The organism is Chryseobacterium luquanense, assembly GCF_026460945.1.
Lineage (GTDB): Bacteria > Bacteroidota > Bacteroidia > Flavobacteriales > Weeksellaceae > Chryseobacterium > Chryseobacterium luquanense.
In genome coordinates, this window is sequence record NZ_JAOVZV010000016.1 from 57,672 (window position 1) to 147,719 (window position 90,048).

The window sequence follows — 90,048 nt, forward strand, 5'->3', positions numbered from 1 at the left end:
GTTCAATTGTGTAAAGAGTAAGCTCTTCAATTTTTTGCAAAAGCTTAATTTGAAATTCTCCAACATTTACTCCTTCTTTTTCCATTTGTTTGGCGGATGCGATTTCAGGTAGATGTTTTTTATCTTTAATATGTTTTTCCACATCTTCAAGTTTTGGAAGATTATAGTTTTCAGCAAAAACAAAATCAGCAGTTGGAGTAAGGGTTACTTTTATTTCTTTAGCTTCGAATTTCCCTTGTAAAGATGCGTTACCATTTGTGGCAAGATAAAATTTAGGTATTGCCTCTCCGTTCGTAAACATTCTTATACCTTTGAATCCTGCCATCCAAAGTTCTCCACCTCCTGAAACAGAAGGAGACATCATTCCATAATGAGGCATTATTACTGAAGAACTGATTGTTGATACATCTGATGATGTGACGGTAAATCTTGTGTCGTCTTGAAAACTCAGCGCAGCAGGTCCTACAGCATAAATGTCACCTTGTAAAGAAAGTTTTCTTGTTGGATTGTCAATTCCAATCCCCAAATTACCATTAGGTGCTAATCTCATTGCTCCGCCCGCCGACGCAAATGAAATGTCTCCTCCAGTACCGGTTAAATTTATTCCACCATACCATTTTATATCTAATCCTCGAAACCCGTTACTGAATGTTTTACTTGAGATATGATAATGCTCCTGTTCTGATGGTAAATTGTCTACCTCTATATCATAAAGGTTTTTAAAGAAAAAATTGTTAGTTGGACTGTATTGGGCACTTAGAGAAATTGCTGAAAGTGTAAAAAATGATGCTAAGAAAAGTTTTTTCATAAGTTTTGAAGGTTTAATTTTTGTTTTATAGTTTCTCGATTTTATATATGATTTTAATTAATATAAATTTTTATTGAATATTTTATGCTGTTCTTATAGTTAAGCTTTAGACATGATTTATTACGTGAAATATTATAATTTTTGTAACAAAAATCAGATTTTGAAAGATTCGGAGATATGCCTTCATTTAAATATGAAGGTTTTATAAAATAAGATTGTATAATTTCTAATTAATAAAAATTACATTTGATCTTTTTGTGCGTACTTAGTTCTCAGATAATTGAACTATTTTGAAGTTGTATAGAAATAGGTATTAGCAGAATTGCTAAAAAAAGTAATTGGTTTTTCATGGTGTATTTTGTTATTAGTTTTATTGAATCTGATTCAATGCTTGGTGAATAACAAAACTAATCAAAATTTTGATAGAAATAAATAAATATTTGTGAATTTTATCTTACGGAATCAGCACCACCCAATCCATTCATTTTTAATTTATATTGCCAGTTTACATAGACGAAAACTTGATACAATTTATACTCAAATTTAATTCCGTAATTTTCTCTTGGATCATAATCGATGGATGATTCTACAATGTTACGGTATCTTCCTGATGTAAAATAAGAATTCCATTCTGTAACTAACATTGTATTTCTACTTTTTAAATAAGATTCAGAATATTGACTGATTGGTCTTGCAACTGCATTCATAAAATAATCAAACTGTGTATCGATTACTGTTAATTCCCATTCGCCGTCATCATTTTTCTCGGGCTTCATCACAGAATCTTCTTTCTCTTTTTTAGGATTGTTCTGTGCAAATGAATTTGATGGAATAATGATTAGAAATATTATGATAATTAAATTTTTCATAACGAATGATTTATACAAAAAAAGCACTCCAAATAGAGTGCCTTTATTTTATTTTTTGATGTATTCTTTCTGAACAACCGAAACAGCTGGGAAGTGATCGCTGTAACCTCCTGTAAACCTGTCTCCATCCCAAGAACGAAGCGGGTAACCTTTCCATTGTCCTTCTTTATTGACTAAATAAGATGGAGCGTAAATTTCTGCCTTAAAAATAGTATAAGTAGGCGTAATTTTTTCCGGTGAATAAAAATTCTTAGAAACAATAATCTGATCAAATAAATTCGGAGCATCTCTATATGCTAAAGAAGCAACTCCAGACTTATATAATTTGTACATTAAATTATAGTAAGGAGTTTTATCAGATAAGCTTTCAGGGTTTTCTACTGCCCCTAAATGTTTTTTCAAACTCGGGCTTACCGGATCGTCATTGTAATCTCCCATTGAGATTAATTTAATTCCAGGATAATCAACGGATAATTTATCCATTTCTGCTTTCAAAACAGCTGCAGCAGCATTTCTTCTTGGTTGAGAAGCTGCTTCGCCACCACTTCTTGAGGGCCAGTGATTCATGAATACCGCAATCTTTTCACCATCCAAAAGACCGATTGCGACCAAAACATCTCTCGTATATTGTCTTTTCCCGTCTTCGTTGTACACTTTAATTTCTTTTGTATAAGAATTCTGTAAAAGGAATCTGTTTTTCTGATAAATAATTGCAATGTCAATTCCTCTTGCATCATAAGAGTTGTAGTGTACAATTCCGTAATTGCTTTTTGCTAAAGCTGGTTGTTTAATCAAATCTTCAATTACCTGTCTGTTTTCTACCTCGATAAGTCCACAGATTGTAGGATTGTCATTGGTGTATTGTCTTCCCAATTCAGAAATTACTTTTGCTTCGTTTGCTAATTTCTGGTTATAATATTTTGTTCCCCATCTTTTAGGACTGTTTACAGTAAAGTCAGTCGCTAAAATCTGGTGACGGATTACTTTTTTTCCCACTAAAAGTTCGTTTACCCATTCTCCTTTATAATCTTCTGTAGTTTCTAGAAACTTTATAGAATCAATAGGTACACTTCTGTGGAATTTAGGATTGGAAAAAGGTAAAGTTCCATCAATATAATCTGCAGAAGCAATGGTATCCCAAAGGTTTTCTACATTCAGAAAAGCTATTGTTGCTCTTTTAACTTGTTTTTGCTGAGAAAAGCTAAAAGTAAAGCATAAAACTGCAAAAATGAATACGAATTTTTTCATGTTATTATATAATTCAAAATTTTGAGGGGGTAAAATTACAAATTTTAAAATCAATTAAAGATTAAATTAATCTTAAGAAATACATTTTGATTTCAATCATAAATGAGTCATTTTATTGAGAGAATTAATGATTGTTAAGAATAATTAATAGAATAAAATGCTAAAAATGTTTTAGTTAATGAAAATAATCCTAAATTTGTTGCCCCTTAAATAAAGAAGGTGTTTTAAAATAAGTTTATTATGATTAAAAAACTATCCCTAATCTCTTTGTTTACCTTATTACCTGCATCTTACTACTTTGCACAAACTACTGTTTTTGCATACGTTAAAGGTCAGGATGGTAAGCCTGTAGAGAGAGCAGAGGTTGATCTTGAACAATCTGTTGATGATGTAACTGCTGACAAAATCGGTTACTTCCAGTTTGTAGATTTAAAGCCAGGACATTATCTTATTACTGTTACAAAACCAAATTTCGAATCTAAGATTGTAGAGTTTGATGTAACTGCTGATGAGAAGAGAAAAGACTTAGGTGTAATTATGCTAAACAACAGTTTGGCATCAGATGCCGGAGTAGTTGTGATTGATGATTCTGCAAACGATACAGAAGACGGAGGTTCTGCAATGCAGCCTACAGTAGGACTTTTGAGTTCTGGTAGAGATGCATTTCAAAATGTTTCTGCTTTTGAATTAGGAGCTTATTGGTTTAGACCAAGAGGGGTAGATAACCGTTTTGAAGATGTATTATTCAATGGAGTTTCTATGTCTAAAAATGATGACGGAAGAATCGACTTCAGCAACTGGGGAGGTTTAAATGATGTAACTAGATATCCTTTCGAAAATGTAGATAACATTACGCCATCAGAATATACTTTTGGTAATTTGGGAGGTGTGGCTTATTATAATACAAGAGCTTCTTCTTATAGAAAACAAACATCTTTAGCTTACTCATTTACAAACAGAAGCTATTTGCACAGAGCAATGGCAACTTATTCTTCAGGAATGAGCAAAAGTGGTTGGGCATTTACATTCTCTGGAAGTAGAAGATGGGGAGATCAGGCAATCATCGATGGAGTTTACCAAGATGCTTATGCATATTTTGCATCAGTTGAGAAAAAATTCAGTGAAAGACACTCAATTAACTTCACAGGTTTCGGTTCTCCTACCTACAGAGCTTCAAACTCACCAAATACTCAGGAAGTTTATGACATCATGGGAAAAGATTACAACTCTTATTGGGGATGGCAAGACGGTGAAAAAAGAAACTCAAGAATCAGAAAAGTGTTCGAACCAATGTTCATGCTTACTGATTATTTAAAAATCGGAAAAAATTCTAACTGGACAAATACTGTTTCTTACCAAATCGGAAGCGATGCAAGAAGTAGACTAGATTGGTTCCACGCAGCTGATCCGAATCCTACTTATTACAGAAAATTACCAAGCTACGGACTTTTAACTGCAGATGAATTCAGATCACAATCTCAAATCGATTGGAACAGTCTTTATCAGGCAAACTACCTTAACAACCAAAATATGGATGGTACTAAGAGAGGTGCAGTTTACAGTATTGTAGAAGATGTAAATAAAGATAAAACTTTCAATTTTGCATCTCACTTTGATACAAGATTAAAGGAAAACTGGAAATTGAATGTTAACTTTAATTATCAGAATTTAAAATCAGATAATTTTAGAAGAGTTAAAGATTTATTGGGTGCGGAATATGCTTATAATTTAAATGCATTCAACAATGATGTACAGTACAATACGGATGATGCAAATACACAAGTAAGAGTAGGAGACAGAACTCAGTATTCTTATGAGTTATCTAAAAATCATTACTCTTTAAATGTATCATCTGAGGTAGACTTCAATAAATTTAACGTTGTAGCATCTATTTTCAGTTCTTATTCTGAATCTCAAAGAGATGGTCACTTCAGAAGCGGTTTGGCAAGTTTCCAAAACAATTCTAAAGGTAAGAGTTCTATCTATGATGCTTTAGATGCAGGTTTGAAAGGTAAAGTTACTTACAAAATCAATGGTAAAAACTTTATTGTATATAATGGTGCGTTCTTTAGCTTAGCTCCTACATTGAATGAATTGTATATCAACCCAAGAGCTGTAGATTATTTGACTCCGGGAGTTAAAAACCAAATCATTAACTCTAATGATCTGAGCTATATCTTAAGAAGCCAGGTTTTAAAATTGAGAATTTCAGGTTACTATACTACAATTAGCAATTCTACAGAAATTTCAAGATATTATGCAGCAGTAAGTAATGAAACAGGATCTGTGAATACTTTAATTAATGAAGCAATGACAGGTGTTGATAAAAAATATATCGGTGCAGAACTTGGTTTTGACGTAAAAATTACACCTACATTAAATGCGACCGGGGTTGCAAGTATTGGTGAATACAAATACACAAACCGTCCTGATGTATATTCTTTTGATGACTTAAATGACTTTAGAAGTTATGGAAAAGCAAATATTAAAGATTATAAAGTAGCTGGAACACCTCAAAAAGCATTTTCTTTTGGTTTGAAATACAATTCACCTAAATATTGGTGGGTTGGTGCATCTGCAAATTATTTGATGAATCAATATCTTGATTTCTCAGCATTAAATAAGACGGCTGCTATGTACACAAATTCTGCGACGAATGATCCTTATGAAGGCGTTACTCCTGAGCTTATTCAACAGTTGACGGCACAAAAGAAATTTGATGATCAATTTATGCTGAATGCTAATGCAGGAAAATCTTTCAAATTTGGTAACTACAGATTGGGGATTAGTGTATCAGTAAATAATATTCTGAATAACAGAAATTATGTAACAGGAGGTTTCGAGCAAGGTAGAGCAGCGAATTTTCCTGATGTTCTTGAAGAGTCTCAGAGACAAACTCCATATTTTGGACCAAAACTTTGGTATGACAGAGGAACTACTTTTTTTACAAATGTTTATTTAAGATTCTAAAACAAAGTAATAATGAAAAAATATAATTCAATTTTAAAATATATTTTCGTAATCTTTGCTGCGCTTGTTATTACGGGTTGTGTGCATGATGATAAATATGATGAGCCTAATCTTGATGATTATCAATGTAGAACAGCGAGTTATTATACCGATTCGCAGAATGGTTATGAAAAGTGGACATTGTCGCAACTAAAACTACAAACACAAAGTGTTGCTATTACAAAAAAAGCTTATGTTGAAGCATATGTATCTTCTTCTGATGAAACAGGGAATATTTATAAAACGCTTTATGTTCAAGACAACCCTGAAAATCCCACTGAAGGACTAACAATAAGTTTAGATGCAGTTAGTTTATATACAAAGTTTCCACAAGGTTCTAAAGTATATCTTGATGTACAGGGGCTTGCAATTACTACGTATGGTGGGGTAAAACAATTAGGTAAAATAACTCCTGCAGGAACTAGAGTGCCTGAAAAAGAAGTTAATATGCACATCTTCAGAGACTGTAATGTTAGAGCTAAAATTATACCTAAAGTAATGACATTAACTCAGATGGTATCAGCAAATGATAATCTTATCGGATGTTTAATTCAAATCAACAATGTAGAGTTTGATGGAAGAGCATTATGTACCCCTTATGCACCAAATTCTGTAACGGTAGATAAAACAATTGGTGAAGGTTGGGATAGCTCGGCTAATAAATATTTGAAAACGGCTGTTGTTAGAAACAGTGGTTATGCATCTTTTGCAAATCAAATAATTCCTGGTGGTAAAGGTTCTATGGTTGCTATCTTCAGTAAGTATAATTCTACTTACCAAATGTATATTAATAGAGTTACTGATGTTGACATGGAAACTCATAAAAATACTAGTGGAGTAATTGATTCTTATCCTCGATTAGATGGAGTTACTTCTAATCCGTGTCAATTTAATGCAAGTGGATTAACAGTAAAAACTATTGCAGACGTTAAACAATTAAACACTACTGCAAACTGGACTCAAATTACGGGAGACTTCTACGTAAAAGCTCAGGTTGTTGCTAATGATGCTACAAGTAATTTATATAAATACGTTTATGTAGAAGATGCTACTGGAGGATTAAGGGTAAATATGAATAAGCTAGATTTGTTTGTAGATAATCGCTTTAGACTTGGTAAAGATGTTTATATTAAATTAAAAGGTTTATATTTAAGAAGTGTAAATGGTGAAATTCAATTAGGTGGATTGTTTATAAGCGGAGGAGTTCAACAATTTGGACAGATTGAAGAAACTGAAATTTATAAGCACTTCTTTGATACTAATACTGTAGCTCGTCCTGTTGTTCCCACAGAAAGAACAATCTCTTCACTTACAACAGCTGATGTTGGAAGATGGGTAAAATTCAAAGATTTGCAATTTATTGATTCTGATTTAGGAAAAACATATGCAGTAGGTACAGCAGCTACTAATAGAACATTGCAAGACTGTTCAGGTAAAACTATTCTTTTAAGAACAAACGGACTTGCTGATTTTGGAAGTTCAGATACTCCTAAAAAAGCAAGTGCTACAGAAATTGAAGGAGGAAAAGGTGATGTTTATGCTATTGTAAGTATTTTCAATGGAACTTACCAACTTTGGATTACAAAATTGAGCGATGTTGATCTCGATGATCCAAGATGTGATGGTTCTGTTTATACACCACTTCCTGTATTATATAAAGATGATTTTGCAGCAGGAGGTTTCGGATCAGACTGGACGACTGTAAACGTTGCAGGTGCTCAGGTTTGGAATACCTCTAACCAAGGTAACGGAACTAATTACTATGCAGTAATGAGTGCTCCATTAGGAAGTCTTGCAAACGAAGACTGGTTAATTTCTAAAACAGTAAGCTTAGTAGGTAAAACTAAGGCAGCCGTAAGTTTTACAACTGATGTTCGTTATTCAGGACCTGCTCTTCAGGTTTATGCTACAGAAAATTATACTGGAAATCCTGCAACTACGACTTGGGTAGCTTTACCTGCAACATTGGATACCAATACAGCAGCATTCGGAGACTGGGTAAGCTCAGGAAACGTAGATTTAGCTGCTTTCTTAGGGAAAAACGTAAGAATTGCATTCAAATATACTTCTACAAGTGCTGCTGCAGCAACTTGGGAAATTGATGACTTCAAAATCAAAGGTCAATAATTAATTGATTCTTTAATAAATAAAAAAGACGAACAATAATGTTCGTCTTTTTTATTTTTAATATAAATTTCCTGTGACTCGATACACTTGTAAAACAACTCCGCCATCAATTAAATAAGCTAAAATATCTTGCTCAATTAATCTGTATAGCTCTCTTTCTAAAAGTTTGTCTGGCCAATCTTCTATATCGTACTGTGGATGTGTTTCAATGAATGTTTTAATAGGCCAAAACGAAAAAGTAATTTCATGAATATGATAATTATAATGGTATTCTATGTTGCCATTTTTCAAAGTACATCCGTTACCATGAAACCAATAAGTATAGTTTTCAACTTGCCCCTTTTTATTATAAGGATGATCTATTGAAGGCATAATTCTTTGATCGTATGTAAGATTGTATTCCTTACGTAAAAGAAATTCAAAATTTTTAATATCACTAATGAAATCAGATACAATTTGTTTTATCATTGTATAAAAATAAAAAAACCACTGCAACTGCAATGGTTATATAATTTTAAATCTAATACTTTCTAAAAATCCACTTCATTTACCTCTTTTCCTCGCTGAAAATTCATTGTTTTTTGATTTCCCTTATAAGCAATGTTCACTAGGTTGATTTGCTTTGGAAATGCGCTTAAAAGTATCGTATTTTTTATCTTTAGACTGTTAATGTCAGAAACGCCTCCAGTTTCAAAATATACCCAAACCGTTTCTCCACTTACCTGACTTCCTGTAAAGGTTAAAGTTTTCGGAGAACCATCTACAAATACATCAAAATTATTGTTTACATATTTTTTTACTTCCGCTTCGAAGCCGGCAGTATTTCTGTTGATTTTAATGGCATCAGAAATATGACTTGTATTCATTTTAGTGGTGAACTTTAAAGTTTTGCTTCCGTCGATGTAATCAACCTTCGTCATCGAAGAATAGAAATCAAAAACTGTGAAACTCATCAATATTAAAAATGTAAAAATACTCGATATATATATAATTTTTTTCATCTCAGTTTATAAATTTACAGCATATTGCTAAATAAAATTGGTCAAATTTAGTGCCAATTAAAAATTAACGTTAACAGAATATTTATCGTAAAAAGCTTTGATGTGTGCAACCGCTTCATCTGCGGTATCTACCACACGGTAAAGATCAAGATCACCTTCAGAAATCATCCCTTCTGTGAGTAAAGTTTCTTTAAACCAGTCTAATAAACCACTCCAAAATTCACTTCCAACTAAAACAATAGGGAATTTTCCAATTTTATTTGTTTGAATTAAAGTCATTGCTTCTGTCAATTCATCTAAAGTCCCAAATCCGCCCGGCATTACGATAAAACCTTGCGAATATTTTACAAACATCACCTTTCTTACAAAGAAATAATCAAAGTTTAATGAATATAATTTGTTGATATAAGGATTAAAATGCTGTTCAAAAGGTAAATCGATATTTAAACCAATCGATTTTCCTTTAGCATTGAATGCACCTTTATTTCCTGCTTCCATGATTCCAGGACCACCTCCTGTAATGACTCCAAAACCAATTTTTGTAATTTTTTCGGCAATTTCAACTGCCATATTATAATATTTAGTTTCAGGTTTCAATCTTGCAGATCCGAAAATAGAAACACAAGGTCCTATTCTCGCCATTTTTTCATAACCATCAACAAACTCAGCCATCACTTTAAAAACCATCCAGCTGTCTTTGGTAATGGTTTCATCCCAATTTTTTTCTCTCAGACTGTTTTGAAGTTTTGTTTCGTTAATATCTAATTCTGTATTTTCTATACTTTCGTCTCTTGTTTCGTCAGTTTTCATTCAAATTATTTAAAATATTTCTCTGCTTCGATGACAGATTCGGGTCTTCCTACATCCACTAAAATGCTGTCGTGTACAAAACCATGAATCTTTTCGGTCTGCATTAAATCCAGATATTCTTCCATCACAGAAAATTTCCCCGTTCTCTTAATTTTATCAAAAATTACAGGATTTATGCAGTGAACTCCGCTAAACGCCAAAGGTCTGAATCCCTTGTTGAATTCTGCAAGACGCTGTTCTCCGCTTTGTATATTAAGCCAACCTCTCAAAACCAAATCGTCATTAAATAGCAATTTTCTAGAACTTTCTCTGTCTGAAACCGCTAAGGTAACAAAATCTTTAATTTCTTTATGGTATTTTACAAAATCATCGATGTTTATATTAGTGAGAATATCCGCGTTCATAATCAGAAAATCTTCTCCGTGATTGAGGAATTCTTTAGCAAAAATCAAGCCGCCTCCGGTTTCCAATAATTCATTTGACTCATCTGAAATTTCAATCTTACAGCCGAAATTATCGTTTTCTTTTAAAAAGGTAACAATCTGATCACCAAAATGATGAATGTTAATGACAAAATCTGTAATTCCGAAACCTTTGAGATATTTGATGTTTCTTTCCAAAAGCGGAACTCCGTTTACTTTAGCTAAAGCTTTCGGATGATGATCTGTAAATGGTTTCAGGCGGGTTCCTTTTCCTGCAGCAAAAATTAATGCCTTCATAATATAGGTAATGAATAATTGGTAATGAGTAATTTTTAAAATATAAATAAATTATAGCGAAGCTAAAGATATTACTTATTGCACATTACCCATTACTTATGATTAAGTTGGTGCTGTTCATCATGATGAAGGCTGATTTCTACCTTTTCAGCATATTTTTCTTCGATAAAATGAGCGATTTTTATAGCCGAATAAACCGATCTGTGTTGCCCTCCTGTACAACCGAAATTAATCTGAAGGTTTTCAAAACCTCTGCCCAAATAATTATCAATGTTAATGGATACCAAGTTTTTAATTAACTCTAAAAATTGAGGCATATCAGTTTTTGTTTCTAAATATTCCTGAACACCAATGTCGTTTCCGGTCTGGATTTTATATTCTTCGACTCTTCCAGGGTTTAAAATCCCACGGCAATCGAATGTAAATCCGCCTCCGTTTCCGGAATCATCTTTCGGTATTCCTCCTTTTTTATATGAAAAACTGTGGATGTCTATGTGTAGCATATTTTTGGTTTTAATTAATTATTTTTGAACCATTAAGGTGTATTTAATTAAGCAGTTATGTTTAATTAAGAGTTTTGATAAATCAAAATATTAGTCGGGAATTTCTTTAAAATATTCATTGAGAAAGGTTTTTAATGATTTCGTGATGTTAAATGTAAAATTTATTGGTTCAAAATCTCTTCAATTTTCAACTTCGTCTTCTTCAAACTCAATTGGTCAATCACTTTTTTGAGCTCTGGGAAATCATTCGTCTGTTCCCAGTTTTGAGAAAATTCTGTAATATTTTCAATTCCTTTTTCAATGCTTGAAATGAAATGTTGTTTCCTTTGAATCAATCCACGGAAACCATAAGCTCCCAAAACCTGTAAGAACCTCATCATCTGAATTGGTTTCACCGAATTTTCTAGTTGAGTTTGGGTTTCATTATTTTCAAACTGTTGAATGTAGAATTCAAGCATTTTATTTTTGAAATCTTCAGGAAAATTAGCTTTAGCCTGAAACAGAAATGAAATGACATCATACATCAACGGACCCTTCATTGCAGATTGATAATCGATAAACGAAACTTCATTTTTTTCATTCACCATAATATTTCTTGCCTGAAAATCACGGATCATTAAACCTTTTGGTTCAAGGTTTTCGATGAGGTAAATGATTTTTTTGAATTCTTTCAATAGAGTAGACTTATGGTATTCCAGTTCCAAAACATCAGCGACGAAGTTTTTGAAATAATATAAATCGTGCATGATTGGAAGTTCATCATAAGATTCGTATTCAAAAGTCTTCTGAAAATCTATTTTTCCTTCTGTTTTTGTTTGAAGTTCGAAAAGCTTTGTGAGCGTTTGTTTTACCAAAGATTTCACTTTTTCAGATAACCCTTCTTCGGTAATAATCTCTGAAAAAGTTTTTCTACCCAAAAACTTCTGAATGTACATTTTTCTATCTTCTGAAACAGAATATATCTTTGGTGTATTCAGATTTAATTCAGAAAAAATTTGTGAATAATAAAGAAAACTTTCGTTTTCAGCAATATTCTCGTTGTAGGTAATGATGTATTTTCCATTTTGATTTTTAGCCCGAAAGTTTACTCTTGCAGAACCGCTTTGAGCAAAAGTGATAAATTCAGTAGATTTTTCACCAAAATGGTTTTCAAAAAATATTTTTGCGTTTTCCGAAGTCATAATATTGTAACAAATATACTAATTTACGTGCTAATTGCTATCTTTGCAGCATGTTAAAAGACTTTAAACCAGTTTTGGGGATTTTGTTGCGTTTTATCATCATTTATTTGGTGTTACTTTTTGCGTATCAGTTTTATCTCAACAGTTTTAAAGAATTTGGTCTTGATCCGTATTCCCGACTGATTGCAAGACAGGTGATGTTTGTGCAAAATGCATTAGGGTTTCCTTCTGCACTTTACGATGATGTTCCAAAGCAACAGATTTGGTTTCATGTAAGAACAGGTTTTGTTACCAGAATGGTGGAAGGTTGTAATGCAATCTCAGTAATTATTCTGTTTGTAGCTTTTATTTTTGCATTTTATAAAGGAACTAAAACTTTCGTTTTTGTAGCAGTAAGTTTTTTGATACTTTACATTATGAATGTTTTAAGAATTGCTGGACTTAATATCGTCTATAGTGATTACACTAAATATGGAAAGATGGCACATGATTATGCATTTCCTGCGATAATCTATGGAAGTGTAGTGATTCTTTGGCTGGTCTGGATTAAATTTTTTGCTTTAAAAAATGAAAATTCTTAGTTGGTTTTTAGTATTCCTTGGGATTTGTGGACTTGTGGGTGTAAGAATGCTCGAAGACCAGATTTTTTACGATCCTTTTCTGAATTATTTTCATGAAGGTGTTCAAAATATCACTTTTCCGAATTTTGAATGGGGAATGCTGATTGTAAGTCATGTTTTCAGATTTGTTTTGAATCTTATTTTCTCTTGCATCATCATTCATTTTATGTTTAAAAATAAAGAGTGGACGATCCAGGGAGCGGTTTTGATTACGATAATTTTTGCTATTACCTTTCCGATTTATCTCTTCTGTATCTACAATAAATTTGATATTGGATATCTTTTTTCTTTTTATATGAGAAGATTTGTAATACAGCCTATGATTTTACTTTTGATTATTCCTTTATTTTATTATCGAAGGCAAATTTTACTGAGAAATGTAAATCTGAAGTGAAAAAACTTTTCACTTCTCGTTTTAATAGCCCAGATCGCAGCGGTTACCCCACAGCACGCGTTGAAAAGTTAAGGGCTTTGATGTTGGAAAGCGCTGGAGCGAGGAGTATAAGCGTAGAGCTGGAAATAGCTCCTAAAAAAAACTATTAAACGGTGTGTTTCTCCACACTTGTTACATTTTCGGGAGTCCATTTTATACGTTTTACAAATGGTAATTCTCGCACAGGACAATCAAAAATCTGACAAACCGGACAGGAAATCGTCTTGCAATCATCCATATGGAAATTAAATTCGACTGTTCTTTTGGTATTTTTGGCCAATAACAGAATCACGTTTTCCATTTCCTGATGAGCTTCCCGCAGGCTGTAATAATAGGGTAGTGTGATATGCGCATCGATGTGAAGTGAGGAGCCGAATTGCTGGATTTTCATGTTGTGAATGTCAATCCATTCCGTGTGTCTGTTTTTTTCTAAAAGATCAATAATATTGTTTAAAAGTTCGGGATCCTGTTCATCCATAATTCCTCGCAGTGACTTTCTGACGATTTTGTAACCGACGAAAATGATGTAGAAACCAAAGATTAGGGCAACCACAGAGTCAATCCAGAAAATCTGGGTGAAGTAGACAATAATTAAACTGATTACAACTCCCAATGTCGTAATCGTATCTGACTGTAAATGTTTTCCGGAGGAAATCAGAACTAAAGAATTCTCTTTTTCACCTTTTCTAATAGAGATATAGCCTAAAATATAATTGATAATCGCAGTTGCTGCAATAATAGCAATTCCCCAATCCAGACCTTTCAGAACTCTTCCGGTCACCAAACTGTTGATGCCTTCGTAAATAATCATAATTCCGGCAATTGCGATGAGGGCGCCTTCTATTCCTGCGGTTACAAATTCTACTTTTCCGTGCCCGTAAGGATGATCTTCATCTTTTGGTTTTGAAGCTAAATGTAAAGAATACAATCCCATGAAAGCACTAATGACATTGACAATACTTTCCATAGCATCAGAAAATACGGCATCGGAATCTGTAAGTTTCCAAGCGATGATTTTTCCTACAAAGAGAATGATTCCGAAAACCGCAATGAGTTTTTGAAAACCGATTTTGTCTTTATTGATATTCTTTGTTATCATTTCTACATATTCATTTTTTTGATAGGATTTTATCCTATCCTTTAGAATGTCATTAAGTTTTTATCATCAACTAACAACTAAATACCGTCAACCAAAACGATTATTCGATAAAAAAAAGAATCTCTTTTGGAGACTCTTTTCTTTTTTGTTAGTTTATACTAAGTTGTTTGCTACCAAGTATTCTGCAATCTGTACTGCGTTGGTTGCAGCGCCTTTTCGCAGATTGTCTGCCACAATCCAGAGATTGAGTGTTTTCGGTTGTGAGAGATCTCTTCGGATTCTTCCCACGAAAACTTCGTCTTTTCCTTCTGAATATAAAGGCATTGGATATTCGTTGTTTTTAACGTTATCCATTACAATGACTCCGGGAGTTTCAGATAGAATTTTTCTTACTTCATCTAATTCAAATTCGTTTTCAAATTCGATATTTACGCTTTCAGAATGACCTCCCTGTACTGGAACTCTTACTGCAGTTGCTGTTAAATTAAATGTATCATCACCTAAAATCTTTTTAGGCTCTTTCATTAATTTAATTTCTTCTTTTGTATAATCATCATCAGAAAATACATCACAGTGTGGTAAGGCATTTTTGAAAATTTGATAAGGATAAACTTTAGCAACAGAATCGTCACCAGAAATTTCTCCGTTCAATTGATCTACAGCAGCTTTACCAGTTCCTGTTACAGACTGATAAGTAGAAACAATGACTCTTTTTAAATCATATTTTTTATTCAATGGACCTAAAACCATCACCAACTGAATGGTAGAGCAGTTAGGGTTTGCAATAATCTTGTCTTCTTTTGTTAAAACATCTGCATTGATTTCGGGAACGACTAATTTTTTAGTAGGATCCATTCTCCATGCTGAAGAATTATCAATTACGGTAATTCCAGCTTCAGCAAATTTTGGAGCGTATTCTAAAGATGTGGAACCTCCTGCAGAGAAAATTGCGATATCAGGTTTGGCAGCTATAGCGTCGTCGATGCTTACGATAGTATAATCTACCTGTTTATACTTCACCTGTTTACCAATAGATTTTTCCGAAGCTACCGGAATTAATTCTGTTACAGGGAAGTTTCTCTCTTCGAGAACTTTAAGCATCACTTGTCCAACCATTCCTGTTGAACCTACTACAGCTACTTTCATTGTTGTTTAAATAAAATTTAAGTTAATATAAATTAAGCTCCGAAGACTCTTGTCCACGGAAACGCAAATGCGAATAAACCTACTGCGATTAATCCCATGATTACAATTCCTAAAGAAATGGTATCATTAGATTTTACTTTTTTGTTAATGATTGTCATCAAAACCGCTGCAATAAGCATAGAAAATGGGTGTTCTACATACTGAAATCTCAAATCAGCGTTTTTCATTACTGATCCTATATCCAATCCTTTAGTAAAGTTCATAATCAGCATAATAATTCCGATTGTAAACTGAACGTGGAAAAAGATCATTGTAAATAAAGTAACTTTCTTGAGTAATTTATTTACTTTCCCGCTATATCCGAACATTACGGTTAACAAAGCGATGATGAATAGGGCGGTTAATCCAAGTTCCAAATAGGCAAAACCTTTATGGGCACTCAGTAAAATTTTGTAAAAATCCATACTTCTATTTTTTCTGTTTTAAAGTGTACAAATATAAAAAAATCCCAGCGATAAAGCTGGGATCTGGTAATATTAATAAGTTCTAAATTATTAGAATTTAAATGCAATTGAAGCTGCCCAAGTTCTACCGAAACCGAAGTAAACAGTATTGCTTGTATCTAAACCTTTGTAGAAGTTTAGTGGGTTATTGATGTAAGTATTATATGCAGCTTGAGCTTGTGCGTCTGTATTAGAAGACGTTTTGAAGTCTGCAACATCTTTAACGTGTGTAGAAGATTTACCATCAGAAATATAAGTAGTATCAAGTAAATTGTAAATATTTCCTGTTAATACTATTCTTTGCCCATTTCCTACTTTGAAAGAATATGACATACCTAAATCAAATAGATTATAGCTAGGATATTCTAAAGCTCCTTTTTTACCATTATTACTAATGGTTCCATTAGGTTGTACGTAGATATCGCTGAAATTGATTAATCCATAATAGTTGTCATAATAATTCCAGTTAGCAAAAACGCTTAGATCTTTAATAGGTTTTAGGGTAAATCCTAAAGCAGCAGTGGTTTGTGCAGCATCTGAAACTTTTACTTTATCTAATGCAAATTCTACATCAGTTCTACCGTTTAAGGCGATAGGAGTTCCGTTTTCGTCATAAAGATTTCCATTTGCATTCCCTTTGTATTTCCAATCTCCGATAGAGAACATTGCATTGAAAGATAAATAATCAGTAGCTTTTATTGTTCCTTCAAATTCAATTCCCATGTGAATTTCGTGAATACCTGTAAGGTTTGCATAAGGTCTGTTATAGTTTCCTCCTGCAGGATTTGGTACAGTAAGTCCCGTAAATCTATTATATCTGTCTTTCCAAGAAGTATAATAAGCATTCACGTTAGCATTGAAGATTCCACTTCTGAAACCATAACCTAGTTCTGCTGAAGCAATTTTCTCATTGGTTAATAGTGGATTTACAATCTGCTGATTTCCAGTAGCTCTTCCGTCATTTGTATTAATTAATGGGTTGTTTCCTGAAGCGGGAGCAAGTGGAGAGTTGTAAACAGAATTAAATAAAGGTTGCTTTTCATAATATCCAACATTAGCAAATACATTGTGCTGCTCGTTAATATTATAGTTAATACCAGCTTTAGCATTAAATCCTAAAAGAAATTTAGTGTCTGTTTTTTGTGTAACAGCTTGACCTTGTTGGATTACTCCGTCTTTTAACCAGTTATCAATTCTTTTATAACCCTGTTCTGAAACTGAACCTTGAACAAACGCTGAAATTTTATCATTTGAATATTCTAGTTGTCCGAAAAGTCCACCCCATAGTACTTCGCCATCATAGTTTCTGTAAACAATTTGATTTTTATCTTTTACAGATTTTACAAAAGGATTTGCTGATGGAGCTGCATTTTGAACTAAAGTTACTTCATAACCTCCAGGGTTATTCATATCATCTTTCTCAATATACTTATTATTTCCCCATAGACTAGTCAGTACACCTGGGTGATAACCATAATAATATCTTAAATCGATACCTCCTGAGAAGTTCCAATTTTGGTTAATTTTATGTTGGAAATTAGAAAGTAATCCATACCAGTCATGAGAGTTTACACTTGCTCTTCTTACGAGACCATTAGTTCTTGTAGCAACGCCAGGTGTTTTGTTTATCGCATTGATTCCTGTGTTATTAGCTACAGTAGGATTCCAAGTTACATTTTGTCCTTGGTTCCAAGCCTGAATATCATCGAATCTAATTAAACCATCAGCAGTTTTCGGAAGGTTATTGATGCTTGTACCGTTAATGCTTCCGATAACTCCGGTACCACCCCCTCTACCCCAAGATCCGTAAAGAACTGAAGATAATTTTGATCTTTCAGAGATTTTCCAATCCCAGTTAACTGATGCTACCGGTTTGCTGTAGAAGTTTACAGTTTGAGACATTACTTCGTCATTCAAATAACCCCAGTTAGAATTGTATCTTCTGTTTGGCTCATCTACACCATTTCCATATTTAATAAAGTTTGCAATTGAACTTTGGAAGTTCTGCATATGTTTTTGAGGTGCTCCAGTAAAAGTAAATTGGAAATCATGCTTTTCATTAGGCTGATAACCTAAAGCAAAATAATAGTTGTAAGCTTCGAATTCTGAACCATCAATATATGTTGATCCTGCAGTTCTAGCCATTAAGAATGAAGTAGACCAACCTTTAGCTGATTTACCTGTGTTGTATGAGAATAAAGTTTTTAAGTAACCGTCATTACCAACTCCTAGTAAGACATTACCTTCTCTTTTCTTATCAGCAGCTCTTGTTACAATGTTCACTGTTCCTCCAACAGAAGCAATAGCTAATTTTGAAGAACCTAAACCTCTCTGAATCTGCATTGCTGAAGTTACATCTGATAATCCTAACCAGTTACTCCAATATACAGCACCATCTTCCATACCATTAACGGGAACCCCGTTAATCATTACAGCAGTATTGTTTGTATCGAAACCACGGATATTCATACGGCCATCACCAAAACCTCCTCCGCCTTTTGCTGCGTAGATTGATGGTGTGGATTTTAAAATTTCAGGAAATTCTTGGTTTCCTAATCTTTCAACAATTTGTGCTTCTTTAATTGTAGAAACTGCAACTGGAGTCTTTCTGTCTTTAGCAAGATCGGCAACTCCTGTTAGCACAACCTGTTCAATATCTTTAGACCTTGTGTTAACAGTGTCTTGAACCTGCTGTGCATAATAAACGCTAGCTGTAGAAAGTGAAATCATCACAGTTAGCATCGATTTGTTGATTAATTTCATAATCGTAAGTAATAGTTAGAATTAAATTTTCAGCAAAATTCGACAAATAAAATTTAACTATTATTAACTGAATGTTAATTTTTAACGATTCTTAACAAAGCTTAATGTGTTGATTTTCAGTAAAAAATACAAAATGTGGATTTTCATGTGAAAAAAATCATATTATTTAATTTTTAACAAACAACCCTGGTTTTTATTAAAAATGTAATGATTTATTGATGCGCTTTTAGGCTTAAATCTATATTGTTGGCCGAGTGTGTAAGGGCTCCTACAGAGATATAAGTAACTCCTGTGGCGGCAATATCTTTCAATTGATTTCTTGTAATTCCGCCTGAAGCTTCACTTTCGCAAGAACCGTTGATCAATTTTACTGCTTTGGTCATTGTGGCAACATCCATATTGTCAAGCATGATTCTGTCAACTTTTGCATCAATAGCTTCTTGTACTTCTTCAAGATTACGGGTTTCAACTTCTATTTTAAGTTTTTTCTTAGATTTTTTAACATAGTCTTTTGCCATTTTCACGGCATTGGTAATACTTCCGTTGTAGTCGATATGATTGTCTTTTAGCATAATCATATCATAAAGACCGTATCTGTGATTGGTTCCCCCGCCAATAGCAACTGCCCACTTTTCGCAAACTCTGAAGTTAGGAGTAGTTTTTCTCGTATCTAAAAGTTTTGTTTTTGAGCCAATCAATCGTGAATCCCAATCATGGGTTAAAGTTGCGATACCGCTCATTCTCTGCATACAATTCAGAACTAATCTTTCGGTTGAAAGAATTGATCTTGCACTTCCTGTTACAATAAATGCAATGTCACCCACTTTTGCTACTTCACCATCTTTGATATAGTTTTCAACTTTTAAATTCTTGTCGAAAGTTTTAAAAATAATTTCAGCTAATTCCACACCAGCCAAAATGCAGTTTTCTTTAACTAAAAGTTTAGCACTTTGCTGAAGATCTTTAGGGATTGTAGACAATGTAGAATGATCACCATCTTGGATGTCTTCCTCCAAAGCATTTTTAATGAATTGTTTTAAAACTTTATCGGTAGCGTAGTTGGGTCTTTTCATGATTTTTATTAATAATCAATTATGCTTGAACTAAATCTTTATTGTAAAATGCACCTTTATTTTGAGTCATTTCCATAGATTGGGTAATGATTAGGTGAGCAACAGTTGTTAAATTTCGTAATTCTGAAAGTTGAGGTGAAAGAATAGAGTAGTGGTAAATCTCATCAACTGCAGCGGCGATTTCAGAATGCTTTCTTAAAGCCATTTTGAGTCTGCTGTTACTTCTTACAATACCCACTAGGTCGCTCATCATTTCCTGAAGTTGTTTTCTGAGGTAAGAAACAATCACCATTTCGTCAATAATTTTCATTCCTTCTTCATTCCATTCGGGAACGGCTTTTAAATCGTCGAAATTGAAATTGTTTTCTTTTAATAATTCTACAGTTTTCATGGCTGCATTGTGACCGAAAACCAAACCTTCCAATAATGAGTTTGATGCCAATCTATTCGCACCGTGAAGCCCGGAATTTGTGCATTCACCCACAGCAAAAAGATTATTTAATGAAGATTGTCCATCTTTATCAACTTCAATTCCACCCATCAAATAATGGCAAGCCGGAACTACAGGAATCAATTGAGTAAAGGGATCAACTCCTTCGTCTTTGCATTTTTTATAAATATTCGGGAAATGTTCTAAAAATTTCTCGTGATTCATTTCACGGCAGTCTAGACCAACAAATTCGTCTCCCGTAATTTTCATTTCAGCGTCTATGGCTCTTGCAACGATATCTCTTGAAGCCAATTCTTCTCTTTCATCATATTTATGCATGAATTTTTCGCCTCTCTTGGTTCTTAATTTAGCTCCGTCACCACGAACTGCCTCAGAAATTAAGAACAACATTCCATCAAGCTTGCTGTACAAAGCAGTCGGATGGAATTGATAATATTGCATATTGGTCACTTTTCCTTTTGCACGGGCAACGAAAGCGATTCCGTCTCCTGTTGCAATGGTAGGATTTGTAGTGTTTTTATAAACATGCCCGGCTCCTCCTGTTGCTGCTAGAGTGATTTTTGAAGTGATTTTTTTAATAGATTTAGATTTTTCATCTAAAATATAGGCTCCGTAACAATTAATTTCACCTTCATTTAATTCTTTTCCTGGAACGTGATGCTGAGTGATGATATCGATAACGTAGTGATGATCAAGAATTTCAATATTTGGGCTGTTTTTTACCGTTTGAAGTAAGGCTCTTTCTATTTCAAAACCAGTGATGTCTTTGTGATGTACAATTCTGTTTTCTGTGTGACCACCTTCTCTACCTAAAGCAAATTCTCCGTTTTTCTTGTCAAAATTTGCGCCCCATTCGACGATTTCGTTAAATCTTGCAGGGGCTTCTTTTACAACCATTTCTACAACATCATGTTTATTTTCGCCATCTCCGGCTCTCATCGTGTCTTCGATATGTTTGTTGAAATTATCGTTTTTAGAGTCGGTAACTACCGCCAAACCGCCTTGAGCGTATTTTGTATTACTTTCGTCTTCATCAGACTTTGTTACGATGATTATTTTGGCATCGGGAAATTGTTCGGAAACTTTTATGGCATAAGATAATCCGGAAATCCCGGAACCAATCACTAATACATCCGCTTTTATCATATTCTTGCTTTAAGACAATTGTCTAAATAATTAAATAAATTTAAACAATTTTTCGTTTGGTTTTCTTACTTTTTTCATGTGTTGGAATTGATCTTCTTCAGAACGGTAACCTAGAGCCAATGTAACAGTTACTTTTTCTTTTTCTGAATCTATATCTAAGATTTCTTCTATTAAATCTTGTCTGAAACCTTCCATTGGGCATGTGTCTATATTTTCTATTGCTGCAGCGTACATTAAGTTTGCCAAGACAATGTACGACTGTTTTTCTGCCCAGTTTAGTATATCATCATGTTCTTGTCTGCTGAAATGACTGGTAATACTTTTTTTAAAAGGGTTTAAATTTTCTACAGGATGTTCACGTACTTCTGAGATGTGATTAAAATATCCATCAAGATAAGTTGCTTCCATATCCTTTTTAGATACGAGAACAATGAGATGAGAGCATGTGGAAATTTGGGAAGGGTTATAGAAAGCCGGGATCAGTTTATCTTTCATTTCTTTGCTTTCCACTACAAATATCTTATATGGCTGAAGCCCTTGAGAACTTGCAGCTAGTTTTCCAGACTCTAAAATACTGAGAAGTGTTTCCTGAGGAATCGTCAAATCAGGATTAAATTTTTTTACAGAATATCTTCTGCTTAAAGCTTCCAAATAATTCATAAGACAAATTTAAGAATTGAAGCGGAATAAAGCTTGTTTTAAACAAAATCTATTTGGAAATTTTCTAAATAAAAAAATCACTTCCCGAAAGAAGTGATTTCAAATTAAGTATAGTATGAAAAAAAATTATTCTCTGTTTTTAACCATAATCCAGCCAGCTAATTTTACAGGAGTTTTGGTTTTGTTGTTTTCATTCCATGTTACAGAATACCAGTAGCTTCCTGTAGGAACTTTTCTGCCGTTTGCAGTTCCGTCCCATCTGTAATTATTGGTTTTGTCACCTTGGTGAAGTTTTGTTCCGTAACGATCGTAAACATTAAATGTTAAATCAATTTTGCTTCCTAAAGCTGAATAATCTATAAAATCGTTAAGACCATCGCCATTCGGAGTAATTACATTGATGATATTTGGTACGGTAACCTCAACTTCCATTGGCTCACAATCGTAAGAATCTTTCACATAAATTTTGTGAATTCCTCTTGATAATTGTTTGAAAATATTAGATTCCTGCCAATTTACATTATCTAATGAATATTGGTAAGCTGGTGTTCCTCCGTTTGCATACACTGTAATTGTTGTAGCGTTTACATCAATCGAAGTAACGACAGGCTGTTCTGAAGCGAAAACTTTTACGGTTTGCGTTGAGGTACAATCTCCTGTTTTAAGTTTTACCCAATAGGTTCCAACTCCAACATTTGAAATGGTTTGTGTGGTTGCTCCGGTGCTCCATAAATAACTGCTGAATCCTGTTCCTGCATCTAAAGTTGTCTTATCTTCTACGCAAATGATTTTGTCTTTTAAAACAGTTGAATAAACCGGAGGAATAACTACCAAAGTAACTTGTGCAATAGCATAACATCCGTTTCCATCAATTACTTTTATATAAACAACTCCGTTTGGAGCAATGTGATTTTGAGGATCCGGAATGTTATTCGTTCCGTTGACAGCGTCTGTTAAAGAAGGATAGTATTGTTTTGTTCCTGCTTGAGTAGTAACATTGGCTGTTGTAAGATTAAATAAACCTGTAGAAGGATTAGTTTCAATAAAACAAGATCTTAAAGTAGTATTGGTTACAGTAACTGTAGGATAATGATTAAGTGTTATGATAGCATTGTCAACACAACCTTGAGCTGTTGTTACCTGGACGTGAATTGTTGTTCCATGTGCTGCTGGAAAGTTTGCCCAGTTTAAAATTTCACTAATTCCGGCATTTAAATCAGATAAAGTATGATAGTAGTGTTTCGTTACTCCCGGAAGAGTCGTTAATGCGGCATTATTTAAATTATAATAGGCTATTCCTGCATTATTGTTATTACAAGCGGTCATTGTAACGTCTGCTGCGGCAAATGGAGTTGGGTTTAAAATAATTTTACCGTCTCCGTTATCACACAAAGTAGATGAAGGATCTTTTACAACAACCTGAATAGTTGTAGTACCCGCTGAATATTGAAAGTTTGTAGGATTTGCAATAGGAACAGGATTACCTAAAACATAATAAGTAATAATGTAATTGGCAGGGTTATTTACAAATTGATTGGCATACGAAGTTAAATTTACGAAACCATTTCCTGTTGTAGGATTTGTACAAACAAAAGGAGTAATTGTAGATTGAAGAATAGGCACTTTATCAATAAATATTTTTGCATTTTTGATTGAGTGTCTTGCACTTGCAGCTCCCGTTCCTGCTGAAAACCCGAAATAACCTTGAGTCATACCAATTGCTCCACCAGTTGCAGTGAAAGATTGGTTGGTAATCATAACACCGTCAATTTTGATTTGAATTAACCAAATGTTAGGATTATTTGGGTCGATCTCCCCATTTACTTCTACGTGTTTGTAGTTTGCGCCTACGAAAGGTTGTGTAGGATTAAGATCTGCAGAATGGAAAGTACTGTTTGCAGTCATATTATATTCAATATTAGGATTTCCTGCAGGTACATTGTTGGTTCCGTAAAGAACGTGTACTTTGCTCATTTGCCCTTCTGTAGAATTATTGAATATGTCAAAGGCAACCATTAATCCGTTAGCATTGGCTGGAATTCCCAATCCGCCTCCAGTAGTAAATGCAGTTGGAGGGTTTGAAAGATACCAGAATGTAAGACCGTCACCTCTTCCATATGCTGTGGTTCCGTTTCCATCGATTCTGAAATCAAATTCGACTTTCCATTTATCGCAATATTTAAGATTGATGGCATTTGATAGCTTAATGGCTCCAAATTGGCTGGTTTGATCTGCTGTAAGTTGTACAAAATCACCAGTAGCGGATGCTGAAGGAACGATGTCCCATCCTGTTGTGTTGATTACAGGGCTACCTGTAAGTTGATAGGTTTGAGCTTTTAAATCTTGGTTAATGATTGATAAAACGAACAAAAAACTGAGGAGTAAAACTTTTTTCATTTTTAACTTAATAGATTTATTGTTTGGTAAAATTATCTGTTTTTTTGCTTTAAATAGATGTGCTTTAGATCATAAAGTATCAATAGAGTATCTTAAAATATATCATTGCAAAGCTTGAATCTTAGCTTTCTATTATAGATTTTGTGAATATGAAAATAAAAAGGCACCACTTTTTATTTGAGCGGTGCCGATATTTTTATTCTCTATTTTTAACCAATACCCATCCGTTGTAATTCGTATTTGTATTGTTTGCGTCATTTTCTGTCCATGTGATGGTGTACCAGTAAGTTCCTGTAGATAATTTCTTACCTCCGGAAGTTCCATCCCAAGTGTAATTTCTTATTTTATCTGCTTGATACTTCATGTTTCCATATCTGTCATAAACAGTGAATACAAGATTCTTCTTATAAGCTAGTGCAGTGTAGTCAATGAAATCATTTACGTTGTCACCATTTGGAGTAATTGCATTGATGATATTCGGAACTGTAATTTGTACATGTACAGGTTCACAATTATAAAAATCTTTTACAAAAACTTTGTTTTCGCCGCGCGGTACTCCATTAAATATATTAGAATCTTGCCAATTAGTTCCGTTTAAAGAATATTTATAAGGAGCAGTTCCTCCTGAAACATTTACAGTAAGCGTATTGTTGCTGATGTCAATAGTGGAAATGACAGGATTTGTAGCCATTTTTACATTTACAGTTTGAATGGTAAAACAATTTCCTGTTTTTAATACTACAGAATAATTTCCAACAGGTACTCCTGAAATAGATTGAGTAGTTGCTCCGGTGCTCCATAAGTAACCCGCAAAACCAGGTCCTGCATCAAGTGTTGTTCTTTCATCAATACAGATTGTTTTGTCTTTCAACAGAGATGATTTAACGGGAGTAACTACTTTAAGCGAGATTTTCTTAATGACAAAACAGCCGTTTGTGTTAGTTACTTTTACATATACATCAGTACTTGGGCTTATATATGCAATAGAAGGAATGATTTCATTCGTACCACTTAATGCATTAGCCAAAGAATTATAAAATTGTTTTGTAATCCCTGTTTCTGTGGTAACATTAGCTGTTGTTAGGTTGAAAGTTGCTGTTGTAGGGTTAATTTCATTAAAACAAGCTTCTAAAATTGCGTCTTTTACTACAGGAAGTGGGTGGAAAGCTAATGTAATTTCTGCATTTCCTGTACATCCTTGTGGAGTGGTAACTTTCACATACACTTTTCCTGGTGCAGAAACATGTGCTGTAAAGTTTGTAATTTCATTTATTCCTGCATTCAGCTCTGCTAAAGTTCTATAGTATTTTTTAGTGGCTCCAGGAACTCCTGTTACATTCGCTGAACTTAGGTTATAGGTTGCAGTTAAAGCTCCATTATTATTACACTCTGAAAGTGTAACGTTTGTGGCTGTAAATGGTGCGAGATTAAGTTGTATCGTTCCATCTGGATTATCACAAAGTAAGGCTGAATTGTCTTTAATAATAACATTCACCGTTGTATTTGCAGTAAACTGAAAAGTAGTGGGGCTTGCTACCGGAGTACCTCCAACTAAATAAGTGAAAGTATAATTTGCCGGGTTTGCAACAAACTGAGAATTAAAAGAAGTTAAATTCACAATTCCGGAACCTGTTGTCGGGTTAGGACAGAAAGACTGTGTAACCGATGGTGTCAATAAACTTACTTTATCGGTATAGATCTTCACATTTTTAATCGAATGTCTGGATCTGTTTCCTCCTGTAGAAGCCGAAAACCCAAAGTATCCTTGTGTCATTGTAGCAGCAGCTCCAGACGCTGTAAATGGTTGATTGCAAATCGTGTTTCCATCAATCTTGATTATGATGTTCCATGTATTGGGAGTCGATGTATTTACAGTTGCGTTTACTTCAACATGTTTGTAAGTGGTTCCCTGAAAGGGAAGTGTAGTGTTCATATCCGCTGAGTGGAAAGAACTTCCTGCAGTATTGAAAAATTCTACATTGTTATTGTCGGTGGTATTTGCAACTTGCCCATAAGCAACATGCACTTTACTCATTACTGCCGTTGTAGTGTTATTGTAGGTGTCAAAACCTACAATGAGACCGATTGCATTTTGTGAAACGCCCAGACCTGAACCCAATACACTCGCCACAGGAGGGTTGGCTAAATACCAAAAGGCAAGACCATCTCCGTTAGCGGTTTGGTTCGAATCCATTCTGAAATCAAATTCAACACGCCATTTATCACAGAATTTTAGATTAATGGGGTTGTTTAGCCTTATAGAACCTGACTGGTTGTTGGTATCCGGAGTTAACTGAATAAAATCTCCACCAGCTCCTAAAACGGTAGGAGCTACCATAGTCCAACCTGTTGTGGAAATAGGTGATCCTGTAAGCTGATAAGTTTGAGAAGAAAGTTTTCCGGAAATACAAAGTACAAAAAGGCTAAAATAAAACAGTAGTTTTTTATTCATTTATTAGGATACTTAAATTAGACGTGTAAAGATATTAAATCTTAACTAATAAATGTATACAACCTGTTAATTTTGTAAAAAAGTTTGATTATTTTGTAATAAAAAATATTAATGATAACGAAAAGTTGAATATGATATGCCTTATCTTATTTTTATTCAAAATAGAGAATTGTTTTCCAAGCTTTCAAAATACGTATCTACTTCAAGATTTGGTGAATTTGCAGCTGCAACAGCGAGTTTATCGCAGAGTTCATTTTCAAAATGTCCTGCATGGCCTTTTACCCAATGCATTTTTGGGCTGTGTTGATTAAAAAGTATGATGAATCTCTTCCAAAGATCTGGGTTTTTTACATTTTTCCAGCCTCTTTTAATCCAACCAGAAATCCAATTTTGGTTAATAGCATCAGAAACATACTTACTATCCGTAAAAACATGAATGTCATTTTCAGTAGATTTTAGCTTTTCCAATGCAGTTATTACAGCCAAAAGTTCCATTCGGTTGTTGGTTGTTTTTCTAAAACCTTTAGAGAATGTTTTCTGATAATTTTTTTCAGGAACTCGCATGAGAATTCCATAACCGCCTTTTCCGGGGTTTCCGCTACAGGCTCCGTCTGTGTATATTTCGATTCTCATTTGAGGTAGAGATTTAGGTTAATAATTAAAAAAGTTTAATTGATATAAGCCTTAAACTAATTTTTAACCTTAAAAAGGGAAATCTTCTTCATCATCAAGATCATTCATAGAAGAACCTGAAAGTTTTGAAGTGTCTGGTAAATCAAAAGCTGCTCCCGGTTGAATGGTTGTTTTAATTTTTTCAAAACCACTTGGTTCGCCCATTGGATTAGAATAACCCATTCCATTGGTTGCATCTTCAATATTTCCAAATTTCGCAAAATGTTTCAGAAAAGACAATCTTACATCTGCAGTAGCACCGTTTCTGTGTTTTGCAATAATCAATTCTGCTTGATTTTCGGTAGACGTTTCTGCTCCTTCTTCGTCATTATCCCAAACTGTAATCTTATAATATTCGGGTCTGAAAATAAATGAAACGATATCAGCATCCTGCTCAATTGCTCCAGATTCCCTCAAATCCGAAAGTTGAGGTCGTTTTCCGGGACGGGTTTCCACACTTCTTGAAAGCTGAGAAAGTGCAATTACAGGTACATTTAATTCTTTTGCAATTGCTTTTAATGAACGGGAGATCATTGAAATTTCCTGTTCACGGTTTCCGCTTCCTTTTCCGCCACCTCCTGCGGTCATCAGCTGCAGATAATCGACCATGATTAGTCTTACGCCGTGTTGCATTACCAGTCTTCGGCATTTTGCTCTAAAGTCAAATATGGAAAGGGAAGGAGTTTCATCAATATATAAAGGTGCATTTTCTAATTCAGAGACATTCGAGAATAATCTTTGCCATTCTTCATCGTCTAATGTTCCTTTTCTTAGTTTTTCTGATGAAATTTTTGTTTCGGAAGCAATCATTCTGGTGATTAACTGTACCGATGCCATCTCTAATGAAAATAACGCCATTGGAATTTTATACTCAACAGCAATATTTCTCGCCATTGAAAGAATAAAGGCAGTTTTTCCCATTGCAGGACGTGCCGCAACAATAATAAGGTCGGAATTTTGCCAACCTCCCGTTTCTTTATCAACATCTCTGAATCCCGATGGTACACCCGAGATTCCTTCTTTATCTTTTAATGATTTAATGATGTCAATAGCTTCTTTTACTAAAGTATTGGCGGTGTCGAAACCTTTTTTGATGGTTCCGTTGGTGATTTCAAAAAAAGACTGTTCGGCCTTATCTAAAAGTTCAAAAACATCAGTTGATTCTTTGTAAGAAGTATCAATTACGTTTGCTGAGACATTAATCAAACTTCTTAAAATATATTTTTCAAGAATTACACGTACATGATATTCGATGTGTGCAGATGAACTTACTCCCATCGTAAGCTCGATAATGTAATGATCGCCTCCTGCAGAACTTAGTTTGTCTGTCTTTTTCATTTCCTGAATAACGGTCATGATGTCGACAGGTTGGTTTCCTTCGTATAGTTTTAAAATTGTAGAAAATATAACCTGATGTCTGGGATCATAGAAAACTTCTGGCGTAAGTAAGTCAATAGAATAGTCTAGTCCTTTTTTATCAATTAAAAAAGTACCAATTACCAATCTTTCAAAATCTACAGCATTAGGAGGCATTTTTCCATCTGCAATCGACAATTCTCTAGCAAAGTTTCCTTGTGTAAGAGAGGAGAGTGTTTCTTTCTGCGCCATTATGCAAAGATAGTTTTTTTAGAAAATAATTTTAAAATAGTAACTAACAATTCTGTGGAAAACATAATGCAACTGCGGTAAACAGATGAGGTTCAGTGTTAATAAAAAAATCACCCCATTGCTGAGGTGATTTTTATTGATTTTGAAAATATTATTATTCTCTATTTTTTACCAATACCCATCCGTCGTATTTTGTTGGAGTACTGTTTGCGTCGTCTTCATTCCAAGTGATGGTATACCAGTAAGTTCCTGTTTGGATTTTTTTACCTCCTGAAGTTCCATTCCATTTGAAGTTTCTTATTTTATCAGCTTCATAGATTTTATTACCATATCTGTTGTAAACTGTGAATACAAGATTCTTTTTGTAAGCTAAAGCAGTATAATCTATTTCATCATTCATGTTATCTCCGTTTGGAGTAATAGCGTTGATTAGATTAGGTACCGTAACTTGAATCTGAATAGGGTTACAATCGTAAGAATCTTTCACGAAAATCTTATTTTCTCCTCTAGGTAATCCTGTAAACAGATTAGAATCTTGCCAGTTTGTTCCGTCTAAAGAGTATTGATATGGTGCAGATCCACCAGTAACATTGACCGTAATTGTATTGTTTTTAATATCTAAACTAGCAATAACTGGTTGATGTGTTGGGTGAACAGTTACGTTTTGTAAAGTATAGCATTTTCCTGTTTTTAATTTAACCCAATAAGCTCCTACTGCAACATTTGAAATAGTCTGTGTAGTTGCACCTGTGCTCCATTCGTATCCGTCAAAACCAGCTCCTGCATCTAAAGTTGTTCTGTCTTCTAAACAAATGGTTTTGTCTTTAAGAACAGTAGAGTTTACAGGAGTTAAAACTTTTAAGTTAATTTTTGTGATTGCATAACATCCATTTTGTGAAAACACTCTTACATATACAGAAGAATTTGATGATATGTAAGTACTGCTTATCTCATTTGTTCCGTTAATCGCATTATCTAATGTAAGATAGAATTTTTTTGTTGTATTAGGTTGTGAAGTTACGTTGGCTAAATTTAAGTTGAATGATGCTGTATTTGTATTAACAGGTAAAAAACATTCTTCAATGGTAGCTTCGTTTACAATTACTTTCGGGTGGAATTTCAAATCAACCGTTACGTTTCCTGTACATCCTGCGCTGGTTGTTACTTTTGCATAGACAGTTTTCTCAACAGAATTATAGTTATTTGGATTTTGAATTTCATTAATTCCAGCATTAAGATCTGCCATCGTTAGGTAGAATTTCTTAATTGCCGTAGTGTCAAAATATACGTCTGCTGTAGTGAGATCAAATGTCGCTGTAGTAGCACCGTTGTTAGCACAAGCAAAAACTGTTGCATTTTTAACAGGAATTACTCCCAAAATAAATTTAAAAGACCCACTTTGTCGGCAATTATTCAATGGGTTTGCTGGATTTGCCGGATCTTGATAACGAATACTATAATAATAAGTATCTGTTCCATTGACCATAATTGGAGTTGTAATAGGAGCTGTGCCGGATAATGCATCGTTAGCTGTTGTATGGTAGCTGACAATAAAGTTAGGATTTCCGTTTATAATCCCCGGAGACAATGTCGAGAAATCAAATAGACCAGGTAGTGGACATGTCGGAACCAGGTTTGGTCCTCCAGCTGGGTTTGGTGTTCCAGGAGCAATAAATGGATTTGGTGCTAAGTTAGGATCGGAAAATGCTGATGAAAGGGTAGCGGTTCCGCCCCAGTTCATAGAGAAACCATTTAAGGTCCAAGTATGATTAGTAATAATCAAATAATAGGTTTCTCCTGCAGTTACTTGCATGTAAGGGCTCCATTTACCATCATTTCCATAATCTGTCAATGGGTTGGCAGGAGGTGCTAAAGTAAGATCTAATCCGGTATCACCAGGGGTTCCGGAATAATTACATCTTAATGGTCTTACAAATACATTGTTTGTGTGTAATGGCGTACAACCATTGGATGTTGGACCATATACTGCAAAGTCATAATCGTTACTTGCAAGATTGGGAATAATCGTGAATGCAAGTGTTCCCGAAGTAGCAATTGTAAAGGTGTACCAAACTGAAAAACGCTCGTTAGATGCCAAACATCCGTTAGTACTCAGCCCTTCTGCAACATTTCCAGGTCCTGAAGGAGTATAGAAAATGTCTGAATTTCCACAAATAGGCATTGCAGAAACACAATCAGATTGTGAATAGAATAATTGCGATGTTATTAATATAAAAAAGAGTAGTAATTTTCTCATTTCTAAATGATTTTAAATACAAATTTAAATAAAATTTAATTAAATATAAAGATTATCATTCAATTACAAAAAAAAGTCGCTAAATAAGCGACTTTTTTATAATTGATGAAAATGTTATTCTCTGTTTTTTACCAATACCCATCCTGAGAACTTGATTGGAGTGTTATTTTTATTATTTTCATTCCAAGTAACAGAATACCAGTAATTTCCTGTCGGAACTTTTCTGGTACCGCTAGCAGAACCATCCCATTTGTAACCGTTGGTTTTATCTGCCTGATAGATTTTAGCTCCGTATCTGTCGAAAATACTAAGAATTAAATTCTGTTTTCCTGCCAATGCAGAATAATCAATAACGTCATTTACTCCGTCTCCGTTTGGAGTGATTACATTGACTAAGTTTGGTACAACAATACCTACTTGTATTGGTTCACAATCATATGAATCTCTTACATAGATTGTATGATCTCCTCTGGTTATATTATTGAAAATATTAGAGTCTTGCCAATTTACGTTATCAAGTGAATATTGATATGCAGGAGCTCCTCCTGTAACATAAGCAGTTACTGTATTGTTTGAAATTTCAATATTGCTCACTACTGGTTGTTCCGAAGCATATACTTTTACTTTTTGTGTTGCTGTACAATCACCGGTTTTAAGTTTTACCCAATAAGTTCCTACCCCCACATTCGAAATCGTTTGTGTAGTAGCTCCGGTGCTCCATAAATAGCTGCTGAAACCAGTTCCTGCATCTAAAGTAGTTCTGTCTTCTATGCATATAATTTTATCTACTAATACTGTAGAATAAACAGGCGGAATCACAACTAAATTAACTTTTACAACTGTATAACAATTATTCGCTGTTATTACTCTGATGTAAATCACTCCGTTTGGTGCAACGTGGTGAAGAGGATCTATAATTGCATTGGTTTGATTAATCGCATCAGTCATTGACGGATAATACTGTTTCGTAGTTCCTGTAGGATTGTTTATTGTAGCAACCGTAAGGTTAAATTCTGCTGTTGAAGGATTTGTTTCTATAAAACAAGATCTTAGCGTAGCTTCAGTTCCTGTTGCAACTGGGTAGAAATTTAATTTCACCTCTGCAACATCAGTACATCCGTACTGAGTGGTTACCAATACAAAAATAGATCCTCCAGCAGAAGTATATTGGTATGGGTTAGTAATTTCATTTAAATTGTTATTAAGATCATACATAGATTCATAATACTTTTTTACGTATGTAGGATCGGCTATAACATTGGCTGTTGTAAGATTAAAAACAGCGGTTCCTATATTATTGTTATTACATTCAGTCAGGGTTGCGTCGGTTGCTGTTATGGCACCATTCTTAAATTTAAACCTTCCCGTTTGTTTACATTTATTAATAGGATTGGCTGGGTTGGTAGGATCTGTATACCCAATACTGTAGTAATATGTACTTGTCGTGTTTACAATAATTGGCGCAGTAATAGCGTTGATTCCTGCTAACATATCATTCGTATTGTAATAATATGATACCGTAAAGTTGGTATTACCATTAATGATACCACTTGATAATGTGCTGAAATTGAAAGTTGCAGGATTTGAACAAACTACCACTTCATTTGGTAATAATGGATCAGCATTTGGAAGCCCAGGTGTAATAAATGGGTTGGTAATTAATGCGGGATCATTAAAAGGTGAAGCAAGAGTTGCTGTACCACTCCAGCTAAGTGAGAAACCATTGGCTGTACTTTGGAAGTTATCAACGATAAGATAATACGTTTCACCAGCGATTACATCCAGATGAGGATTGAAATAAGCTGAAGGAGGTGGACCTAAGGTAAGTCCCGTGTTTCCTGTAGGTGAAGATCCTGCATAGTTGCATCTTATCGGCGCACCTAAATTACCACATGTTTTATTAGGGCCATACACCGCAAAATCGTAGTCGTCAGGATTATTATTGGCATCAATAACGAATGCTAAGGTTCCCGAAGTAGCAATCGTAAAAGTGTACCAAACCGAAAAGTGTTCGTTTTGATTTAAACAACCAGGATTATTTAAAATTTCGATAATACTTCCCGGTCCGGAAGGGGTGTACGAAATATCAGAATTTCCACATACAGAAATTGCTGTAGGGCAATCTGACTGTGCAAAAATCATTTGAGAAATGATTGTTAAAAAAATGAGTAGAGTTTTTTTCATTTTTGAAAAATTATTTAATACAAATATAAAAAAATTATTAATCTTATATTAAAGTTTTTATTGTATATCATAGCATAACGGTATAATGTGTTTAATATTGCATTTTTCTCAATTTAGGATTTGTACTTCCCACAATTAATGCAATTAAAATCGTCATGCTTCCGCCGAAAACTACTGATCTTACAACTCCTAAAAGTTTAGCAGCCAATCCGCTTTCAAATTGTCCCATTTCGTTGCTCGACATAATAAAAATTGAATTTACGCTCAAAACTCTTCCCCGAATATGATCCGGAGTTTTCAACTGAACAATCGTTCCTCGAATAACTACAGAGATTCCATCCAACATTCCGCTTAAAACCAAAAACATAAAAGAAAGCCAGTAATAATGCGATAATCCGAAACCGATAATACACAATCCAAATCCTGCAACGACAGCCAACAAAATTTTACCCTGATTTTTTCTTAAAGGAATCAACGATAGTGTCGTAATAATAATCATCGAACCAATATCCGAAGCGGCATTTAATAATCCAAAACCTTCTGCTCCCGATTTTAAAATATCTGTCGCAAAAACAGGAATCAATGCAACGGCGCCTCCAAAAAGGACTGCAAACATATCTAAACAAAGCGCCCCTAAAATTTCTTTAGTCTTAAAAATATAAGCAATTCCTTCACGCATACTTTCCATCACTTTGATTTCATCTTTTTTATGCTCTGAAAACTGTTGTTTCAACTGCCAAAAAAATAAAGAAGCAACCAATAAAAGTGAAATTATCACTAATAAAGTCCATTTAACGCCGAAAAATCCGATCAGAAATCCACCTACAGCATGACCGCAAACTGAAGAAACCAAGAAAGTTGCCTGATTTAAAGTAATTGCACTAGGAAGATTTACTTTCTCCACTATTTTAGGGATCATTGACGGAACAATTGGACCTATAAAAGCTCTTGCAATTCCCGTAAAGAAAATAACAGCGTAGATAAAATAAGTGATTTCGTGCCCTGTAAAATGAAGTTCAACATCAAAAAACGCAGGAATCATTAGTAAACTGATGAGAAAAACATAGACATAATTACAAATCAGCAGAAGTCTTTTCTTTTCGTTCATGTCAATTACGTGACCTGCATACAAAGCACAACTTACCGCCGGAATTACTTCAGAAAGTCCGATAAGTCCGATGGAAAAAGGATCTTTCGTTAATTGATAAACCCACCACCCCAATAAAGTAGCGAGCATTCTGAATGCTAAAACAATAAAAAATCTTCCGGTAAGAAGATTTCGAAATTCAACATTTTGTAATGTTTTGAGCGGCAATAAAGAAATCATGCACAAAAATAGCCTTAAATATTCATTTAAGGCTATCAGTATTTTCAGTTTTCAAATGATAAATAAAATATCTTTTGAAAGATGTTGTCTATTTTAGTCGGCTCTCAAAGAACTGATGACAATTGCAGCAGCACCTGCAGCACCGATTACAACAGCACCGCCTACAACTCTCGCTTGTGATCTGTCTTTTACAGAAGCAATGTTAGACTTAGGAATAATAACCTCTGTACTGTCTTTTTTTCCTTTTGTACCAATGATGTTGTCACCATCAATGTTACGGAACAAAATAGTTTGTTTTTTAGAACCGTCTCTTGGCGTTACAACGTAGATTTTTCCGGCGTCAAGGTTTGAATAGTTATTTTGCGCAATATCTTCGCTGTACTTTGTTGTTGCACAAGATGAAATTACAAATAAAGACGTAAATAATGATGATTTTAAAAGTACAGATGCTTTCATTACAATTTTTTAGTTTTCCAAATTTATAATTTTTTTTGAATATACGTTTTCATTAAAAAAGAAAATCTCACATTTTTTATAATATTAGGTTGAAAAATGGAGAAAATTTATATTTAAAAGATTATTTTATCTGAATTAATTTAAACCGCTTCCGAAAGCCGCCGCAGTGTCAGCTAAATCTTTTGTAGCCTTTGTCATCCCAACAACTAATACTGTAACAGCGGCGATTCCTCCGGCTGTTGCAACGGCAGCAACAGCAGTTCTGTCTTTTCTTATCTCGGTAATATTGTTTTTTGCAATAGCAATTCTTTCATTTTTTTTGGTTCCGATTATACTGTCTTTAGAAATCGAACTTATCGTCATCGGGCTTTTGCTTCCGTCGGTCTGATGAAAGGTGTATTTGTTTCCTGCTTTTATATTTTTATAATTATCAAGATTTTTTGCGGCACTGTATTTTACCGAACTGCAAGATGTAATTGAAATGATTACTAAAATGGACAAAATTCTTTTCATAATTAGTGATTTCTTTGGTGTATTATTTTTTATAAATTTTCAGTAAATCTGCAATTTTTCTGTCGTTTGCCAGTCTCGGAATTTTATTTTGACCACCCAGTTTACCCTGAGATTTTGCATATTCCTGAAAAGCATTTTTCTGAAGCTTAGAAATATGAAGTTTTTGCAAGATGTTTCCTGAAATCAAGTCATCATAATACGTGTTGCGTTTTCTTAGCTGATCGTCTAGTTCATTTTTAAATAAGTCTAAATTTTCAGGCTCTTTTTCAAACTCAATAAACCATTCGTGATAAGGCAAACCTTCTTCCGGATTAACTTCCGGAGCCAAATGAAACTCCGTGATCTGAGCCGGAAATTTTTCTACGGTAGCTTTTACCGCTTCTTCCACTTCAAAAGCAATCACATGTTCACCAAAAGCTGAAGTAAAATGTTTGGTTCTTCCACTCACCAAAATTCTGTGCGGATTTTTATCAATAAACCTTACAACATCACCAATCGAATATGCCCACAAACCGGAATTGGTTGTTAAAATTAAAGCATAATCTTTATTAAGTTCAATATCTTTTAAAGTTAATCTTTGCGCATCAGGTTTTCCGAATTTTTCTAAAGGAATAAATTCATAAAAAATACCGTGATTGGTTAAAAGTAATAATCCTTCTTTTGTATAATCATCCTGAAATGCAAAAAAACCTTCCGAAGCGGGAAACGTCTGTACAATATCTACTTTTCCGCCCAAAAGTTCTTCCATTTTATCACGGTAAGGTTCGTAATTTACACCACCTGTAACAATCAGCTGAAGATTTGGAAAAATTTGTTTAATTTTTTTACCGTTTTTTTCGATTAGCTTTTCAAAGTACATAATCAACCAAGGCGGAATTCCTGAAATCAATGTCATATTTTCTTTCTCGGTTTCCTCAACGATTTTGTCGACTTTAGCTTCCCAGTCTTCCATCATATTGGTTTCCCAGCTTGGTAATCTGTTTTTCTGAAGATAATTTGGGATGTGATGCGCTACAATTCCAGAAAGTCTGCCGGTTTGAATCCCAAAAACTTCCTCAAGTTCGGGGCTTCCCTGCAAGAAAATCATTTTTCCGCCAACAAAATCAGCGTTGTTTTTCTTGGCAATGTAATGGAAAAGTGCACTTTGAGCTCCTTTTACCTGAAAAGGCATTCCCTCTTTAGAAATCGGGATGTATTTTGAACCTGAAGTCGTTCCTGAAGTTTTAGCAAAATATTCAGGAGTTTCAATCCATAAAATATCTCGTTGTCCTCGTTTTACTTTTTCGATATATGGTTTTAAATCTTCATAATCGGCAACCGGAACTTTTTCTTGAAAATCTTTTACAGATTTAATGGTTTCAAAAGTATGTGTTCTTCCAAAAAGAGTTTTTTGGGCGGTTTCGACAAGAGATAATAATAGTTTCTCCTGATTTTTTTCTGCGTTTTTCTTGAATTCTTCTGCTTTTTGAACATGTTTTTTTGCCCAAACCAACGCCGCATTTTTCTTTAGAAAGTTTAACATGGTTCAAATTTATAAATAAGTAGAGAATCCACAGAAATAATTTAATATTTAAACTAAAAAAAACCGATGTTCTAGGCATCGGTTTATTGAAAATTTGATTATGAATGACAGCTATCTGCCTTTTTTATTTGTTGACTTTGTATCTTTTATCAGGAGTTCCGTCTTTCTTCAGCTTTTGATTTTCTTTATATCTTTTGTCTGGAGTTCCATCTTTTTTAAGTTTTTGTGCAGGTTTCCCAGCAGTTGGTTCTGCAGCTTTTACTGGTTTTACAGTTTTAGTGGTTGTAGTTTTTGTTGCCGGAGCAACTTGTTGAGCAGTTGCAAATCCTAATCCTAAAACGATTGACATTGCAGTGAGAAATTTTTTCATTTGTTTAATTTTTTTACTAAAGTAAATTTAGGAAAAAACTGATTGTAAATTTATTTTTGTCAAATCTTAACTAAATTTTATCACTTATTAAATTGAAATTAATTCTTCAAACCAATAAAAAAGCCCGCCTCCAAAATTTGGAAACGGACAAACATATGAACGAATAGTCGTTAAATTATCTTGTACAGTTGGCTCTCCATGTTTTGCCATCCACAGTATAAATCATTTTTAATTCGTTATTGTCGATTCTTACATAGACTAATGCATTAGAATTTACCATAACTAAAGTATTGTCGCCTTGTTTTTGAAATTCAAGACCGTTTAATTCAGGAATTCCGTTTGAAAACCTGAAATTGTATTTGGTTCCGCTTGCGATTTTAGTTACAAATACTTCACCGTTGTCTGTAGAAATGTTGTTGTCACTATCTGTGTAAGAAACACTTCCTTTATAAGTTCCTGCGAAGAAATCATTATCTGCAGGATCGTCATCATCTCTACACGACGAAAGTGAAAAGGCGGTAAATAGAAATACAAAAACTCCTAAAATTTTGAATACATTTTTCATAATATTTTATTTTTTGGTTTATTTAGAATTGAATTTCCAAAGATTGTGCCCAAGTTGAAATTGCGAATTATTTTAACTTTTTTTAAGCTTTTTTGTTTAAAAATTAAGAAAAAGTAATTTTTGGGTTAATATTTGAATTGTTTGGCTGAAAGAATTTAAAATAAAAAATAACGTATCTTTGACCTAATCAAACGGTTTCGGGTAACTCTCGAAATCGCTTTTGTCGTTTTATACCTACATTATTTATGCAGTTAAAAAATATCAATGAAAAGTTTCTTCCGGATTTGCTGAAAAAAGAATTTGGAAAAGAAATTTTTGCACAAATAGATAGTCAATCGCATCTTTCGGTAAGAGGAAGTGCAGGTTCTTCGGCTTCGGTTTTCGCTGCCGAACTTTTTCTTACGCACAAAAAAACTTTGCTTTTTCTTGTTGATGATAAAGAAGAAGCGTTGTACGTAAACAGTGAAATGGAAGATTTGTTGGGGAAAGAAAATATACTTTATTTTCCTGCAACACATCTGGAGCCTTATCAGGTTGAAAAAACTCAGAATGCCAATTTGGTTTTGCGAACTGAAGTTTTAAATAAGATAAATTCAGAAAAATCTCCGAAAGTTATTGTTGCTTACATTGGTGCTTTGTCTGAAAAAGTTCTGAAGAAAGAAGATTTTAAAGCAATTTCGCATCATATAAAAACCGGTGATCAGCTTGATTTTGATTTTGTAGACGAATTGCTGAATCATTACCAGTTTAATCAAACTGATTTTGTTTCTGAGCCGGGCGAATTTTCCGTTCGTGGGGGAATTGTCGACGTTTTTTCTTATTCCAACGAAAAACCCTATCGTCTCACTTTCTTTGGAAATGAAGTTGAAAATATCAAAACTTTTGACATAGAAACTCAGCTTTCTGTTGATAAAGTTGATGGATTTCAGTTAGTTTCCAATATGAATTTTTCGGTTTTGGGGACAAGAGTTTCTTTCCTTGAAATTTTGCCTAAAGAAAGTTTTGTTATTTCTAAAAACGGAATTGTCGGTTTGCAGAAACTGAGGAGTTTTTACGAAAAATCTTTAGAAAAATATGATGATTTAAATAAAGATATTGCGCACAGAAGACCGCAGGAATTATTTATTTCGGATGAGGAATTTCTATTTGATTATAAAAAATTTAAAACAATAGATTTCAGCAGCGTGGGAATTGAACAGATTAAGTCTCACGAAATTAAGCTCAATCAGAATATTCAGCCTTCATTTCACAAAAATTTCCAATTGCTGATTGAAGATTTGCAGGAAAAAAAAGAAGAGGGTTTTGAAATTTGGATCTCTTTCTCTACTGACAAACAAAAAGACAGACTCGAATCTATTTTTGAAGAACTGGGACATCAGATTGCTTTTAAAAGTTTTAAATCTGAATTACACGAAGGCTTTGTAGATCCTGATCATAAAATTCTGGTGTATACAGATCACCAGATTTTTGACCGTTATCAAAGATATAAAGCCAAAAATGCTTTTGCAAAATCTGAACAGTTAACGCTGAAAGATTTAATGTCTTTAAAAGTAGGAGATTTTATCGCTCATATCGATCACGGAATCGGGAAATTTATGGGATTGGTAAAAGTTAATAACGACGGTAAAATTCAGGAATGTTTTAAGTTGACGTATAAAAACGGTGATTTATTGTATGTAAGCATTCATTCACTTCATAAAATTTCAAAATATAACGGTCCCGACGGAAAAGAAATCGTTTTAAGTAAACTTGGCTCTCCAGCTTGGAAATCTTTAAAGCAAAAAACCAAAGCGAGAGTAAAACAGATTGCTTTTGATCTGATTAAATTATATGCGGAAAGAAAAACGGCAAAAGGATTTCAATATTCGCCAGATTCTTATCTCCAAAATGAATTGGAAGCAAGTTTTACTTATGAAGATACACCAGATCAGGAAAAAGCTACTCTTGATGTGAAAAAAGACATGGAAGATGAAGGGGTGATGGACCGTTTGATTTGCGGTGACGTAGGTTTTGGGAAAACGGAAGTTGCTATTCGTGCTGCTTTTAAAGCGGCTACAGATGGTAAACAAGTTGCGATTTTAGTTCCGACTACAATTTTGGCTTTCCAACATTATAGAAGTTTCAAAGAAAGATTGAAAGATTTTCCGGTAAATATTTCTTACTTAAACCGTTTCAGAACTGCAAAACAAAAGTCTGAAACTTTAAAAGGATTGGAAGATGGAAAAATGGATATCGTTATTGGGACGCATCAGTTGGCTTCAGATAAAGTGAAATTTAAAAATTTAGGGTTATTAATTATCGATGAAGAGCATAAATTTGGAGTTTCTGTAAAAGATAAACTCAAAACGATGAAAACCAATGTGGATACATTAACATTGACTGCAACTCCGATTCCGAGAACATTACAGTTTTCTTTAATGGCTGCAAGGGATCTTTCGGTCATCAAAACGCCACCGCCAAACAGACAACCGGTTGATACAAGTATTATTGGATTTAGCGAAGAAATTATTCGTGATGCAGTTTCTTATGAATTGCAACGTGACGGACAGGTTTATTTCATCAATAACAGAATTGAAAATCTAAAAGATATTGCAGGGCTGATTCAAAGATTAGTTCCTGATGCAAGAGTCATTACCGCACACGGACAAATGGAAGGAAAGCAAATGGAGCAAAATGTTCTGGATTTTATGGATGGAAAATACGATGTTTTGGTTGCAACCACGATTATAGAAAGTGGAGTGGATGTTCCGAATGCGAATACGATTTTCATTAATGATGCACAACGTTTCGGAATGGCAGATCTTCACCAAATGAGAGGTAGAGTTGGGAGAAGCAACAGAAAAGCATTTTGTTACTTGATTACGCCACCATTTGACATGATGACTTCCGATGCGAGAAAAAGATTAGAAGCAATTGAGCAGTTTTCTGATCTTGGAAGTGGTTTTCAGATTGCAATGAAGGATTTGGAAATTCGTGGAGCGGGAGATTTGCTCGGAGCAGAACAAAGTGGATTTATCAACGAAATGGGCTTTGAAACTTATCAGAAAATGATGCAGGAAGCTCTGGAAGAATTGAAAGATGATGAGAATTTTGAAAATCTTTTTGAAAATGAAGAAGACCGAAACAAGCTTTTCAAATCGGTAAAAGAAGTGAATATTGATACTGATCTGGAATTAATGCTTCCCGACTCTTATGTTTCGAGTACCGAAGAAAGACTGTTGCTTTACCAAAAATTAGCTGAAATTGATAACGAGAAAGATTTAACAAAATTTGAAGCTGAGCTAAAAGACCGTTTCGGAACGTTACCCAATGAAGTTATCAATTTATTGAAAAGTGTTGCTTTAAAATGGCTTGCTGCAGATATCGGTTTTGAAAAAATCGTGATGAAAAACGGAATTTTCTTAGGATATTTTCCGGGTAATCCGCAAGATAAATTTTATCAGACCGATAAATTCAGACATATTATATCTTATTTAACTCAAAATCCTGCACAGGCTCAATTGAAAGAAAAAGTAGGAAAAGACGGAAATAATTTAATGATGCGAAAAGATAAAGTGAAAAATGTGGATGAGGTAAATGTTTTGCTGAAATCTATTTTGGGGATTTAATTAATCAAAAATAAATTGTAAAATATCTGAAACTATAAGTTTTGGATATTTTTTTTGTTAAAATTTTAAAATAAATCTAACAATATTGAAAATAAATTATATTTGTGTCATTAAAAAAACTGAAACTTTATGAACAGAAACAAATTTATTACCGGAGTAGCAACTTTACTTCTTGGTTTTATGTTCTCTTGCGATAATACTACCGCAGATCCTATTAATAATACTGTAAACAATAATGGTAATCCCGGAAGTGGAGGTGGAAGTGCACCTTCAATTACAGGGCCACGAATTTTACATAAAATAAATGTTAATAATGTTACAAATCAAGAATTTGTAACCACTGGAACTACTCTTGAAAAAGCAATTTTCAAAGAAGCAAGCGGCCCTAATTCGTTTCTGATCGGAAATGTTACTTATACTTTAGGAAAAGTTACAAAAGTGAAATTTGCTCAGGAAGTCAATGGAGTTCCTGCAAATAGTTTGGCATATGATTTCAATGTAACATATGACTCGAGCGGAAAAATCAATGGTACCACTTGTAGTACAACATTAGGAAGTACACCTAGTTTCAACAGCGAGTACACCTACACTTATGATGGTTCAGGAAAAATGACGAAAATTGTTGAAAAGAAAAAAATGGGAAGTACTTACACTCATTTTTCCAATTATAATTTTACAAATACAGGTGATAATATTTCGAAAGTTGTTGTAGAAAGCGGAGTTACAAGTTCAACGGGGGTTCCTGATATGTCTACGGTAATGGCTTCTACATATAATTTTTCTGGTTATGACAGTAAGATAAATCCTTATACTACTTTGCCGAAAACATTTTTTGTGATGTGGAGTTTGATGCATCCTCTTAATTTTTCGTCACTTTCTGCTAACAATATTACAAATTTCAGTGTTGTTTACCCGGCTCCGGCTCCGGCAATTCCGGGAGCTTATACATATCTGTATGATACTCAAAATTATCCGGTTTCAGATCAGACGCAAAGTCAAAAGTATATTTATAAGGCATTATAAAGATATTTTTGTTACTAGTTTTGCTAGAATATCAATAATTATATGATTTTTATACAAAAAAAAATTATATTTGTGGAAAATTAAATAATCCCATTAGATTATGAAAAGACTTTTCTATTTTGTTGTGCTAATTGCAGGTCTATCTTCTATACACTCTTGTAAAGATTTGACTGATGAAGAAGGAAATCCGCTTTTGGATTTGAACCAGAATACTGGTTTGATTGGTCCTAGAGCTTTATCAAGAGAAATAACAGATGTAGGAGTTATTGCAGAATATGAATACAACGGTTTGCTTCTTTCTAGAGTTAAAACACCTAAAAATACAGTAACAAACGTAGAATGGAGTGGAGATAAAATCAGTAAAATTACATTTAATGGATTTTTAGATTCTGATGGTGACGGTGTTTTAGATACCGACAGTACTTCTTATACTCAACAATACACTTACGGAAATTTAAGCAGACTTACTTTGATTTCTGAAAACAGAACAGTCTACAGAAGAGCTGCACCAGTTCCTCCGGCTACTGTTGGGGTATACGCAGTTTTTGCAAAAACAAAAGCGCTTCACAATCTTACATACAGTGCTACTACAGGTAAAATGGTAACGATTGATTCAAAATGGGGTGCAGATATTCCTAGTTTTGTTTACACAGATTATTCTAAAGCTTCTTATAGCTATTCAGGTGATAATGTTTCGGAAGTTTTGAAAAATGTAGGAACTTTTACAGGAGGTGTGGCTAATGCTCCAACTGAAAAGTACAGTTTCGCATTTACAAATTATGATTCTCAGATAAATGGTTATACATTATTGCCATTTGCATACAAAGTTTCATTACTTATCTCTACGAAAGTAAATGACGACAGAGCTTTGATTATGTCTCCAAATAATCCTAAAAGAATGGCTATAACAGATTTGGTTCCATCAATTCCGGTTACAGTTCCTTTCACTACTGATTATAGATATGATCCTCAAACTTATGTTACTCAAGGTTTTAAAGTTAATTACTTTTATAAACCTTTGTAAATAATAAAATTCTTTAAGAATATTTAAAACTCAATCCTTTTCGGGTTGAGTTTTTTATTTCAGAACTCTTAATTTTGCAAAAAATTTCTCATGAAATATTTAATTGTAGGTCTTGGTAACAAAGGCGCAGAATACGAAAATACACGTCACAATATAGGTTTTAAAGTTGCTGAAAAAATTGCAGAAACTTTAGAGTCATCATTTCACACAACAAACTTCGGCTGGATGGCAGAAGGAAAATATAAAGGAAGAAAAGTATTGGTTTTAAAACCTGATACATATATGAACCTCTCAGGAAATGCCGTAAAATATTGGATGCAGAAAGAAAATATTCCTTTGGAAAATGTAATGATTGTTACAGATGATCTTGCTTTGCCTTTCGGAACTTTAAGAATGAAAATGAAAGGTTCTGATGCAGGTCATAATGGGTTGAAAAACATTCAGGAAGTCTTACAGACTCAAAATTATGCAAGACTCCGTTTTGGGATTTCGGCTGAATTTTCAGAAGGAAGACAGGTTGATTATGTTTTAGGAGCTTGGAATGCAGAAGAAAATGAAAAACTTCCCGAAAGAATAGAAAAATTCACAAAAGCTTGTCTGTCTTTTGTTTTTGCAGGAATTGGTAATACAATGTCTGCTTTTAATGGTAAATAAAAATTGGGCGGAAAACACATTCCGCCCGATTTATTTATTAAAATAAATTGATTATAACCAAGTTACAACGCCTGTTTCAACGTCATAATTCGCTCCTACAATTTTAATTTTACCTTCTTCTTCAAGTCTTTTTAAAGTGGAACTTTGCTTACGGATATCATCAATTGCATTTTTTACATTGTGCTGATTTAATCTTTCTAAAAGATCTGCATTCGCTGAAGAACGCTCTTCACCATCTTCAATGATTGTTTTAATAATTGGGTCGAAATGATCAATTAAATGGTTTAAATTATCCATTCCCATCCCTTCGATTTTAGCAGAATCTAGTCCGCCTTTCAAAGCTCCGCATTTTGTGTGACCTAAAACGACAACCAATTTAGAACCTGCTACATTACAGCCAAATTCCATTGAACCTAAAATGTCCTGATTTACAAAATTTCCTGCAATTCTGATACTGAAAACATCTCCCAATCCTTGGTCAAAGATTAATTCTGCAGAAGTACGGCTGTCGATACAGCTCAAAACAACTGCAAAAGGCCATTGCCCTTCACGAGTTGCATTTACCTGCTCCAATAAGTCTCTGTTTGCCTTTAAGTTTCCTACAAATCTTTGGTTTCCTTCCTTTAAAAACTGTAATGCTTTTTCTGGTGTAATCGTAGACTGAGTTTCTGATGTATGTGCTTTCATATGATTTTTTTATTTTTTGAATTATTATTAAAATTATAAAATTTATTTGAGCTTACATTGCTCGTTTGTGGGTAATGACGATGTGAGAATCTTCATCGGTTTCGTAATCTTTATACGAAGTTTTGAAGCCTAAAAGTTCCACATTAATGTCTTCTTCTTTCGCCCGGATGTTGGCAAAATCCTGAATCATTTCCAATACATCCGTTGCGATATATGATGTTCCTCTCGCATCAATCGTTACCGTAGAGTTTGATTTAATGTTTTTCAATGTCTTTTTAATAGCAGCTTTATTTAAGAAAGATACTTCTTCTGCCAATTTTATTGTAATTCCGTCTGCATCACTCAGTTTTTCACGGCTTAAATAATAAGCACGTTTCATATTTCCTTGTAAAATATAGAAAACCGAAATCGCCAAGCCAATTCCTACACCTTTTAATAAATCGGTTGCCACAATTGCTACTACAGTTGCCACGAACGGAATAAACTGGAATTTTCCCAACTTCCAAAAATGTTTAAATGTCGCAGGTTTTGCCAATTTATATCCTACCAAAAGCAATACTGCTGCAAGTGTTGATAATGGAATTAAATTTAAAATTACAGGAATTGTCAATACACAAACCAATAAAAGAACTCCGTGAATCATCGCTGATATCTTCGAAGTTGCTCCTGCGTTTGCATTTGCAGAACTCCTTACAACAACAGATGTCATTGGTAACCCGCCGATAAATGAACTGATTAAATTTCCGATTCCCTGAGCTTTTAATTCTAAATTGGTGTCGGTAATTCTTCTCTGAACATCCAAACGGTCTGAAGCTTCAATACAAAGTAATGTCTCAATCGACGCAACAATTGCAATCGTTGCTCCTGCAATCCAAACTTTTACATTGGTAAAACCATTAAAGTCAGGAAGAATCACTAAATTTTTAAAATCATCAAGACTTTTAGGTACAGGTAAATTAACCAAATGCTCTTTACCAATTGCCAAAGAACTTCCGGATAATTTGAATAACTCATTTAATAAAATTCCGACAACAACGGCAACTAAAGCTCCGGGAAGCATTTTTATCCTTTTTAAAACCGGAATTTTGTCCCAAGCTAAAAGTAAAGTAATTGAAACAACAGTTACAATTACTGCTCCGGGATGGATTGCTCCCATAAGTTCTGAAAAGTAATTGAAATTTAAGCCTTTATCAAAAATAGATTCGTGACCTTCATAGTCTTTATCAAAACCTAATGCATGAGGAATTTGTTTTAAAATAATGATAATTCCTATCGCAGCAAGCATTCCCTCAATTACATTGTTAGGGAAATAATTGGAAATACTTCCGGCTCTTACAAAGCCTAAAACCAATTGAATGATACCTGCAATAATACCTGCGCAAAGAAACAGCTCGAAAGCTCCAAGATCTGTAATTGCCGTTAAAACAATGGCAGTAAGACCTGCAGCAGGTCCCGAAACCGAAATGTTTGAATTACTGATTGCGCCAATAACTAAACCACCCACAATCCCTGCAATAATGCCGGATAATGGTGGCGCACCGGATGCTAATGCAATTCCTAAACATAAAGGAAGGGCAACTAAAAATACAACGAGGCCTGAAGGAAAATTCTCCTTAATTCCTCCAAATAATGAATTTGTTTTTTTCATGACAGCGAAAAATACTTAGTGTAACCGATTGATTTAATTAAATCTTCGGTAATAAAAATTGGAAATTAATTTAAAATGGACATCTATTCAACATCAAATCTGACATGAATATTTAGTAATGTAAATAAATTAAGCTTCCGGAGGAGGAGAAAATATAGTAAGAAATGGTGAAAGATGACGGGTGTCATCAATCAGCACAAAAGAGGTGTGCTCGAGATCAGGCTCGAAAAACTTCAGAAAATCATGTACGTTTAAAGTCTTTGGTAAAGTCTTTTCATAAACCGTAAATGATGAGTAATGAGAGTGTGTTTCTTCTTCGTTTAAGATTACATTAGTTCTCTGCAATTTCCACCCACAAATTGCAGCGATGCTCGGCAAGGCTGTAAAATTGATGATAAACAGTAATGTAATGATACTCCAGAATTTCATTCACTCAAATTTTTAGAAAGATTATTTCGTCTTTCTGCTCATGACCCAGTCTGAACTTGTAAGATTGTAAATCTTTTGAATGTCTTTTAAGATTTCCTCAAAATCAATCTCCAGATCTATAATTTTACCCGTTCTAAGGTCAAAAACCCAGCCGTGAACAATAGGATATTCGTCTAAGATATATCGTTCCTGTACACAAGCCATTTTAATTACGTTTATACATTGCTCCTGAACATTTAGTTCTACAAGCCTGTCATAACGTTTGCTCTCATCATCGATAGAATCCAGTTCTGCTTGATGCAATCTGTAAACATCACGAATGTTTCTCAGCCAAGGATTTAAAAGTCCTAAATCCTGAGGTGTCATCGCTGCTTTCACACCACCGCAATTGTAATGTCCACAAACTATAATATGTTTTACCTTTAAATGTTCTACCGCATATTGTATAACAGCAGTGGAGCTCATATCTAAAGTATTAACAATATTTGCAATATTTCTGTGAACAAAAACTTCACCCGGTTTGGCGCCCATCAGTTCTTCTGCCGTCGCTCTGCTGTCTGAACATCCTATGTAAAGATACTCAGGGTTTTGAGTTTTGGCAAGATCTTCAAAGAAATGCGGATTATCTGCAACCTTAGACTCTACCCATTTTCTGTTGTTTTCGAAAATAACTTCGTACGAATTCTTCATCAATTAAAATTTTAAAGATTATAATTATTTATTTCGTTTAAATTATTTCCAAATTCAATAGACTGAATCAATAATTATACAAATGTATTAATTTTAGCTAATTTACAAACCTTTTTAACAAAATTTAATAATTTTGCATCACAATAAAAACGATGAAAAATAGTATTACCCGACTTTTGCCCAATCTTGATACTGCTGATTTTAGTAAAAACTTTCAAAACTTAGAAATAGACAGTATTGATTTGGTTTCTCTTCGTGTTGAAATTGAGACCAAACTGGGCAGAATGATTCCCAATAAAGAATGGCTTGCTTTCAAAAATCTGAATGATATTTTGGAATATGCAGAAAAGCAGGATTCTTCACAATTAAATAATCTTCAAACACAAAATGTTGCATTTCAAAAAGAGGAACAAAATATAAACATGCCTCAAATGTGTCTTGAAGCTTTATCTGAAAACTGGTTGTTTAAGGAATCAGGGAGTTTGCATTGGGACTTGCTTTGCAAAGGCCTGGATTCTTCATCGTCTGATCTTAAAGATGACCTTGGAAACAGACTCTACGCAACTTTTGTAAGAATAAGAATTACTGGTAATACAAATCTGAGTGATTTTCAGGAAAATGATCCTTTTGCTTTTAAAACAGAAATTTCAAGATATGGAATGGGAATGTTTTTCAGTAAAATAAACTTTGATTCTAATGATAATAATCTTCTTATCGAAATGATGACTAGTTTTTCGATAAGAAAATCTACAGGAGACAATAAAAGTCTTGCCAAAAGTCAGCCTGCAGTGGAGTTTTGCAGCATTCCGCAAACTTCAGAATTTCCGGTTTTCGGAAATGAGTACAGGTTAATTAAAAAAGAAGAATTAAAGACTTTCTTTTACAAAAATTATGTATTCAATATTACTGAAGATGAGATTTTTAGATATGAATATTCTCTAAATCCTTATTATGATCTCAATGGAGTAGGGCTTTTATATTTTGCCTCTTATCCTGTGATCAATGATTTTTGTGAACTTCAGTATTTTAATAAAATTCAGGAAGTAGATCACGAGGAAAATTATTTTACGCTTTTCAGGGATATTATGTATTATGCAAACTGCGATAAGAATGATAAAATAGTTTACATTCTAAATTCTGTAGAGCAGCTTCAAGATAATAAGGTGAAAACAATTAGCTCGTTTTACAGAAAATCTGATCAAAAATTAATGGCAAGGATTTTCACAGTAAAACAGAGAAAAAATTAAACTCTGTTGTTAATGTAATCTTCGGTTGCGTTTGCAATATTAAAAATTCTGCAGGGATTTCCAATTACTAAAGAATTACTCGGTACATCTTCCGAAAGATAAGTGTTTGGAGCGATAATAACATTGTCTCCAATCGTGATTCCGCCTGCAATAACTGCATTGGGACCAACCCAAACTTCATCGCCTAATTTTGGGGTGCCTTTTTGCTTTCCACGGTTAGATTGCGCAATACTTACTCCTTGTGCAATATTACAGTTTTTGCCGATGATTACTTTCGGATTGATGGCCACCATTCCCCAATGTCCCAAATAGAAACCTTCGCCAATTTCGGTTTCCGGATAAATCTGAAAGCCATATTTAATTTGAAAATGCCTCAATACAAGCTTCCAATACAATCCCAAAATTGGGGTTTTGTGATATTTTTGGCTTTTTCTTAGAATGTATACATAATGAAGATTAGGATTAAAACATTTTAACCAGATTTGAAAAGTTGTCAGCCATTTTCCGCTTTCTCTGAAAAAATCTTTTTGTATAATCGAATGATTTTCTGCCATAGGACAAATTTATAGTGTGTTTTTAGTTTTAAAATTTATAACTCATCTAAAACTGAAGTTATTTTTTCAACAGAATTTTTGAGATTAAAAGGAATTATATAGTTTTTTAATTTTTCAGAATATTCTTCAAAATCTTGAGGCTGCAGTAATGCTTTTTTCATTCCTGAATATATTCCTTCTTCTGAGTTTTCAATAATTAAACCCAATTCACCGCTATTCAACATTTCATTGACGCCGGAAACTTCTGTCGCAATAATTTTCTTTTTTAAAGTAATGGCTTCAAATAAAACCGTCGGAAAACCTTCATATCTCGAACTTAAAATATAAAAATCAGCATTTTTAAAATAAGGATAAGGATTATCTGTAAAACCTAACATTGTTGCAGTTTCATCAACCTTCAACTCGGATTTGAGCTTTTTAATATTTTCAAAATCTAAACCATTTCCAATGATTAAAATTTTATGGTGTAAACCTTCATCCAGAAGCTTTTTATGAACATTCAAAAGCCTATCAAAGCCTTTTTGTGGGAAAATTGTCCCTACAGAAATAAAAGTCGGAACATTTTGATCAAATTCATAATTAATAACTGTTTTTTCTGACTTTGTTAAAATTTCTTCAGTATCTAAAGGATTGTAAATTTTGACAATTTTTTGTTTCTGGTTTTCATTTTCAGCCAAATCAATGAATAGTTTCTCTATTTTTTCTGAAATCACCATAATTTTATCAAAACTGAAAAACTTTTTAATCTCTGTTTCAGAATATCCTTTTACTTCCGAAAGATCATTGTGAATCCAGACGATTTTTTTTGATGATTTCAGCGGAGAATTTAGAATTTCATCACGCATTCCGTGAATAGCAGCGAATTCAATGTCGTACTTTTTACCTTTCAGTTTTCTTTTGTAAAGAAGATTCGGGAACTTTTTTAATGATTTCTGATAAACAACTCTTGCCGCTTTTTTCGGAATATCCTGAATTCTGTTTGTTGTAATCATTTCACCTTTATTCAGAAAAATAATAGTAATCCACTTCGGAATTTCGTCTAAATATTTCCCTGAATATAAATTTAAAAGTAAATCAATTTCATATTTATCTTCCGGAAGGTTTTTTAGAAAAGTTGCCAAAACTTTTTCTGCACCTCCATGACGAAGCGAACCAATACGAATGAGAATTTTCTTTTTTTGTGACATTATTCTGCAGCTTTGAATTTCTTTGGCAAGTTGGCTTTGAGCCATTCATTTAGTTGCTTTTTGTCTTTCTCAAGCTCTAAAGGATAATCAATAGTTGTTTTTTTGAGAACGTCACCATAATCTTCTATTTCGCAAACATATTTTGCGGGATTTCCTGAATAAACGGTGTGACTCGGCATAGAATCAGATAAAACGGAATTTGCTCCTAAAACACAATTGTCGCCAATTTCTACATTTTGTAAAATGACGGAACCATTTCCGATAGCACAGTTTTTTCCAATTTTGATATGCCCAAAGTTTCTCACTTCTTCATAACCTTCAAGTTTTCTGAGATTGACCGTAAAACCTGAATGAGTAACAAAGGTAGCACCTTCTCCGATTCTGGTTTCATCGCCAATTTCCACTAAAAACGGCTCTGAGCCAAAGGAAACATGATTTCGAATTACTACGTTTTTTCCTAATTTCAAACCGTTGCTAACGCAGATTTTGTTGTAAACCCTTTGCTGAAAATCCTGAACTGTAGTTTGAAGTTTATTAATAATTTTATAAATCATCATCATGCGAACAAAGTTAAATATAATTTATAAATTTGCTTCTGAAAAATACAATTATGAAGGTAGAAGATTTCTGCGAATTAATCAGAACCGAGCTTAAAGAAGAAGCTGCAATTAATCCTACAACAAACTTTAAAGAACTTGAAAACTATGGTTCTTTATCTGCTGTTGTAATTCTTCAGTTGGTGGAAGATAAATTTGATGTAAAAATCAATCCTAGAGGTTTCAGAAGCGTTAATACGGTAAATGATTTAGTTGATATTATTGGGTTAGACAAGTTTTCTTAATCCGTTTTCTTATTGTCTCTGTACAACATTATTTTGTGGCTATACGGGTAAATAGGATTTTCTTCTCTGTCAATAGGGAAAATTCCAACATTTTCATCTTCTGAAAATCCCAATCTTTTATAATATTCTATCGCAAAAGTATTGTTTACCAAAGGGATGAGGTACATTCTGTCGGTTTGATTAACCAAATGCTCAATCAGTGGTTTAGAGATACCTTTACTTCGAAAATCTTTGTCTACATAAAGATATTCAAGAAAATATTTGTTTGTGGAAATCTTTTTTGTTTCAGGAAGACTTTTTGCATTTTCAATGAAAATATTTAAATGTTCCTTTTTTAGATGAATAGGGAATAGCTCGCTTTTGTTTTGATAATAATCTGAGTTGGTAAGAAATATACTGCAACAAGCAGCACGTTCTCCATCAAATTCTACAATACTGTAGGTATTTAGCGAAAATTCTGTGTTAAGATTTTCGTCGTCATTTAAAAATGTTTCAAGATAACTTTTTGTTGTTTCTATGTTTGTACCAAATAGGTTGTTGAATGTATTGGTGTCTGAAAAGTTTTCTATTTCCACAATTGCATTGACGATAAACGGGATATCTGTTTTATTGGCTTTTCTGATATTCATTAGATCATTTTTTTTAATTCATTTCGGTCTATTTTTCCGGATGTATTGATAGGGAAGTTTTCTAATTTTAAAATTTTAGAGGGAATGCAATAATCTGGTAAATTGTTTTTTAAATGTGAAATGATTTGATTTTCATCAGCATAGAGATCATTAATACATAAAATTAATATATCATTATTTCCATTATCTTTACTTAAAACTGAAACACTAATTGCATTTTCAAGCTTTTGATTGGCAAAATATTCAATTTCAGCCAGCTCAACCCGGAAACCATTTATTTTAGCCTGAAAATCTATTCTGTTTGTATAAAAGAAGTCTCCATCTTCATCTTTAATGCACCAATCTCCTGTTTTGTAAAATCTTTCTCCGTTTTTATTGATAAAAGTTTCGTTGGTTTTTTCTTCATTTTTCCAGTAAAATTGTGTTAGAAGTTTTCCTGAAAGTAAGAGTTCTCCCTCATTTGTTTTATCTTCGAAAAAACTCATATTACTGTTAATCATCGATTTTCCAATGCTGATAATTCCGTTTTTTTCTTTTATTTTTTCATCAATTTTATAGTGGGTACAAAAAATTGTGTTTTCAGTTGGGCCGTAGACGTTGTAGATTTGAGCTTGAGGTATAAAATCTCTCCAGTTTTCAATTTGTTTGGTAAGAAGAGCTTCACCACAGAATAAATTTAGCCTTAAACTTTTGTTTTTTATTTCTGAATCCAAGTAAGGAATAATTAAATTCAAAATACTCGGAACCATTAATGCAACTGTAATTTTATCTGCTTCCAAAAGGTCTAAAATCTGCAAATATTTTGTTTCTTTTTTGTGAAGACCAACCACTTTTGCTCCGTTTAACCAAGGAATAAGGTAGCTCATCACCGAAAGGTCAAAAGTAAGTTCAAACATTTGTAAAACACAATCTATATTTTTCAGCTCACCAAAAGTTGCATGAAATGATTCTGCAAAATAAAATAGATTAGAAAACTGTATGGGAACTCCTTTTGGATTTCCAGTACTTCCTGACGTGAATAAAATATAGGCGTTATTGTTGATAGAAGAGTTTTTGGGAGATGTAGCCTCTTTTCCAAAATCATTTTTGCTATCTAAAATTTGAACCTCAAAATTTCCTGAAACTTCAACAGAAGATAAAATAATTTCAATATCTGCTTGATGTATAACGTTTAAGTTTTTGCTTAAAGGGAAATCAGGATGTATAGGAACGTAAGTTTTACCTTCCAGCCAAACCGCTAAAATGGAAGCGTACATAAAAACGTCATCCGTAAGATAAATACCGATATTCTGAGAATCTGTATGCTCTAATTGTACTCTGATCTGTTGTGCGAAATTAAAAACTTCTGTATAAGTGTGATTTGTATTTTCAATACTTAAACAGGTGTTGTTACCGTTTTTTTCAAATGAGAGATATAAGTTTTCTATAAATTTATTCATTCTGTAATTTGTGTTTTAATTTAAACCTTTTTACTTTGAAACGGTGTCTGAAATAATTTCTTCAACAGCATCAAATATTTTTTTATTGTCAAATTTCTCTTCAATACTTTTCAAATGCTCTTTAATTGTTGATAGTAGATTTTCATCAGTAAGAAATTTTTTCATCCCTTGATATAAACCTTCTTGAGAATAATCCACCAAATAACCTGTTTTTTCGTGGGTAATCATTTCGGGTATTCCGCCTACATTTGTTGCTAAAATTGGCTTTTGTAAAATTAATGTTTCTGCAATAATAAGCGGCCAACCTTCACTTTCGGAAGGCATGATATAGAAATCGCTATTTTTTACAAATGGATAAGGATTGAGTTTTGTGCCCAAAAGCTTGAACGTATCTTGAACGTTTAATTCATTAATTCTGTTTGAAAGTTCTTGGTAATCTTCTCCGTCACCGATGATTTGAATATGATGAAGATATCCATTATCTAATAATTTTTTATGAACTTCCAGAAGCGTTTTGTAACCTTTTCTGAAGTGAAGTCTTCCTACAGAAACGAACGTTGGGGTTTCCTCTTTATCAGGAACAAATTCAACTGCTTTAGCTTTTATTTCTTTGATAGGAATTGCGTTTAAAACAACTTTTCCAGGTGGAAAATTCACATCTGGAAATTTTTCGTCTAAAGCATCTTTACATTGTTGAGAACCATAAATGATATATTCAAACTGTTGCAGATTCTTAAAAATCTCTTCACGATATGGGTTGAATCCTTCTAAAGTTAGATCAGAATGCAACCACGCAATTTTCTTTGAATTTTTATTCGTCGAGTTTAAAACCGTTTTATATACAGAATACGTTGTAGCGATTTCAACGTCGTATTTTTCATTTAAAATACGGTCAGCAATTTCCGGGTTTTTCTCTGCTTTTTCAAGTTTTAGTTTTCTCCTGAGAAGCTGAATTTTATTAATAATTCCGTTTTTCGAAAAATCTTCTTTACCGTCTGCAATGTAGACTTTTCGGATGTCTGACGGAAATTCGTCTCGAAGCTCACCTTGGTTAATGTTTAAACAGATGGTCATGTCAAATTTTTCTTTGTCAAGATTATTTAACATGCTTAAAACAACTTTTTCTACTCCACCCATTTCCATAGAGCGATGTCTGAAAAGAACCTTTATTTTTTTTTCATTCATTACCCAAACAGTTTCTGTAAAATTACGAGAATTTTTTTCTTAATCCGGAAAGGAATTTTATTCTGATACTCCAATATATCGAAAATTTCCTGTGTTTTTTCATAGCTTTCAGGAATTGGTTTACCATTGATATGCGAAATATTTCTTCGTTTCATGGCTTCCCAAATTGAACGGGCGTAATATTCGTAAGATTTTTGCTTATTGTCATTTTGGGAAATTCCTCCAGAATGAGCTCTGTATAAATAATCGGTTTGATCAATAAATTGCACTTTTCCTACTTCATACATTTTAAAATATAAATCCTGGTCTTCGGCAATTTTAAGTTCGGGATTGATTTTATTAGTTTGATTTAAATAAACATTTCTTCTGAAAGCTACAAAAGGTGCAATCTGAATAGGGAAATTAAAAAATACTTTGCTTCCGTTTGGAACCTGCATCGCAGATTTAAATTCATTTAAGATGTTAAGATTTTCGTCGCATTTTGCCAATCTGGAATACGTAAGAACGATGTCTTTATTTTTTTTGAAAACTTCTACCGGACTTTTTAATGCATTAGGTTTTATAATGTCATCAGGGTCAAGATATCCGCACAAATCACCTGTTGCAAACTCAATTAGTTTGGATTTTGTCACTCCAACTCCATAATTTGCGTCGTTTTCGTAGATTTTAAAACGTTTGTCATCACCAATTATACTTTTAATAATTTCTACCGAATTATCTGTAGAACAATCATCAATGATAATAACTTCCCAGTTTTTGTATTCTTGTGCTAATATAGATTGATAGCAATCTTTGAAAAATTTGCCATTATTGTAGTTGGCAACGAGAACAGAAAACTTCATCATTGTTTTTTGTAATAAATTTTCCACAAATATAATTATTCTTAAAAATAATAAATCAGATAAAAATCTTATTTTTGTAACAATTAAAACAAACACATTGAGCGAAATAGCAAGAGTTCTTAAGACTTTTATAGGTTATCTTAAAAGACCAGATCTTTATCCTGAATTAGGAAGGAAAATCATCAAAAATATTTTTAAAAGAAACAGCGCTTTTAAAGGCAAGGAAAAAACTAACCTTTGGGCTTCTCAAGTTGCTGTAAGTCAAGAAAATGCGATAAGAAAATTGTTTAATCTTGATTTTCAGCTTTTTTCAGAAAAGTATCCTCAGGAATTTCAGAAAGCGTTAGAAAAACAAAATAATTGCCCGATAAAAATGGGAGGTGCAGGAGCTTTGGAACTTTTATACAGTGCGTGTGAATTTACTCAGGCAAAAGCTGTAATTGAAACAGGAGTTGCCTATGGATGGAGTTCGTTTGCCACTCTTACTTCTTTGCAAAAAAGAAACGGAACTTTATACAGCTCAGATATGCCATATTTAGGTCAAAATGGTGATCAATATGTTGGTTGTATCGTTCCTGAAGATTTAAAAACAAACTGGAAGCTTTTTCGCCATGCCGATCGAGAATCTTTACCGAAAATTTTAAAGGAAAGCGGAGAAATTGATGTTATTCATTATGATTCTGATAAGTCTTATGAAGGAATGAGATGGGGTTATGAAACACTTTATCCACGATTACGAAAAGGAGGTGTATTTATTTCAGATGATATAAATGATAATTCTGCTTTTCAGGATTTTTGCGAACGAGAAAATATTGCAACGACTGTTGTTGAATATGAAGGAAAGTATATAGGAGTTTTTGTAAAATAAAGGATAGTAGATTTCAGAATTAAAAGAACTTATCCAAATTCCGATAAAATAGTAGAAGATTTAATAAAAAACAAAAGTTGGTTTATAATATTTTAAATGGACACGACTGTGAAAAATTACTCATAATAAACCTTCTCGAAAATTAATATTATACAACCCTGAACGAATACTTGGATAGTCTAATATTAAATATTTAAAAATCATCCCCAATTTCTTAGGAAAATTAGCATTTGCAATCTCAAAGCTGCGATGCATTCTTGTAATGTGAGTTTTATATTCCAAAGGTATTCGCTTTTCTTTTTCTGCCCATTCTTTTAGTTTTTGCCAGTATAGAACTTTTGTGCTTGCAGGATTGATTTGCTTCGTTTCTACTTTTGTAATTCTATTGTTTTCGTGTACACCTCTTATTGCTATAGCATCTTCGTTAATTCCTGTATAAAAATTAAGGTAAAAAGACAGTCTTGTTGTAAACTCTGTATCCTGATGTAATCTTAAAGAAACATCAAACATCCTATCTGCCTTTGTGAGTGCAGATTTTCTTAATGTTAAAGTGTCAAGATGAATGAGTCCAAAGCTTCCGCGAAGATTCATTTGTCCTGGACAAACATCTTTAGGATTGGTTTTTTTATAAACAGTATCAAGTTTATCCTGATAAATGTGATAATATTGTTCTTTTGCCTTCTCAGAATAATACTCTACTCCAATTGCCCCATAAACAGCATCTGTTTCTATGTTTTTGAAAAGCTCTTTTTCAGCATCAAAACGGTTAGATAAATAGTAATCATCAGCATCAAGAAAAGCTATAAATTCTCCCGAAGCTTTTTCAATACCTAAATTTCTGCTTGCACCAGCTCCATGATTTTTTTTATCAGGATGCTGAAATAATTTTACTCTGCTAAATTTTACAGATAAATTTTTGCAGACTTCCAATGCGTTATCCGGAGATTGATCTTCTACCAAAATCACTTCAAAAACATCATCAAACTGTAGAGCAGATTCTACAGCCTGAGTTATAAATTTTTCTGCGTTGTAAACAGGTATGATGACTGAGATTTTCATTTATAGATCAAACTTTTAATTTTGTTTTTAAATAATAGGTTACCTTTTTTTCAATAAAATAATACAAAAAAGCAGCTACACCGATTGCAAAAATGATTTTAAGAGTGAAAAAAGGAATGGTATATAAACCATCAGTTTTAAACCTTCTGAAAAAGACCTCTACAAATGGGTGTGAAAGGTATAGTGAATATGAGATATCGCCTAAAAAAATTAAAAATTTATTACCTTTTATCTTTAAAGAGTAATCACCTAACAAAAAAGAAAATACCAATCCCGAAACAGTCCCAACTATAATCAATTCACTTTTTAAATTTATAAAATTAAAAAAGAATAAAAAAAACAATATAATACCTGAGGAAGATAATAATAGGGCTGTTGTTTTTGAGATATCAACTTTGCTAAGAAAAATAGATAATAAAATTCCCATAATAAAATATATATTGAGACTGCTTGTTATCATCATCCAAAAAGGATTATCTATAGTCAGAAAATGGCCTAATATGTAAAAAAATATGAAAAACAATGTGATAAACAAACTTCTTTTCTGTTTGAAAAACAGCGATATACCAAATACTATATAAAAAAATATTTCATAATTTAGCGACCATCCTAAAAATAAAACGGGTGGTGCACTTTTCTGAGGAAGAAATAGTAATGAATGCATGAGTCTCGAAAGAAGAGCTTTATCTTGAAAATATATCAATCCTCCTCCAACAGCAATCCACAAAAATGTTAGTAAATAGTAGAGCGGTAAAATTCTAATTGCTCGTTTTTTGATAAACACTATAATTTCAGAATAAACCGTATTTTTTTGAATCCTTAACTTACGAGTTGTATAATTCATGATAAAACCACTGATCACAAAAAAAATGGGAACACCAATACTGCCGTTTTTAAATAATGCATCGCCCGCTTTAAAATTCGAAAAGTTAATGTCTTCCCGGAAATGAAAACAGCATACTAACAATGCAGAAATCCCTCTTAATATTTGTAAATTATTAAGCTTCATTGATATGAGTATAAGTAAATCTGTACCTTGTTTTAAGGATATCGGGATACTGAACAATTGCAAATAATAAGTTCGCAAATTTTGGCAAGCCCTTTTGTATGGAAAGCTGAAAAGCTTTATACTGTAAAAACAAATACTTATTTTCGTCAGATTTCAAATTAACTTTTTCAGACCAGTTGTATAATGATTTCCAAAGCAACAATTGACGTTGATTATATTCTTTAGAATAGATTTTAATCTTTGTAATCCTATTATTATCGTGTACTCCTCTTACCGCAATAGCCTTACCTATTATTCCTGATTTTAAATAGCAGTGATGAGCCAGCTTTGTAATAAAATCTGAATCTTGATGAACTCGTAGCTCTTCGTTAAATTGCAGGTTAGATTTCTGTAATGCAGATTTTCTTATTGTTAAAGTATTTAAATGAAAAAAAGTCCCAAAAAAATCTGAAGTTAGATTGAGCAAACCTCGGAAAACAGCATTGCCTTCCGCATTAAACTTTACTGTTGTAAGCTGAGTGTCTTTAAATTTCTCCTGAAATTCCTGTTTCCCTTTTTCAGAAAGATACTCTACACCAAGAGCACCGAAAACGCCATCAATTTTAGGATCCTTAAAAATATTTTTCTCAGCATCAAAGCGGTTTGGAAGATAATAGTCATCAGAATCTAGAAAAGCAATAAATTCTGAGCAAGCTTTTTTCATACCTAAATTCCTTGTAGCTCCGGCTCCGTGATTTCCTTTGTCTGGATGTTGATGCAGTTTTATTCTTGAATCTTTTTTAATAAGATTATTGCACACTTTCAAAGAACGGTCAGAAGAACAGTCTTCAATCAATAAAATTTCTTTTACTTCCTCAAAAATAAGCACAGAAGCTACGGCTTTCTCCAAAAAAGCTTCAGCATTGTACACCGGAATGATGACGGAAATATTCATGCTCTTTTATAAATTTCTTTTAATTTTTCAGCTACAATGGTAGGATTATGCATTTCCTCAATTCGCTGTACCGATTTTTTTGATTTCTCAAAAAGCTGCTCAGGATTTTCAAAAATATTTTTTAAAATATTTCCCAACTGATTTTTCAAGGTGATTTTTAAATTTTCTTTTTGTTCTTCAGTAAAATACAAAGCTTGCTTTAAATGATTTTGAGGGAGATTAATCAGCCATCCGCAATCGGTGTTGTTGATTTCCGGCAGCGCTCTTATATCTGTGGTAATTACAGGGACTCCGGCTGCCTGCATTTCTAAAACAGAAAAACCATAAGTATCCGACCAGGTTGGTAAAAGACCAATATGAGATTTTTTGATCAGTTCTAAAACCTGTTCATTCGGAATATTTTCAAAGATGTCAATCCAGTCTTCTTTTTTTAAAAGCTGTTTTGTTTCATTGGCTTCCTTTTCAGTGACTTTGGTTACATAATGATCTGTTTTAAATGAAGAAACGATGGTAAGTCTGAATTGATATTTTTCTTTCAGATTTTTTAAAACTTCTATCATTTCCACGCCGCCTTTCAAATGAAATTGAGTGCCGATAAAGATAAGCTGAAGAGTCTCTGTGTTTTGATAAATTTCTTCATTATTGCGATTAATAATGTTTTGTGAAGGATGAATAATGGTTAGTTTGCTTTTTACGGCTTTTTCAAAATGGGAGTAGTTTTTTAATAATTCCAATTGGATATTTGCTGAAGCCTGACTTATTGATATTATTCCAAGGCAATTATCATCACTTATTTTTTTAAATGCTTTTTCAGTTTTTTTATTGATTTGATGAGAAGGTGTTGTCTTTTGATGATCATTTTTGGTTTCAGGAAATCTTGGTACTAAAGTTTCAAAAGAGGCCACCCATTTTTGTGATGAATAATTGATGTCATTATACAGATGAAGAACGTCAATTTTTGGCCTTTGGTAAAAAAAATATTTTCCTTCAAAATTTAGTTTTCTTCTGAAAATCAAATTCTTTAGAGTAGATAGGGTATGGAAAAGGTTATTATTCTTCCGTAAAACGATATACTTATAGCCGGGAACTTTATTTAAAATGTTCCTTTTAATGGGATAACCGTTTTCTGCCAAACCTATTCTCATCTATTTAAAATAATTTTTATTGTTCTCAAACCAAAGCGCTAAAACCAAAAGACTCCAATGCTGCAATTGGTAATTGAGTTTTTTTTGAACCTGCTTAAAATCCAAATAATTAAAAATGTAGCTTTGAGGGTTTGTAAGTAAGTTATTGCTTAATTCCTGAAGTTCTTTTTCCTTGAACCATTCGTTAACAGAGGCTGCAAAACCGTTCTTTCCGCGATTGGCAATTTCTTCTGTCCATGCTTTTGAATAAGCTTTTCTCAAAATTATTTTATCTTCAGACTTATTCACTTTATATTGCCAAGGAAGCTGAATACAAAATTCGGCAAAATCAATATCCAAGAAAGGAATTCTCACTTCTACAGAGTTATACATCGACGTTCGGTCACCTTTTAGAAGCATATTTCCCGGAACATATTTTTCAAGATCGATTCTCATCAAATCATTAAAATCTTTTCCCGTAGGTTCAAAACTGAAATCCTGCGTTGGAATTTGAGCTGTAATTCCCAATTCTTTAATTTCAGAATTACTAAAATAATTTCTCACCTTATTCTGATGAAAATCTATTGTATCGTTAAATTGTGCTCTATGAAGTCTTTCAGACCCCATATTTCTAAATTTATTGGCTAAAAGAAACATTTTAGAAAGATAGTTTGGATAGAATCCTTTTTGAGATAGATCTATATTGTATTTATAAAATGTATAGCCGCCAAACAATTCGTCACCAACATCTCCGGAAAGGACAACTTTTAGATTTTTAGAAGCTTCCTTAAAAATTAAATGAGTCGGTAACAACGAAGAATCCATCAATGGCTCATCCATGTAAGAATAAACTTCCTGAAGGGTTTGCGAAATTTTTTGTTTTTTATCTAATAAAACATAATGATCAGTCTGATATTTGTCTGCGATAGCTTTTGCATAAGGCATTTCATTAAGATCACCATTTTCATATCCGTAGACAAGAGTTTTTAGGTTTTTTTTGTATTGAGAAGCAACTGCCACAATCGTACTGGAATCTAAACCGCCGGAAAGAAAAGATCCTACCGGAACATCTGCTACTAACTGTTTTTTCACAGCATTGTCGAGTAAATACTTAAATTTTTCTACGCTCTCGTCAAGACTTAACGTTGAAGTTTGTGTAGGAATTTTCCAATAGGGTTGTATATCTATTTTTCCCTCTTTTAGAATTAAAGTATGGGCAGGTTTTAGATTAAATATATTTTTATAAATCGTTTTATGGGGATGAATGTATCCGTTTTTCAAGTAATAAGCAATCTGTTGCTTATCTATTTCGGGTTTTATTAATCCGGAAGCGATGATTGATTTTATTTCAGAGGCAAAAATAAACTCGCCATTCTTACCTGTTGCATAGTAAAAAGGTTTTTCTCCGAAACGATCTCTTGCACAAAATAGCTGTTGCTTTTTTTCGTCCCAGATTGCAAAAGCAAACATTCCGGGAAGATCAATGATCAGTTTTTCCTGTTTTTTCTGATACATTGCCAATATTACCTCGGTATCAGATCCTCCGCGATATGAATAGTCAGCATAAAGATCTTTTATTTCCTGATACCCATAAATTTCGCCATTCAGAACAATACATTCGTTTTTAGTGTCCGAAAACATGGGTTGTTTTCCATTTTCAGACAAATCAATGATGGAAAGTCTGCGATGGCCAAGAGCTGCATTGTCAAAAAATTCATGATGTGCAGAATCGGGACCTCTGTATGCAATCGCATCGGTCATTTGCTGAATTTCGGCTTTATAATTTTTGGCGTTTGGAGAGATAATTCCTGCTATTCCGCACATTGTTTACGATTTAATTATTTTTTTAATCATTTTTTTTAAACCGATAAAAGTTTTCCAAAAATAAATTTCTCTCGGGATATATACAGCTTTCAATAATGAGGGCAAATTTTTTATAATGCGATTAGATACAAAACTTTTATTAATCGTAATATTTCTATAAATATCAAGATTTTTCTCCATTAAAACTTCTTTATTGCTGCGGCTTTGATATGATGTAGAAGTTGGTAAATAGTGATTTTGGTGTAAAACAATCTCATTATCTATAAACCTTACATTCAATTTTTTTTTATTTATTCTGCAAAGAAATTCGTTGTCATCATAAGCGATTCCTAATGAAAAGAGTTCGTCAAATCCGCCCAATTTTTTTAAATTTTTATTTGTTATTGCAGTACAGAAGTGAAATGGCATCGGTCGGTATTCCGAATGACTATACCACCCATTTCTACCGTCTTTTCCGTGTATAAGAGCATTTGACGAAATTAACTGCTCTATGAAGTGTTTATTTTGAAGTCTGTCATCCAGATTGTCCGTAATTTCTTTATCCAGCGAAAAACATGAAAAACATAAATAATCGGTATCGGTTAAATTCTTTTCGACGTAATCTAATACGTTTCCATAATGCAGACATTCAGGATTCTGAATGATAATTTTATCTCCTTTTGCAGCTTTAAATCCTATATTGAAAGGTACACATGAATTGCTGTACCATTTATTTTTTTTTTCTAATCGAATTATTTTTAAAAATAAATATTCCGCTGTTAAATCCTCCAGCCTTTCATGTTCATCACTACCATCATCAACGGCAATTACTTCAAAAGAACTTTTGTGGTTTTGATTTTTAATACTCTCCAGAGTTCTTATAAACAATTCTCTTCGATTATAGTATGCAGTTACTATTGAAATCATTTTTGTGTTTTTTGAAAATGAGAAGGTAGATAAAGTGTAAATCTTCCGGCTTTTTTAACCTTATATTTTTCGGGATGACTTACGAATTTTAAAGGTACAATTTCTTTTGGACTGAAAGGATAATCGTCACTTTCTATGTAAATAAAATCATCAGGCGTTTTATTCGTTTTTTTAATGATGAAACTTAGATAATCTTTTAATGTAAAATAATAATAAATAGGCGGTGAAGCATCTAAAATATACAAATATCCCATTAAATGATTACTTGAATAAATGACATTTTTTTGATTTTGAAGATAAGGTCGTAGATCTTCAATGTCTTTTTTTCTTCCTTTATCTAAATATAAGTCATACCCATTAATTTGAACTTTTTCTGTTTGTTCTGTAAATACAAAGTCTTTCCAGCCTTTATTGTTTAAAATATCGGGAAATCTAATGACCATTAAACAAATGAAAATAAGATAACCCAGCATCCATAATTTATTTTTATACAGCTTATTGATTACAATAAAAATTAAAAGAAAATAATAAAACTTATAGACATTTAAACGAATGTGAAACCAAATTTGTGAGCCAAATGCGAGACAATATGGTATCAATAAAAGAAGAATAACGAAATATTTAGATTCTTTAGATGTTTCTTTATTTAACATAAATCGAAGAGCCAATAAATGTGTTAATAAAATGAAAAAGAAAATATAGTAGCTCGGGAAAAATATAAAAAGAGAAAGACAAACTATACCGAGAACAGCAATGAATTTATCAAAAATTTCTATTTTTAATTTAATTCTCCAGAATAGTAAGCCAACAATAAATGATGGTAGAATACCATTTAAAAACAAATAAACTGCCCATAAAACCATAAAGGTTTTAGAATGTTGCTTTCTATGGAACGGAAGATATTCTTTCAAAAACTTTAATTGATAAATAAAATTATCAAGTGTGTCTAGAAAGGTAAAGTAAATTATAATTCCGACAGAAAAGCCAATGAAAAAATAAAGAAAATTCGATTTCCACTGTTTTGAGTTTTGGAAAAACAAATAAAGTATTATAGGAATAACTATAATGCTGTGGGAATTTCCGTTAAATAAAACGAAAGAAATTACAAATCCTGCTATTGTAAGAATCCATTTTTTTTGATAAATAAATGACAAAAGAATTAACGAAACTCCACAGTTTACTAGAATGGTATTTCCAATGTACTGATGTAAAATTAAATTACTGATGCTCCAGGTTTCAAATCCTATCAGTATTCCTAAGAAACTTAAAAAAAAGATATTTTTTTTGAAATTAAAATATTTTAAAGTAGAAAAGAACAACAGAAAATTACTCAAAACTAATGTTGTAATCGATATTATTCTGAAAATATATACGTTTGGAGTATAGAGAAATTTAAATATTCTGAAAAAATTTGTTCTGTCGAAGCTTAAGCTTTCTCCCTGATTTTTATAGTAGGAGAGATAGTAAGCTTCATCATTAAAGATAAAGCCTTTATCTAAATTCATATATGTTATACAAGCTACAAATAGAGCTCCGATAAAAAATATAATAGAGTAAAGTGTAGTACCTGAATTTTGTAGTATCTTATTCATCCGGACTATTTTTCGCATTCAAAAATAAAGGCAGAAGCAATATTTTTACTGAGAGGATGTTTTTGTAAAATTACATCTAGAAACTTAATGGGAAATGTAAGACACATTAATACAATTAAAATTAAATTATGCAATGGTTTTATACCAAAAGAAAGCAACATAGCAACCCATTCCTGAAGCAGCCAAAGCATTCCGCCTGTTGGGCTATTAGCGTGGATTTTAATGTTTTTAAAGTCTTTAAACTGCACCTTTATTCCTTCGTACGTAAATCTTTGAAAATCGTAAGGTGAAGCATGAAAACCCTGCATAAATGGGATTTCGCAAAGAAGCTTTCCTCCGGGTTTCAAAACTCTGTAAATTTCTGAAATTACGGCTTGAGGATTCGGAACATGCTCAAGAACAGCAATGTTGATAATTTGATCAACACTATTATCTTTAAAAGGAAGTTGGGTAATATCACAGACAACATCCACTGGTTTGTAGGGGATAAGGTCTACATTTATTATGTCGTCTCTTAAATCTGTGTAACCACTACCAAGATTTAAAATAACTTCATTTTTATTCTTTGTCTTAGATAACAGTCTTTTTAGAAAAAAATATCGGGAAGGGTACTGAGGTGAAATAATGTAAATTAAAAAATCATAAAAAGCTTGAAAATTTTTGAAAAATGTTTTAATCTTATCTAAAGAATCGGAAACTATTTCTTCTTCAAAAGGAGTAAAAACAAATTTTTTGTCTTTATATTCATAAGGACTCTCTGGTTTAAGGATTTTTTTTATATTTTCTTTCATAGTCGTGTAATCTTTCATGGTGCGAATTGGTGTTTGGCAATTCACAGTTTGGCAAAAGTTAATTTGCCAGTTGTTTATATATTAATCGTTTTTTCAATAATTGTGTAGGGGCGATTTCTTACTTCGTTATAAATTCTATAGATATATTCTCCGATTATTCCTAAGGAAATAAGCAAGATTGAGTTAAAAAACATAATCATAATGATGAGCGTTGTATAACCTGCAACATCAATTTTGTTATTAAAGTATCTTATTACCGTAAATATTGTAAAAACACATGAAATGAATAATCCAATATTTCCTAATAAGCTAATAATCTGTAAAGGCAGCGAAGAAAAAGAGAATATGCCATCTTTTGCTATTTTGATAAGCTTTTTCAGTGAATAACCAGACTCTCCTTCAATTCTTCCGCTTCTTTCATATTCCACACCAACCTGCTTGTAGCCTACCCATGCTCTAATTCCTCTGAGGTAAGGATTTTGCTCATTGAGAGAAAGCATTTTATCTTTAATGTTTTTTGTCATTACACAAAAATCACCTGAGTCTAAAGGAATTTTGGTGTCACTTATAGAGTTGAGTAAACGGTAAAAGCTTGTGTAGGCTAATTTTTTTGCTTCACTCTCTTTTCTCTTCTTTCTCACTCCATAGGCTACTTCATACCCATTGTCGAGTTCTTGGAAAAATCGGGGAAGTAGGGAAGGTGGATCCTGTAAATCATCATCAATAATAGCGATGTAATCACCTGTTGAGTAACTTAAACCAGTTTTTACGGCAATCTGATGTCCGAAATTTCTAGATAATTTAACTGCTTTTATATAGCCATAATGGTCAGAAAGTTTTTCTATTACTTCAAAACTGTTATCAGGGCTTCCGTCTTCAACTAAGATTAATTCTAAGTCCCAATTGGAAATGTTTTTCTGGTCATCAACTGCTTTAAGTGTTTTGTCTAGAAATCGTGAAGAATTATAAACTGGGATTACAATCGTGATTTTCACCTTATAATGTTTTTGTGTGAGCCAAAAATACGTAAATTATTAAATATTAAGAAATGTAGAGCTCCGTTGTTTTACTAATAAAGCTATTTCAGACAAAATTTCCTCTTCTTTTTTTATTTTTTTATATTTCTGGAGTAATTTTTTGTATTGTGTGAGGTTTCCTGTAAGAGAATTTTTTACCATGCTTTGCTTTAGTGCTCTTTTCTCTTTTTGTAAAGAATCTGATAGATTAGGATTTATTATTTTAGTTTCTATAGTTAAATCCTGAAACAGATTAGGATCCACCTTACTTAAACTCTGTTTTCCATCATGTACAACTTTGCTCGAGGGAATGAGAAGAAGTTTTTTTTGATGAAAGTGAATTCTGTTTACATATTCATTATCCTCACCATAATGAAAAAAGTAAGGATTAAATCCGCCAACTGTATCTATTGTATTTTTAGGAATAAACCAATGAGCGGCATTCACAAAGCTTATCTCATAATAATCTTTTACAGTCTGAAAATAAAAATCTGAAATTAATCGCGTTTTCTCAAAATTAATGGCAATATATTTATCTAAAAAAATATCCAAAAGTTTCTCAGAACCATCCATCTGCATTGGGCTCATTATACCAATTTCGTTTTTATTTGGATATTCATGATAAACTTTTAATAGCTTATCAATACTATCCGGATAAATCCAGGCATCCTGATTCATCAAATAGAAAAAATCTGCGCCGTTTTTATATGCTGTTTCAATTCCTATATTATTTGCTTTCCCAAAACCCAAATTCTTTTCCGATTGTATGAAAGTAACTTCCGGAAAATTTATTTTTATATATTCCTGAGTGCCATCAGAAGAGCCGTTATCTATCACAATAGTTTGTACACCAACAGTTGATTGCTGTAAACTTTTAAAGCATCTTTCTGCCCATTTCATGGCATTATAAGTGACAATAATGATTTGAATATTGGGCATACTTTTGCTTAATAATATTTTTGAATAAGTTTCTTTAAATATTCATCCGAACTATATTCTGAGAAAAAAACTTTTGTGTGATCATTAAAATCTACTTTGTAGCAATCTCCCAGTTCCGTTTCTTTGTAAACAGCTTTTTTCTCGATACTTTCCTCAATTGAAGATATAATTTCTTTTAAACTGTAATTATATGGAAAAGATAAATTGATGGTCTGATTGGTTAGAGTAGAAGAGTGCTGAGAAAGAAATTCAGAAATATCATCAATATCAATCAGTATTCTAGTCGCTTTGTTGTGTAGTACAAAAGGGGACGCATTATTTATTTGTTCTCTTAGAAAATTAAAAAGAGTGTTGGGATTTCCCCCTTTTCCGACAACATTTCCTATTCTTACAATAAGGTATTTTTTGCAATTGTTCTTTATGAAATTCTCAATATTAAGTTTGTGAATTACGTAAGGGCTGTCTTGTTTTGATTGATCATTTACACTTAAAGTTGAAAAGTAAATAATTTGACGCTCTTTATTTTCTTCAATACTTCTTTGAAGCAAGGAAAACTCTCTTTCAAACTCCGTGAATTTAGTTTCCAGAGAATTAGAAACTCCTGAAGCGAAGAATACAATATCCTCAGAGTCTATGTTTTGTAAAGATTTTGCTATAAGCCCCTTTCCTATAATCATTTGTTATGTCTTCTACTCTAAAAATTTAAAATTTTATAATAATATTTCATTTTCAAATGGGTTATGATATTTTTTGGAAACGAAAGGTTACTAATAAATTGTTTATAATCAGATTTACACTTTTTTTTATAATTACTGTAAAGTTTTGGATTTAGATTTAAACCAACTACTGAATTTTCTACAAACTTAAGTCTTTTGATTTTATCATAAATTTCAGATAAATCATCTTTAGGTTTTTTATTGTTGTTGAAACCGATATTCTGTCCTTCATGAATCCTGTAACTCGATAAAACTTCAGGTATAATCATAAATTTTTCATCATTACATGATTTTAAAACAATTTCATAGTCATGAATAATGGTCGTGTTTATTTTTTTAAGAGGAAAATATTCTTCTTTGGCATTTTTTGTAATGCCTAAGGTCATTCCCGGAAAAACATTTTTTTCAAAAAGTAAATATTCCAGAATCTGCGCATTGTTAAATTGTTTTTTAAAGTTTGGACTTTCCCAAAAAGATGTTTTAATTATTTCACCATTTTCACTTAAGATTTCCAAATCATGACTGAAAACATTTTTTGTTGGATGATTTTTAAATTCATTCAAAACTGTCTCTACTTTATTTTTTAGCCATATATCATCCTGATCTGAAAGAAAAATAAGGTCACCTGTAGTTTTTGAGATGGCTTTTTCAAAATTCTTTACATATCCTAAATTTTGTTCATTCACGATTAACTTAATACGTTCAGGATATTTATCTAAATAACTTTGAATGACTTCCAAGGTTTGATCTGTAGACAAATCATCACAAATTACAATCTCATCCACATAAACAGATTGCAGGAAAATACTGTCTAACTGCTCAGAAAGATATTTTTCACCATTATAAGTGCAAAGTGCTACAGAGATATTTACTTTTTGGGATACCACAGTGACTTAAATTTAAGGTAATATTTTAAAACTTTAGTATTTTGTAGTTGTCTTATATAGGTTTTTTGATTTAGATTTTCATTATTGAGAATGTAATTTTGCATATTGAGACGTTCGAATAACATTTTTTTAATATTGTCTCCAAAAGTATTGAAAATAAATTCGTTAGCTTTTTGACTGTCGTTATATACACTGATGAAATTTTTAGAAATTCCTTTCTGATGTTGGCGGTATAAAACCAAAGCTTCATCTATAAAATAGACTGAAGGAACATTTTTACTAAAGATGCTAATCCAAAATATCCAGTCTTCTTTTGCTTTCAGCTCCTTTTTAAAGGTGATTGTTTTAATTAAATCTCTTTTGAAAAGTATGGTATGAATCGGAATGTTAAAATCAATATCCCATCTTTTTACAATATTTTCAAGGTTGATCTCATACTTTTTAAGGTCTGAAAAAGGTTCAGATATTACGTTATTTGTCAACATTCCAAAATTTGAAATTATCATGTCGTGATTTTCAGAATACGATAAAGATTTATGTAATTTATCTTCACTCATTACATCATCACCATCCAAAAAGAGAATCCAGTTTCCTGATGATTTTTCTAGGCCTAAATTTCTTGCAGCAGATGGCCCCTCATTAGTTTTTTTTAAATATTTGAAGCGTGGGTCTTTATGAGTCCAGTTTTTTGCGATTGCCTCGCTATGATCTGTGCTGCCATCATTGATGATGAAACATTCCCAATCGCTATATGTCTGCTTAAAAACAGATTCTAGACATTCATTAAGATAATTCTCTTGATTATAGCACGGAACGATAATGGAAATAAAAGCCTGAGACATACTGTGTTTTAGAGTAGTAAAGATATTAAAAAATCAGCTATAAAGATATTTTGTTAAGAAGTGTTGATGCAATCAATTTCTGTCGGATTCAGCTTTCTTTATAATTTTAAAAGTTTACTGATTATCCTCTGTAATCTGTTTACATTGTTATTGCGGGATTTTTATCAATCCGAGGGAGTTTAGGAGTTTTACAAGCCTGTATTTTTTCAGATGATTAAATTTATTTTCTGCATTTAAGAGTCTTTTATTTTCGTTCTGTAATGCTGACAATTTCTGCAGATCGTATTTTGCCATTGGAAAATACTCAGAAAACGTAAGTTCTTTTTCGTTATCTATTTTTTCTTGATTTTGCTTAATTGAACTAATGCCGTCAAGATAAAACGTTGAAATTGTTTCATCAATATGTTTAAAACTTGCCTGATGTGTGCATATAGAAATCAAAAACCACTTCCAGTCTGAGACTATTTTAAGATATTCATCATAATTACCCCATTTTTGAAATGCTTCTTTACGGATAAATGTGGCGGGATGAGGAAGGGATTGATCATAGAAGTAAAGTAACGATAACTCTGAAGAATATTTTTTAATGTAAGTGTGCTCATCACTTACCAATTCTAAATTACCATAGATAATGTCTTCTCCTGATAAATGTGCTGCAGCTACAGATAAAGAATTTTCATCGTAGAAATGATCACCGCTGTTGATAAATATTAGATATTCACCTTTTGCCGCAGTAATTCCTTTATTCATCGCATTATAAATCCCTTTGTCAGGTTCACTGACCCAATAAGTGATGTTGTCGGAGTATTTTTCAAGAATATCTTTAGTTCCATCCTGAGAACCGCCATCAATAATGATATATTCAAAATCTGAAAAACTCTGTGAAATCACATTTTTTAGTGTTTTTTCAAGACCTTTTTTATTATTGTAACTGATGGTGATAACGGATATTTTTGGAGTCATGTTAGTATTTTAAAGCATTGTCAATAACTGTTCGATTTGTTTATTTGTAAACTTTTTATAGCTACTGTTTTTAGTCTTAAGCTTCTGAAAAAAACTAGTATGTCTGCCAATTTTTTCTTTAATCTTAAACTTTAGAGTACTGAAATTTCTTACTTCATCTAAATTTTCATTTATCAGTAATTTATAAAGTTCTGATAGTTCTGGATTATAAGATTTATAGATTTTCAAAAGCTCTATCTGTCTTTTGTCCCCGCCCGTTCCAGATTTATGATTATCATGTATTCTATACATAGAAATACATTTAGCTATGGGTTGAAGCTCAAATTTTTGCTGAACTCTTAAAAACCACTCCCAATCAAAACCAAAATGAATTTCTTCGTTTAATTTACCTACTTGTTCCCAAATAGTTTTAGGCCAAAATGAAGATGGTTGGATAATGTAATCCAGTTCATTTAATTTATTATCAACTGTCTTTTTTACAACATCGCTTCCCCAACTCATCACACTATCATCGTTTCTGAAATGAATGCAGTTTCCGTAATACAGTTTTGTAGAATCTTCTGAATATTTTTCAGCTATAAAATTAAGTACATCAGGCATTAAAAGATCATCACTGTTTAGCCACATTAATATATCTCCGGTAGCTTTTTCGAATCCCTGATTAATGGCATCTGCCTGTCCTCTGTCTTTTTTTGATTGCCAATATGCGAGTTTATTCTCATATTTTTTAATAATTTCCGAAGACGTATCAGTGCTTCCACCATCCATTATGATATATTCCAAATTAGGATAATTTTGTCCGAGTACGGAAAGAATTGTAGCCTCAAGAAATTGTGCCTGATTGTAAGAAGGTGTTATGATTGATATTTTTGGCAAATTCATTTGTACATGGTTTTTAAAATTTGTGAAAATCTTTCAATAAGATATCTCTTGTTTTTGGATTGAGAAACCAATAAAAAGTATTTTCTTAATAGATTCCATTTTATTATGTAATTGTAACAATTTATTCCTAATAGTAAATTCATAAGTTTTTTAGTAATCACTAGATTATCTAAAGAATTGTTTTTACTATGATTTAGAAAAGAAAAGATCATATCAAATTGTGAGAAATAAATATTGTGCATATTTTTTTCTTGCCAAAGTTGGCGGGTAATAGAATTTTCGAGCCATCTATAGTATGCACTCACATTGCTGTTACCATAAATTTTATAATTTCTTGCAATGCCCAAGATTAAGTGCCAATCTTCTGAAATATAATTTTTATTAAATTTAAAATTAATTTTTTTTAATAAATCCAATCTAATAGTACAGGATTGAATCCAAAAGCTAAAATTATTGATGCAATGCGCAAAAATATCTCCTTTAGGCAATTCATTGTCATCTGGGAAATAATGTTGATGCTTTTCTTCTTTTAAAAGTTGACTGTCTTTATCTATGGATAGCATTTTTCCATAGTATAATGCATATTCGTCCCCTAATTTTTCTAAGTGATCTACTTGTTTTATTAATTTATCATCGCTCCACAAATCATCAGAAATAAAAGTTAAATATTTACCAGTTGATTTATCTAAAATTTCATTCAAACCAGCGTGAACACCCTCATTTTTCTGTCTGAAATTTACATAAGTTTTATAGCCTAAATCTTGATTTTGGTTTAGCCACTCCTTAATATGTGAGACAGAAACCTCATCAGTAGAGCAATCATCAATGATTATAAGTTCAACATTCGGATAATTCTGCCTTTTGACACAGTCAAGAGATTCTACGACATATTTTCCTGTATTGTAACATAAAAGACCAATGGAAACTAAAGGAGCATCACTTACTGCCATTCATTTACTGTTTTGATGACGTAATCTATTTCCCCCTCTGTCATTACAGGACTTATAGGCAAACTGATTATTTCTTTATGAATATGTTCTGTAATGGGAAAGCTTAGGTGATTTAATTCTTTATACGCTTGTTGTTTATGTGGAGGAATCGGGTAATGTATTAGAGATTGTATTTCATTTTCAGAAAGATGTTTCTGGAATTTTTCTCTTTCAGTTGTCCTCACAGCAAAAACATGCCATACATGCTCATTTTTAGGGTTTTCTGGCAAGATAATTTTTGAATTTTTGATTCCGGAAATGTATTTTTCTGCAATTTGTCTTCTTATATCATTATCAGCGTCAAGATACTGTAGTTTTACATCTAACACTGCGGCTTGTATTTCGTCTAAACGAGAGTTTAGTCCTTTAAATTGATTGACATATTTTTCTTCAGAACCATAATTTGCTAATGCCCGAATCGTTTTTGCTAATAAAGCATCGTTTGTAGAAACAGCACCTCCATCACCAAGAGCGCCTAAATTTTTACCCGGATAAAAACTGAATCCCGCTGCATCAGCCAAATTTCCAGTCTTTGTTCCATTATATTTTGCTCCTATCGCTTGAGCATTGTCTTCTATTAATTTTAGATTGTACTTTTTTGCGATCTTTTGTAAATCATTAGAAAATACAACTCGACCGTATAAATGAACAATTAATACTGCTTTGGTTTTCGGTGTAATTGCTTCTTCTATTTTCGAAATATCAATGTTGTAGGTATTAATTTCCGGTTCTACTAAAACAGGTACAAGCTTGTTGTCTGTAATTGCCAATATGCTTGCAATGTAAGTATTGGCTGGAACTATAATTTCATCACCTTCCTGGATAATTCCTAATTCAATATAGGCTTTCAGGATCAGACGAAGTGCATCTAAACCATTTGCAACGCCAATTACTTCTTTGCAACCAATGTATTGACTGAGATTTTTCTCAAATATTTTATTTTCTTCTCCTAGAAGATACCAACCTCTTGATAAAACCTGATGAATACGATTTTTAATCTGATCATCGTGTCTTAAATTGATTTTTTGAAGGTCTAAAAATTTAATCATATTTAAAATATATTCAATATAGAAACCACTTTTGTAACATCAAATTTCTTTGCATATTATAAAGCCATACTTGCCATAATCGTTACCGTTATAAAGTAAATATTTTGTCTCATTTACTTCAAAAACAGCAGGATATGCTTGCATTTTATCATCATTCATATCACTACCTTTTGGAATAATTCTTTCTCGATTTCTTTGCCAATTCTCTAAATCCTTAGAGACCGCCGAAGTTAACCAATATGGATTTTCTTCGGTACCATAACCAAAATACATTTCATATAGGTTCTTATTTTTAAACACATAAGGTCTCCCTAAACGATGTTCATTTTTTTCACATTTAAGGAGTATATTTCCTGATTTGGGAAATTCGTCATGGTTCTGAGATTTTAAATGTCTGATATCATATTTTGGTAATGTTTTGTCTTTACCAGAATCAAAATCAGACCCACCTCCATAAAAAGCATGAAATTCATTATTAATTTCTAATACAGAGTGAGCAACTCTAAAGAGTTGTTCATCTTGAGTACGGTCTAAAACTGGTACGTTGAAGCATCTGGTAAAAGTCTTGCCAAAATCATCACTTACTGCAAGTCCTCCGAATACTAAAAATCGTACATTTTTTGGGATTTGATATCCTGCATAATAAAGGTATATCTTATCTTTTAAACTTAAAACTGCACTTGGAACAACTCCATTGTCATCAAAACATCCAGGAGTACCGATATCTAATACAGGATTATCGCTAACTCTCAAAATATTTGATGGGTCATTTATATCCAAATCTACAAAGCCGACTCTTGAGATACCCGAAGCATCTCGAAAGCCACAGAAAACTCTAATTTCATTTTGTAAAACAATTGGAGTAGGTTGCAAAGCTGAATGTTGAAACCAATTTTTAGTATACTTTTGTGCATCAAAAGCACCAATCTTTTCCCAATTCATAAAAGTACTTATTTAATTAAAAGTAATTTATTAATGCTTCTAAACATTATAAATATTCTTCAGAAACTTGAAAAGCTTCATAGCTTGTCTTGGAACTTGGTCTTGCAGGAGAACCTACTAACAGTTTACCGTCTTCAGAGTTTTTCACAATGAGAGATCCACTACCCACAATATTGTCTTTTCCTAATGTTATATTGTCATTAAAAGTACTGTTAACTCCCAAGAAAGAGCTTTCTCCTATAACGCAAAAACCAGAAATTACAACATGCGAAGAAATATAAACATGATCTTGAATTTCGGTTCTGTGACCAATATGATTACCTGACCATAAAATGATATTGTCTCCTAGTTTTACATGATGTTGAATCACATTGTTTTCAAAAATAAACACGTTTTCTCCAACCTGTACATTTCTCCAAACAAAAGCTTTACTACTGATGTAGCTTGCGCAGGTGTATCCTTTTGCTTTTGCCTCAAGAAACATTTTTTTCCTGACTCTGTTTAGCTGAACATAAGAAACAGCAACATATACATCTACTTCACTGGGTGGAAATAAATTCTCTAATTCTTCAAAAGGATAAACAGGAAGTCCATATGGATTATTTTCTGTAAGAAATTCTTTATTTACACTAAATCCGATTACTTCGTAAGGAGAATCGTAGGTGAAATATTCGTAAGCGATTTCGGCAGTTTCACCCAATCCTACAATAATTAGTTTTTTTTGTTTTTCCATATTTAATGTAATTTTTTGTATAAAGTTTCTCTTAATACTCCTCTTCCTCCAAAGCTTTCTTTAAAATGGAAAAGCCCTTCGTTGATAAATCTACCCTCATCTTCATTCGCAGTTCCCAAATTGAAGAAATTGAAACCTTCTAGTTTCCCCCAATCAATAATATAATCAATAATGGCATTAATTGGCCTGAACTCTTGGTAGTCATTATCTTGTGCAATATACTGTGCGTGAATACTTTTGTTTAATACAAAGATGACGCAACCTGCAATCAAAACATTTTCGTGATAAGCACCAAATAGTTTAATTTTTTCTTTCCCAACATTTTTGCGAAGATTTAATATAGTCTCAATAGAATGTGTAGGCTGTTTTTTATATTTTTCAAAGAGATTTTTCGACAAAATATCCCAATATCCTTCGAAATTCTCCGTTTCTTGTACCTGTACATTTTTCCACGCTTTTACAGTGTTGTATTTAGTGCCCTTATCGTACTGTTTTTTTATAACATCAATAGAAGGTCTTAGGTTTATATATGTTTCTAGCTCTCTATATTTAATTTCAAAACCATAATACCACATTGCATAATCTGTTTCTTCACTAATGGTTTCGTAAAATATTTTGAATGGATTTCTAACAATAATTTCGTCTGCCAATTCTTCTTTGGCAACATTAAGTGTTAAATCTAAAAGATCCAAAGCGTCTTTAACTCCAATGTTTTTTGATATAATAAAACCACCATATGTACTTCTTGCATGAGAATTTATAATTTTTTTTCCATTCTTAATAAAAATAATTGCAGGAAGTACCGCCACAATTTTATTTTTTTTCATAAAAAGCAGCGAAAAATCATCTTTTATATTTTGCTCATTATGATCATAGAAAGCTCTAGAATGCAAAAAATTACCATTAATAGAGGTGGTAATAAATTCTTCCCAGTCTTTTCGGAATTCTTCAGTATATTTTATAACTTCCAAAACTTTTGCTGATATTATTTTTTGAACAAGCTATAATCTCTTATATAATCACTTTCATCGTATTCCATGCTTGCAATACACATTTGAACAGCATTGTGGCTGTATTTCATTGTTCGCCAACATTGCTTTGGTATATAAACCCCTTTGTCCGGAGAATCTAAGATAAACTCAAATAATTCTCCATCATTTGTTTCAATATTCAAAGTTATTTTCCCTGCCATTGCAATAAGCACTTGCTCCAAATTGTGATGAGAATGAAAACCTCTTACAACATCTTCGGGTGTAAAGTACGTCCAATATATTCTTTTAGGAACAAAAGGAAGTTTTTCTTTTTCAGCAATTGAAATATAGCCAGTAGAACGGTCTCCTGTTCTGGAAAAATCAATGAGTGTTGGTTTTTTATAATTGTGGCTCATAGTTAATTTGAAAATTTAGGTTTGGTCTTATAATTCCAGGTAATATAGAGCTGTTTGATGATGAACTTTCATTCATAATTTCAAAACTGCAAATTTGTTCATTTATATAGAGAGCATACCTTTGATTCTCGCCAAAGATTACTTTAAAATAATAATTACCAGCATTCAAAAGTCCGCTAGGAATGGCAAAGTCCAAGGTGTAAATTCCTTTTTTTGAGTCTTTGTTTTCGCTAAGAATGCAGCCAGTGTGAAAAACAGGGATTTCTTCAAATGTTAAAAGTTCTATAGTACAATCTAAATTTATATTTTCTCGAACATTGTAGAATACAATTTTTCCTACAATTTCAGAAGAAATAGTAACTAACTCAGTATTTTTAGATTTAATTGAAAATTCTAAAATTTTAATATTTTCGTTCCCGATGCTCTCACTAATATTGCCGGAAGAGTGATAATTTTGGATAAGATTAGAGTTTTTCTGATAATCGTTCACCACTTCTATAATATTTCCAGTGGAGACAACACTACCTTTGTCTAATAGAATTCCGTTGTTGCAAAGACTTTTCACAGCCGCCATATTATGACTCACAAACAGAATTGTTCTTCCTTCTCCTTTTGTAACATCACCCATTTTTCCTAAACATTTTTTTTGAAAATCTGCATCTCCTACTGCTAAAACCTCATCAACAATAAGAATTTCAGATTCCAGATGAGCTGCAACGGCAAATGCTAAACGCACATACATTCCAGAAGAATATCTTTTTACCGGAGTGTCTATATATCTTTCAACTCCGGAGAAATCTACGATCTCATCAAATTTTCTTGTGATTTCTTTTTTAGTCATTCCTAAAATTGCACCATTAAGAAAAATGTTTTCACGACCTGTCATTTCAGGGTGAAAACCGGTTCCTACTTCCAAAAGTGAAGCAATTCTGCCATTGGTATAGATTTTTCCTGTAGTAGGTTTTGTAACCTTACTGAGAAGTTTTAAAAGAGTAGATTTTCCGGCGCCGTTTCTTCCAATAATTCCAACGGCATCACCTTGTTCGATTTCAAAATTGATATCCTGTAGTGACCACACATATTCTGAGCTGCCTTTGGTACTTCTATCATTAGACTCTCCAATTTTTAGGTAAGGATCTTCTTTTCCTCTTACTTTATGCCAAAATCTGTTGAGATCATGAGTTAATGTCCCTGTTCCTACCTGTCCGAGTCGGTATTGTTTTGATATGTTTTCTGCCTTTAGTGCAAGCATGTGTTTTAATTTAATATAAATTTTTAATCAACTATTTGTAAGTGTTATTCATTAATAATCATCATTATAACTCTCTTAAACAGTGTCTATGAAGGATTTTTCAGATTTATTGAAAATCACAATTCCGATTAATAATACAGCGATAATAAATATAAAACTAAATAAAAGTCTCGTAATATTAAAATCTCCGGAACCAATGAATCCATATTTAAAGCATTCGAAAATTGGTGTTAAAGGATTCAAATCTGCCAAAAAACCGTAGCTTCCTAATTGTCTTTTTACTAAAGAAGTAGGTAAAATAACGGGTGTAAACCACATAAATAAACTCACCCCAAATCCTAATAATAAAGATAAATCTCTGTATTTTGTAGTAAGTGATGAAAATATCATTCCTAATCCTAAAGAAAATAAAGCTAGAAAAATAATTAAAACAGGAAAGAAAAATGCCCAGGAATTGGGTTGTACTTCACCTTTGGTAATGTAATATGCCAAAACAATCCAAAATAGCAGTAGTTGTATGGCAAGTCGCATAAAACTTGATATAATTGTAGAAATCGGAGTTACTAGTCTTGGGAAATATACTTTTCCGAACATTCCCGCGTTTCCTGTGAAAACATTCGATACACTAAGCATAGTGGTGCTGAAATACCCCCAAAGCGTGTTTCCTGCCAAATAGAAAAGGATAGGAGGAATGCCGTCTGTTGGCAAATTAGCAATGTTTCCAAAAACAAGTGTAAAAACTACAGTAGTAAAAATAGGATTGATGAAAAACCAAAGCGGGCCTAAAATGGTTTGTTTAAAAGACGAAATGAAATCTCTCTTTACAAACATTAATACCAAATCGCGGTATTGCCATACTTCTTTTAAATTGAGTTGAAATAAAGAGTGATGAGACTCAATAGTTTCTGTCCACTTCTGTTGTGGTTCATTCATTTGTGGGAATTTTTACAAATTTAAAATAATTAATCGATTTATGGTTTACTGAATCGTGAAATCTTCTTCATATTCAGGTAAATGCATAGTAAATATAACAATATTTATTTTTTCGAACAAAAAAGCTACTGACTTTAGTCAATAGCTTGGTTATTTTGGTAAATAATTTATATTATTTAATGACAAGTTTCTTCAAATATTCCCCATATCCACTTTTGCCATATTTTGTAGCTGTCTCAAGAAGTTTTTCTTCATTGATAAATCCGTTTCTAAAAGCGATTTCTTCAATGCATCCGATTTTAAAGCCCTGTCTTTTTTCGATGACGCTTACAAATTCTGAAGCATCATTTAAAGAGTCAAAAGTTCCGGTGTCTAGCCATGCTGTTCCTCTGTCTAATACACCAACTTCCAGTTTTCCTTTGCTTAAATAAACATTATTCACATCGGTGATTTCCAGCTCACCTCTCGGAGAAGGCTGGATGTTTTTGGCAATTTCCACGACTTCATTATCATAAAAATATAATCCCGGAACTGCATAATTTGATTTTGGATGTAAAGGCTTTTCTTCTATCGAAACAGCTTTAAAATCATCATTAAATTCTACAACGCCATACCTTTCAGGATCTGATACATGATAAGCGAAAACAACACCGCCATCAGGATTGGTCTTATTCTTCAATAAAGTTCCCATTTCTGAACCGTAAAAAATATTATCTCCTAAGACCAAAGCCGCGGAATCATTTCCAATAAACTGATCTCCCAAAATAAAAGCCTGTGCTAATCCGTCCGGACTTGGCTGTACTACATATTCAATATTACAACCGATTTGTGAGCCGTCTCCTAAAAGCTTGATAAATCCTGCCTGATCATGCGGAGTGGTGATAATTAAAATATCTTTAATTCCCGCTAAAAGTAAAGTAGATAGAGGGTAATAAATCATCGGTTTGTCGTAAACAGGCATTAATTGCTTACTTACGGCAATGGTAAGAGGGTAAAGTCTAGTTCCGGAACCTCCGGCTAATATAATTCCTTTCATCTTATGTGTTATTAATTATATTGCTTTTCGTAGTATTTCTGATAATCTCCGCTCGTCACATTTTCCAGCCATTCTTTATTGTCTAAGAACCAATCAATTGTTTTTCCTAATCCTTGTTCGAATGTTACAGAAGGTTTCCAGCCCAGTTCAGAATTTAATTTTGTTGCGTCGATTGCGTAACGTTTGTCGTGACCCGGTCTGTCTTTTACATAAGTAATTAATTTTTCAGAATGTCCTGTAGGATTTCCTAGCTTTTCATCCATTTGCTTAATTAATTCTTTTACCAAATCAATATTTTGCCATTCGTTGAAACCGCCAATATTGTAAGTTTCTCCTGTTTTAGCATCATTAAAGATTTGGTGGATTGCCTTTGCATGGTCAATTACAAATAACCAATCTCTTGTATATTTTCCGTCACCATAAATTGGTAAAGGCTTTTCGTTAATAATATTTGAAATACAAAGTGGAATCAATTTTTCAGGAAAATGATTCGGACCATAATTATTCGAACAATTAGAAACAATAAACGGCATTCCATAAGTATTCCCGTAAGCTCTTACCAAGTGGTCTGAAGCTGCTTTTGAGGCAGAATATGGAGATTGCGGATCATAAGAAGTAGTTTCAAGGAAAAATCCTGTTTCGCCCAGACTTCCGTAAACTTCATCTGTAGAGACATGATAAAAAAGATGGGTTCTTTTTTCGTTTGGAAATCTTCCGTGGGTGTGATCTTCGTTTAAAGTCCAGAATTCTTTACAAAGATTCAGAAGATTAGCCGTTCCGTTTACGTTTGTGTTGATAAATGCCATCGGATCTGTGATGCTTCGGTCTACATGACTTTCTGCAGCCAAATGAATTACTGCATCAGGGTTATATTTTTCAAAAACCTTTCTTAGTTCTTCAGGTTTTGTGATGTCTGCTTTTTCGAAAACATAGTTAGGCTCATTTTCAATATCCTTTAAGTTTTCAAGATTTCCGGCGTACGTTAAAGCATCAAGATTAATGATGGTAGACTTGGGATTATTTTTTACAAATTCTCTTACAACGTGTGAACCGATAAATCCCGCTCCGCCTGTAATGATGATGTTTTTCATCTTAATTAATTTAAAATTGTTTTACGGCCTATACTTTTATAATAGAATCCGTTTTGCTCAGCGACTTCCAAAGGATACATATTTCTTCCATCAAAAATGACCTTATTATTCATCTTTTTAGCCATTAAGTCAAAGTTGGGGTTTTTAAATTCCGGCCATTCTGTAGCGATGAATAATGCGTCTGATCCTTCTAGTGCGTCATACATTGTATTAGCATAAGATATTTTGTCGCCTAATAATTTTCTTACATTTTCTTCAGCGATGAGGTCGTAAGCAATAATTTTTGCGCCTTTTTGAAGAAGCAATTCGATGTTATCTAAAGAAGATGCTTCTCTGATATCATCGGTGTTGGCTTTGAAAGCTAATCCCCACATTGCAATAGTTTTTCCTTCAAGATTTCCTCCGAAATATTTTTCAATTTCTGAAACTAAAATTACTTTTTGCGAAATATTTACTTTTTCAGTAGCTTCTAAAATCTGAAAATTAAAATCATCATTTTTTCCTGATTTAATTAAAGCTTTTACATCTTTTGGGAAACAGCTTCCGCCATATCCGATCCCGGGAAACAAGAATCTATGACCGATTCTGTCATCGCTTCCCATTCCTAATCTTACTTTGTCTACATCGGCGCCAACTTTTTCACAATAATTGGCAATTTCATTCATAAAAGTAATTTTTACCGCTAAAAATGAGTTGGAAGCATATTTTGTAAGTTCGGATGATTTTTCATCCATCGATATAATAGGAATTCCGGTATTGGTAAATGGCTGATAAATTTTAGCCATAATGCTTTTTGCTTTGTCTGAACTTGAGCCTACAACCACTCTTGCAGGATTCATCGAGTCTTCTACAGCAAAACCTTCTCTTAAAAATTCGGGATTTGAAACAACATCAAAATCAATCTTTGTTTTCGCTGCAATAGTTTCTCTTACTTTGTCGGCTGTTCCTACAGGAACCGTGCTTTTATTAACGATAACTTTATATTCCGTCATCATTTCGCCAATATCATTGGCTACTTTTAATACGTAAGAAAGATCTGCAGAGCCGTCTTCTCCAGGTGGAGTAGGTAGTGCAAGGTAAATGACCTCGCTTTTATCTAAAGCTTCTTTTAAATTGGTGGTGAAAAATAATCTTTCTGCCTGAATATTTCTCAGGAACATTTCTTCAAGATTCGGCTCGTAAATAGGTACGATACCGTTTTTCATTCCTTCTACTTTTTTTTCATCGATGTCAACACAATAAACCGAATTGCCAAGTTCTGCAAGGGTAGTTCCTGTAACCAAACCTACATAGCCTGTTCCTACTATTGTTATATTCAAAATGTATGTTTTTATAAAATTCCTGACAAAAATACTAAAAATTGTTTCACAGTCTTTTTTTAAATGAATAATAACTTATTAAATATCACTAATTAAATGATATATTGCTTTAGGATTATCATATTTTTTAAATTTTGATAAATTCTTATTCAGTTGATTATGAAGTCTGTTTGTGTGTTTTATAAAATTGTCATATATTTGCATAAGATTTACGGAAAAAATGAGAAGGCTTCGAAGAGAAAGCCTTTTTTCGTACTGGTAAATCAGCATTAATAATATGGAGTTTAGAAAAAATATTGAAACATTATTGAATGATTTTCTTCAGACGAGAGAAGATTTATTCTTAATTGATTTGAAGTTTTCTGCCGGCGACGATATTACCGTAATCTTGGATGGTGACAATGGTGTTACTGTGCAAGATTGTTTGGATGCAAGCCGAGCAATAGAGTTTAATATGGATCGTGAAGAGCACGATTTCAGCCTTCAGGTAATGTCTGCAGGATTAAGCGAGCCGCTTGCCATTCCCAGACAGTTTGATAAAAATATCGGAAGAGAAATTGAGGTTTTGTTGAGCGATTCTTCAAAAATCGAAGGAGAACTTGCAAAAGTAGACGAAGAAAAAATTACTCTTGTACTGCGTTACCGCAAACCGAAAGAAGTAGGTAAAGGTAAAGTAGATGTAGAGGAGGAAAAAGAAATTCCTTACTCTGAGATAAAGAAAGCATTGGTAGTACTTAAATTTTAAAAGAAAAAAAGATACATGGATAATATAGCGTTGATTGAATCATTTGGTGATTTTAAAGACGAAAAAGGGATCAGTAAAATTGATCTGATGGCGATCATTGAAGATTCTCTTAAAACTTTGTTGAGAAAAAGATTTGATTCTGATGATCACTTTGATGTAATTGTAAATCCTGATAAAGGAGATTTTCAGATATTTTTAAATAAAACCATCGTTGAAGACGAAATGTCTGAAGATGATGATTTAGAGATTGAAATTACGGAAGCAAAAAAAATCGATCCGACTTTTGAAGTGGGTGAAGATTTTACAATGGAAATTCCGGTTGCTCAGTTAGGAAGAAGAAATATTTTGACGCTGAAACAGATTTTAGCAACAAAATTGCAGGAGCATAACAACGCAATGTTGTATGAGCAATTCAGAGACAGAATCGGAGAGATCGTAATTGGTGAAATTCACCACATCCGTCACAAACATGTAATCTTGTTAGACGATGAAGGAAACGAATTTATCTTGCCTAAAGAAAATCAAATTCCTTCAGATTTCTTCAAAAAAGGAGAAAACATCAGAGCAATTGTTGAAACAGTGGATTTTAAAGGTTCAAAACCACAAATTATCATTTCAAGAACAGCTCCGAAATTCTTAGAGAAACTATTGGAATTAGAGATTCCGGAAATTCAGGACGGAACTATTATGCTTAAAAAAGCAGTGAGAATTCCTGGTGAAAAAGCGAAAATAGCTGTTGATGCTTACGACGATAGAATCGATCCTGTAGGAGCTTGTGTTGGGGTGAAAGGTTCTAGAATTCACGGTGTCGTAAGAGAATTAAGAAACGAAAACATAGATGTAATCCAGTGGTCTAAAAACCCTGAGATTATGGTGAAGAGAGCTTTAGGAAATGTTACCATCAATAAAATTGAAATCAACGAAGATACAAACTATGCATTAGTTTACACTCCGGTTGAAGAGATTTCTAAAGTTATCGGTAAGCAAGGGCAAAACATCAGACTGGCTTCTTGGTTGTCTGGATACGAAATAGACGTTTTCAGAGAAGCTAGCGAAGATGATGATGTAGATTTGAGAGAATTTAATGATGATATTGAACAGTGGATTTTAGATGAGTTTAAGAAAGTAGGTCTTACAACTGCAAAATCTGTGTTGGATAAGGATACGGCAAGTCTTTTAAACATGGTAGATTTGGAAGAAGAAACCATTGATGACGTGAAACGTATTTTGAAAGAGGAATTTGAAGATTAATATTTAGAAATAAATTTTAATAACAGTAAAAAAGAATACTTTAATTTTAAGAATTAAAAAAAAACAGTAAATAATATAGATGCCAAAAATAAGATTAAATAAAGCGGTTAAGGAATTTAACATATCAATGTCTAGGCTGGTAGAGTTTTTACAGTCTAAAGATATTGTGGTTGAAAACAATCCTAACGCTCAATTAGAAGAAGCGGCATATTCTGCATTGGAAGCTGAGTTTGCCAAAGATGGCGAGCAACGTAAAGCTTCCCATGAGGTGGTTATTTCTAAAGTTCCGGAAGAAAAACTGGAAATGGAAGAGAAAAAAGCACCTGAAGTAATAAGAGCTAAAGCTAATACAAAACCAGAAACCAGAATTTTAGGCAAAATTGATCTTGAGCCTAAAAAAGCTGAACCTGTTGCAGAAGAACCAATTCCTGCTCCAGCTGCGCCTGTAGAAGAAAAGAAAGAAGAGAAAGTAGAAGTGAAGGAGGTGAAAGAAGAGGTAAAAGCTACTAAAGAAGAAGCAGCACCGGTTTCTGAAGTTAAAGCTACTCCTGAAAAGCAGGAATTTAAAGTTTTAGATAAAATAGATTTGTCTCAGATTGAAGGGAATAGAAACAGACCTGCAAGAAAAGACAAGCCTAAAACAGAAGAGGTAAAAGCAGAAGTTGCTAAACCTGCTGAGCCAGTAAAAGAAACACCAAAGCCGGTTGAAAAGCCTGTAGAAAAAGTGGAAGAGAAAAAACCTGAATCTACACCTGAAGAACCTCAGGAGCCTCAGAAAATAGAAACTGTTTACCAGAAACTTGACGGGCCTAAGATCGTTGGTGAAAAAATTGACTTAACGCAGTTTGCGCCAAAGCCAAATGCAGCCAAGAAGAAAAGAAAAAGAATTGAAAAGCCAGGTGGTCCTAACCAGAATAATGGGAACAACCAACAAGGCGGAAATAATCAAGGCGGACAAAACCGTCCTCAAGGTCAAAACGGTCCAGGTGGAAACCGTCCTCCGGGACAAGGTGGTCCTCAAGGGAACAGACCTCCGGGACAAGGTGGTCAAAACCGTCCAGGTGGTCCTCAAGGAAACCGTCCTCCAGGACAGGGTGGTCAAAACCGCCCAGGTGGTCCGGGGCAAGGTGGGAACCGTTTTGGGAATAACAACAGACCGGGTCAAAGAACCATGCCTGTTGAATTAACAGACGAGCAAGTTAAAAACCAGATCAAGGAAACTCTTGAGAAATTAACCAATAAAGGAGGTAAGTCTAAATCTTCTAAACACAGAAAAGATAAAAGAAGTTACCGTAGAGAACAGGATAATCTTCAGCAAGAAGCCGATGCTAGAGATACTTCATTAAAAGTTACAGAATTTATCACTGTCGGAGAGCTGGCAAGTTTGATGGATGTAAGTGCAACTGAAGTAATTTCTGCTTGTTTCTCTCTAGGTGTAATGGTTACCATGAACCAAAGATTAGAAGCTGATACCTTATTATTGGTGGCTGACGAATTTGGTTATAAAATTGAATTCTCGGATGCTGATCTTGAAGATACAGATTCAGAAGACGAAATCGATACAGAAGAAAGCTTATTGCCAAGAGCACCGATCGTTACCGTAATGGGACACGTTGACCACGGTAAAACTTCATTATTGGATTACATCAGAAAAACCAACGTTATTGCAGGTGAATCTGGTGGAATTACTCAGCACATCGGAGCTTACAACGTGAAACTGGAAAATGGTCAGAGAATTACATTCTTAGATACACCGGGTCACGAAGCCTTTACAGCGATGAGAGCGAGAGGAGCACAGGTTACCGATATTGCTATTATCGTAATTGCTGCCGATGATGATGTAATGCCTCAAACGAAAGAAGCTATTTCTCACGCACAGGCTGCAGGTGTACCGATGATTATTGCAATCAACAAGGTAGATAAGCCGAATGCAAATCCTGATAACATCCGTCAACAACTTTCCGGAATGAATATTTTGGTAGAAGAATGGGGAGGAAATGTACAGGCACAGGAAATTTCAGCTAAAATGGGTAATAATATGGATCTTTTATTAGAAAAAGTATTGTTACAGGCAGAAATGCTAGAATTAAAAGCTAATCCTGAACGTGCTGCAAACGGAGTTGTAATTGAAGCATCTTTAGATAAAGGAAGAGGTTATGTAGCAACAATGTTGGTACAAACCGGTACTTTAAAAGTAGGAGATTATGTAGTAGCTGGTAAAAATCACGGTAAAGTAAAAGCTTTGCTTGATGAGAGAGGTAAAAACCTTGAAGAAGCTGGTCCATCAATTCCTGCAACGATCTTAGGTTTAGACGGAGCACCTACTGCAGGTGATAAATTCCGAGTTTATGCTGACGAAAGTGAAGGTAAAGCGATTGCAAACAAGAGAGAGCAGTTACAAAGAGAGCTATCAATCAGAACTAAGAAACATACGACGCTTGAAGAATTGGGTAGACGTATTGCTTTAGGTGAATTCAAGGAATTGAATATTATTCTTAAAGGTGACGTGGATGGTTCTGTGGAAGCACTTTCTGATCAGTTACAAAGATTGTCAACAGAAGAGATCAGTGTAAAAATTCTTCACTCAGGTGTTGGACAGATCACTGAATCTGATATCAACTTAGCGGCAGCATCTGATGCTATTATCATCGGATTCAACGTAAGAGCCGGAGCAAATGCTAAAGAACTTGCAGACCGTGAAGAAATCGAAATCAGAACATATTCTATTATCTACAAAGCGATTGACGAAGTAAAAGAAGCGATGGAGGGAATGCTTTCTCCGGAAATTCAGGAGCAGGTAATCGGTAACGTAGAAATCAGAGAAGTATTCAAAATTTCTAAAGTGGGAACTATTGCAGGTTGTATGGTTCTTACCGGAAAAGTAACAAGACAGTCGAAAGTAAGATTACTAAGAGACGGTATTGTGAAATTCGACGGTGAACTTGAAAGTTTGAAACGTTTCAAAGACGACGTAAGAGAGGTTACAAAAGGCTACGAATGTGGTCTGAACCTTAAAGGTTACAACGACATCGAGCAGTATGACATCCTTGAAGTATACGAAGAAGTTGCTGTGAAGAAAAAATTGAAATAATATTCAATTATATATATTAAAACTGCCCGCATCATCCGATGCGGGCAGTTTTTGTTTATGTTTAATTTGTTTTATACCGGAAGATTTTCAGGAGTTTCTGGTAACGTATTGTCTGTTCTGTTGATCAATAATTTATTGTACTGATCTGTAAGTGCATTCAACTGATTGATCAACGTAGCATAAGGCGAAGGTGGTGTTTCTACCAAAAGATGAAGTGCATCTATTCTGTCTCTCAAGGCATAATAAGTTGCATTTGTTTCTTCTCTTTTCAGTTTAATGGTTTCCGGGCTTGCATCGCCATATTCCTGAGTTCTTGAAAGGTATTTTGTATTAAACTCTTCATTGGCAGTTTTCAACTCATAAACCCATTCTGTGAGGTTAAATGTTGAAATAGCTGCAATGAGTTCAGGTTTGTTTTCCCAGTCGCGGATGAGATTGTTGATGGTAGCAGTTTCTGCCTGATAATTGAGGCGGGCGATACTGCTTCCGTACAGATTCATATTATCCAAAAGAAGCTGTGCATTTTGTCGCTTTGCGGGTTCGAAATGATAGGTCTGAGAAAGCAGAAAATAATTAATGCCGGTAACGGCTGCATCTCTTCTTTCATCAATGAGAAGAAGCTCCTGAGTTTTTTCGCTTGCTAAAGCTTTCTTGTAAAGTGCTTCCAGCTCTGATATTTTGCTTGTAAAGGCGGTAAGCTTCACATCAATCCCTAGCTGTGTAGGGTTATTCAGGTTAATAATTCCTAAATAGTCTTTTACGTACTGCAGATATTCTGCATTTCGAAGTAATTTTAGTTCAATTGCGTTCATATTTTTTTTAAAATTTGTTTTTTAGTTAACAGAAATATCTGCTGCATATTGCAGTACGAATTCCCTGCTTCCGGAAAGTCTCCTGCAGGATGCTTGGAACTTTCCCGGTTACCGGAAAACGTGCTGCAGAGTGCAGGAAGCTTTCCGGAAAGGAGAAAAGTTATTTACTTTCCTGAGACTGGTTTTTCCAGTATTCTACCTGCTCTTTCAGTTCTTTTATGCGCTCTTCATATTGCTCGATTAGCTTTTCAGGAAGTTGATTTTGATATATAAACCCATTGTTTCCACCGTGAGTATTATCATAGTTAAATGACAATCCATCTCCACTTAAAAAATCAAGAACGCTAACGTCTAACACTTTTGCCATTTCTTCTACCTGAGAAAAGCCGGGCTTGCTTTTATCGTTCTCAAAATTAGAATAGGTCTTTTGCGAAACATTCAGCATCTCGGCAAGATATTCCTGCGTAAAGTTTTTGTTGATTCTCGCTTTTTTCAGCTTCTCTCCCAGTGTCATAATCGAAGTATTTTTTTCAAAAGTACATAAATTTTCTTTTAGAAAAATAATACGGAAACCAGTAATTTTCTTCTCATTATTTTTAGAATATTTGTCACATATTTGTGGAGTTAAGAAAAATTGATATATTTAACCCTTTAAAAAACAAATGACAATGAAGAAAAATCTATTTCTCAGGCTCTGTCTGATTCTTGTGGTCGCACTTACCATTTCTTCCTGCAGGACAGACCATCTCAACGAAAACGAAAATTACAACAACAGCTCAAAATTTCAGCTTACCTCGAAAAGGATCTCTTTGAATGAATCTAAGCACAAAGGTCTAATACTCCCTGAGCTTGAAAAAGCAGATGCCGCTTTTAAGAATTCTAAAACC

General features: G+C 33.2%; 82 protein-coding genes (1 of these 82 cut by a window edge). 15 read left to right on the forward strand and 67 right to left on the reverse strand.

The annotated features are described in order from the left end of the window. The 3 genes from OEA66_RS14525 to OEA66_RS14535 all read right to left on the reverse strand — a co-directional run. Positions 1-808, reverse strand: partial view of a hypothetical protein gene (locus OEA66_RS14525; protein WP_267282065.1) — the 5' portion only. The gene continues 47 nt to the left of window position 1, outside the view; 808 of the gene's 855 nt are visible here — the first part of the coding sequence; it begins with the start codon at positions 806-808; its stop codon lies off the left edge, out of view. 449 nt (positions 809-1,257) lie between these two features. Beyond that, positions 1,258-1,677, reverse strand: coding sequence for a DUF6146 family protein (locus tag OEA66_RS14530; protein ID WP_267282066.1), 420 nt, complete (start codon positions 1,675-1,677; stop codon positions 1,258-1,260). A 48-nt stretch (positions 1,678-1,725) separates the two neighbouring features. Next, a complete protein-coding gene (locus OEA66_RS14535; RefSeq protein ID WP_267282067.1) occupies positions 1,726-2,925 on the reverse strand; it encodes an endonuclease/exonuclease/phosphatase family protein in 1,200 nt (399 codons plus the stop codon). A 240-nt stretch (positions 2,926-3,165) separates the two neighbouring features. On the opposite strand from OEA66_RS14535, the gene OEA66_RS14540 reads away from it, so the two are divergent. Beyond that, positions 3,166-5,895, forward strand: coding sequence for a carboxypeptidase-like regulatory domain-containing protein (locus OEA66_RS14540; protein WP_267282068.1), 2,730 nt, complete (start codon positions 3,166-3,168; stop codon positions 5,893-5,895). Between the two features lie 12 nt (positions 5,896-5,907). Then, positions 5,908-8,061, forward strand: a complete 2,154-nt coding sequence (locus OEA66_RS14545; protein WP_267282069.1) for a DUF5689 domain-containing protein — start codon at positions 5,908-5,910, stop codon at positions 8,059-8,061. A 57-nt stretch (positions 8,062-8,118) separates the two neighbouring features. Here OEA66_RS14545 and OEA66_RS14550 read toward each other — a convergent pair whose 3' ends face one another. The 6 genes from OEA66_RS14550 to OEA66_RS14575 all read right to left on the reverse strand — a co-directional run bounded on the left by OEA66_RS14550 (position 8,119) and on the right by OEA66_RS14575 (position 12,275). Beyond that, entirely contained in the window at positions 8,119-8,529 is a 411-nt protein-coding gene (locus OEA66_RS14550) for a DUF6896 domain-containing protein (protein WP_267282070.1), read from the reverse strand. A gap of 62 nt (positions 8,530-8,591) precedes the next feature. Then, entirely contained in the window at positions 8,592-9,062 is a 471-nt protein-coding gene (locus tag OEA66_RS14555) for a DUF6702 family protein (protein ID WP_267282071.1), read from the reverse strand. 57 nt (positions 9,063-9,119) lie between these two features. Next, positions 9,120-9,872, reverse strand: coding sequence for an LOG family protein (locus OEA66_RS14560; protein WP_267282072.1), 753 nt, complete (start codon positions 9,870-9,872; stop codon positions 9,120-9,122). A 5-nt stretch (positions 9,873-9,877) separates the two neighbouring features. Next, a complete protein-coding gene (locus tag OEA66_RS14565; protein ID WP_267282073.1) occupies positions 9,878-10,591 on the reverse strand; it encodes a nucleotidyltransferase family protein in 714 nt (237 codons plus the stop codon). A gap of 92 nt (positions 10,592-10,683) precedes the next feature. Then, the gene (locus OEA66_RS14570) at positions 10,684-11,094 is read right to left on the reverse strand and encodes a RapZ C-terminal domain-containing protein (protein ID WP_267282074.1); all 411 of its coding nucleotides are present in this window, start codon (positions 11,092-11,094) and stop codon (positions 10,684-10,686) included. A gap of 161 nt (positions 11,095-11,255) precedes the next feature. Further along, on the reverse strand, positions 11,256-12,275 hold the full coding sequence (locus tag OEA66_RS14575; protein ID WP_267282075.1) for an aminoglycoside phosphotransferase family protein: 1,020 nt from the start codon (positions 12,273-12,275) through the stop codon (positions 11,256-11,258). Between the two features lie 50 nt (positions 12,276-12,325). Between OEA66_RS14575 and xrtF the strand changes: the two genes are divergently transcribed. Together xrtF and OEA66_RS14585 are read left to right on the forward strand one after the other, a co-directional pair. Further along, positions 12,326-12,856 carry an exosortase family protein XrtF gene (xrtF, locus tag OEA66_RS14580; RefSeq protein ID WP_267282076.1) on the forward strand — a complete coding sequence of 177 codons (531 nt, stop codon included), beginning with the start codon at positions 12,326-12,328 and terminating at the stop codon, positions 12,854-12,856. Beyond that, positions 12,843-13,289 carry an exosortase F system-associated membrane protein gene (locus OEA66_RS14585; RefSeq protein WP_267282077.1) on the forward strand — a complete coding sequence of 149 codons (447 nt, stop codon included), beginning with the start codon at positions 12,843-12,845 and terminating at the stop codon, positions 13,287-13,289. Before xrtF ends, OEA66_RS14585 begins: the two co-directional genes overlap by 14 nt. Positions 13,290-13,434: 145 nt before the next feature. Here the strand turns inward: OEA66_RS14585 and OEA66_RS14590 are convergent, their stop codons facing one another. The 19 genes from OEA66_RS14590 to OEA66_RS14680 form a co-directional block, all read right to left on the reverse strand. Continuing rightward, positions 13,435-14,427, reverse strand: coding sequence for a cation diffusion facilitator family transporter (locus tag OEA66_RS14590; protein ID WP_267282078.1), 993 nt, complete (start codon positions 14,425-14,427; stop codon positions 13,435-13,437). Positions 14,428-14,580: 153 nt separating this feature from the next. Continuing rightward, positions 14,581-15,573 carry an aspartate-semialdehyde dehydrogenase gene (locus tag OEA66_RS14595; protein WP_267282079.1) on the reverse strand — a complete coding sequence of 331 codons (993 nt, stop codon included), beginning with the start codon at positions 15,571-15,573 and terminating at the stop codon, positions 14,581-14,583. 32 nt (positions 15,574-15,605) lie between these two features. Next, positions 15,606-16,037: a hypothetical protein gene (locus tag OEA66_RS14600; protein ID WP_267282080.1), complete on the reverse strand. Its 432-nt coding sequence runs from the start codon at positions 16,035-16,037 to the stop codon at positions 15,606-15,608. Between the two features lie 90 nt (positions 16,038-16,127). Beyond that, positions 16,128-18,839 (reverse strand): TonB-dependent receptor, encoded by a 2,712-nt coding sequence (locus OEA66_RS14605; RefSeq protein WP_267282081.1) that lies wholly within the window; start codon positions 18,837-18,839, stop codon positions 16,128-16,130. 212 nt (positions 18,840-19,051) lie between these two features. Next, positions 19,052-19,912, reverse strand: coding sequence for a carboxylating nicotinate-nucleotide diphosphorylase (gene nadC, locus OEA66_RS14610; protein ID WP_267282082.1), 861 nt, complete (start codon positions 19,910-19,912; stop codon positions 19,052-19,054). 19 nt (positions 19,913-19,931) lie between these two features. Then, positions 19,932-21,509, reverse strand: coding sequence for an L-aspartate oxidase (gene nadB / locus OEA66_RS14615; RefSeq protein WP_267282083.1), 1,578 nt, complete (start codon positions 21,507-21,509; stop codon positions 19,932-19,934). Between the two features lie 30 nt (positions 21,510-21,539). Further along, positions 21,540-22,169: an NAD(P)H-dependent oxidoreductase gene (locus OEA66_RS14620; RefSeq protein WP_267282084.1), complete on the reverse strand. Its 630-nt coding sequence runs from the start codon at positions 22,167-22,169 to the stop codon at positions 21,540-21,542. Positions 22,170-22,295: 126 nt separating this feature from the next. Beyond that, positions 22,296-24,566 (reverse strand): FIDD domain-containing protein, encoded by a 2,271-nt coding sequence (locus tag OEA66_RS14625; protein WP_267282085.1) that lies wholly within the window; start codon positions 24,564-24,566, stop codon positions 22,296-22,298. A gap of 196 nt (positions 24,567-24,762) precedes the next feature. Continuing rightward, positions 24,763-27,018 (reverse strand): FIDD domain-containing protein, encoded by a 2,256-nt coding sequence (locus OEA66_RS14630; RefSeq protein WP_267282086.1) that lies wholly within the window; start codon positions 27,016-27,018, stop codon positions 24,763-24,765. A 156-nt stretch (positions 27,019-27,174) separates the two neighbouring features. After that, on the reverse strand, positions 27,175-27,651 hold the full coding sequence (gene rnhA, locus OEA66_RS14635; RefSeq protein ID WP_267282087.1) for a ribonuclease HI: 477 nt from the start codon (positions 27,649-27,651) through the stop codon (positions 27,175-27,177). A 69-nt stretch (positions 27,652-27,720) separates the two neighbouring features. After that, positions 27,721-29,298: a replicative DNA helicase gene (dnaB, locus tag OEA66_RS14640; protein WP_267282088.1), complete on the reverse strand. Its 1,578-nt coding sequence runs from the start codon at positions 29,296-29,298 to the stop codon at positions 27,721-27,723. Between the two features lie 154 nt (positions 29,299-29,452). Continuing rightward, entirely contained in the window at positions 29,453-31,555 is a 2,103-nt protein-coding gene (locus tag OEA66_RS14645) for an FIDD domain-containing protein (protein WP_267282089.1), read from the reverse strand. A 114-nt stretch (positions 31,556-31,669) separates the two neighbouring features. Further along, positions 31,670-33,739: an FIDD domain-containing protein gene (locus tag OEA66_RS14650; protein WP_267282090.1), complete on the reverse strand. Its 2,070-nt coding sequence runs from the start codon at positions 33,737-33,739 to the stop codon at positions 31,670-31,672. Between the two features lie 91 nt (positions 33,740-33,830). Next, positions 33,831-35,066, reverse strand: coding sequence for an MFS transporter (locus OEA66_RS14655; protein ID WP_267282091.1), 1,236 nt, complete (start codon positions 35,064-35,066; stop codon positions 33,831-33,833). 93 nt (positions 35,067-35,159) lie between these two features. Next, positions 35,160-35,522, reverse strand: coding sequence for a hypothetical protein (locus OEA66_RS14660; protein ID WP_267282092.1), 363 nt, complete (start codon positions 35,520-35,522; stop codon positions 35,160-35,162). A gap of 135 nt (positions 35,523-35,657) precedes the next feature. Next, positions 35,658-36,035 (reverse strand): hypothetical protein, encoded by a 378-nt coding sequence (locus OEA66_RS14665; protein ID WP_267282093.1) that lies wholly within the window; start codon positions 36,033-36,035, stop codon positions 35,658-35,660. A 22-nt stretch (positions 36,036-36,057) separates the two neighbouring features. Then, entirely contained in the window at positions 36,058-37,557 is a 1,500-nt protein-coding gene (locus OEA66_RS14670; RefSeq protein WP_267282094.1) for a GH3 auxin-responsive promoter family protein, read from the reverse strand. Positions 37,558-37,681: 124 nt separating this feature from the next. Next, complete coding sequence (locus tag OEA66_RS14675; protein ID WP_267282095.1) at positions 37,682-37,927, reverse strand: hypothetical protein; 246 nt, start codon at positions 37,925-37,927, stop codon at positions 37,682-37,684. A 175-nt stretch (positions 37,928-38,102) separates the two neighbouring features. Next, positions 38,103-38,492 (reverse strand): hypothetical protein, encoded by a 390-nt coding sequence (locus OEA66_RS14680; RefSeq protein ID WP_267282096.1) that lies wholly within the window; start codon positions 38,490-38,492, stop codon positions 38,103-38,105. 245 nt (positions 38,493-38,737) lie between these two features. Here OEA66_RS14680 and mfd point away from each other — a divergent pair, with 245 nt between their 5' ends. From mfd to pth, 4 genes are all read left to right on the forward strand, one after another. After that, complete coding sequence (gene mfd / locus OEA66_RS14685; RefSeq protein WP_267282097.1) at positions 38,738-42,100, forward strand: transcription-repair coupling factor; 3,363 nt, start codon at positions 38,738-38,740, stop codon at positions 42,098-42,100. A gap of 129 nt (positions 42,101-42,229) precedes the next feature. Continuing rightward, complete coding sequence (locus tag OEA66_RS14690; protein WP_267282098.1) at positions 42,230-43,123, forward strand: hypothetical protein; 894 nt, start codon at positions 42,230-42,232, stop codon at positions 43,121-43,123. 100 nt (positions 43,124-43,223) lie between these two features. Continuing rightward, positions 43,224-44,147, forward strand: a complete 924-nt coding sequence (locus OEA66_RS14695) for a protein kinase family protein (RefSeq protein ID WP_267282099.1) — start codon at positions 43,224-43,226, stop codon at positions 44,145-44,147. Between the two features lie 90 nt (positions 44,148-44,237). Next, positions 44,238-44,801, forward strand: a complete 564-nt coding sequence (gene pth / locus OEA66_RS14700) for an aminoacyl-tRNA hydrolase (RefSeq protein ID WP_267282100.1) — start codon at positions 44,238-44,240, stop codon at positions 44,799-44,801. Positions 44,802-44,852: 51 nt separating this feature from the next. Here pth and OEA66_RS14705 read toward each other — a convergent pair whose 3' ends face one another. From OEA66_RS14705 to OEA66_RS14720, 4 genes are all read right to left on the reverse strand, one after another. Next, on the reverse strand, positions 44,853-45,488 hold the full coding sequence (locus OEA66_RS14705) for a carbonic anhydrase family protein (protein WP_267282101.1): 636 nt from the start codon (positions 45,486-45,488) through the stop codon (positions 44,853-44,855). A 52-nt stretch (positions 45,489-45,540) separates the two neighbouring features. After that, positions 45,541-47,136 carry a SulP family inorganic anion transporter gene (locus OEA66_RS14710; RefSeq protein WP_267282102.1) on the reverse strand — a complete coding sequence of 532 codons (1,596 nt, stop codon included), beginning with the start codon at positions 47,134-47,136 and terminating at the stop codon, positions 45,541-45,543. A 129-nt stretch (positions 47,137-47,265) separates the two neighbouring features. Then, a complete protein-coding gene (locus OEA66_RS14715; protein WP_267282103.1) occupies positions 47,266-47,565 on the reverse strand; it encodes a hypothetical protein in 300 nt (99 codons plus the stop codon). A 21-nt stretch (positions 47,566-47,586) separates the two neighbouring features. Then, entirely contained in the window at positions 47,587-48,255 is a 669-nt protein-coding gene (locus OEA66_RS14720) for a carbonic anhydrase (RefSeq protein WP_267282104.1), read from the reverse strand. A gap of 152 nt (positions 48,256-48,407) precedes the next feature. Here OEA66_RS14720 and OEA66_RS14725 point away from each other — a divergent pair, with 152 nt between their 5' ends. Beyond that, positions 48,408-49,502, forward strand: coding sequence for a Pnap_2097 family protein (locus tag OEA66_RS14725; protein ID WP_267282105.1), 1,095 nt, complete (start codon positions 48,408-48,410; stop codon positions 49,500-49,502). Here OEA66_RS14725 and OEA66_RS14730 read toward each other — a convergent pair. Genes OEA66_RS14730 through OEA66_RS14740 form a run of 3 tightly spaced genes read right to left on the reverse strand, consistent with a single transcriptional unit; the run spans position 49,499 to position 51,803 of the window. After that, a complete protein-coding gene (locus OEA66_RS14730) occupies positions 49,499-50,056 on the reverse strand; it encodes a serine O-acetyltransferase (protein ID WP_267282106.1) in 558 nt (185 codons plus the stop codon). The genes OEA66_RS14725 and OEA66_RS14730 overlap by 4 nt on opposite strands. Positions 50,057-50,091: 35 nt before the next feature. Beyond that, positions 50,092-51,243 (reverse strand): glycosyltransferase, encoded by a 1,152-nt coding sequence (locus tag OEA66_RS14735; protein WP_267282107.1) that lies wholly within the window; start codon positions 51,241-51,243, stop codon positions 50,092-50,094. After that, positions 51,243-51,803 (reverse strand): acyltransferase, encoded by a 561-nt coding sequence (locus OEA66_RS14740; RefSeq protein ID WP_267282108.1) that lies wholly within the window; start codon positions 51,801-51,803, stop codon positions 51,243-51,245. The genes OEA66_RS14735 and OEA66_RS14740 overlap by 1 nt, the downstream gene beginning before the upstream one ends. 50 nt (positions 51,804-51,853) lie before the next feature. Between OEA66_RS14740 and OEA66_RS14745 the strand changes: the two genes are divergently transcribed. Continuing rightward, positions 51,854-52,084 (forward strand): acyl carrier protein, encoded by a 231-nt coding sequence (locus OEA66_RS14745; RefSeq protein ID WP_267282109.1) that lies wholly within the window; start codon positions 51,854-51,856, stop codon positions 52,082-52,084. Here OEA66_RS14745 and OEA66_RS14750 read toward each other — a convergent pair. Genes OEA66_RS14750 through OEA66_RS14765 form a run of 4 tightly spaced genes read right to left on the reverse strand, consistent with a single transcriptional unit; the run spans position 52,081 to position 56,182 of the window. Continuing rightward, on the reverse strand, positions 52,081-52,713 hold the full coding sequence (locus OEA66_RS14750; RefSeq protein ID WP_267282110.1) for a GNAT family N-acetyltransferase: 633 nt from the start codon (positions 52,711-52,713) through the stop codon (positions 52,081-52,083). The two genes, OEA66_RS14745 and OEA66_RS14750, sit on opposite strands and share 4 nt — an antisense overlap. Continuing rightward, positions 52,713-54,152: an AMP-binding protein gene (locus OEA66_RS14755; protein WP_267282111.1), complete on the reverse strand. Its 1,440-nt coding sequence runs from the start codon at positions 54,150-54,152 to the stop codon at positions 52,713-52,715. Before OEA66_RS14755 ends, OEA66_RS14750 begins: the two co-directional genes overlap by 1 nt. Before the next feature lie 30 nt (positions 54,153-54,182). Beyond that, positions 54,183-55,337 (reverse strand): glycosyltransferase, encoded by a 1,155-nt coding sequence (locus OEA66_RS14760; RefSeq protein ID WP_267282112.1) that lies wholly within the window; start codon positions 55,335-55,337, stop codon positions 54,183-54,185. Next, positions 55,337-56,182, reverse strand: a complete 846-nt coding sequence (locus OEA66_RS14765; RefSeq protein WP_267282113.1) for a glycosyltransferase family 2 protein — start codon at positions 56,180-56,182, stop codon at positions 55,337-55,339. Before OEA66_RS14765 ends, OEA66_RS14760 begins: the two co-directional genes overlap by 1 nt. Positions 56,183-56,276: 94 nt before the next feature. On the opposite strand from OEA66_RS14765, the gene OEA66_RS14770 reads away from it, so the two are divergent. Next, positions 56,277-57,047, forward strand: a complete 771-nt coding sequence (locus tag OEA66_RS14770; protein ID WP_267282114.1) for a class I SAM-dependent methyltransferase — start codon at positions 56,277-56,279, stop codon at positions 57,045-57,047. A gap of 120 nt (positions 57,048-57,167) precedes the next feature. Here OEA66_RS14770 and OEA66_RS14775 read toward each other — a convergent pair whose 3' ends face one another. The 26 genes from OEA66_RS14775 to OEA66_RS14900 form a co-directional block, all read right to left on the reverse strand. Continuing rightward, positions 57,168-58,106 (reverse strand): glycosyltransferase family 2 protein, encoded by a 939-nt coding sequence (locus tag OEA66_RS14775; protein WP_267282115.1) that lies wholly within the window; start codon positions 58,104-58,106, stop codon positions 57,168-57,170. A gap of 7 nt (positions 58,107-58,113) precedes the next feature. Continuing rightward, entirely contained in the window at positions 58,114-59,115 is a 1,002-nt protein-coding gene (locus OEA66_RS14780) for an acyltransferase family protein (RefSeq protein WP_267282116.1), read from the reverse strand. Next, positions 59,105-60,049: a glycosyltransferase family 2 protein gene (locus OEA66_RS14785; protein WP_267282117.1), complete on the reverse strand. Its 945-nt coding sequence runs from the start codon at positions 60,047-60,049 to the stop codon at positions 59,105-59,107. The genes OEA66_RS14780 and OEA66_RS14785 overlap by 11 nt, the downstream gene beginning before the upstream one ends. Continuing rightward, positions 60,046-61,194, reverse strand: a complete 1,149-nt coding sequence (locus tag OEA66_RS14790) for a glycosyltransferase family 4 protein (protein ID WP_267282118.1) — start codon at positions 61,192-61,194, stop codon at positions 60,046-60,048. The genes OEA66_RS14785 and OEA66_RS14790 overlap by 4 nt, the downstream gene beginning before the upstream one ends. After that, positions 61,195-62,997 carry an asparagine synthase (glutamine-hydrolyzing) gene (gene asnB, locus OEA66_RS14795; protein ID WP_267282119.1) on the reverse strand — a complete coding sequence of 601 codons (1,803 nt, stop codon included), beginning with the start codon at positions 62,995-62,997 and terminating at the stop codon, positions 61,195-61,197. It lies immediately after the preceding gene. A gap of 3 nt (positions 62,998-63,000) precedes the next feature. Further along, on the reverse strand, positions 63,001-63,903 hold the full coding sequence (locus tag OEA66_RS14800) for a glycosyltransferase family 2 protein (protein WP_267282120.1): 903 nt from the start codon (positions 63,901-63,903) through the stop codon (positions 63,001-63,003). Further along, positions 63,900-65,495, reverse strand: a complete 1,596-nt coding sequence (locus tag OEA66_RS14805; RefSeq protein WP_267282121.1) for a glycosyltransferase family protein — start codon at positions 65,493-65,495, stop codon at positions 63,900-63,902. The genes OEA66_RS14800 and OEA66_RS14805 overlap by 4 nt, the downstream gene beginning before the upstream one ends. A gap of 5 nt (positions 65,496-65,500) precedes the next feature. Beyond that, complete coding sequence (locus tag OEA66_RS14810) at positions 65,501-66,286, reverse strand: class I SAM-dependent methyltransferase (protein ID WP_267282122.1); 786 nt, start codon at positions 66,284-66,286, stop codon at positions 65,501-65,503. Between the two features lie 74 nt (positions 66,287-66,360). Beyond that, a complete protein-coding gene (locus tag OEA66_RS14815) occupies positions 66,361-67,281 on the reverse strand; it encodes a glycosyltransferase family 2 protein (RefSeq protein WP_267282123.1) in 921 nt (306 codons plus the stop codon). Between the two features lie 39 nt (positions 67,282-67,320). Then, positions 67,321-68,241, reverse strand: coding sequence for a glycosyltransferase family 2 protein (locus OEA66_RS14820; RefSeq protein WP_267282124.1), 921 nt, complete (start codon positions 68,239-68,241; stop codon positions 67,321-67,323). Positions 68,242-68,249: 8 nt separating this feature from the next. After that, the gene (locus tag OEA66_RS14825) at positions 68,250-68,918 is read right to left on the reverse strand and encodes an NAD-dependent epimerase/dehydratase family protein (protein WP_267282125.1); all 669 of its coding nucleotides are present in this window, start codon (positions 68,916-68,918) and stop codon (positions 68,250-68,252) included. A gap of 17 nt (positions 68,919-68,935) precedes the next feature. Further along, the gene (locus OEA66_RS14830) at positions 68,936-69,844 is read right to left on the reverse strand and encodes a glycosyltransferase (RefSeq protein WP_267282126.1); all 909 of its coding nucleotides are present in this window, start codon (positions 69,842-69,844) and stop codon (positions 68,936-68,938) included. Next, positions 69,826-70,686 (reverse strand): glycosyltransferase family 2 protein, encoded by an 861-nt coding sequence (locus tag OEA66_RS14835; protein WP_267282127.1) that lies wholly within the window; start codon positions 70,684-70,686, stop codon positions 69,826-69,828. Before OEA66_RS14835 ends, OEA66_RS14830 begins: the two co-directional genes overlap by 19 nt. 147 nt (positions 70,687-70,833) lie before the next feature. Next, positions 70,834-71,649, reverse strand: a complete 816-nt coding sequence (locus tag OEA66_RS14840) for a glycosyltransferase family 2 protein (RefSeq protein ID WP_267282128.1) — start codon at positions 71,647-71,649, stop codon at positions 70,834-70,836. Between the two features lie 9 nt (positions 71,650-71,658). After that, complete coding sequence (locus tag OEA66_RS14845) at positions 71,659-72,531, reverse strand: glycosyltransferase family 2 protein (RefSeq protein WP_267282129.1); 873 nt, start codon at positions 72,529-72,531, stop codon at positions 71,659-71,661. Then, positions 72,528-73,481, reverse strand: a complete 954-nt coding sequence (locus OEA66_RS14850; protein ID WP_267282130.1) for a glycosyltransferase family 2 protein — start codon at positions 73,479-73,481, stop codon at positions 72,528-72,530. Before OEA66_RS14850 ends, OEA66_RS14845 begins: the two co-directional genes overlap by 4 nt. Further along, on the reverse strand, positions 73,472-74,569 hold the full coding sequence (locus OEA66_RS14855) for a DegT/DnrJ/EryC1/StrS family aminotransferase (protein WP_267282131.1): 1,098 nt from the start codon (positions 74,567-74,569) through the stop codon (positions 73,472-73,474). Before OEA66_RS14855 ends, OEA66_RS14850 begins: the two co-directional genes overlap by 10 nt. A 39-nt stretch (positions 74,570-74,608) precedes the next feature. Further along, entirely contained in the window at positions 74,609-75,511 is a 903-nt protein-coding gene (locus OEA66_RS14860; RefSeq protein ID WP_267282132.1) for a glycoside hydrolase family protein, read from the reverse strand. Positions 75,512-75,557: 46 nt separating this feature from the next. Then, complete coding sequence (locus OEA66_RS14865) at positions 75,558-76,244, reverse strand: acetyltransferase (RefSeq protein ID WP_267282133.1); 687 nt, start codon at positions 76,242-76,244, stop codon at positions 75,558-75,560. A 2-nt stretch (positions 76,245-76,246) separates the two neighbouring features. Next, positions 76,247-77,215: a GNAT family N-acetyltransferase gene (locus OEA66_RS14870; RefSeq protein WP_267282134.1), complete on the reverse strand. Its 969-nt coding sequence runs from the start codon at positions 77,213-77,215 to the stop codon at positions 76,247-76,249. 14 nt (positions 77,216-77,229) lie between these two features. Beyond that, positions 77,230-77,631, reverse strand: a complete 402-nt coding sequence (locus OEA66_RS14875) for a sugar 3,4-ketoisomerase (RefSeq protein WP_267282135.1) — start codon at positions 77,629-77,631, stop codon at positions 77,230-77,232. Further along, positions 77,615-78,883, reverse strand: coding sequence for an ABC transporter ATP-binding protein (locus OEA66_RS14880; RefSeq protein ID WP_267282136.1), 1,269 nt, complete (start codon positions 78,881-78,883; stop codon positions 77,615-77,617). The genes OEA66_RS14875 and OEA66_RS14880 overlap by 17 nt, the downstream gene beginning before the upstream one ends. Positions 78,884-78,958: 75 nt before the next feature. After that, on the reverse strand, positions 78,959-79,816 hold the full coding sequence (locus OEA66_RS14885; RefSeq protein ID WP_267282137.1) for an ABC transporter permease: 858 nt from the start codon (positions 79,814-79,816) through the stop codon (positions 78,959-78,961). 172 nt (positions 79,817-79,988) lie between these two features. Next, a complete protein-coding gene (gene rfbA / locus OEA66_RS14890; protein ID WP_267282138.1) occupies positions 79,989-80,852 on the reverse strand; it encodes a glucose-1-phosphate thymidylyltransferase RfbA in 864 nt (287 codons plus the stop codon). 11 nt (positions 80,853-80,863) lie between these two features. Continuing rightward, positions 80,864-81,943, reverse strand: a complete 1,080-nt coding sequence (gene rfbB, locus OEA66_RS14895; protein WP_267282139.1) for a dTDP-glucose 4,6-dehydratase — start codon at positions 81,941-81,943, stop codon at positions 80,864-80,866. Positions 81,944-81,948: 5 nt separating this feature from the next. After that, on the reverse strand, positions 81,949-83,262 hold the full coding sequence (locus tag OEA66_RS14900; protein WP_267282140.1) for a UDP-glucose dehydrogenase family protein: 1,314 nt from the start codon (positions 83,260-83,262) through the stop codon (positions 81,949-81,951). A gap of 277 nt (positions 83,263-83,539) precedes the next feature. Here OEA66_RS14900 and rimP point away from each other — a divergent pair, with 277 nt between their 5' ends. The 3 genes from rimP (at position 83,540) to infB (ending at position 88,349) form a co-directional block, all read left to right on the forward strand. Continuing rightward, positions 83,540-84,007 (forward strand): ribosome assembly cofactor RimP, encoded by a 468-nt coding sequence (gene rimP, locus OEA66_RS14905; RefSeq protein WP_267282141.1) that lies wholly within the window; start codon positions 83,540-83,542, stop codon positions 84,005-84,007. A gap of 15 nt (positions 84,008-84,022) precedes the next feature. Then, positions 84,023-85,258, forward strand: coding sequence for a transcription termination factor NusA (gene nusA, locus OEA66_RS14910; RefSeq protein ID WP_267282142.1), 1,236 nt, complete (start codon positions 84,023-84,025; stop codon positions 85,256-85,258). 79 nt (positions 85,259-85,337) lie between these two features. Beyond that, complete coding sequence (gene infB, locus OEA66_RS14915; protein WP_267282143.1) at positions 85,338-88,349, forward strand: translation initiation factor IF-2; 3,012 nt, start codon at positions 85,338-85,340, stop codon at positions 88,347-88,349. 71 nt (positions 88,350-88,420) lie between these two features. On the opposite strand, the gene OEA66_RS14920 is transcribed toward infB, so the two are convergent. Continuing rightward, a complete protein-coding gene (locus OEA66_RS14920; protein ID WP_267282144.1) occupies positions 88,421-89,161 on the reverse strand; it encodes a DUF6261 family protein in 741 nt (246 codons plus the stop codon). A gap of 160 nt (positions 89,162-89,321) precedes the next feature. Next, positions 89,322-89,675, reverse strand: a complete 354-nt coding sequence (locus OEA66_RS14925) for a helix-turn-helix domain-containing protein (RefSeq protein ID WP_267282145.1) — start codon at positions 89,673-89,675, stop codon at positions 89,322-89,324. A gap of 154 nt (positions 89,676-89,829) precedes the next feature. Here OEA66_RS14925 and OEA66_RS14930 point away from each other — a divergent pair. Then, positions 89,830-90,048: hypothetical protein (locus tag OEA66_RS14930; RefSeq protein WP_267282146.1), on the forward strand; the 219-nt coding region annotated here is incomplete at its 3' end.

Excerpts from the sequence above, each read along its gene's own strand:
- OEA66_RS14530 (WP_267282066.1), bottom strand. The coding sequence starts at position 1,677 with ATGAAAAATTTAATTATCATAATATTTCTAATCATTATTCCATCAAAT.
- OEA66_RS14535 (WP_267282067.1), bottom strand. The coding sequence starts at position 2,925 with ATGAAAAAATTCGTATTCATTTTTGCAGTTTTATGCTTTACTTTTAGC.
- OEA66_RS14540 (WP_267282068.1), top strand. The coding sequence starts at position 3,166 with ATGATTAAAAAACTATCCCTAATCTCTTTGTTTACCTTATTACCTGCA.
- OEA66_RS14545 (WP_267282069.1), top strand. The coding sequence starts at position 5,908 with ATGAAAAAATATAATTCAATTTTAAAATATATTTTCGTAATCTTTGCT.
- OEA66_RS14550 (WP_267282070.1), bottom strand. The coding sequence starts at position 8,529 with ATGATAAAACAAATTGTATCTGATTTCATTAGTGATATTAAAAATTTT.
- OEA66_RS14555 (WP_267282071.1), bottom strand. The coding sequence starts at position 9,062 with ATGAAAAAAATTATATATATATCGAGTATTTTTACATTTTTAATATTG.
- OEA66_RS14560 (WP_267282072.1), bottom strand. The coding sequence starts at position 9,872 with ATGAAAACTGACGAAACAAGAGACGAAAGTATAGAAAATACAGAATTA.
- OEA66_RS14565 (WP_267282073.1), bottom strand. The coding sequence starts at position 10,591 with ATGAAGGCATTAATTTTTGCTGCAGGAAAAGGAACCCGCCTGAAACCA.
- OEA66_RS14570 (WP_267282074.1), bottom strand. The coding sequence starts at position 11,094 with ATGCTACACATAGACATCCACAGTTTTTCATATAAAAAAGGAGGAATA.
- OEA66_RS14575 (WP_267282075.1), bottom strand. The coding sequence starts at position 12,275 with ATGACTTCGGAAAACGCAAAAATATTTTTTGAAAACCATTTTGGTGAA.
- xrtF (WP_267282076.1), top strand. The coding sequence starts at position 12,326 with ATGTTAAAAGACTTTAAACCAGTTTTGGGGATTTTGTTGCGTTTTATC.
- OEA66_RS14585 (WP_267282077.1), top strand. The coding sequence starts at position 12,843 with ATGAAAATTCTTAGTTGGTTTTTAGTATTCCTTGGGATTTGTGGACTT.
- OEA66_RS14590 (WP_267282078.1), bottom strand. The coding sequence starts at position 14,427 with ATGATAACAAAGAATATCAATAAAGACAAAATCGGTTTTCAAAAACTC.
- OEA66_RS14595 (WP_267282079.1), bottom strand. The coding sequence starts at position 15,573 with ATGAAAGTAGCTGTAGTAGGTTCAACAGGAATGGTTGGACAAGTGATG.
- OEA66_RS14600 (WP_267282080.1), bottom strand. The coding sequence starts at position 16,037 with ATGGATTTTTACAAAATTTTACTGAGTGCCCATAAAGGTTTTGCCTAT.
- OEA66_RS14605 (WP_267282081.1), bottom strand. The coding sequence starts at position 18,839 with ATGAAATTAATCAACAAATCGATGCTAACTGTGATGATTTCACTTTCT.
- nadC (WP_267282082.1), bottom strand. The coding sequence starts at position 19,912 with ATGAAAAGACCCAACTACGCTACCGATAAAGTTTTAAAACAATTCATT.
- nadB (WP_267282083.1), bottom strand. The coding sequence starts at position 21,509 with ATGATAAAAGCGGATGTATTAGTGATTGGTTCCGGGATTTCCGGATTA.
- OEA66_RS14620 (WP_267282084.1), bottom strand. The coding sequence starts at position 22,169 with ATGAATTATTTGGAAGCTTTAAGCAGAAGATATTCTGTAAAAAAATTT.
- OEA66_RS14625 (WP_267282085.1), bottom strand. The coding sequence starts at position 24,566 with ATGAAAAAAGTTTTACTCCTCAGTTTTTTGTTCGTTTTATCAATCATT.
- OEA66_RS14630 (WP_267282086.1), bottom strand. The coding sequence starts at position 27,018 with ATGAATAAAAAACTACTGTTTTATTTTAGCCTTTTTGTACTTTGTATT.
- rnhA (WP_267282087.1), bottom strand. The coding sequence starts at position 27,651 with ATGAGAATCGAAATATACACAGACGGAGCCTGTAGCGGAAACCCCGGA.
- dnaB (WP_267282088.1), bottom strand. The coding sequence starts at position 29,298 with ATGGCGCAGAAAGAAACACTCTCCTCTCTTACACAAGGAAACTTTGCT.
- OEA66_RS14645 (WP_267282089.1), bottom strand. The coding sequence starts at position 31,555 with ATGAGAAAATTACTACTCTTTTTTATATTAATAACATCGCAATTATTC.
- OEA66_RS14650 (WP_267282090.1), bottom strand. The coding sequence starts at position 33,739 with ATGAAAAAAACTCTACTCATTTTTTTAACAATCATTTCTCAAATGATT.
- OEA66_RS14655 (WP_267282091.1), bottom strand. The coding sequence starts at position 35,066 with ATGATTTCTTTATTGCCGCTCAAAACATTACAAAATGTTGAATTTCGA.
- OEA66_RS14660 (WP_267282092.1), bottom strand. The coding sequence starts at position 35,522 with ATGAAAGCATCTGTACTTTTAAAATCATCATTATTTACGTCTTTATTT.
- OEA66_RS14665 (WP_267282093.1), bottom strand. The coding sequence starts at position 36,035 with ATGAAAAGAATTTTGTCCATTTTAGTAATCATTTCAATTACATCTTGC.
- OEA66_RS14670 (WP_267282094.1), bottom strand. The coding sequence starts at position 37,557 with ATGTTAAACTTTCTAAAGAAAAATGCGGCGTTGGTTTGGGCAAAAAAA.
- OEA66_RS14675 (WP_267282095.1), bottom strand. The coding sequence starts at position 37,927 with ATGAAAAAATTTCTCACTGCAATGTCAATCGTTTTAGGATTAGGATTT.
- OEA66_RS14680 (WP_267282096.1), bottom strand. The coding sequence starts at position 38,492 with ATGAAAAATGTATTCAAAATTTTAGGAGTTTTTGTATTTCTATTTACC.
- mfd (WP_267282097.1), top strand. The coding sequence starts at position 38,738 with ATGCAGTTAAAAAATATCAATGAAAAGTTTCTTCCGGATTTGCTGAAA.
- OEA66_RS14690 (WP_267282098.1), top strand. The coding sequence starts at position 42,230 with ATGAACAGAAACAAATTTATTACCGGAGTAGCAACTTTACTTCTTGGT.
- OEA66_RS14695 (WP_267282099.1), top strand. The coding sequence starts at position 43,224 with ATGAAAAGACTTTTCTATTTTGTTGTGCTAATTGCAGGTCTATCTTCT.
- pth (WP_267282100.1), top strand. The coding sequence starts at position 44,238 with ATGAAATATTTAATTGTAGGTCTTGGTAACAAAGGCGCAGAATACGAA.
- OEA66_RS14705 (WP_267282101.1), bottom strand. The coding sequence starts at position 45,488 with ATGAAAGCACATACATCAGAAACTCAGTCTACGATTACACCAGAAAAA.
- OEA66_RS14710 (WP_267282102.1), bottom strand. The coding sequence starts at position 47,136 with ATGAAAAAAACAAATTCATTATTTGGAGGAATTAAGGAGAATTTTCCT.
- OEA66_RS14715 (WP_267282103.1), bottom strand. The coding sequence starts at position 47,565 with ATGAAATTCTGGAGTATCATTACATTACTGTTTATCATCAATTTTACA.
- OEA66_RS14720 (WP_267282104.1), bottom strand. The coding sequence starts at position 48,255 with ATGAAGAATTCGTACGAAGTTATTTTCGAAAACAACAGAAAATGGGTA.
- OEA66_RS14725 (WP_267282105.1), top strand. The coding sequence starts at position 48,408 with ATGAAAAATAGTATTACCCGACTTTTGCCCAATCTTGATACTGCTGAT.
- OEA66_RS14730 (WP_267282106.1), bottom strand. The coding sequence starts at position 50,056 with ATGGCAGAAAATCATTCGATTATACAAAAAGATTTTTTCAGAGAAAGC.
- OEA66_RS14735 (WP_267282107.1), bottom strand. The coding sequence starts at position 51,243 with ATGTCACAAAAAAAGAAAATTCTCATTCGTATTGGTTCGCTTCGTCAT.
- OEA66_RS14740 (WP_267282108.1), bottom strand. The coding sequence starts at position 51,803 with ATGATGATGATTTATAAAATTATTAATAAACTTCAAACTACAGTTCAG.
- OEA66_RS14745 (WP_267282109.1), top strand. The coding sequence starts at position 51,854 with ATGAAGGTAGAAGATTTCTGCGAATTAATCAGAACCGAGCTTAAAGAA.
- OEA66_RS14750 (WP_267282110.1), bottom strand. The coding sequence starts at position 52,713 with ATGAATATCAGAAAAGCCAATAAAACAGATATCCCGTTTATCGTCAAT.
- OEA66_RS14755 (WP_267282111.1), bottom strand. The coding sequence starts at position 54,152 with ATGAATAAATTTATAGAAAACTTATATCTCTCATTTGAAAAAAACGGT.
- OEA66_RS14760 (WP_267282112.1), bottom strand. The coding sequence starts at position 55,337 with ATGAATGAAAAAAAAATAAAGGTTCTTTTCAGACATCGCTCTATGGAA.
- OEA66_RS14765 (WP_267282113.1), bottom strand. The coding sequence starts at position 56,182 with ATGATGAAGTTTTCTGTTCTCGTTGCCAACTACAATAATGGCAAATTT.
- OEA66_RS14775 (WP_267282115.1), bottom strand. The coding sequence starts at position 58,106 with ATGAAAATCTCAGTCATCATACCTGTTTACAACGCAGAAAAATTTATA.
- OEA66_RS14780 (WP_267282116.1), bottom strand. The coding sequence starts at position 59,115 with ATGAAGCTTAATAATTTACAAATATTAAGAGGGATTTCTGCATTGTTA.
- OEA66_RS14785 (WP_267282117.1), bottom strand. The coding sequence starts at position 60,049 with ATGAATATTTCCGTCATCATTCCGGTGTACAATGCTGAAGCTTTTTTG.
- OEA66_RS14790 (WP_267282118.1), bottom strand. The coding sequence starts at position 61,194 with ATGAGAATAGGTTTGGCAGAAAACGGTTATCCCATTAAAAGGAACATT.
- asnB (WP_267282119.1), bottom strand. The coding sequence starts at position 62,997 with ATGTGCGGAATAGCAGGAATTATCTCTCCAAACGCCAAAAATTATAAA.
- OEA66_RS14800 (WP_267282120.1), bottom strand. The coding sequence starts at position 63,903 with ATGATTTCAATAGTAACTGCATACTATAATCGAAGAGAATTGTTTATA.
- OEA66_RS14805 (WP_267282121.1), bottom strand. The coding sequence starts at position 65,495 with ATGAATAAGATACTACAAAATTCAGGTACTACACTTTACTCTATTATA.
- OEA66_RS14810 (WP_267282122.1), bottom strand. The coding sequence starts at position 66,286 with ATGAAAGAAAATATAAAAAAAATCCTTAAACCAGAGAGTCCTTATGAA.
- OEA66_RS14820 (WP_267282124.1), bottom strand. The coding sequence starts at position 68,241 with ATGCCCAATATTCAAATCATTATTGTCACTTATAATGCCATGAAATGG.
- OEA66_RS14825 (WP_267282125.1), bottom strand. The coding sequence starts at position 68,918 with ATGATTATAGGAAAGGGGCTTATAGCAAAATCTTTACAAAACATAGAC.
- OEA66_RS14835 (WP_267282127.1), bottom strand. The coding sequence starts at position 70,686 with ATGTCTCAGGCTTTTATTTCCATTATCGTTCCGTGCTATAATCAAGAG.
- OEA66_RS14840 (WP_267282128.1), bottom strand. The coding sequence starts at position 71,649 with ATGACTCCAAAAATATCCGTTATCACCATCAGTTACAATAATAAAAAA.
- OEA66_RS14845 (WP_267282129.1), bottom strand. The coding sequence starts at position 72,531 with ATGAATTTGCCAAAAATATCAATCATAACACCTTCTTACAATCAGGCA.
- OEA66_RS14850 (WP_267282130.1), bottom strand. The coding sequence starts at position 73,481 with ATGGCAGTAAGTGATGCTCCTTTAGTTTCCATTGGTCTTTTATGTTAC.
- OEA66_RS14855 (WP_267282131.1), bottom strand. The coding sequence starts at position 74,569 with ATGATTAAATTTTTAGACCTTCAAAAAATCAATTTAAGACACGATGAT.
- OEA66_RS14860 (WP_267282132.1), bottom strand. The coding sequence starts at position 75,511 with ATGAATTGGGAAAAGATTGGTGCTTTTGATGCACAAAAGTATACTAAA.
- OEA66_RS14865 (WP_267282133.1), bottom strand. The coding sequence starts at position 76,244 with ATGGAAAAACAAAAAAAACTAATTATTGTAGGATTGGGTGAAACTGCC.
- OEA66_RS14875 (WP_267282135.1), bottom strand. The coding sequence starts at position 77,631 with ATGAGCCACAATTATAAAAAACCAACACTCATTGATTTTTCCAGAACA.
- OEA66_RS14880 (WP_267282136.1), bottom strand. The coding sequence starts at position 78,883 with ATGCTTGCACTAAAGGCAGAAAACATATCAAAACAATACCGACTCGGA.
- OEA66_RS14885 (WP_267282137.1), bottom strand. The coding sequence starts at position 79,816 with ATGAATGAACCACAACAGAAGTGGACAGAAACTATTGAGTCTCATCAC.
- rfbA (WP_267282138.1), bottom strand. The coding sequence starts at position 80,852 with ATGAAAGGAATTATATTAGCCGGAGGTTCCGGAACTAGACTTTACCCT.
- rfbB (WP_267282139.1), bottom strand. The coding sequence starts at position 81,943 with ATGAAAAACATCATCATTACAGGCGGAGCGGGATTTATCGGTTCACAC.
- rimP (WP_267282141.1), top strand. The coding sequence starts at position 83,540 with ATGGAGTTTAGAAAAAATATTGAAACATTATTGAATGATTTTCTTCAG.
- nusA (WP_267282142.1), top strand. The coding sequence starts at position 84,023 with ATGGATAATATAGCGTTGATTGAATCATTTGGTGATTTTAAAGACGAA.
- infB (WP_267282143.1), top strand. The coding sequence starts at position 85,338 with ATGCCAAAAATAAGATTAAATAAAGCGGTTAAGGAATTTAACATATCA.
- OEA66_RS14920 (WP_267282144.1), bottom strand. The coding sequence starts at position 89,161 with ATGAACGCAATTGAACTAAAATTACTTCGAAATGCAGAATATCTGCAG.
- OEA66_RS14925 (WP_267282145.1), bottom strand. The coding sequence starts at position 89,675 with ATGACACTGGGAGAGAAGCTGAAAAAAGCGAGAATCAACAAAAACTTT.